Here is an 88686-nt window from a genome sequence, read left to right as displayed (position 1 = left end):
CCATACCGTGTGGTTTGTGGTTTGGGGGGTGTGTTTTTTTTTAAAACCAACCGCCACGGGCCCCGGCGCCCTTTTCGGGTCCCCGCCCCGGGGGGTCCGGCCCCGGGACCGGACCCGGCGTCCGAACGCCCCGCACCCGCCGGTTCCACCCCCGTGTGAGGTGTGGCACGATGCTGGCTCCCCGTCACCCTTCGCACAGGAGACACCCCGCGTGCCGCACAGCCCCTCCGCGCCGGCCCCGGCATTGGAAAACCTGGCGCACAGCCGCACCAGGCCCGCCCACTGGCTCGCCACGGCCACCGCCATGGCCGCCGTCATAGCCGCCGCGGGACTTGTCCAGCCCGCCACCGGCGCAGCGCCCGTCACCACGACCGCAGCCCCCGCCCAGAACCCGGCGGCCCCCGCGAACGGCCCGGGGGCCACGGCCCCCGACGCCTCCGGGGTCGCGTACCCGCTCGACTGCAAGGGCGCCCCGCAGACCGTCACCGCCACCGCCCAGGGCGACCTCGACGGCGACGACCGCCCCGAGACCGTCGCCGCCGTCCGCTGCGAAGCCGGCTCCGGCACCCCGCCCCACGCCGTCTACGTGCTCACCCGCGACCGCACCGCGGCGGCCGCACCCCGTGTCGTCGCAACCCTGCTCGACCCCGCACGACGACAGAACGTCACCGATCTCACCGTCCGCGATGCCGCCGTCACGGCGACCCTCCTCGGCTACTCCTCGCCGGAGGTCCCCCGCTGCTGCCCCGACCGGACCCAGCTCGCCAAGTGGCTCTGGACCGGCGGGAAATTCCGCCAGGAGCTGACGGACTCGTCGGCCAGGAGTGTTTGAAACGTCACTCCGCGTCCGGACCGAAGACTTCCACCCTGTCCGAAACGCGCCTTACGTGAATGCAGTCACCCGGACATTCCTTCGCCGAGTCCACCACGTCCTGGAGCAGCGTCAACGGAACCGGAGTGCTCGCCCCCGCGTCCTGCAGGAGCTCTTCGTCCACGCCCTTCACATACGCCAGACCGTCGATGTCCAGCTCGAACACCTCCGGCGCGTACTGCACGCAGATGCCGTCGCCGGTGCAGAGGTCCTGGTCGATCCAGACCTCAAGCGGCTCCCCGGCCCCGCCGGCGCCGCCCGTCCGGGCCTCCTGCTGCACGGTCATATCTCCTGCCGCTCCCTGCGCTGAGTGATCCGTCCCGACCCCGACTCGCGGCAAGTCGCGCGAGCCCTGACGGGTGTTGAACAGTTCGACCTTACAACCGGCGGCTTTCCGATGTTGAAGGGTGGGTATTTCCCAGACGTGAGGGAGTACGCAAGGGTGAAGATCGGACACACCTCTACCGTCTTTGTGATCTAGGGGTTTCAATCACCACCAGCCCAGGTAGGGTCAGGAAGCGTCCAGCTCCCCTTGGAGGAGGTGAGGACCGTGGCAGCCCACGACGACGACATCAACCGCGGCATCCGGCCCGGGCGAGGGTCCGAGGACCCCGCTGGCCAGGTTGCCTATCTCGAGCAGGAAATCGCCGTCCTGCGACGTAAGCTCGCCGACTCTCCGCGACACACGAGGATTCTCGAAGAGCGGATCGTCGAGCTGCAGACAAATCTTGCCGGCGTATCCGCACAGAACGAACGACTGGCGAATACCCTCCGTGAGGCCCGCGACCAGATCGTGGCCCTCAAGGAAGAAGTCGACCGGCTCGCACAGCCGCCGGCCGGTTTCGGTGTCTTCCTGCAGGCGAATGAGGACGGCACCGTCGACATCTTCACCGGAGGGCGCAAGCTCCGCGTGAACGTCAGCCCCAGCGTCGAACCGGAAGACCTCCGGCGCGGCCAGGAGGTCATGCTCAACGAGGCGCTCAACGTGGTCGAGGCCATGGAGTTCGAGCGCGCCGGGGACATCGTCACCCTCAAGGAGATCCTGGAGGACGGCGAGCGGGCCCTGGTGGTCGGGCACACCGACGAGGAGAGGGTGGTGAGGCTCGCCGAGCCGCTCCTGGACATCACCATCCGCCCCGGCGACGCCCTGCTGCTCGAACCCCGCTCCGGCTACGTGTACGAGGTCGTCCCCAAGAGCGAAGTCGAGGAACTCGTCCTCGAAGAGGTCCCGGACATCGACTACGACAAGATCGGCGGCCTGGGCGACCAGATCGAGCTGATCCGCGACGCGGTCGAGCTCCCCTACCTCTACCCGGACCTGTTCAAGGAGCACGAACTGCGGCCGCCGAAGGGCATCCTGCTCTACGGTCCGCCCGGCTGCGGCAAGACGCTCATCGCCAAGGCCGTGGCCAACTCCCTTGCCAAGAAGGTCGCCGAGGTGACCGGACAGCCCGCCGGGAAGTCCTACTTCCTGAACATCAAGGGCCCCGAGCTCCTCAACAAGTACGTCGGCGAGACCGAGCGGCACATCCGCCTCGTCTTCCAGCGTGCCCGGGAGAAGGCGAGCGAGGGCACCCCCGTCATCGTCTTCTTCGACGAGATGGAATCCCTCTTCCGCACCCGCGGATCCGGTGTCAGCTCGGACGTGGAGAACACCATCGTCCCCCAGCTGCTCGCCGAGATCGACGGCGTGGAGGGCTTGGAGAACGTCATCGTCATCGGCGCCTCCAACCGCGAAGACATGATCGACCCGGCCATCCTGCGCCCCGGTCGCCTCGATGTGAAGATCAAGATCGAGCGCCCGGACGCCGAAGCCGCCAAGGACATCTTCGCGAAGTACCTCAAGGCCTCGCTGCCCCTGCACACGGACGACCTGTCCGAGCACCAGGACTCGCGGCCCGGCACCGTCCACAGCATGATCCAGACCGTCGTGGAGCAGATGTACGCCGAAACCGAGGAGAACCGCTTCCTCGAGGTCACGTACGCCAACGGCGACAAGGAAGTCCTCTACTTCAAGGACTTCAACTCGGGCGCGATGATCCAGAACATCGTGGACCGTGCGAAGAAGATGGCCATCAAGGCCTTCCTGGAGCACAACCAGAAGGGCCTCCGCGTCTCCCACCTCCTCCAGGCATGCGTGGACGAGTTCAAGGAGAACGAGGACCTGCCCAACACCACCAACCCCGACGACTGGGCCCGGATCTCCGGAAAGAAGGGCGAGCGGATCGTATTCATCCGCACTCTCGTCACCGGAAAGCAGGGCGCGGACACCGGACGCTCCATCGATACGGTGGCAAACACCGGTCAGTACCTCTGACGAAGCGGAGCGGCTGCGGATGCCCTCCACCGGGCACCCGCAGCCGACTGCTTTACCGACTGCCTTTTCCAGCCGGTGACAGGGCAAAGTCAATGACTGAAATGATCTCCCCACGAGCGCGGAGTGGTTCTAGGCTCTTCCTTACCGCCGGACGCGCAGTGCGGGGACGGGCACCGCACAGTCACACGCACCGGAGCACCAGCGGTACTTGAGCGCCGCTCCCGAAGGGGAGCGCCGCCGGGCAAGGAGGGCCGCATGACCGTACGGCGAGTAATGGGGATCGAGACGGAGTACGGGATCTCCGTTCCGGGGCACCCGAACGCCAATGCCATGCTCACCTCGTCCCAGATCGTCAACGCCTACGCGGCGGCGATGCACCGGGCGCGACGCGCCCGCTGGGACTTCGAGGAGGAGAACCCGCTGCGGGACGCCCGCGGCTTCGACCTCGCCCGCGAGGCCGCCGACACCAGCCAGCTGACCGACGAGGACATCGGCCTCGCCAACGTCATCCTCACCAACGGCGCGCGGCTCTACGTCGACCACGCCCACCCCGAATACAGCTCGCCGGAGATCACCAACCCGCTGGACGCGGTGCTCTGGGACAAGGCCGGCGAACGGATCATGGCCGAGGCGGCGGTCCGGGCGGCCCAGCTGCCCGGCGCCCAGCCGATCCACCTCTACAAGAACAACACCGACAACAAGGGCGCCTCCTACGGCACGCACGAGAACTACCTGATGAAGCGGGAGACCCCCTTCTCGGACATCGTGCGCCACCTGACGCCCTTCTTCGTCTCGCGGCAGGTCGTCACCGGCGCCGGCCGCGTGGGCATCGGCCAGGACGGCCGCGAGCACGGCTTCCAGATCAGCCAGCGCGCGGACTACTTCGAGGTCGAGGTGGGGCTGGAGACCACACTCAAGCGGCCCATCATCAACACCCGCGACGAGCCGCACTCGGACGCCGAGAAGTACCGCCGGCTGCATGTGATCATCGGCGACGCGAACCTTTCGGAGATCTCCACGTACCTCAAGCTCGGCACGACGGCGCTGGTCCTGTCCATGATCGAGGACGGATTCATCAACGTCGACCTCGCCGTGGACCAACCGGTGCGCACCCTGCACCACGTCTCCCACGACCCCGACCTGCAGTACCTGATCACGCTCCGCAGCGGGCGGACACTCACCGCCGTGCAGCTCCAGATGGAGTACTTCGAGCTGGCCAGGAAGTACGTGGAGGAGCGTTTCGGTTCCGACGCTGACGAGCAGACCAAGGACGTGCTGGCCCGCTGGGAGGACGTACTGGGCCGGCTGGAGACCGATCCGATGGGCCTGTCGGGAGAGCTGGACTGGATCGCCAAGCGGGAGATCCTGGAGGGCTACCGGCGCCGGGACGGGCTGGGCTGGGACGCGGCGCGGCTGCACCTGGTGGACCTCCAGTACGCGGACGTACGGCCGGAGAAGGGCCTGTACAACCGCCTGGTGGCCCGCGGCAAGATGCAGCGCCTGGTGGAGGAGCCCGCCGTCGAGCGGGCCCAGAGCAAGCCCCCGGAGGACACCCGGGCCTACTTCCGGGGCCGGTGCCTGGAGCAGTACGCGGACGACGTCGCCGCGGCCTCCTGGGACTCGGTGATCTTCGACCTCCCGGGCCACGACTCGCTCCAGCGGGTGCCCACGCTGGAACCCCTGCGGGGCACGCGTGCGCACGTGAAGGAGCTGCTGGACCGCTGTCGCACGGCACAGGATCTGGTGCGGGTGCTTTCGGGGCGCTGAACGGGGCTGAAAGCCTTCCGGTCCGGGAATCATGCAGGAAGCCGGACGTGGTGCCGGGCCTTTTGGACAACTGCGGGGACGAATGCCGGACCTCCTTGTAGGGTCCGGCGTAGGGTCTGATCTTGAGGGATCCCGGTCCGGGATCCCTCGACGTGAGCGTGCGAACCGAGCGGGGTGAGGTAGTCATGGCGACCAAGGACACCGGCGGCGGACAGCAGAAGGCGACGCGCTCGACCGAGGAGGTCGAGGAGGCGGCGGTCGAGGAATCGACCGACCTCAAGGAGCGCCAGGAGAAGCTCTCCGACGACGTCGACTCCGTGCTTGACGAGATTGACGATGTACTCGAAGAGAATGCCGAGGATTTCGTTCGAAGCTTCGTTCAGAAGGGCGGCCAGTAGCCTTCGAATCGAAGGTGAAGGGCGAGATCGGTGCTGGGAAGGCCGGATCCGGAGCGGTGTGCGCGGTGCGGCGAGGAGCGGCCGCGCGCAGCCTTCCCCATCAAGCGCTCGAACCTGGACGGCCTTCGGCGTGAGTGCCGCGGGGAGCGACCCCATGCGGAGTGGCGTCGGAATGCGACTGCCTCGGACGGTTTGTCGACGCGCTGCGAGGTGTGTCGGGCAGCCGAGGGCAGAGCCGGCCACCTCCGGCATTCGTACGACATCACTGAGGCTCGACGTGACGAAATGATCGCGGCTCAAGGCGGGCCTTGCCGTATCCGTCCAAAGGCCCCGGCCGTGCATGTGGATCACTGCCACGCGACGGGTAGGGTCCGAGGCGTACCGTGCTTCAACTGCAATTCGGCCATCGGCAAGTTGGGAGACGATCCCGACACTCTGCGTCGGGCCATCTCATACCTGGAGGGACACGCGTGGAAGCCAACAATCGTGGCACAGGGCGTCTACCGGCAGCCTTCCTGACGCCGGGGTCGTCGTCCTTCATGGACTTCCTGGGCGCGCACTCGCCCGAGATGCTGCCCGGCAACCGCAGGCTGCCGGAGGGCGTCGTCGAGGCGCCGCACGGGACCACCATCGTCGCAGCCACCTTCCCCGGCGGGGTCGTGCTCGCCGGTGACCGGCGCGCGACCATGGGGAACATGATCGCGCAGCGGGACATCGAGAAGGTGTTCCCGGCCGACGAGTACTCCGCGGTGGGCATCGCCGGTACGGCCGGCCTGGCCGTGGAGATGGTCAAGCTGTTCCAGCTGGAGCTGGAGCACTTCGAGAAGGTGGAGGGCGCGACCCTCTCGCTGGAGGGCAAGGCCAACCGCCTGTCGACCATGATCCGGAGCAATCTGGGCATGGCGATGCAGGGGCTGGCCGTCGTCCCGCTCTTCGCGGGGTACGACGAGGCCAAGGAGAAGGGCCGGATCTTCTCCTACGACGTGACCGGCGGCCGCTCGGAGGAGCACGGCTACGCCGCCACCGGTTCCGGTTCGATCTTCGCGCGGGGCTCCATGAAGAAGCTCTTCCGCCCCGATCTGACGGAGGAGCAGGCCACCACCCTGGTCGTCCAGGCGCTGTACGACGCGGCCGACGACGACTCGGCGACCGGTGGTCCGGACCTCTACCGCCACATCTACCCGATCGTCACCGTCATCACCGACGAGGGCTTCCGCAGGCTGACCGACGACGAGTCGCAGGAGCTCGCCCGTAGGGTCACCAACCGTCGTCTCGAGCAGCCCGACGGCCCGCGCGCCGCCCTGCTCTGACCATCCGTCGCCCCGTAGGAGCCCAGAAGAAAGGGACGGACAGCCGGTGTCGACTCCGTTCTATGTGTCACCCCAGCAGGCCATGGCCGACCGGGCGGAATACGCCCGCAAGGGCATCGCCCGCGGTCGCAGCCTGGTCGTGCTGCAGTACGCCGACGGCATCGTGTTCGTCGGTGAGAACCCGTCCCGCGCGCTGCACAAGTTCAGCGAGATCTACGACCGGATCGGCTTCGCGGCCGCCGGCAAGTACAACGAGTACGAGAACCTGCGGATCGGCGGGGTGCGCTACGCGGATCTGCGCGGGTACACCTACGACCGCGACGACGTGACGGCCCGCGGGCTGGCCAACGTGTACGCGCAGACGCTGGGCACCATCTTCTCCTCGGCCGGTGAGAAGCCGTACGAGGTGGAGCTGGTGGTGGCCGAGGTCGGGCCGACCGCGGCGGGTGATCAGATCTACCGGCTGCCGCACGACGGTTCGATCGTGGACGAGCACGGCTCGGTCGCGGTCGGCGGCAATGCCGAGCAGATTTCTACCTTCCTCGATCAGCGCCACCGGGACGGGATGAACCTGTCCGAGGCGTTGAAGCTGGCGGTGCAGGCGCTGTCCAGTCAGGCGAACGGCGCGGACAAGGCCATCCCGGTGGAGCGGCTGGAGGTGGCGGTGCTGGACCGTACGCGGTCCCAGCAGCGGAAGTTCAAGCGGATCCGCGGCCGGCAGCTGGCGCGGCTGCTGGAGGCGGAGGTGACGGCTGCCGTGCAGGCGGACGCCGTGTCGAACGACGAGGCTCCGGAGGACGACGCGGAGTAGCGGCGCTCGCGCTGCGGAGCCCCGGTCGCGCCCTGGAGGGCGGGCCGGGGCTCCGTCGTGCGCGGGTGTGCTCAGGGGGCCGGGGCGGGGCCGGTGGAGTCGCGGACGACGAGCCGGACGGGGATGTCGGGGGCGGTCCACGTGCCGCCGTCGAGGACGGTGAGGAGGGCGGTCATGCCCTGTTCGCCGACTTGTTCCGCGGGCAGTCGTACGGTCGTCAGCTCGGGGTCGACGGCGGTGGCGAGGGCGAGGTCGTCGACGCCGGTGACGGAGAGGTCCTCGGGGACGCGCAGGCCCAGGCGGCGGGCGGCCTTGCAGGCGCCGGCGGCGAGGATGTCGTCGTCGCAGACGAGGGCGGTGGGCCGGTCGTGGGCGGCGGTCAGGGCGGCCAGGGCGGCCGTACGCGCACCGTCGGCGGTGAGGGGGGACCGGACGGTGCGCAGGGTGGCGCGGGGCGTCAGGAGGGCGTTGAGGGCCTTCGCGCGGATGTCGAAGGTCCAGGAGTCGACGGCGGAGGCGAGGTGGAGGAAGCGGCGGTGGCCGAGGCCGAGGAGGTGTTCGGAGACCTGGCGCATGCCGTCGGCCATGGCGAGGTTGACGTGTGCGGCGGCGCCGGCGGTGGGCTCGCTGTCGAGCATGACGAGGGGGAGTCCGTCGCGGCCGAGGGCGTCGAGGGCGTCGGCGGCCATGGAGGAGGCGATGACTCCGTCGAGGGCGGCGCGGGCGGAGGCGAAGGGGTTGCGGGCGGGGCCGGTGCCGTCGGGGGAGGGGTACAGGACGACGCCGAAGCCGTGTTCGGCGGCGACGCGGGCGGCGCCGGTGTAGACGCGGGCGAAGAACTCGTTGGTCAGGGCGGGGACGACGAGGAGTGCGGTGCGGGTGGAGCCGAGGCGGAGGTTGCGGGCGGCGAGGTTGGGGCGGTAGCCGAGTTGCGCGGCGGCTTCGCGGACGAGGCCGGCGGTGCGTTCGGAGACGCGGCCGCGCCATTTGTCGCCGAGGACGAGGGAGACGGTGGCCTGGGAGACCCCGGCGGCGCCGGCCACGTCCCGGCTGGTGGGTCTCGTCACAGGTGGCTCCTGACGTGCGTGGTCACCGGGTGTGCGGTGGTGGGCGGGGGTGTTCTCTCCTGGACTGGCCGAGTGCTGCCATGGTACGTATGACGCGACACGTTATACGTATTACCCCGGCCTGGATCCGGGCGGAAGGGGGCGGACATGGCCGCGGGATATGCGGAGCTGCTCAGGACCCGGCACGCCGCGAGGCTGCTGGTGGGCACGCTGACGGGGCGGCTGCCCAACGCCACCGCGTCGATCGCGATCGTGCTCTTCACGCGCGCCGAAGGGGGCAGCTACAGCCTCGCGGGAGCGCTGGCGGCCGCCTACGGCGTGGCCAACGCCGTGGGCCAGCCCCTGCTGGGCCGGGCCGTGGACCTGTACGGGCAGCCGCGGGTGCAGCTGCCGGCCGCCCTGGTCTCGGCACTGGGCATGGTGTGGCTGGCGCTGGCGGGTACCGGATCGGCGGTGGCGGCGTACGCGGCGGTGGTGGTGGCCGGGCTCTTCACGCCGCCGCTGGAGGGCGGGCTGCGGGCCCTGTGGCCGAGCGTGCTGGGCGGCCGCGAGGAGCGGGTGCACGCCGCGTACGCGATGGACGCGGTGGCGCAGGAGGTCATGTTCACGGTCGGGCCGCTGCTCGTCACGCTGTTCGTGGCGCTGTGGGACCCGGCGGCCGCGCTGGTGGTGATCAATGCCATCGGCGTGCTGGGCGCCCTCTCCGTCGTGGTCAGCGAGCCCTCGCGGACGTGGCGCTCGGAGCCGCGGGAGGCCCATTGGCTGGGCGCCCTGCGTTCGCGGGGCCTGCTGGCGCTGCTGGGCGCCTTCTTCTTCGTGGGAACGGCGCTGGGGTCCATCACGGTGGCGGGCCTGTCCTACGCCGACGACCACGGCGGCCAGGCGGTCTACGGCTGGCTGATGGCGGCGCTCGGTCTGGGCGCACTGATCGGCGGGGTGTTCTACGGGTCCCGGCCGTGGCCGGGGGCGCCCGAGCGGCGGCTGCGGCTGCTGGTGGCGCTACTGGCCGTCTGCTACCTCCCGCTGCTGCTGGTCCCGGGCCCGCCCGCGATGACGGCGCTGGCGGCGCTGGCCGGGGTGTTCCTGGCTCCGGCGATGGCCTGCGCGTTCATCGTGGTGGACCGGCACGCTCCGGCGGGCACGGTGACGGAGGCGTTCTCCTGGCTGGTGACCTTCTTCGGGGTGGGCGCGGCGATGGGTACGGGGGCCGCCGGACCGGCGGTGGAACGGGGCGGGGCGGTCGCGGGCTTCGGCGTGGCGTGTGTCGCCGGGGTCGCGGCCCTGCTGGTCCTGATGGGTACTCAGCGGGTGCTCGCGGCCGCGGGCCGCGACCGTGCGCAGGCGGGGGCCGAGGAGCTCTCGCCGGACCCCTTGGTGAAGAACTGATCGGAACGGCGCCCGCCAACCCGGTTTCAGAAGAGGGCGGGAGGCGTAATGTTCAGTCATGGACCGCCGCATTTTCGGGCTGGAGAACGAGTACGGCGTCACGTGCACGTTCAGGGGACAGCGCCGACTGTCTCCTGACGAAGTGGCGCGCTACCTCTTCCGCCGTGTTGTGTCATGGGGCCGCAGCAGCAATGTCTTCCTGCGGAACGGCGCCCGCCTGTACCTCGATGTGGGTTCGCATCCGGAATATGCAACTCCCGAGTGCGACAACCTGACCGAACTGGTCACCCACGACAAAGCGGGCGAGCGCATTCTCGAAGGACTGCTCGTCGACGCAGAACGCCGCCTGCACGAGGAGGGAATCGCGGGCGACGTCTATCTCTTCAAGAACAACACCGACTCGGCGGGCAACTCGTACGGCTGCCACGAGAACTATCTGGTGGCCCGGCACGGGGAATTCTCCCGCCTGGCGGACATCCTCATCCCGTTCCTCGTCACGCGGCAGCTGATCTGCGGCGCCGGCAAGGTGCTGCAGACCCCGCGGGGCGCCGTCTACTGCGTGAGTCAGCGGGCCGAGCACATCTGGGAGGGCGTCAGCTCCGCGACGACCCGTTCCCGGCCGATCATCAACACCAGGGACGAGCCGCACGCGGACGCGGAGCGCTACCGCAGGCTGCACGTCATCGTGGGCGACTCGAACATGTCCGAGACGACCATGCTGCTCAAGGTCGGGGCCACCGACCTGGTGCTGCGCATGATCGAGGCGGGCACGGTGATGCGGGACCTGACCCTGGAGAACCCTATCCGGGCCATCCGGGAGGTCAGCCACGACATCACCGGGCAGCGCAAGGTGCGCCTGGCGAGCGGCCGGGAAGCCTCGGCGCTGGAGATCCAGCGCGAGTACTACGACAAGGCCGTGGACTTCGCCGAGCGCCGGGGCATCCGCACCGGTGTGGTGGACCAGGTGCTGGAGCTGTGGGGCCGCACCCTCGACGCGATCGAGGCGGAGGACCTGGACCGGATCGGGACCGAGATCGACTGGGTCATGAAGTACCAGCTGATCGAGCGGTACCGGGCCAAGCACAACATGACGATGTCGAATCCGCGCGTGGCGCAGATAGACCTCGCCTACCACGACATCCACCGCCGGCGCGGGCTGTACTACCTGCTGGAGCGCAAGGGGCAGGCGGCGCGGATCTGCAACGACCTCAAGATCTTCGAGGGCAAGTCGGTGCCCCCGCAGACCACGCGGGCGCGGCTGCGCGGCGATTTCATCCGCCGGGCGCAGGAGCAGCGGCGGGACTTCACCGTCGACTGGGTGCACCTGAAGCTGAACGACCAGGCGCAGCGGACCGTGCTGTGCAAGGACCCGTTCCGGTCGGTGGACGACCGGGTGGAGAAGCTGATCGCCGGGATGTAGGGCGGCCGTGAGGGATCTCACCGAATCCGCTCGGTGTGCGCCGGGGCCCCGTACGTCTCTCGTACGGGGCCCTGTCCACGGCTTAGAGTGGCGGCGACCGACCATGCCGTCTGAGATCTGAGGAACACGTGCGCCGACTTGCCGGCCTGCTTGTCGTACCCCTTCTGCTGCTGTCGACAGCGGCCTGTGGCGACGACAGCGGCTCCGACTCCGCCCAGCTGAAGAACGGGGCCCCCGCGATCACCAAGGGCGCCAAGTTCGGGGAGACGCCCACCCTCGCGCAGGGGAAGGGCGCACCGCCCAAGGAGCTGAAGGTGGTGAAGATCAGCGAGGGCACCGGCCAGGCGTTGAAGAAGGGCGACATCGCCCAGGTCAACTACCTCGGCCAGGTGTGGGACGGCAAGGAGCCGTTCGACGCGAGCTTCGGCAAGGGCACGCCGTTCGACGTGACCATCGGTGCGGGCGCCGTCATCAAGGGCTGGGACCAGGGCCTGGAGGGCCAGAAGGTCGGCAGCCGCGTCGAGCTGGTGATTCCGCCGGAGCTCGGCTACGGGGCGCAGGGCTCGGGCGAGAAGATCAAGCCGAACGCCACGCTGGTCTTCGTCGTCGACATCGTCAAGGGTGCCACCGTCCCGGCCTCGGCCACGGGCAAGGAAGTCGCCCAGGACAACAAGGACCTGCCCAAGGTCGGTACGAACACGGACGGCAAGGAAGTGTCCGTGACCGTGCCGAAGGACACCGCCGAGCCGGCCAAGCTGGTGTCGAGCTACGTCCTGGAGGGTGACGGCGCGGTCGTGAAGGACACCGGCAACGTCGTCGTGAAGTTCAACGGCAAGACGTGGAAGGACGACAAGACCTTCGAGAGCACGTACGCCACGGACCAGACCGTGACGTGGCCGATGGAGCAGCTCTCGGTGAAGGGTCTCAAGGAAGGCCTGGTCGGCAAGAAGGTCGGCAGCCGCATCCTGCTGGTCATCCCGCCGGACATGGCTTTCGGCGACAAGGAGCAGGGCACCATCCCGGCCAAGTCGACGCTGGTCTTCAGCCTCGACATCCTCGCGGTGATGTAAGACTGTTCCGGTTGACCGGTTCGTACGTATGAGGAGCAGTTCCGTGAGCGACAAGCTCGAGAAGCCCGAGATCGACTTCCCCGGGGGCGAGGCCCCCAAGGAGCTCGTCAAGGAGGACATCTGGCTGGGCGACGGCGCCGAGGCGAAGGCCGGCGACCGCGTCTCCGTCCACTACGTGGGCGTGGCCTTCTCCACCGGTGAGGAGTTCGACGCTTCCTGGAACCGCGGCTCCGCGCTCCAGTTCCAGCTCGGTGTCGGCCAGGTCATCGCCGGATGGGACCAGGGTGTCCAGGGCATGAAGGTCGGCGGTCGCCGCAAGCTCGTGATCCCCGCGGACCTCGCCTACGGCGAACGCGGCGCGGGCGCTGCGATCGCGCCGGGCGAGACGCTGATCTTCGTCTGCGACCTGGTGAAGGTCGGCTGATCCGGGCTTCCGTGATCGGTGCAGGGGCCCCCGCCGTCCGGCGGGGGCCCCTCGCTTTTGCCCGGGCGCGCCGGGGCGGTACGGTCATCGGTCACGGGACGTGTACGCGGAGAAGGGCGGAAGGGCGTCGATGGCGATTGCCAAGGCCGAGCGGCTGATGAATCTGGCGCTGTGTCTGCTGGGGACCCGCCGGCCGCTCAGCAAGCGGGAGTTGCGCGGTTCGATCGAGGCGTACCTGGAAGCCGGCAACGACGAGTCCTTCAACCGCATGTTCGAGCGCGACAAGGACGATCTGCGCGAACTGGGCCTGGTCATCGAGACGGTGGAGAACCTGGAGGGCGAGATCGGTTACCTGGCCCGCCGGGACAGCAACCGGCTGCCGCCCGTCTCGCTGGACGCCGAGGAGGCCGCAGCGCTGGGACTCGCGGCCAAGGTGTGGCAGCAGGCCCGCCTGGCGGGCGCGGCCAACGGCGCGCTGCAGAAGCTGCGCGCGGGCGGGATGCCGGAGGCCGGTGATCCGTACGAGGGCCAGCACAGCGCCATCGAGCCGCGCATCCCGGTCCACGAGGCGGCCTTCGAGCCGCTGATGCTGGCCTGCCGGGACCGCCGGCCGGTGGTCTTCGACTACCGCAAGTCCACCGCGGCCCGGCCCGAGACCCGCCAGGTGGAGCCCTGGGCGCTGGAGTGCTGGCGCGGCCACTGGTACCTGGCCGGCTTCGACCGCGACCGGAGGGCGGAGCGGGTGTTCCGGTTGTCCCGGATCACCGGCAAGGTCCGCTCGCGGGCGGCCGAGTACACCGCGGAGGTGCCCGACGTGGTGACCGTCCGGGAGACGGTGGCGAGCTGGGCCGGGGAGAGCGCGGACCGCTCCGCGCAGATCCGGCTGCGCCCCGGGGCGGGCTACCCGCTGCGGGCGAAGGCGACGGCCGTGCGGGAGGGCGCGGACGGCTGGGACGAGCTGGAGATCCCGTACGGGCACGGGCTGGACGCCTGGCTGGTGGAGTTCGGGCCCGACGTGGTGGTCCTGGGTCCCGCCGACCTGCGGGCGGACGTACTGGACCGGCTGCGCGCCGTGGCCGGGGCCTGAGCGGGGCCCGATCGGGGTCCGCCCGGACCCGAACAGGGGGCATCGCCGGTCGGCGGGGCGGCCGGACGGCAGGGCGGTCCGGTCCGAGCGGCCGGCGGGCGCCGCGCCCCGCGGCGGGGAGCCCCCGCCGTACATGTCCGCCGCACCATTTCGCAAAGCACGCCCTGAGGGGGAGACGTACCAGCATGGCTGCCAACGCCATCGACCAGACCCGCCGGATGCTGTCCCTGGTGACCTACCTGCGCGAGCGCCCCGGGGCGCACGTCGCGGACGTCGCGCGCGCCTTCGGGATCACCGAGGACGAGCTGATCTCGGACCTCGACGTGCTGCCCATGTGCGGGACGAGCTTCCGGGGCGGGGACCTGCTCGACATCGACACCGACGGGGAGCGCATCTGGTGGCGCAATCCCGACGCCTCGGGGGAGTCGACCGCCGAGCCGCTGCGGCTGGCCGCCGACGAGGCGACCGCGCTGCTGGTCGCCGCCCGCGCGGTGGCGACGCTGCCCGGCCTGCGCGAGAGCGACCGGGACGCGCTGCTGCGGGCCACCGCCAAGCTGGAGGCGGCCGCCGGGGAGGCCGCGGGGGCCAGCTCCCGGCTGTCGGTGACCTTCGAGTCCGAGGGCGGGGTCTTCGCGGACGTCGACCGGGCCATCGCGGAGCGCCGGCGGCTGTGGCTGCGCTACTACTCGCCCGCGCGCGACGAGCTCACCGAGCGCACGGTGGACCCGATCCGGCTGTTCGCGGTGGGGCACACGTACATGGAGGGGTGGTGCCACCTCTCGGAGGCGCGGCGCACCTTCCGCCTCGACCGGGTGGCCGAGATCCGACTGCTGGACGAGCGGGCGGAGCCGCCGGCCATCGAGCCGCGCGACCTGTCCGAGGGCCTGGTGCAGCCGGCCGCCGAGGACCCGGAGGTGGTGGTCGAGGTGGGGCCGGGCGGGCGCTGGGTCGCCGAGTACTACCCGCACGACAGTGCCGAGGAGCTGCCCGGCGGCGGACTGCGGATCACCCTGCGCAGCCCCGATCCGGCGTCCCTGCGCCGGCTGGCGCTGCGGCTGGGCCGGGAGGGGCGGATCGTCGCTCCGGCCGGGCTCGCGGAGAGTGCGCGCAGCGCCGCGCGGGAAGCATTGGCGGGGTACGGGGAACAGGTCTGAGGGGAGCGTCGGTCGATGTCGCCTACGTCCGGGTCCGTCGCGTTCAAGGCGGCCTGTCCCGACTGCCGGGCCCGTTTCGAGCTGGAGGCGGGCGCCCTGCGCCTGGCCATCGGCGGCAGCCGGCGGACCACCTTCTACTCCTTCACCTGTCCGGAGTGCGGCACGGCCGTCCGTAAACCGGCCGGTGAGCGGATCGTGGAACTGCTGACCGGGGGCGGCGTGCGCACCCTGCGCAGCGTCTGACCCGGCCGGTGGCCTAGGCTCGTCCCATGCTGTGGCCCATGATCGCAATCGCCCTGGGTTTCCTGGGGGTCGCCGTCCTCGGCGTCCTGGCCCTGCGGGTCTACGTGGAAGTGCGCAGACTCTCCGGCCAGGTCGCGCGGGCGAGCCGCCGGATCTCCGACGCCTCGGCGGACCTGGAGCGGGCGGCCGCGGACCTGGCCCGGGCGGGCCGGACCGTGCGCCCGTAGGTCACGCGCTCCGGAAATCCGGATGAACCCGTGTGAACGGGGCGTCAAGCACCCCGTCCCGCGCAAGCGGGGAGACGCCGGGGGATTGCCGGGCGTTAACCCCAGGGGGTTACGATCCTTGCCTGAGCGGTCACCGGATTCCGTCCGGTCCGCCGGAAGCCACCACAACCAGCCGTTTCGGTGAGAAGGAAGACACACATGATCGGCAATCTGAAGCCCCTTGAGATCCTTCTGATCATCGCTGTCATCGTGCTGCTGTTCGGCGCCAAGAAGCTCCCGGAGATGGCCCGCTCCCTCGGCAAGTCGGCCCGTATCCTCAAGAGCGAGGCGAAGGCGATGAAGAAGGACGGGGAGTCCGAGGACGCCGCGGCCGCCGCTGCGGCGGCGACGGTCGCCGACCCGGTGCAGCCCGTCGCCCCGCGCACCATCAAGGCCGCGCCCGGTGACGTCACCAGCTCCCGGCCCGTGAGCGAGCCGAACCGCACCGCTCAGGGCTGACACCCGCCGTACGCGCCAGTCATCTGCAACGAGACAAGGGACGTGGGTTGTTCAAGTCTGCCCGCAAGCAGGGGAAAGCGGACAAGGACGCCGAAGGGCGGATGCCTCTTGTCGAGCACCTGCGTGAGCTGAGAAACCGCCTGCTGAGGTCGGTCCTGGCGATCCTGGTGATCACCGTGGTGGCCGCCTTCTTCTACCGCGACATCATCAACTTCCTGTTGAAGCCGATGCTCGACTCCGTCGGCTGCACCAACGGTGTGGTGACCCAGCGCAACGGCCGCCCGTGCGCCGACATGACCGTGAACGGTCTCATCTCGGCGTTCTCGATCGCCTTGAAGGTCTCGCTGATGGCCGGCGTGGTGCTGTCCGCGCCGGTGTGGCTGTACCAACTGTGGGCGTTCGCCGCGCCCGGACTGCACCACCACGAGAAGAGGTACGCGCGGAGCTTCGTGGCGGTGGGCGCTCCGCTGTTCGCGGCCGGCGCCGTGCTCGCGTACAAGATCCTTCCGCAGACCGCGATGATCCTGCTGGAGTTCACGCCCGACCACGCGCGCAACCTGCTGCCGGTCGACGACTACCTCGACCTGGTCAGCCGCATGGTGATCGTCTTCGGCCTGGCCTTCGAGCTGCCGCTGTTGCTGATCCTGCTGAACTTCACCGGGGTGCTGACCGCTAAGCGGCTGGCGGGCTGGTGGCGCGCCATGATCCTCGGCATCACGGTCTTCGCCGCGTTCGCGACGCCCACCGGTGACCCGCTGACGATGCTGGCGCTCGCGGGCCCGATCGTGACCCTCTACTTCGTCGCCCTCGGCATCTGCATGCTCAACGACCGCAGGCGCAGGCGCAACGACCCGGACGCGGGCCTGGACGAGGACGAGGCCTCCGACCTGGACCTCACCCCGGCGCCCATCGGCGCGATGGAGCCGGTCGCCGCGGCCCCGGCGCTGCCCGGTCAGGCCGACGGCGCACGCCGGCGGATCAACGGCTACGACGACGCGACCTGAGGCGTGCGGGCCCGCCGGCGGGCTCCGGGACAGGCCCCGCCCGCTCCCATTAAATGATCGCGACTGTTGTCGGAGGGGGCGGGTAGGCTCGATCCCAAGATGACCGAAGAACTCTCCCCCGCCGAGCGCTACGCCGCCGCCCGGATCCGCGCCGCCGAAGAGGCCGCCGCGCTGCACCCCTTCCGCGAGATGTACGACTTCGAGCTGGATCCGTACCAGATCGAGGCCTGCAGGGCGCTGGAGGCGGGCAAGGGCGTGCTGGTGGCCGCCCCGACCGGCTCGGGCAAGACCATCGTCGGCGAGTTCGCCGTGCACCTGGCCCTCCAGCAGGGCCGCAAGTGCTTCTACACGACGCCGATCAAGGCCCTGTCGAACCAGAAGTACGCCGACCTCGTCAAGCGCTACGGGGCCGACAAGGTGGGCCTGCTGACCGGTGACAACAGCGTCAACTCCGACGCTCCGGTGGTCGTGATGACCACCGAGGTGCTCCGCAACATGCTGTACGCGGGTTCCCAGTCGCTGATCGGCCTCGGACACGTCGTGATGGACGAGGTGCACTACCTCTCCGACCGGTTCCGCGGCGCCGTCTGGGAGGAAGTGATCATCCACCTCCCCGCGTCGGTGACCCTGGTGTCGCTGTCGGCCACCGTGTCCAACGCCGAGGAGTTCGGCGACTGGCTGGACACCGTGCGCGGCGACACCGAGGTGATCGTCTCCGAGGAGCGGCCCGTACCGCTGTGGCAGCACGTCATGGCCGGCCGCCGGATCTACGACCTCTTCGAGGAGGAGTCCGACCACGGGGGCCGCGGCTCCGCCCGCCGGGAGGTCAACCCGGACCTGCTGCGCATGGCGCGCGAGGAGAACAGCCGAAGCTACAGTCCCAAGGACCGGCGGCGCGGCAAGATGGTCCGCGAGGCCGACCGCGAGCGCGAGCGCCGCTCCCGGGGCCGGATCTGGACCCCGAGCCGCCCCGAGGTCATCGCCCGCCTCGACAACGACGGGCTGCTGCCCGCCATCAACTTCATCTTCAGCCGGGCCGGTTGCGAGGCAGCCGTCCAGCAGTGCCTGTTCGCCGGCCTGCGGCTCAACGACGAGGCCGCGCGGGTGACGGTCCGCGAGATCGTCGAGGCGCGCACCTCCTCGATCCCCGCCGAGGACCTGCACGTCCTGGGGTACTACGAGTGGCTCGAAGGCCTGGAACGGGGCATCGCCGCGCACCACGCGGGCATGCTGCCCACCTTCAAGGAGGTCGTGGAGGAGCTCTTCGTACGGGGCCTGGTCAAGGCCGTCTTCGCCACCGAGACCCTGGCGCTGGGCATCAACATGCCGGCGCGCACGGTGATCCTGGAGAAGCTGGTCAAGTGGAACGGCGAACAGCACGCCGACATCACCCCCGGTGAGTACACACAGCTCACCGGCCGGGCCGGGCGGCGCGGCATCGATGTCGAGGGCCACGCGGTGGTGCTGTGGCAGCGGGGCATGGACCCGGTGTCCCTGGCGGGGCTCGCGGGCACCCGCACCTATCCGCTGCGCTCCAGCTTCAAGCCCTCCTACAACATGGCCGTGAACCTGGTCAGCCAGTTCGGCCGGCACCGCTCGCGCGAGCTGCTGGAGACCTCCTTCGCGCAGTTCCAGGCCGACCGCTCGGTCGTGGGGATCTCCCGGCAGGTGCAGCGCAACGAGGAGGGCCTGGAGGGCTACCAGGAGGGCATGACCTGCCACCTGGGGAACTTCGAGGAGTACGCGCAGCTGCGCCGCGACCTCAAGGACCGCGAGACGGACCTGGCCAAGCAGGGCGCAGCCCAGCGGCGGGTCCAGGCGGCCGCCTCGCTGGAGAAGCTCAAGCCGGGCGACATCATCCACGTACCGACGGGCAAGTTCGCCGGGCTCGCGCTCGTCCTGGACCCGGGCGTACCGGCCGGGCGGGTCAACGGGCACCGGGGGTACGAGTACGCCGAGGGCCCGCGCCCGCTGGTGCTCACCGCCGAGCGGCAGGTCAAGCGGCTCGCCGCGATCGACTTCCCGGTGCCGGTCGAGGCGCTCGACCGGATGCGGATCCCGAAGACCTTCAACGCGCGTTCGCCGCAGTCCCGCAGGGACCTGGCCTCGCAGCTGCGGACCAAGGCCGGGCACCTCACGGTCGACAAGCGCGGGCGCGGCCGGGCCGCGGCCGCCGACGACCGCGAGATCGCCCGTCTGCGCGCCGAGCTGCGGGCGCACCCGTGCCACGGCTGCGACGAGCGCGAGGACCACGCCCGGTGGGCGGAGCGCTACCACCGGCTCAAGCGGGACACCCAGCAGCTGGAGCGGCGGATCGAGGGCCGGACGAACACCATCGCCCGCACCTTCGACCGGATCCACGCGCTCCTCACCGAGCTGGACTACTTGCGCGAGGACGAGGTCACCGTGCACGGCAAGCGGCTCGCCCGGCTGTACGGGGAGCTCGACCTGCTGGCGTCGGAGTGCCTGCGGGCCGGTGTCTGGGAGGGCTTGAGCCCCGCCGAACTCGCCGCCTGTGTCTCGGCGCTGGTGTTCGAGGCGCGGCAGTCCGACGACGCGGTCGCGCCGAAGGTCCCGGGCGGGGCGGCGAAGGCGGCACTCGGCGAGATGGTCCGGATCTGGGGCCGGCTCGACGCTCTGGAGGAGGAGCACCGCATCAACCAGGCCGAGGGCGTGGGTCAGCGCGAGCCGGACCTCGGCTTCGCGTGGGCGGCGTACCAATGGGCCTCTGACAAGAGCCTCGACGAGGTGCTGCGCGAGGCCGAGATGCCGGCCGGGGACTTCGTGCGCTGGTGCAAGCAGGTCATCGACGTGCTGGGGCAGGTCGCGGCGGCGGCTCCCTCGGCCGGCGGGGACAGCGGCAGCACGGTCGCGCGGAACGCCCGCAAGGCGGTCGACGCGCTCCTCCGGGGCGTAGTCGCCTACAGTTCCGTCGGCTAGGCGGATTTGGGGCTTCCTCTGAACGGGAGGGCGGCCCGATCTGATCTCTTGCCATGATCGAATCGGCGTGCCGTGTGCGACGATCGGCCCATGAGCGGGGGAGCAGACGAAGGACCGAGACGCGTCGGTCGGCCGCGTGCCGACCGGCTGAGACCGGACAGCGGTCGGCCGCCGCGCGAGGAGCTCCTCGCCGCGGCGGCCGAGCTGTTCACCGTCCGGGGATACGCGGCGACCACCACACGGGCGGTCGCCGAACGGGCCGGCATGCGCCAGGCCACGATGTACCACTATGTCGCGGGCAAGGAGGACCTGCTCGCCGAACTGCTGGAGTCCACGGTCGCACCCTCGCTGGTGCTGGCCCGCACACTACTGGCCGACACGGACCGGTGCGCCGCGCGGCGGCTGTGGGAGCTGTGCCGCTCCGATGTCCTGCTGCTGTGCGGCGGTCCGTGCAACCTGGGCGCGCTGTACCTGCTGCCCGAAGTGGGCGGCTCGCGGTTCGCGCCGTTCCGCCGGATGCGGGAAGAACTGAAGGACGCCTACCGCGTGTTGCTCGGCGGGACCCATGTCGGGGCCGAACTGGCCGGTGACAAGGCCGGCTTGGCCCTGCGGGGAGACCTGGTCTTCGGGCTCATCGAGGGCGTCATGCTGATCCACCGCGCCGACCCGGCGCGGCCGGTGGAGACTTTCGCGGAGGCCACCGCGGACGCGGCGCTGCGGATCGCCGGCGTCGCCGCCCCGCACTAGGGCGTGTCTGACAAATGATCACCTGGTCGATTCACGAAGCCAGAGAATCAGCGAGACCAGGATGACTCCGGCGCGGTAGCGAGTGGCGAGCTTGTCGAACCTGGTGGCGGTCGCACGGAACTGCTTGAGACGGGAGAAGCATCGCTCGACCACGTTGCGGTCGCGGTAGACCTCTTTATCGAAGACGGGTGGGCGGCCGCCGAGGTTGCCGCGTCGACGGCGGTTGGCGATCTGGTCGCGGCGTTCGGGAATCGTGGCAGTGATGCCCCGACGCCGCAGCAGGTGGCGGATCGCCCGGCTGGAATAGGCCTTGTCGCCCAGCACCCGCGTCGGCGTCGTGCGCGGGCGGCCCGTGACGATGCGTGGGATGCAGATCTCGTCAAGGACCTGGGTGAACGCGGTGGCGTCGTTGACATTGCCGGGCGTGAGCACGATCGACAATGGCAGGCCCCGGCCGTCGACGGCGAGGTGGACCTTGGTGGTCAGCCCGCCTCGGGAGCGACCAAGGGCCTGGCGTGCCTGTGAGCGGCCCGGATCTTCCAGATTGTCCCGGCCTGCTGCCCCCTTTTGCGTGCGCCGGCGGCGTGCTGATGGGCCCGGTTGATCGTGGAATCGACGGCGACTGTCCATTCCACCCGGTCCATCGCGTCGTCGCGGACCTGGACGTGCTCCAACAGTCTTGCCCAGGTGCCGTCCGCCTCCCAGCGGGCGAACCGCTCGTAAACGGTCTGCCACGGCCCGTACCGCTGGGGCAGGTCGCGCCAAGGAGCCCCAGCCCGCAGCCGCCACAACACACCATTGACCACCTGCCGGTGATCACGCCATGGACGGCCACGTCCGTCCGCCTGCGGCAGCAGGGGCTCTATCCGCTCCCACGCCGCGTCTGTCACCTCGCCTCGAGCTGCCACAAGATTGATTATCGGACCGGCTATAAGGTCCTCCCTGTGGCGAATCATCAGGACGAGACCAGGGCGGCCTACGACGGAGTCGTTGAGCTGTACGCATCGCTGTTCGCAGACCGGCTGGAGACGCAGCCGTTCGCCCGGGCCATGATCAGCACTTTCGCCGAACTGGTGCGCGCGACGGGCAACCTGCGGGCAGCGGACGTTGGATGCGGGCCCGGACATCTGACGGCCATGCTGCACGAATTGGGCCTGGACGCCTTCGGACTCGACCTGTCCCACGGCATGGTCGACCACGCTCGACGGGCCAACCCGGCGCTGCGCTTCCAGGAGGCGCGGATGGAGTCCTTGCCGATCGAGGACGGCGTGCTCGGCGGCGTACTGGCCCACTACTCAATGATCCACACCCCACCGGACGAACTGCCAGAGCTGCTCGCCGAGCAGGTCCGCGTCCTGGCGCCGGGTGGCGTGCTCCTGGTCTCCTTCTTCGGGACCGACGGACCGGAGCCGGTCCAGTTCGACCACAAGGTCGCACCTGCCTACAGCTGGCCGGCGGACCACCTCGCCGAACTGCTGACCGATGCCGGGCTCGTTCCTTTCGCTCGGCTGCTCCACGACCCGGCCTCCGAACGGGGCTTTCTCGACGCACACCTGCTGGCCCGCCGCCCATAGGTTCTGCCCGGCAAAAGGTGCGAGCTGGTCGGCGTGCCTCCGGACCGCCTACTCAACGGGCGCTCGCTGATTCGACAAGAATTGTCAGACAGGTCCTAGTGCTGTGGCCCTTGCCGGTCACGGCACTACAGCCCGTCCTGGACCGCTCCCGCTTCCCAGGCGGCGCGGTCGTCCCAGGCGCCGAGGGTCCGGCCGCTCTCGAACCGGTGCGCGGCGCCGGTGACGGGATCGGTGAACTCCAGTACGCGGGCCAGCAGCTGGAGCGGCCGCCGGTAGTCGTCCGGGGCCGGATCGGTGATCCGCGGATAGACCGGGTCACCGAGGATGGGCAGCCCGAGGGAGTTCATGTGCACCCGCAGCTGGTGGGTGCGCCCGGTGTGCGGGATCAGCCGGTAGCGGGCCAGGCCGCCGCGTGCCGCGACGAACTCGACGCGGCTCTCGGCGTTGGGTTCGGCGCCGGGCACCTCGACCGCCGCGATGACGCCCCGCGTCTTCTCGATCCGGCTGCGGACCGTGCGCGGGAAGTCGATCGCCGGGTCGTGGGCCGCGACCGCCTCGTACTCCTTGCGCACGCGGCGCTGCTGGAAGAGGAGCTGGTACGCGCCCCGGTCGGCGGGGCGGACGCTGAACATGACCAGGCCGGCCGTCAGCCGGTCCAGCCGGTGCGCCGGGCTGAGGGCCGGCAGGTCCAGCTCCTCGCGCAGCCGCGCCAGGGCGGTCTGGGTGACGTGGCTGCCGCGCGGGGTGGTCGCCAGGAAGTGCGGCTTGTCCACGACCAGGAGGTGCGGGTCGCGGTGCACGACGCGGAGCGGGAACGGCACCGGCGCCTCGGCGGGCAGGTCCCGGTGGAACCACAGGTGGGCGCCGGGCTCGTACGGGTCCCGCGCGCGCAGCACGAGGCCGCCGGGACCCAGGACGCGGCCGGAGCGCAGCAGGCGGGCGACGGCCTCCGCTCCGGGGCCGCCCGCGTAGTGCGCGGCGAGGTAGGTGCCGAGGTCGGGCCACGTCCCGTCCGGGTCGGGCGGCAGGCGCAGGTGGACCGGGTCGATTCCGGCGCGTTGGGGGAGGGGTGAGGGGGGCGGCTGCGCTCTGCGTCTCATCGGGGGACAGGCTATGCCGTCACCGCTCGGTGAAAGTGCCCAGGTGGTCGGCGTCGAGGTACTCCACGCGGAGGGTGCCGTCGGCGAAGGTGACCCCGGTGCGGCCCACCGCGTTCTCGCCCCTGGTCTCGAAGCTGAACGTGTTCCCGTCGTAGTGGGTGAGCGGGAAGCGCAGGGGTTCGGGGCCGAGGGAGAGGGTGAGGGCGCCCTTGTCGTCCGCCGTCACGGTGGCCTTGCCGTAGTAGGGGTTGTCGTAGGTGCCGGTGTAGGTGGCGCTGTCCCCGGCGGGCGCGGCCCCGGCCGGCGGGTGGGCGTAGTCGGTGGGGGAGCGGCCCTCCTGCGCGAGCTGCGCGTAGAGGGCTCCGGTCAGCTCCAGCCAGTCGGTGGTCGGCTTGCCGTGCTCGGCGAAGTCGAAGAAGTCGAGGGCCACGGCGTCGGCCAGGCCGACCGGTGCGCCGTTGGTGAGGACGACGATGCCGAGCTTCTCCAGGGGCAGCATGGTGACGTTGGTGTTGGCGCCGAGTTCGAAGGCCCCGGAGTGGCTCAGGCGCAGCCGGCCGGCGTCGTCGTAGGAGACGTTCCACCCCAGGCCGTAGAAGCCGGTGCGGCCGTCGGGGGTGGCGGGCGGCTGGGAGACGATCTCGGGCCGGTGTGTCCGGGCGAGGGTCTCCGCCGGGACGATCCGCTTCCCGTCGAGGGTGCCGCCGGCCAGTTGGAGCCGCAGCCAGCGGGACATGTCGCGGGCGGTGGAGCTGACTCCGCCGGCCGGGGCCTGGGCGTCCGGGTCGCGGACGAAGCGGGGGCTCCAGGTGCCGTCCGGGTTCTTCACGTGGGTGGCGGCACGGTCGGGGGAATCGGTGAAGGCGGAGAACTCGGTGCTCGTGCGGGTCATGCCGGCGGGCTTGAAGAGGGTGTCCGCGGCGAGCTTCTGCCAGCTGGTGCCCTTGGCGCGGGCCACGGCCTCCGCGGCGGCGGTGAAGCCGAAGTTGGTGTAGGCGTAGCTCGCGCGGAAGGGGGTGAGGGGCTCCAGGCGCAGGTGGTCGAGGATGTACGCCTGGTCGTAGCCGAGGTCTTCGAGGAGGTCGCCGGCATGGTCGGGCAGGCCGCTGCGGTGGGAGAACAGGTCGGCCGTGGAGACGTGGCCGGTGACCCAGGGGTCCTTGAGGGCGAACCCGGGCAGGGCGGTGTGCCGGTCCCAGGCGTCGGGGTCGGTGAGGGTGCCGGCGACCACCGTCGAGGAGACCGGCTTGGAGAGGGAGGCGATCTGGAAGACGGTGTCCGGGTCGACGGCGGCGCTCTCGCCGGTCCTGCGGACGCCGAAGCCCTTGAGGTGGACGACCTTGTCGTCGTGGACGACGGCCACGGAGACCCCGGGGACGCCGGTGCGGCGCATCATGTCCGCGACGGTCTTGTCCAGGCGGGCCACCGCCGCGTCGACGCGGGCGTCGGTGAGCTGGGGCCGGGGCGGGGGCGGCGGGCTGGGCGCGGCGGTCGCGGGTGCTCCGGTGCCGGCGAGGAGCAGCGCGACCGCTGCCGCGCCGAGTGCGCGGAGCGTACGCATGGGATCTATTGTCCGGCCGGACCGGTGGACCCGCACGGTGGGGCCGGCGGGCGGCGTGCGCGGGGCTCCGCAACGGGCCCCGCGCCTCCGACGCCGGCGGGGCCGGGTGTGCCCGAGCGGGGTCCGGAGATCGGGGCTCCGCCCCGGGCTCGCGCCTCCGACGCCGGCGGGGCCGGGTGCCCGAGCGGGGTCCGGAGATCGGCGCTCCGCCCCGGCCCCGCGCCTCGGGGTGCGCCCGGGCGGGGGCCGGGGCGGTCAGGCGGCGGCGTTGTGGCGGAGTTCTTGTTCGGCTTCCACCGTGGCGTTCCAGTCGCGCTTGATCGCGCGCCAACCCTCGTCCGTCTCGCCCAGGCGCCAGTAGCCCGAGATCGACAGGCGTTCGCGCGGGACGCCGCGCTCCAGGCGGAGGTGGCGCCGGAGCTCCTTGACGAAGCCGGCCTCGCCGTGGACGAAGGCGTGGACCTCGCCGGGGGGGAAGTCCAGCGAGGTGACCGCCTCGACCAGGGCCTCGCCGACCGGGCGCGTGCCGCGGTGCAGCCACACGGGCACGGTCCCGTCCGGGGTCGCGATCCTGTGCTCGTCCGCCGGGCCCTCGACCTCGACGAACGCGTGCACCCGCGCACCGGCGGGCATCCGCTCCAGGGTCGCGGCGATCGCCGGCAGGGCGCTCTCGTCGCCCACGAGCAGGTGCCAGTCCGCCGTCGCGTCCGGCGCGTAGGCGCCGCCGGGGCCGAGGAAGTGGACGAGCTCGCCCGGTCGGACCCGCGCGGCCCACGGGCCGGCCAGGCCCTCGTCGCCGTGGACGACGAAGTCCAGGGTCAGCTCCCGCCGCACCGGGTCCCAGGCCCGTACGGTGTACGCGCGCTGGCGCGGCCACAGGTTGCGGGGGAAGTCGGAGCGGATCCGCTCCAGATCCCACGGCGCGGGGTAGCGGACGCCCTGCGGGGCGAACAGGAGCTTCACGTAGTGGTCGGTGAACTCGCCCGCGCCGAATCCGGCCAATCCGTCACCGCCCAGCACGACGCGCACCATGTGCGGTGTCAGCCGCTCGGTGCGTACGACGACGGCGGTGCCGACGGTGCGGGCGCGTCCTTCTGCCACGGCTCTCTCCCCTGAGTCCCCTGATGCTTAGGCTTACCTAAGTTAGCACCTCAGGCGCGCAACGCGCTGCTGAGGCGCGAGACCGCCCCACCGAGACCCCACCGATGGGCGAGCGCGCCGACCAGTTCCGGCTGTGCCGGAAGGGCCGGAAGCGCGGGGTCGAACGGGGGTAGCGGCACGTCGGAGGCCACCTGGACCACCTTCGGGGCCACCGCGAGATAGGGCCGGGATGCGTCGAGGCGCTTGCGCTGGGTGGGGGTCAGCTTCGACTTCGGGTCGTCGATCGCCGCGATGATCCCGGCGAGCGAGCCGTACGCGTCCAGGAGCTTCGCGGCCGTCTTCTCGCCGATGCCGGGAACGCCCGGCAGCCCGTCGCTGGGGTCCCCGCGCAGCAGGGCCAGGTCCGCGTACCCGGGTCCGTCCACCCCGTACTTCTCCCGCAGCCAGGCCTCGTCCGTGACCTGGAGGGTGCCGACGCCCTTGAGCGGGTACAGCACGCGCCGCTGCCGGGCGTCGTCCACCAGCTGGTAGAGGTCCCGATCGCCCGTCACGATGTCCACCGGGCCCGTCGCGCGGCCGGTGAGCGTGCCGATCACGTCGTCCGCCTCGTACCCGGCGACCCCGACGCGGGCGATGCCGAAGGCGTCCAGGGCCGCCTCGATGATCGGGACCTGCGGGGCGAGGGTGTCCGGTGTCTCCTCCAGGTCCGGCCCCGACTCGCTCTCCCGCGCGACCCGGTGGGCCTTGTACGAGGGGATCAGCTCGACCCGCCAGCGCGGCCGCCAGTCGGCGTCCATGCAGGCGACCAGATCGTCGGGCCGGTGGTCCTGCACCAGCCGGCCGATGAAGTCCAGCAGCCCGCGCACCGCGTTGACGGGGGTGCCGTCGGGGGCCTTCACGGAGTCCGGCACGCCGAAGTAGGCGCGGTAGTAGAGGGAGGCGGTGTCCAGCAGCATCAGGTGTCGTGTCGTCACGGGGACGATGATGCCGCAACGGGTCCGCGCCCCTCGCCCGGCAGCCACGGACCGTGACCGGGCGGCCGGGGGGAAGTAACGGTTCGGGGGAGCAGTGGACTCGTGCGCGCGAAACCGGGGGCCGTTGCTGCGTAAGGTGCTTACAGCACACCGATGAGCGACGGACATGGGGAGGGCAGCCCCGACATGAACAGCAGGGACGGCAGGGACGGCCCGGACGCCGAGCCGCACCAGCCGGACGAGCCGGACGACAAGGGCAAGGACAAGGACGCCAAGGAACCGCTCCGGGTGGGCGTGGCCGTGCGCAAGCGGCGTCGCGCCCTCCACCTCACCCTGGCCGCCGTGTCGGCGCGAAGCGGCCTGTCGGTGCCCTTCCTCAGCCAGATAGAGAACGAGCGGGCCCGGCCCAGCATGCGGTCCCTGGAGCGGGTCGCGGACGCGCTGGAGACCACGGCCGTCGAACTGCTGGCCGCCTCCGACACCGCCCGCACCGTTGACCTCGTACGCGCCGGCGACGAGTCCGGGCTCAACCCGGTCCCGGGCGTACGGCCCCTGGTGCGCGGACATCACCAGCTGCACGCCCTGGAGTTCACCGGGGACCAGGACGCAGGCCGCGAGTACCAGCACCGCAACGACGAGCTGATGTACGTCGTCGCCGGCGCCTGCCAGGTGGAGGCGGAGGGGCGGGCGTACCGGCTGGAGAGCGGGGACGCGCTGTTCCTGTCGGGCGGGGTGCGCCACCGCTGGCGGGCCGTCACGGAGGACACCCGGATCCTGGTGGTGGCGGTGGGCGAACACATCCACGCCACGTCCGAGCCGCCGTCGCCCGGGCGTTGAGCGGGGTGCGGCGCAGGGTCGTCTCGCTGGTGCCCTCGCTGACCGAGGCGGTGGCCGTGACCGCGCCCGGGCTGCTGGTCGGGGTCACCGACTGGTGCACGCATCCCGCCGGACTCGGTGACGCGGAGCGGATCGGGGGGACGAAGAACCCCGACGTCCGGCGGATCACGGCGCTGCGCCCGGACCTGGTGATCGCCAACGAGGAGGAGAACCGGGCCCCGGACCTGGCGGAGCTGAGGGCGGCCGGGGTGGAGGTGCTGCTCACCGAGGTCCGGGACCTGCCGCAGGCGCTGCGCGAGCTGGACCGGGTGCTGGTGCGGGCGCTGGGGCTGAGGAGGCCGGGGTGGCTGGCGGACGCGGAGGCCGCGTGGGCCCGGGCGCGGCCGCTGGGTCCGCTGACCGCCTTCGTACCGGTGTGGCGGCGGCCGTGGATGGTGCTCGGCCGGGACACCTTCGCCGGGGACCTGCTGGCCCGGCTGGGCGTGCGCAACGCGTACGCCGGGCACGCCGAACGCTATCCGAGGGTGCCGGTGGACGAGCTCGCGGGCGCCGGCTGCGATCTGGTGGTCCTCCCCGACGAGCCGTACCGCTTCACGGCCGGCGACGGCCCGGAGGCCTTCCCGGGGCTCCCGGCCGCGCTCGTCAGCGGGCGCCATCTGACCTGGTACGGGCCCTCCCTGGCCGAGGCGCCGGCGGTACTGGCTCGGGCGCTGGAGGAAGGCTTGGCGGCGGCCCGCTGACCAGCGGCGGGGCGGCTTCGGACGGGGAGCTCGGGGCGGGGGCCCGGCGGGGCTCAGCGGGGGGCGGCCAGGAGGCGGCCGCTGAACAGGCCGCGCAGGGTGTGCGCGGCGGCGAGCAGCCAGGCCGTGAGCAGGGCCAGGAAGAGCGCCGCGGCGAGCCAGGCGAAGGCGGTCAGGCCGGTGTGGCGGGCCAGGCCGGCGGCGCCGGTGACGCAGGTGCCCACGGGGAAGGTCAGGGCCCACCAGGTCATGGCGAAGCCCATCCCGGCGCGGGCGGCCCGGACCAGCATCGCCCCGGCCAGGGCCAGCCACAGCAGGGCGAAGCCCATCACGGGGACCCCGTAGACCACCGCGAAGGCGCCGAGCGCGTCCGCGTAGGGGGCGCCGATCGCTCCGGGCGCCATGTCGGCGAGCTGGTTGACGGCGGTGGTGGACTGGCCGAGCGGGCCCAGGACCAGGAAGAGGGTGGGGGTGAGGACCAGGGGCAGCGGGCCGCTGACGATCAGCCGCCCGAGCACCAGCGGGAGCATCATCAGGGTGGCGAACATGCTGATCCCGAACATCGCGTAGCAGGCCAGCAGCATGGCCTCGCGGGGCCGGCCGTCGGGCAGGTGGGGTATCAGCAGCGGGCCCAGGGCGGCGGAGACCATCGGGGCGACCAGGGGGAGCAGCCAGACGGGGTGGCCTGCTCCGGTTCGACCTTGTGGCGGACCACCATCAGGTACGGAACCACCACGGCCATGGTGAGGCCGATCGCGGTGCCGGCGGTGAAGAGCACGGCGTCGACGGCGACGGCCGCGCCGGTCCCGATCAGGTCCTTGCCGACGATCAGGGCGCCGCCGCCGACGGCCAGGAGGGCCATCGACAGACAGCCGTAGAAGGGGGCGACGGCCGGGTCGAGGAGGTGGGCGCGGGCCTGGTCGCGGTGGTGGATCCAGTGCCCGGCCCGGGCGGTGAGCAGCACGGCCAGGACGGCGGCGGACAGCGCCCACACGATCTGGCAGGCCGCGCGCTGTCCGGGGAGCTGGTACGGGAGGGTCGCGCCGGCGTTGGCGATGATCGCCGTGCCCATGACGCAGGCGTACCAGTTCGGGCCGAGGTGCCGCAGGGCCTGGTGGGCCCGGGGGGCGGTCTCGGTGGTGCGGGGGGTGCGCGGTCGCACGAGGGTGGTGGCCATGGGTCCAGAGTCCCGGGGGTCGAGGCCGGACGGCAGAGGCCATCTCGCTATAGGGTCATAAACTGATGTTATGGGTAACGAGGAGTGGGTTCCGTTGGCGCACCGGGTGCCGGATCTGGGCGCGCTGGAACTGCTGCTCGCGGTCGCGCGGGTCGGCAGCCTGAGCGGCGCGGCCCGGCGGCTGGGCATCACCCAGCCCGCGGCGAGCAGCCGGATCCGGGCGATGGAGACCCGGCTGGGGGTGGCCCTGGTCGACCGGTCGCCGCGCGGCTCGACGCTGACGGCGGAGGGGGCGCTCGTCACGGACTGGGCCCGCAAGGTGGTGGAGGCCGCCGAGGCCTTCGACGCGGGGGCGCAGGCGCTGCGCGGGCGCCGGGACTCGCGGCTGCGGGTGGCGGCCAGCATGACCATCGCGGAGTACTTGCTGCCGGGATGGCTCATCGCCCTGCGGGGGCAGCGGCCGGACACGGCGGTGTCGCTCCACGCGGGGAACTCGGCGGTGGTCGCGGCGCGGGTGCTCGCCCATGAGGCGGACCTGGGGTTCGTGGAGGGGCTGACGGTGCCGGAGGGGCTGGACTCGGCGGTGATCGCGCAGGACCGGCTGGTGGTGGCGGTGGCGCCGGGGCACGCGTGGGCGCGGCGCTCGCGGGGGGTGGAGGCGGCGGAACTCGCGGCGATGCCGTTGATCCTGCGGGAGCGGGGGTCGGGTACGCGGCAGGTGTTGGACGCGGCGCTGGCGGGGTGCGGGGGGTTGGCGGCGCCGTTGCTGGAGCTGGCGTCGACGACCGCGGTGAAGGCGGCGGCGTTGAGCGGGGCGGGGCCGTGCGTGCTGTCGGAGTTGGCGGTGGGAGATGAGCTGGCGGCGCGGCGGCTGGTGGAGGTGCCGGTGGCCGGGGCGGCGTTGGGGCGGGCGTTGCGGGCGGTGTGGTCGGCGGGGGCCCGTCCTGCGGGGCCGGCGCGGGATCTGCTGTCGCTGACGCGACGGGCGGTGTAACGGGTTCCCGCCGTGCGCGGCCGTGGCGCGGGGCCCCGGGGCACGGCTCCGGGCCCCGCGCCTCACACGCCGGCGGGGCTCCAGGATCGGGGTACCGCCCCGGGCCCCGCGCCTCACACGTCGGCGGGCCGGCAGGGCCCCCGGCGGGGGTGGGGTCAGGAGACCGGGACGGGGGTGTGGAGGGAGGCTGCTTCGATCAGGGAGGCCATGACGCGGGTGTCCTTGTTGCGTTCCGGGTGCCATTGGACGCCCAGGACCCAGCGCTCCGAGTCGGGGAGTTCGATCGCCTCCACCGTGCCGTCGGTGGCGTGCGCCGAGGCGATCAGGCCGCGGCCGAGGCGGGCGACGGCCTGGTGGTGGTAGGTCGGGACCTGCGCCTCCTCCGGGACGAGGGCCGCGTAGCGCGTACCCGGTACCGGGGTGACCGGATGCCAGGATGTGACGCCCGGGATCTCGTAGTGCCCGTCGATGTGCTGGATCAGGGTGCCGCCGAGGGCCACGTTCAGCGCCTGCATGCCCCGGCAGATGCCGAGCACCGGCATGTCGGCGTCCAGCGCGGCCGCGAGCAGGGCGAGCTCCCACTCGTCGCGGACCGTCGCCGGTTCCCCCGTACGGGAGTCGCGGGCGGCGCCGTAGTGGACCGGGTCCACGTCCGGTCCGCCCGCGACGACCAGGCCGTCCAGCCGGCTCAACACCTCCGCCGCCGCCCCGGGTTCGTCCGGCGGGAGCAGCACGGCCGCGCCGCCCGCCGCCTGGACGAGTTCGTAGTACCCGGTGGGCACGAGGGACGTGGCGAGGTCCCATACGCCGTAGCGGGTGGACTCCTCCACGTAGGTGGTGATGCCGATGAGCGGCCGTGACACGGTCGTACCTCCAGGAAGGGGATGAGGGGTCGGGGTCAGGGTTTCAGTCGCGGACCAGTTCCGCCTCGGCTTTCGCCAGGGCCGCGAACTCCTCCTCGGGCGCGGCGGCCACGAGGTGGTGCCGACTGTAGAACGCGAAGTACGCCAGTGCGACGGCGTACACGGCCAGCGCGATGAACGCCGCGTCCTTGTCCACCAGGAAGGTGGCGACCAGGGCCGACAGCGCGAGGACGAAGGCCACCGAGGAGGTCGCCGTGCCGCCCGGGGTGCGGTACGGGCGCTCCAGGCCCGGCTCCCGGCGGCGCAGCACGATGTGCGAGAGGGCCATCAGGGCGTAGGAGATGGTCGCGCCGAACACCGCGATGTTGAGCATCCGCGCGCCGTTGCCGGTGGCCGCGGCGAGCGCGAAGCCGATCGCGCCGGGGATGACCAGGCCCAGGTACGGGGCCTTGCGCTTCGAGGTGAGCGAGAGGAAGCGGGGCAGGTAGCCGGCCCGCGAGAGGGCGAACAGCTGGCGCGAGCCCGCGTAGATGAGCGAGAAGAAGGAGGCCACGAGGCCCGCGAGGCCCGCGTAGTTCACGAAGCGGCTCAGCGCGGTCGGGCCGTCGTCTCCCTCCAGCGCGACGACGAGGGGGTTGCCGGCGGACTTGACGGCGTCCGCGCCCTGGGCGCCGGTCGCCGCGAGGAAGGTGATCAGGGCCAACAGGGCGAGGATGCCCATGGAGATGGCGAGCGCCTTGGGCATGGAGCGGACCGGGTCCTTCGCCTCCTCGGCCGCCAGCGGTACGCCCTCGACGCCGAGGAAGAACCACATGCCGAAGGGGAACGCGGCCCAGATGCCGAGGACGCCCAGCGGCAGCCACGAGTTGGAGCCGAAGGCGCTCGCGTCGACCGGGATGTCGTTCAGGCCGTCGGCGTCGAACTCGGTGAGGGCGCCGACCGCGAAGATCAGCAGGGCGGCGACCGCGACGGCGGTCACGACGAGGCTGAAGCGGAGCGCCTCGCCGACCCCCCAGAGGTGGACGCCGATGAAGACCACGAAGCAGCCGAGGTACACGGGCCAGCTGGAGGTCAGTCCGAAGAGGCCGAGGGACTCGACGTAGTCGCCGATGAAGATGACGATCGCCGCCGGGGCCAGGATGTACTCGATGAGGATGGCGGTGCCGGTGAGGAAGCCGCCCCAGGGGCCGAGCGCGCGGCGGGCGAACCCGTAGCCGCCGCCCGCGGTCGGCAGGATGGTGGAGAGCTCGGCGAGGGAGAAGACCAGGCAGGCGTACATCGCGCCCATCAGGACGGTGGCGATGGCGAGGCCGCCGAAGCCGCCCTTCTCCAGGCCGATGTTCCAGCCGGAGAAGTCCCCGGAGACGACGTACGCGACGCCGAGGCCGGTGAGCAGCAGCCAGCCGGCGCTGCCGCGGCGCAGCGTGCGGCGCTCCAGGTAGTCGCCCTCGGGTGATCGGGTGGGTGCGGGTACGGCTGTCCGCCGTGCCTCGATGTCGTCGGCCATCGTGCGCTCCTGCCTCGGGGCAATGGTTGTGGGGCGTACCTTTGCCGCAGTGGACCGGGGAGCGCAAGACCTCTGCGTCAAAGAGAGGTTACGAAGTCCTCACCGTCCGGCGGCCCGGCCCGGCGGCCCCGGCCGCGTCGGCGCCGCCGGTCCTCCTCAGGCCAGGAAGCCCCGCAGCAGTGCCGCCGTGCCGCAGCAGTGCTCGCGCATCGTCTCGCGCGCGCCGGCGGCGTCCCCCGCCAGTACCGACTCGACCAGCGCGGTGTGCTGCTGCTGGGAGTGCTCCAGGTTGCGCACGAGCAGCGGAATGCAGTCGAGCAGGTCGTTGACGGTGGCCCTGACGGCCGCGTACTGGGCCGTCAGGGTGGCGGATCCGGCCAATTCGCACAAGGTCAGGTGGAAGAGCGTGTCCTGGCGGCGGTAGTCGGCGAGCGGCGCGTCGTGGGTGGCGGTCAGCGCGGTGAGCAGCCGATCCGCGCCCTCCTCGGTCAGCCCGTGGTCGGCGCACAGTCCGGCCGCGCCCACCTCCAGCACCTCGCGGAACCGCAGGGCGTCCTCGATGTCCACGCCCGCGACACGCCGGCGCAGCTCCTCCTCCGCGCCGCCCGCCGGCGTGTCGGGGCGGGGCAGCACGAACGTTCCGCCGTACCGGCCGCGCCGCGCCTCCACCAGCCCCTGGTCCTGCAGTACCTTCAGCACCTCGCGCAGCGTGACCCGGCTGATCCCCATCCGCTCCGCCAACTCCCGTTCGGGCGGGAGCCGTTCCCCGCCGGGCACCAGACCGAGCCGGACCACCTGGAGGATCTGCTCCAACGCCTCCTCGAAACCGTTGCCCGCCCGTACCTGTCGCAGTACGGGATTAAGCCGCCGTGCGGCGTCGCCCTCACTCGCCGTACCGGTCATCTCGGCCCCTCCCCTTCCCAAGCAATGGTTCTATTCAATACCTTAGGCGCACTCGGCTCACCGAAGGAGAGATCCCCGTGGTAGACCGCAAGCCGCCGCTGGCGCCCGAGGAGCTCCGCTCCCTGGTCGCCGACGGTGAGATCGACACAGTCGTCCTGGCCTTCCCGGACATGCAGGGGCGCCTCCAGGGCAAGCGGTTCGCCGCACAGTTCTTCCTGGACGAGGTCCTCGCGCACGGCACCGAGGGCTGCAACTACCTGCTCGCCGTCGACACCGACATGAACACCGTCGACGGATTCGAGATGTCCTCCTGGGACCGGGGCTACGGCGACTTCGCCATGCACCCCGACCTCGCCACCCTGCGCCGCATCCCCTGGAACCCCGGCAGCGCCTTCGTCCTCGCCGACCTGGCATGGGCCGACGGCTCGCCCGTCGTCGCCGCACCCCGGCAGATCCTGCGCCGCCAGCTGGAGCGCCTCGCCGAGCACGGCTACACCGCGATGGTCGGCACCGAGCTGGAGTTCATGGTCTTCCAGGACACCTACGAGCAGGCCTGGAACGCCAACTACCGGGGCCTGACCCCCGCGAACCAGTACAACATCGACTACTCCGTCCTCGGGACCGGCCGCATCGAGCCCCTGCTGCGCCGCATCCGCAACGAGATGCAGGCCGCGGGCCTCGTCGTCGAGTCGGCGAAGGGCGAGTGCAACCTCGGGCAGCACGAGATCGCCTTCCGCTACGACGAGGCGCTGACCACCTGCGACCAGCACGCCGTCTACAAGACGGGGGCGAAGGAGATCGCCTCCCAGGAGGGCGTGTCGCTCACCTTCATGGCCAAGTACGACCAGCGCGAGGGCAACTCCTGCCACATCCACCTCTCCCTCGGGGACGCCGACGGACGCAACGCCATGGCCGGTGACGGACCGGGCGGAATGTCACCGGTGATGCGGCACTTCCTGGCCGGTCAACTGGCCGCACTGCGCGACTTCTCCCTTCTCTACGCCCCCAACATCAACTCGTACAAGCGTTTCCAGCCGGGATCCTTCGCGCCGACCGCCGTCGCCTGGGGCGTGGACAACCGCACCTGCGCGCTGCGCGTCGTCGGCCACGGCCGCTCGATGCGTTTCGAGAACCGCCTCCCGGGCGGCGACGTCAACCCGTACCTGGCCGTCGCCGGCCTGGTCGCGGCCGGCCTGTACGGCATCGAGCACCGGCTGGAACTGCCGGAGGTCTGCACCGGGAACGCGTACACCGGCGACTACGCCCACGTCCCCGCCACCCTGCGCGAGGCCGCGGAGCTCTGGGAGCACAGCGAGATCGCCAAGGCCGCCTTCGGCCCCGAGGTGGTCGCCCACTACCGGAACATGGCCCGCGTCGAGCTGGAGGCGTACGACTCGGCCGTGACCGACTGGGAGCTGCGCCGGTCCTTCGAACGGTTGTAGACGCCGTGCCGGCACCCGCCCGCACCGCCCCGCCCCGCACCCGCACACCTTCGAACGTCTGTGAGGCACCACGTTGTCCGATGTGCTGGAAATCCTGAATCCGGCCACCGAGGAGACCGTCGCCACCGTCCCGGCCGCCACACGGGACGACGTCGACGCCGCGGTGGCCCGGGCCGCCGCGGCCCAGCGCGGCTGGGCCGCGGCGGCGCCCGCCGACCGGGCCCGCCTGCTGCGCCGCTTCGCCTCCGTCGTCGACGGGCACGTCGAGGAACTGGCCCGGCTGGAGGTCCGCGAGGCCGGCCACACCATCGGCAACGCGCGCTGGGAGGCCGGCAACGTACGCGACCTCCTCGACTTCGCGGCCGGAGGAGTGGAACGGCTGTCGGGCCGCCAGATCCCCGTCGCCGGCGGCATCGACATCACCTTCCTCGAACCGCTCGGCGTCATCGGCGTGATCGCCCCGTGGAACTTCCCCATGCCGATCGCCGCCTGGGGCCTGGCCCCCGCCCTCGCCGCCGGAAACGCCGTCGTCCTCAAGCCCGCCGAGACCACCCCGCTCACCGCACTGCGCCTCGCCGAACTCGCCCTCGAAGCCGGGATCCCCGAGCACCTCTTCCAGGTGCTCCCCGGCCGCGGGGACGTCGCGGGCGACGCCCTCGTCGAGCACCCCGGCGTGGCGAAGATCGTCTTCACCGGTTCCACCCGCGTCGGCAAGCAGATCATGGCCAAGTGCGCCGCCCGGGTGAAGCGGGTCACCCTCGAACTCGGCGGCAAGAGCCCCAACATCGTCTTCGCCGACGCCGACATCGAGGCGGCCGCCGCGGCCGCCCCCATGGCCTTCCTCGACAACACCGGCCAGGACTGCTGCGCCCGCACCAGGATCCTCGTCCAGCGCTCCGCCTACGACCGGTTCCTGGAGCTCCTCGCGCCCGGCATCGAAGGCGTGCGCGTCGGCGACCCGGCCGACGAGAAGACCCAGATGGGCCCACTGATCTCGCGGCTCCAGCTGGACCGCGTACGGTCCTACGTCACCGACGACCTCACGACCGTCCGCGGCACCGCCCCCGCGGGCCCCGGGTTCTGGTACCCGCCCACCCTCGTCACGGACGTCGCCCCCACCGCGCCCGTGGCCGCCGAGGAGGTCTTCGGCCCCGTCGCCGTCGTCCTGCCCTTCGAGGACGAGGAAGAGGCCGTGCGGCTGGCCAACGCCACCGAGTACGGCCTCTCCGGCTCGCTCTGGACCCGTGACGTCGGCCGGGCGCTGCGCGTCTCGCGCGCCGTCGCCGCGGGCAACCTGTCCGTCAACTCCCACAGCAGCGTCCGCTACTGGACCCCCTTCGGCGGCTACAAGCAGTCCGGGCTCGGCCGCGAGCTCGGACCCGACGCCCTCACCGCTTTCACCGAGACCAAGAACGTCTTCATCAGCACGGAGGCCTGAACCGACATGACCGATCGCACCGAAGAGATCATCTGCCGCCGCCTGGTAGGCCGCACCGCCGTCATCACCGGAGCCGGCAGCGGCATCGGCCTGGCCACCGCCCGCCGTCTCGCCTCGGAAGGCGCGAACGTGGTGTGCGCGGACATCGACGAGACGGCCGGCAAGGCCGCCGCCGAGGAGGTGGGCGGCACCTACGTCAAGGTGGACGTCACCGACAAGGAACAGGTCGACGCCCTCTTCAAGACGGCCCACGACACCTACGGCTCCGTCGACATCGCCTTCAACAACGCGGGCATCTCGCCCCCGGACGACGACTCCATCCTCACCACCGAGCTCGACGCCTGGCGCCGGGTCCAGGACGTCAACCTGACCTCCGTCTACCTGTGCTGCAAGGCCGCCCTGCCCTACATGCGCGCACAGGGCCGGGGCTCCATCATCAACACCGCCTCCTTCGTCGCCATCATGGGCGCAGCCACCTCCCAGATCTCTTACACCGCATCCAAGGGCGGCGTCCTGGCCATGTCCCGCGAACTCGGCGTGCAGTTCGCCCGCGAGGGCATCCGCGTCAACGCCCTGTGCCCCGGCCCGGTCAACACCCCGCTGCTCCAGGAGCTGTTCGCCAAGGACCCCGAGCGCGCCGCCCGCCGCCTCGTGCACATCCCGCTGGGCCGGTTCGCCGAACCCACCGAGATCGCCGCCGCCGTCGCCTTCCTCGCCAGCGACGACTCCTCCTTCATCAACGCCGCCGACTTCGTGGTCGACGGCGGCATCTCGGGCGCGTACGTGACCCCGCTCTAGCCCCCGCCGCGGCCCTACGGCCGCCCCCTGCCCCCGACAGCCGGGCGTCGCACGACGCGCCCGGCTGTCGTGCTCCCCCCTCCGCGACGATCCCCAACGGAAGCAGGGAGCCACGTCCACGCCGCCCCGCGGCCGCCCTAGAGAAAGGTGCGGCCCTCGCCGCGGTACGTGGGGGCGGCGGACGTCACGCGGTCGCCCTCGACCAGGTGCAGCGTGTCGAAGCGCTCGCACAGCTCGCCCGCCTTGGCGTGGCGGAACCACACCCGGTCGCCGATCAGCAGGTCGTCGGCGGGAGCGCCCAGCAGCGGGGTCTGCACCTCGCCCGCGCCCTCCTGGGGGTCGTAGCGCAGGCCCTCCGGGAGGTACGGCACCGGCAATCGGTCGGCCCCGGGCGCACCGGACGCCGGATAGCCGCCGCCCAGCACGGTGACCACGCCCACACCGGGCCGGCGGACCACCGGCTGCGCGAACAGGGCGGCCGGACGGCCCCGGAAGGACGTGTAGTGGTCGAACAGCCTCGGCACGTAGAGCCCCGAACCGGCGGCGATCTCCGTCACCGCCTCCTCGGCGGCGGTCTGCTGCACACTGCCGGTGCCGCCGCCGTTGACGAACTCCAGGTCCGGGACGACCGCCCGGACGGCGCGGACGGTCTCGGCCCGGCGGGCGGCCAGCTCCTTGCGGGCCGCGGCCTGCATGAGCCGGATCGCGCGAGAGCGCAGCGGCCGGCCCGCCGGCGCGTCCCCGACCCCGGCCACATGGCCCTCGTACCCCATCAGGCCCACCACCCGGAATCCCGGCCGCGCCGAGACCGCCCGGGCCAGCGCGGCCAACTGCGCGGGCTCGCGCAGCGGTGAGCGCCGCGCGCCGACCCGCACGCGGCCCCCGAGGAGGTGCAGCGCGGTGTCCAGCTCCAGGCAGACCCGGACCTCCTGCGTGCCGCCGTCCCGGGACCGGTCGACGAGGTCGAGCTGGGCCGGGTCGTCGACCATCACGGTGACCGCCGCGGCGAGCTTGGGATCCGCGGCCAGCTCCGCGAAACCGGCCCTGTCGGCCGACGGGTACGCCAGCAGCACGTCCTCGAAACCGGACCGGGCCAGCCACAGCGACTCCGCGAGGGTGTACGACATGATCCCGGCGAACCCCGGCCGGGCCAGCACCCGTTCCAGCAGGGCGCGGCAGCGCACCGACTTGCTGGCGACCCGGACCGGCTTCCCGCCCGCGCGGCGCACGAGGTCGTCGGCGTTGGCGTCGAACGCGTCGAGGTCCACGACGGCCAGCGGCGCGTCGAGGTGCGCGGTCGCCCGGTCGTACCGGGCGCGGTCGGCGGCGGGGGAGTTCATGGGCGGCAGCTTGCCAGACGGCTCTACCGGTGGGTAGGGGGTTCGCGGAGCTCCCCGGGGCCCGGCCGGGGCCGCCGGGACCGTAGAGTACGGGGCAGGCAGCCGTACGGACGGGGGGCGGAGCCGCCGGATGACCACGACGACACCGCGGACCTCGCTCCTGGGCGAGCCCGATCCACCGCTGCCCCCGTACCCGGCCGAGCGGCCGCGGCGCCGGCCCGGACGGGTGCTCGCCGCCGTCCTGTGCGGGCTCCTCGGGACCGGCCTCACCGGCGCCGCCGGTTACGAGCTCTGGTCCGAACACCGCGACGCGAACCGGCCGTTGCCCCCCGACGCCGCCTACCGGGAGGCCGCTTCCCTGTGGCGTTCCGCCCCCGTCGACAGCCTCTTCCCGCCCCTCCTCGCCGGTCCCTCCACGGGACCCGGCGGAGCCGACCGGACCTGGACCCGCACCGCGCTCGCCCCCGACGCCGACTGCGCGGCCGCCCTCCCCGCCGACTGGCGGGCGCTGCTGGCGGCCACCGGCTGCACCCGCGTCCTGCGCGCCACCTACACCGACGCCACCCGCAGTTCGCTGATCACCGTCGGCCTGGTCTTCACGCCCGGCAGCGGGCCCGCCATGGCCGAGCTCACCGGACGCCTCCCCGCTCCGCCCGCGTACGGCTTCGCCGACGGCCGGCGGGCGGCCTGGAGCGCCTCCGTCCGTCCCGAGGCCCCGGTCGTCGTCTACACCGTCTCGGCCTTCGCCGACGGCCGCCCGCTGGACGCGCCGCTGCCGGCCGAGGAAGCGGTGAAGGAGGGCGCCACCGGGGCCGTGGCCCAAGCGGGCCTCGGTCACGAGGCCAAGGCCCTCGCCGACCTCGCCGGCAAGGCGGTACGGGACCTGGCGCTGCCGCCCGAGCCGTCGGCGGCGCCGTCTTCCGCCGCGTCCTCCGCCCCGAAGCCCGTACCCAAGGCCGCCGCGATGCCGGTACCGGTCCGCGTACCGGTCCCCGTCCCCGACTCCACGCGGGTGCGGGTGCCCTCCGCGCCGTCCGCCGCGTCCGCGCCGTCCGCCCAGGAGCCCACCCCGTGAGCCGAGCGTCCCGCGCCGGGGCCCGCGCGGCCGCCCTCGCCCTCGCCGCCCTCCTCGCGGGCGGAGCCGCCGTCACCCCGGCCGCGGCCGACACCGTCAGGAACCGGCAGTGGGGCCTCCTCGCCCTGCGCGCCGAAGAGGCCTGGGGCACGACCCGGGGCGACGGCGTCACCGTCGCCGTCCTCGACACCGGCGTCGACGACGCCCATCCCGACCTCGCCGGACAGGTCCTTGAGGGCACGGACCTCATCGGCACGGGCGCGGGCCGGGGTGACCGCGCCTGGGCCCGCCACGGCACGGCCATGGCCGGCATCATCGCCGGGCACGGCCACGGGCCCAACGGCAGACAGGGCGTCCTCGGCGTCGCCCCGCAGGCGAAGATCCTGCCGGTCCGGGTGATCCTGGAGGAGGGCGACCCGGCCCGCGCCCAGGCCCGCGACAACAAGGGCGGCGCCCTCGCCGAGGGCATCCGCTGGGCGGCCGACCACGGCGCGGACGTGATCAACCTGTCGCTCGGCGACGACAGCGACTCCGCCCACCACGAGGCGGGGGAGGACGAGGCCGTCCAGTACGCGCTCGCCAAGGGCGTGGTCGTCGTCGCCTCGGCGGGCAACGGGGGCAAGACGGGCGACCACGTCTCCTACCCGGCGGCCTACCCCGGGGTCATCGCCGTCACCGCCGTCGACCGCCGCGGCCGCAAGGCCGCCTTCTCCACGCGCAACTGGTACGCCACCGTCAGCGCCCCCGGCGTCGACGTGGTCATCGCCGACCCCGACCGCTCGTACTACGAGGGCTGGGGCACCAGCGCGGCGGCCGCCTTCGTCTCCGGGGCCGTGGCCCTCGTCAGGGCCGCGTACCCGGACCTCTCCCCGGCCCAGATCAAGAAGCTGCTGGAGGACACCGCCTCCGACGCCCCGGCGGGCGGTCGCGACGACGCCCGCGGCCACGGGACGGTGGACCCCGTCGCCGCCCTCCAGGCCGCCGAGGCCATGCGGCCCGAGGCGCCGGTCCCGGTGCCCGCACCGGCCGGGGGCACGTACTTCGGCCCCGGCCCGGAGGCGGCCCGTCCGCCTGCCCGGGAGCCCCGCTTCGGGCCCCCGCAGGCCGCGGCGGCCGGCGTCGTGCTGCTCGTGCTCGCCGCCGTGCTGGCGCGCAGGCCGAGGCGGCCGTGGCAGCCCGGGACCGGGGCTCCCGGGCGGACGGGCGCGCGGCACAGTAGGGTCGGGTAACTGTGGCGAACATGGCGAACAAGAACATTCCCGACCCCGGCTTCTCCGACGACGACGGCTCGGCGGATCCCCTGCTGACCGCGGCCCTGGCCGCCTGGGCCGCGGACCGGTCGGCCGAGCCGCAGGTGCTGGCGGCCCTGCGGGACGCCCGCCTGCTCGTTCCGGTCGTCGCCGTCCTCGGCGAGGCCGAGACCGACCCGGAGACGGGCCTCACGCGTGAGAAGACCAGCGACATGGCCGTCCCGACCCTGCGCGCGGGAGACCGGCGGGCGCTGCCCGCCTTCACCTCGACCGCCTCGCTCGCCCTCTGGGACCCGGCCGCCCGGCCGGTGGCGGTCCCGCTGCACCAGGCCCTGGCGGCCGCCGCGCACGAGAAGGCCGACACCGTGGTCCTGGACCTGGCCGGCCCCGTGACCTACCAGCTGACCGGCCCGGCGCTGCGCGCGCTGGCCGAGGGCCGCACGGACGCCGACCCGCTGGCCGACCCCGCGGTACGGGAGGCCGTACGGGCCGCCGTCGCCGCGGAGGCGGCCGTGGTCCGCGCCCACCTGGGCCCCGCCGGTACGGAGGTCGACGGCACGCTGGCGATCGTGCTGGACGCCGGGCCCCAGGCTCCGGCGGCGGCCCGCCGGGTCGCCGAGGCGCTGGCGGCGGACGACACCCTGCGGGCCCGGCTGGTGCGCGGGTTGAACCTGGCCGTGCTGCCGGCGGACACCCCGGCACCGCCCGGCGAGCCGTTGTACACCCGCTGAGCGGCGCGTTCGTCGGACGCCGTGACGTCCGCCCCGGCGTCCGACGAAAGGGCTGGTCGAAGGCTCGGCCGAGGGCTCGGCCGAGCGGCTCGGCCTAAGGGCTCAGCCGAAGACCGGGCCGGTGAACTTCTCGCCCGGGCCCTGGCCCGGCTCGTCCGGGACGAGGGAGGCTTCGCGGAAGGCCAGCTGGAGCGACTTCAGGCCGTCCCGCAGCGGGGCCGCGTGGAAGGAGCTGATCTCGGTGGCGCTCGCCGTGACCAGCCCGGCCAGGGCGGTGATCAGCTTGCGGGCCTCGTCGAGGTCCTTGTGCTCGGAGTCCGGCTTGTCCAGGCCCAGGTTGACCGCCGCGGCGCTCAGCAGGTGCACGGCCACCGTGGTGATCACCTCTACGGCGGGGACGTCCGCGATGTCGCGGGTCATGGCGTCGTAGTCGGGAGCCTCTTCGGCAGCGGGGTCGGAGGGGAGTGTCGCGTCAGTCATGCGCCCCACGATATGCCGTGCGGCGGGCTTGCAACGCGGGTGCTAGTATGTACATCGACCGGCCGGACACTGCTGTGCCCGGCCCACAAGTGGAGGCTCCGTTCTCCCACCTGACTGCCCTCCGGGGCGGCGGGTCATCCGGTCAGGCGGTATCCATCGTTCCGTACGGACGATGGAAAACCGCCCGAGTTTGCGCCCCGCGGTTTGCACGCGGCGGTGCTCCGGTTGTATTGGAGCCCCTGCCTGTGCCCGGCGGGGCTTTTTTCATTCTCCCCGCCGCGGTCGGTCTGACGGAAATACACGTCAGCGGCTGTCTGCCAGGCAGTCGTGTGGTGCTACCGAGGAGGATCCATCAGCACCGAGCCCCGCATCAACGACCGGATTCGCGTTCCCGAGGTACGACTCGTCGGTCCCAGCGGCGAGCAGGTCGGCATCGTGCCGCTTGCCAAGGCGCTTGAGCTCGCGCAGGAGTACGACCTCGACCTGGTCGAGGTCGCGGCGTCCGCACGCCCGCCGGTCTGCAAGCTCATGGACTACGGCAAGTTCAAGTACGAGTCGGCCATGAAGGCCCGTGAGGCGCGCAAGAACCAGGCGCACACGGTCATCAAGGAAATGAAGCTCCGGCCGAAGATCGACCCGCACGACTATGACACCAAGAAGGGTCACGTCGTTCGGTTCCTCAAGCAGGGCGACAAGGTCAAGATCACGATCATGTTCCGTGGTCGCGAGCAGTCCCGGCCGGAACTCGGCTACCGACTGCTGCAGCGTCTCGCTTCGGACGTCGAGGACCTCGGGTTCATCGAGTCGAACCCGAAGCAGGACGGCCGAAACATGATCATGGTTCTCGGTCCGCACAAGAAGAAGACCGAGGCGATGGCCGAAGCCCGCGAGGCGCAGGCCGCCCGCAAGGCCGAGCGCCAGGGTGTCGCCCTCACCGACGACGAGGCTCCTTCCGAGGACGCCGCCGACGAGGTGGAGGAGACCGAGGTCGCCGAGGACGCCGCCGACGAGGCGCCTGCCGACGAGGCGAACGCCGAGGCCTGATCCAGGGGCAGCCCGTCCCGGATCACCTACACACATTGACGCTCCCGTGAGCCGGTCCCCAGTGGACCGGTGGGAGTGCCACCGACGAGGAGACAACGGCGCCATGCCGAAGAACAAGACGCACAGCGGTAGCAAGAAGCGCTTCAAGGTCACCGGCTCCGGCAAGGTGCTCCGTGAGCGCGCCGGCAAGCGCCACCTGCTCGAGCACAAGTCGTCCCGTGTCACCCGCCGCCTCACCGGCAACGCGGAGATGGCCCCCGGCGACGCCGCGAAGATCAAGAAGCTTCTCGGCATCTGACGTCTCCGCTCCCCCCGCGGGAGCGGGACGCCGAAACCGGGACCCCATCGAATTCGGGCCGATGTGAAGACACCCACGGCCCCGCTACAAGGAGTTAAAAAGTGGCACGCGTCAAGCGGGCAGTAAACGCCCACAAGAAGCGCCGGGCGATCCTCGAGGCGGCCTCCGGCTACCGCGGTCAGCGTTCGCGCCTGTACCGCAAGGCCAAGGAGCAGGTCACCCACTCGCTGGTCTACAACTTCAACGACCGCAAGAAGCGCAAGGGCGACTTCCGTCAGCTGTGGATCCAGCGCATCAACGCCGCTGCCCGCCAGAACGGCATGACGTACAACCGCCTCATCCAGGGTCTGAAGGCCGCCAACATCGAGGTGGACCGCAAGATCCTCGCGGAGCTGGCCGTCAACGACGCCAACGCGTTCGCCGCGCTCGTCGAGGTCGCGCAGAAGGCGCTCCCCGCCGACGTCAACGCCCCCAAGGCCGCTGCCTAAGGGCTAGCCGGCCCCGCTTCCCGGCGGCCGGCCCCCACGGACCCGCAGGCACCACGCCTGCGGGTCCGTGTGCTTTCGCCCCGCACCGCGGGGGCGGAACCCCGCACTTCCGTGCCGCCCCCGGTCCCGGCCGGACGGCGCCGCGCCCCGGACCACCGAGAGAGAACCGCTGAGACCATGGGTACCCCCGCCGAGCTGATCTCCCCCCGTTCCCCGCGGGTGGCCGCCGCCAGGCGACTGGCGCGGCGCAACTTCCGCACCAAGGAGCGCCGGTTCATCGCCGAGGGCCCGCAGGCCGTCCGTGAGGCCGTCGAGCACCGGGGCAGCGGGGGAGCGTCGACCCTGATCGAGCTGTTCGCGACGGTCGAGGCAGCCGAGCGCTACTCCGGGATCGTCGAGGCGGCGCTGAACGCGGGCGCCCGCGTCCACTACGCCGGCGACGACGTGCTGGCCGAGGTCTCGCAGACCGTCACCCCGCAGGGCCTCGTCGGTGTCTGCCACTTCCTGGACTCGCCCTTCGAGGACATCCTGGCGGCCCGGCCCAAGCTGGTCGCCGTCCTCGCGCACGTCCGCGACCCCGGGAACGCCGGTACCGTGCTGCGCTGCGCGGACGCGGCCGGGGCCGACGCGGTGGTGCTCACCGACGCCTCCGTGGACCTGTACAACCCCAAGTCCGTACGGGCCTCCGTGGGCTCCCTCTTCCACCTCCCGGTGGCCGTGGGCGTCCCGGTGGAGCAGGCCGTGGCAGGGCTGCGGGCGGCCGGAGTACGGATCCTCGCGGCCGACGGGGCCGGCGCCGACGACCTCGACGCCGAGCTCGACTCGGGCACCATGGGAGGCCCCTCCGCCTGGGTCTTCGGCAACGAGGCCTGGGGCCTGCCGGAGGAGACCCGGGCCCTGGCGGACGCCGTGGTGCGGGTCCCGATCCACGGCAGGGCCGAGAGCCTGAACCTCGCGACGGCCGCCGCCGTGTGCCTGTACGCGTCCGCGCGAGCACAGCGGGCGCCCGGAGGGTGCCGCTCCGTGACCCCCAGCTAGTAATCTGGCGGCCCGGGGGCCCACTGCGCTACTCGGAGATGTGGGGTACGGGGACATGACCGTCGGTACGAACAGCCCACGCGGGACGGCGGCGTCCGCCGCCGCGGCCCGGGACGGGTTCCCGGAAGCCACCGGCGGGAGCGCCTTCGGGATCGACCCCGACGACCTGCCCGACGGGCTCGTGGTCGCCGACCACACCGGCCTCGTCATCTGCTTCAACCGGGCCGCGGGCCGGATGACCGCCACCGATCCGGCCCGGGCCCTGGGCGCGCGGATCGACCGGGCGCTGCCGCTGGAGGACCTCGAAGGCCGCCGCTGGTGGGCGCTGACCGATCCGTACGGGGGCCTGGCCACCCGCCGCGGCCAGCCCGAGCGCAACCTGCTGCTCCCGGGCGGCCGCGAGGTGCTGGTGTCCGCCCGCTACGTGCGCACCCACCCGACCGGGCCGGTGCGCCGGCTCGTCGTCACCCTGCGCGGCACCGAGGCCCGCCGCCGCACCGAGCGCAGCCACGCCGAGCTGATCGCCACCGTCGCCCACGAGCTGCGCTCCCCGCTCACCTCCGTCAAGGGGTTCACGGCGACCCTGCTGGCCAAGTGGGAGCGGTTCACCGACGACCAGAAGCGGCTGATGCTGGAGACCGTCGACGCCGACGCCAACCGCGTCACCCGGCTGATCGCCGAGCTGCTGGACATCTCCCGCATCGACTCCGGGCGGCTGGAGGTGCGCCGCCAGCCGGTCGACATCGCCACCGCCGTGGGCCGCCACGTCCAGGCGCTCACCGCGAACGGCCAGGCCCCCGAGCGGTTCCTCGTACGGGTGAGCCGTCCGCTCCCCGACCTGTGGGCCGATCCGGACAAGATCGACCAGATTCTCGGCAACCTCCTCGAAAATGCGGTGCGCCACGGGGAGGGAACGGTCACCATCGACGTATCGCCGCACGAGAAGGGAACCGCCGTCACCGTGACCGACGAAGGCCCCGGGATCCCCGAGGAGTCGATGGGCCGCGTCTTCACCCGCTTCTGGCGGGGGAGCAAGCGCGGCGGCACCGGCCTGGGCCTGTACATCGTCAAGGGCATCGTGGAGGCCCACGGCGGCACCATCGCGGTCGGCCGCGGCCCCGGCGGCGGCGCCGAGTTCCGATTTATCCTGCCCGTGAGCGCCCCGGCCTACCTCACGCAGTAACCCTGCGGAGCGTCTCGCCAGGCGGCCCACGGGCTCCTTCACCCCCGGCGACCTTTAGACTCGTTCTTTGGCACCTTTGCGTCCTTGTGCCGATCGTGTCGTACGGGGACCCACCAGCCAGCCATCGGAAGTACGGGAAGAGATGTCGGCACCGAACAAGTCCTACGACCCTGTCGAGGTCGAGGCACTGAAACCGGAAGAGATCGAGCGCATGCGGGACGAGGCGCTCGCCGCCTTCGCGTCCGCCGGCGACCTCGACGCGCTGCGCGAGGCGAAGACCGCGCACATGGGCGACCGCTCGCCCCTGGCGCTCGCCAACCGCGAGATCGGAGCCCTGCCACCGCAGGCCAAGGCCGAGGCGGGCAAGCGCGTGGGCCAGGCCCGCGGCGCCGTGAACAAGGCCTTCGGGGCCCGCACGGTCGCCCTGGAGGCCGAGCGGGATGAGCGCGTGCTGGTCGAGGAGGCGGTGGACGTTACGCTGCCGTACGACCGCGTGCCCGCCGGCGCCCGGCACCCCCTGACCACGCTGATGGACCGCATCGCGGACATCTTCACGGCCATGGGGTACGAGGTCGCCGAGGGCCCCGAGGTCGAGGCGGAGTGGTTCAACTTCGACGCCCTCAACTTCACGCCCGACCACCCGGCGCGCCAGATGCAGGACACCTTCTTCGTCCGGGGCCCCGAGGGAACCCAGGGCGACGAGTCCGGCGTGGTGCTGCGCACCCACACCTCCCCGGTGCAGGCGCGCTCGCTGCTGGAGCGCAAGCCCCCCGTCTACATCGTCTGCCCGGGCCGGGTGTACCGCACCGACGAGCTCGACGCGACGCACACCCCGGTCTTCCACCAGGTCGAGCTGCTCGCCGTGGACGAGGGCCTGACCATGGCGGACCTCAAGGGCACCATGGACCACATGGTCCAGGAGCTCTTCGGTGAGGGCACGACCACGCGCCTGCGTCCGCACTTCTTCCCCTTCACCGAGCCGTCCGCCGAGATGGACATGCAGTGCTACGTGTGCCGCGGCGAGTCGGTGGGCAACCCCGACCGCCCGTGCCGTACCTGCTCCAGCGAGGGCTGGATCGAGCTCGGCGGCTGCGGCATGGTCAATCCCAAGGTGCTGACCGCCTGCGGCGTGGACCCCGAGAAGTACAGCGGGTTCGCCTTCGGCTTCGGCATCGAGCGGATGCTGATGTTCCGTCACAACGTAGAAGACATGCGAGACATGGTCGAGGGTGACGTTCGCTTCACCCGGCCGTTCGGGAGTGAGATCTGATGCGCGTCCCGCTTTCCTGGCTGCGGGAGTACGTCGACCTCCCCGCGGGTGAGACCGGCCGCGACGTGGCCGCCAAGCTGGTCGACGCCGGCCTTGAGGTCGAGACCGTCGAACAGCTCGGCGGCGGGCTCAAGGGCCCGCTCGTCGTCGGTCAGGTGCTGACCATCGAGGAGCTGGAGGGCTTCCGCAAGCCGATCCGCTTCTGCACCGTCGACGTCGGCGCCGCCAACGGCACCGGCGAGCCGCAGGAGATCGTCTGCGGCGCCCGGAACTTCTCCGTCGGCGACAAGGTCGTCGTGGTGCTCCCCGGCGCGGTGCTGCCCGGCGACTTCGCGATCGCCTCGCGCAAGACGTACGGCCGCACCTCGCACGGCATGATCTGCTCCGGCGACGAGCTGGGCATGGGCGACGACGGTACGCACGGCATCATCGTGCTGCCGCCCGAGCACGAGGTCGGCACCGACGCGATCGAGCTGCTCCAGCTCGTCGACGAGGTCCTCGACATCGACATCACCCCGGACCGCGGCTACTGCATGTCCCTGCGCGGCATCGCCCGCGAGGCGGCGACCGCCTACGGCCTGCCGCTGCGCGACCCGGCGCTGCTCGACGTCCCGGCGCCGAACTCGTACGGCTACCCGGTCAAGGTCGAGGACCCGGCCGGCTGCGACCGCTTCACCGCCCGCACCGTCACCGGCCTCGACCCCGAGGCGCGCTCTCCGATCTGGCTGACCCGCCGCCTCCAGAAGGCCGGCATGCGCCCGATCTCGCTCGCCGTCGACATCACCAACTACGTGATGCTGGAGCTCGGTCAGCCGCTGCACGCCTACGACCGCTCGCGGATCGACGGCGCCATCGGCGTCCGCCGCGCCGAGCAGGGCGAGAAGTTCACCACCCTCGACGGCGTCAGGCGCACGCTCGACGCCGAGGACCTGGTGATCACCGACGACAGCGGGCCGATCGGCCTGGCCGGCGTCATGGGCGGCGCCGACACCGAGATCGCCGACTCCGTCACCGCACCTTTCGATCCTTCCGGCGCGACCCAGGTCACGGGAACCACGGACGTGCTCGTCGAGGCCGCGCACTTCGACCCCGTGTCGATCTCGCGCACCGCCCGCCGGCTCAAGCTGTCCTCCGAGGCCTCCAAGCGCTTCGAGCGGGGCGTCGACCCGCAGGCCGCCGCCGCGGCCGCGCAGCGGACCGTCGACCTGCTCGTGCTGCTCGCGGGCGGCACCGCCGAGGCCGGCGTCACCGAGTTCCTCGCCCCGGGCGCCCCGCGCACCATCGCGATGCGCGCGGACCACCCGGACCGCGTCGCCGGGATGGACTACGGCCGCGAGACCGTCGTCCGCCGCCTGCAGGAGGTCGGCTGCGACGTCTACGGCCAGGACGAGCTCGTCGTCACGGTGCCCTCGTGGCGTTCCGACCTCGCCGAGCCCAACGACCTCGCCGAAGAGGTCATCCGGCTGGAGGGCTACGGGAACCTTCCGTCGACCCTGCCGCAGGTGCCCTCCGGCCGCGGTCTGACCGCCCGGCAGCAGCTGCACCGCCGGGTCGGCCGCACGCTGGCCGGCGCCGGCTACGTCGAGGCGCTGAGCTACCCCTTCCTCGGCGAGCAGGTCTTCGACCAGCTCCAGCTCCCGGCGCACGACGTCGCCCGCCAGGTCGTCACGCTGGTCAACCCGATCTCCGACGAGGAGCCGGCGCTGCGCACCACGCTGCTGCCGGGTCTGCTGGGCGCGCTGCGCCGCAACGACAGCCGGGGCAGCCACGACCTCGCGCTCTTCGAGACCGGCTCGGTCTTCCGGGCCGCCGCGCGGCCGGGTGTCGCCGTACGGCTGCCCGTCGACCGGCGCCCCACGGACGAGGAGATCGCCACCCTGAACGCGGCGCTGCCCGCGCAGCCCCGGTACGCCGCGGTCGTGCTCGCCGGCGCCCGCGAGCAGGCCGGCTGGTGGGGCAAGGGCCGCCCGGCCGACTGGGCGGACGCCGTCCAGGCGGCGCGTTCGCTGGCCGTCGAGGCCGGTGCGGAGCTCGTCGTCCGCCAGGGCCAGTACGGTCCCTGGCACCCGGGCCGGTGCGCCGAGCTCGTCGTGACCGTCGACGGGGTCGAGCAGGTCATCGGCCACGCCGGTGAGCTGCACCCGCGCGTGGTCAAGGCGATGGGCCTGCCCGCCCGCACCAGCGCCATGGAGCTCGACCTGGACCGCCTCGCGGCCGCCGGCGGCGAGGCGCTGCAGGCGCCGCGGATCTCCGGCTTCCCGGTGGCGACCCAGGACGTCGCGCTGATCGTGGACGACTCCGTCCCGGCCTCCGAGGTCGAGACCGCCCTGCGCAAGGGTGCGGGTGAACTGCTCGAATCGCTGCGGCTGTTCGACGTGTTCACCGGCGAGCAGGTGGGCGCGGGCAAGAAGTCCCTGGCGTACGCGCTGCGCTTCCGCGCGACCGACCGCACGCTGACCGCGGAGGAGACCACCGTCGCGCGCGACGCGGCGGTGGCGCTCGCGGGCGAGCGGACCGGGGCGGTGCTCCGCGGCGCGTAGCCGCTGCCGCTGTGCCGTGAGGGGCGTATCCGGATCCCGGGTACGCCCCTCACCCGTTCGGATGAGAACACCGGCGACCCGGTGGCGTCGCCCCGCCGGTGCTCCGCGACGACCGGTCCGCAGTGCGGCGGCCCGGCGGCGCCGAGCCGCGCACCGGGCCGGTGGATGAGCCCGGCGCGCGCTCGGCCGGTTCCGCCGGGCCGGCGACCAACCGGGCGCCGGCGGAACCGGAACACGCCGCCCGTCTGCCATGGAGTGTCGGGCAGACAGCAGAACGGGCGGCGCGGTGACGGGTCGTCGCACTGTACGAGGGGGGAGCCGACGACCCGGGCTGCCTCCTTGGCGAGGCGCTTCAGTGAACCGCGCGACGGCCCCCCTTCGGCAGGGTGCGCGTCGCATTTATGCGCGTACCCGGTTCACACCCCGGGTGAACCGCGCACCCACTAGCCTGGGACCGACGAGCCCCGGGGAGCGGCCCATGCAGCCCAATGTCCTGCTCGACGCCCTCCTCGACGAGGCGGGCATGTCCCACGCCGGACTCGCCGCGCACGTGAACCAGGCGGGCCGCACCCGCGGACTCGCCCTGCGCTACGAACACACCGCCGTCGCCCGGTGGTTGAAGGGCCAGCGGCCGCGGGGCCAGGTCCCCGACCTGATCTGCGAGGTGCTCGGCGGCCGGCTGCGGCGGCCCGTCGGGCTGGACGACATCGGGCTCGGGCTGCCGGACCGGCCGGCGTCCGCGCCCGCCTCGGGGCTCAGCGGGTTCGTGGACCGGGCCGCCGCCCTGTGGCGTTCCGACGAGCGGGCGCGGCCCCAACTGCTGAGCGTGGAGGCGGTGACCGGGACGCCCGCCGTCATACCGGTCTGGGAGTGGGAGAACCCGCCCGAGGACGCCGACGTCTCCCGCGAGGGCCCCCACCGGATCGGGCCCGAGCACATCGAGATCCTGCGGGCGGCGCGCGCCCACTACGAGCTGATGTACCGCCGGGCCGGGGGCGTGGCGACCAGGGCCCGGATCGTCCGGTTCCTCGGCAGCGAGACGGCGCCCATGCTGCGCGGCAGCTATCCCGACGCCCTCGGCCGCCAGTTGCACCGGGCCACCGGGTCCCTGGTGGCGGTGGCGGGCATCTGCGCGTACGACTCGGACGCCCACGGGCTCGCGCAGCGCTACTTCCACCAGGCCCTGCGGCTGGCCAAGGCGAGCGGCGACCGGGGGCTCGGGGCGTACGTGATCGCCCTGATCGTCAACCAGTCCCTGCACCTGCGGGAGTACCGCCAGGCCGTCGCCTTCGCCGAGGCCGCGCTGCGCGCCGCCGGCCGGCACACCACCCCGGCGCTCACCGCGGACCTGTACGCCATGCAGGCCAAGGCCTACGCGCAACTCGGCGACACCGCGGCCGCGTTGGGCTGCATCCGCAATGCCGAGGCGGCCGCCGAGCGGATCCGGCCGGGCAGCGAGCCGGACGAGACGGGCTACGTGCAGCCCGGGCTCGTCAACGTCCAGGTCGCCGAGGCGCTGCTCAGCCTCGGAGACCTCGACGCCGCGCGGGTCCAGGCGTCCGCCGCGGTCGGCACTCCCGCGCACGACCGGGGCCGGGTGCACCGGCTGGCGATGCTCTGCGAGATCCAGCTGCGGCAGGGGGAGGCGGACCGGGCCGTGGTGGCGGCGGCCGAAATGGCCGAGCGGGCCAAGGGGATGGAATCGCTGCGCCTGCGGGACCGATTGCGGGCGGTCCGGGAACAGCTGCTGACCAGCGGTTGCTCGGAGGCACAGGAGACGGCACAGCTCATCGACGGGGCTCTGCGCGTTCCCCTCTGACGGCGCGCACTGCTGCCATGTTGCCACCAACCCGAACGGAAGGCGGCATGACCGTGCAGTGGATGAACCTGAATGAGCAAACCGTGTACAAGAACCGCTGGTTCGACGTGAACCTCGCCGATGTCGAACTCCCCGACGGCCGCCACTTGGACCACTTCGTGATCCGGCTGCGCCCGGTAGCCGTCGCCACGGCCGTCAACGAGGCCGACGAGGTGCTGCTGCTGTGGCGGCACCGCTTCATCACCGACAGCTGGGGCTGGGAACTGCCGGCCGGTGTGGTCGAGGACGGGGAGGACGTGGCGGCCGCCGCCGCCCGGGAGATGGAGGAGGAGTCGGGCTGGCGGCCCGGCCCGCTCCGGCACCTGATGACCGTGGAGCCCTCCAACGGGCTGACCGACGCCCGCCACCACCTCTACTGGGCGGACGGGGCCACCTACATCGGGCATCCCGAGGACGCCTTCGAGTCCTCGCGCCGGGAATGGGTGCCGCTCGCTCTGGTCCCGGACATGATCGCGCGCGGGGAGGTCCCGGCCGCCAACATGGCGGCCGGGCTGCTCCTGCTGCACCATCTCCGGCTGGGCCGGGCCGTCCCCTCGGGGTCGCACCGGCCCCCGGGGTATCAGCCGTACGGGTAGAAACCGGCGCCCGTCTTGCGGCCGAGGCGGCCCGCGTCGACCATCCGCTGGAGCAGCGGGGGAGCGGCGTACAGCGGTTCCTTGAACTCGGCGTACATGGAGTCGGCGACCGAGGCCACCGTGTCCAGGCCGATCAGGTCCGCCAGCTTCAGCGGACCCATCGGGTGGGCGCAGCCCAGCTCCATGCCGTTGTCGATGTCCTCACGGCTCGCGATGCCCGACTCGAACATCCGGATCGCGGACAGCAGGTACGGGATGAGGAGCGCGTTGACCACGAAGCCGGACCGGTCCTGGGCGCGGATCGCGTGCTTGCCCAGCACGTCCCGCACCAGGGCCTCGGCGCGCTTGACCGTTTCGTCACTCGTGGTCAGCGCCGGGATCAGCTCGACGAGCTGCTGCACCGGGGCCGGGTTGAAGAAGTGGATGCCGATGACCTGGTCGGGCCGCGAGGTCGCGACGGCCAGCTTGACCAGCGGGATCGAGGAGGTGTTGGAGGCCAGGATCGCGTCCGGCCGGGTGATCACCTGGTCGAGGACCTGGAAGATCTCCGTCTTGACCTGCTCGTTCTCGACGACGGCCTCGATGACGAGGTCGCGGTCGGCGAACTCGCCGAGGTCGGTGGTGAAGGTGAGGCGGGCCAGGGTGGCGTCCCGCTCCTCCTCGCTGATCTTGCCGCGTTCGGCGGCCTTCGTCAGCGAGTTGTGCAGCCGGGTGCGGCCGATTTCCAGCGCCTCGCCGGTGGTCTCGGCGACCTTCACCTCAAGGCCGCTGCGGGCGCACACCTCAGCGATGCCCGCGCCCATCTGGCCGCAGCCCACTACGCCGACCCGTGCGATGTCGGTCGGGAGGGTAGAGAGGTCCGTCACATCGTGCCTTTCGCTGCTCATCCATCGCGGGTCCCCCGTGCTTGGCAGTGGTAACTGCGTTCCGGCGCCCGCCACGCCCCCCGACGTTACCCCCGACCTTGCCCCGCGTGGCGGGCCGGGGCGGGCATGCTGGGCGCACGCAGGGCGATGTCACGCTACGGATCGGAGTGGTCACATGGGGTTCATCGGGCGCAGGGGACTGCTGGCGGGCGCCGCCGGGGTCCTGGCGGCGGCCGCGGCGGGCGCGACGGCCCCGGCGTCGGCGGCTCCCGCGGCCATCGGGGCCGGGAGTCGCCGACGGGCCGCGGACGCGGCCGAGTTCAGGGGCATGTGGATCGCCTCCGTGCTGAACGTGGACTGGCCGAGCCGCAGCGGGCTGTCGGCCGGTCAGCAGCGGGCGGAGCTGCTCGCCCTGCTCGACGCCGCCGTCGAGCGCCGCCTCAACGCCGTGATCCTCCAGGTCCGTCCGGCCGCCGACGCGTTGTGGCCGTCGCGGCTGGAGCCCTGGTCGCAGTGGCTGACCGGACGGCAGGGCGCCGACCCCGGCTGGGACCCGCTGGGCACGGCCGTCGCCGAGGCCCACGCGCGGGGGCTGGAGCTGCACGCCTGGTTCAACCCGTACCGCGTCGCCACCCACGCCGACCCGTCGCGGCTGGTGCCCGAGCACCCGGCCCGGCGCAACCCGGACTGGATCGTCGCGTACGACGGCAAGCTGTACTACAACCCCGGGCTGCCGGATGTGCGGCGCTTCGTGCAGGACGCCATGCTCGACGCCGTGGAGCGCTACCCCGTCGACGGGGTGCACTGGGACGACTACTTCTACCCGTACCCGGTCAGCGGCCAGTACTTCGACGACGACGAGGCCTACGAGCGGTACGGGGGCGACTTCGCCTCCCGCGCCGACTGGCGCCGCCACAACACCGACGCCCTCGTCCACGAAATGGCGCAGCGGCTGCGCGAGGTCCGGCCGGCCGCGCGCTTCGGCATCAGCCCGTTCGCGGTCTGGCGCAACGCGGACCGGGACCCGCTCGGCTCCCCGACGCAGGCGGGCCTCGGTACGTACGACGACCTGTACGCGGACACGCGCAAGTGGGTCACCGAGGGCTGGATCGACTACGTCGTCCCGCAGGTGTACTGGCACCTCGGTCATCCCACCGCCGACTACGCGGACGTCGTGCCCTGGTGGGCGCGGACGGTGGCGGGCACGGACGTGGAGCTGTACGTGGGGGAGGCGCTGTACCGCAGTGACGCGAACAGCCCTACCGCCGCCTGGCGCGATCCGCAGGAGCTGTCGCGGCACCTGCGGTTCGCGAAGGAGTACGCCGAGGTCCGCGGCCACGTCTACTTCTCGGCGAAGCAGGTGGTCGCGGACCCCAATGGTGCGATGGCCCGGGTGGTCGCCGACCACTACGGCTCGGCGGTGCCACCGCGGTGAGTCGGTGGGGAGGTGAGTCGGTGGGTCGGTGGGGAGGTGGGCCTACGGGTCGACGCGGCACTGGGCCCCGGAGGGTCAGTGCTCGGCCGTTTCGGGGTGGCGGACCGTGCAGTCCGGTCCGGGAGCCATCAGCGCTTCGTGCCCGTCCTGGAAACGGACCCGGTACGGGGGGGTTCCGTTGTCACCCAGCACCTGGGTGATCTCGCCCACCTTGTCATGCTGTCCGACGATCCTGCCGTGCTGTATCAGCTGGTCGCCCTCGGTCGCGCGCATAACTGACCTCCTCGGTGGCGGTCCGATCCGGTGCTAGCAGTTTAGGTCGTTCCGAGGCTATTTGACCCGTTGGGTGAAGGCGATGCAGATGAGGACGGCGCAGGCGGCGACCGGCGCGGCGGGGGTGAGGTGCTCGCCGAGCAGCGCCACCGACCACACCAGGGTCAGCAGCGGCTGGGCGAGCTGGAGCTGGCTGGCGCGCGGGGCGCCGATCTCGGCCATGCCCCGGTACCAGACGTACAGGCCGAGGAAGGTGGAACCGGCCGCCACCCAGACCAGGCCGGCCAGACCGCGGGCGGTGAGGTGCACCGGCTCGTACGCGAGCCCGAGCGCGGCGCCGGCCAGGGCGAGCGGCAGGCACAGCACCAGGGCCCAGCCGATCACCTGCCAGCCGGGCATGAACCGGGCCAGCCTGCCCCCCTCGGTGTACCCGGCGGCGCAGACGAGGAGGGCGGCGAACAGGTAGCCGTCACCCGCGGACAGGGAGCCTCCGCTGCCGGCCAGGGTGAACCCGAGGACCACGGCCGCCCCGGCGACGGCGGCCGCCCAGAACCGGCCCGACGGGCGTACTCCGGTGCGCAGGGCGGCGGTCACGGCCGTGGTCAGCGGAAGGAGCCCGACCACGACGGCGGCGTGCGAGGTGGTGGAGGTCCGCAGGGCGAGGGTGGTGAGGAGCGGGAAGCCCACGACCACGCCGCCGGCGACCACGGCCAGACCGGCCCAGTGCTCGCGGGCGGGCGGCGCTACCCGCAGGGCCAGCAGGAACCCGCTCGCGATGACGGCCGCGAGAACGCTGCGCACGGCGACGAGGGACCAGGGGCCGAAACTCTCCAGGCCCCAGGCGGTGGCGGGGAAGGTCAGCGAGAAGGCGACGACGCCGAGCGAGGCGAGCAGGGTGCCCCGGCCGCTCCGGCCGCCCGGCTCGTTCGGTGCGGGCGCGGTGGCCCCGCGGCCGCCGACCGCGCCGATCCGGTCGGTGGTGCCGACCGCTATCGCAGCCGGGCGAGTAGCGCTATTCTTTGCTGTCATGAATGAGCGTAGCAGTGTGGTGGAGCTGGCGGAATCTCTGCGATCCGAACTCAACCGCTACTCGGTCGGTGGAAAGCTCCCGTCGAGCCGGGCCCTGGTCGAGCGCTACCGCGTCAGCCCGGTCACCGTCTCCCGGGCCCTCGCGCAGCTCGCCGCCGAGGGCCTCGTCGTGACCCGCCCCGGCGCCGGGGTGTACCGCGCGGAGTCCCGTGCCACCGCCGTGCCCGCCCTCGGGGACACCTCTTGGCAGGAGGTGGCGCTCAGCGCGGAGGGCGGCGGCGAGATCGTGCCCCGCTCCGTCGACGCCACGGGGGTGCTCGGAGCGCTGACCGCCCCGCCGTCCGGGGTGATCGAGCTCAACGGCGGCTACCTGCACCCCTCGCTCCAGCCCGAGCGGGCCATGGCGGCGGCCCTCGCCCGGGCCGGCAGGCGGCCGGGGGCCTGGGGTCGGCCGCCCGTCGAAGGACTGCCCGAGCTGCGCGACTGGTTCGCCCGCGAGATCGGCGGAGCCGTCGCCGCGGCCGACGTCCTGGTCACCGCCGGCGGGCAGAGCGCTCTGGCCACCGCCCTGCGCGCGCTCGCCCCGCCGGGGGCGCCGATCCTGGTGGAGTCCCCGACCTACCCGGGCCTGCTGGCCATCGCCCGCGCCTCGGGCTGTCGGCCCGTGCCCGTACCGGTGGATGCCGACGGGGTGCGGCCCGAACTGCTGGCCGCCGCCTTCGAGGCGACCGGCGCCCGGGTCTTCGTGTGCCAGCCGCTGTTCCAGAACCCGACCGGATCGGTCCTGGCGGCACCTCGGCGCGCCGAGGTGCTGCGGATCGCGCGCGCCGCCGGCGCCTTCGTGGTGGAAGACGACTACGCCCGCGCCCTCGCCCACGAGGACGCCGGTCCGCTGCCCGCGACCCTCGCCGCCGACGACACCGACGGCGTCGTGGTGCACGTCCGGTCCCTGACCAAGGCCACCTCGCCCAGCCTGCGGGTCGGCGCCGTGGCCGCGCGCGGGCCGGTGGTGGACCGGCTGCGCGCCATCCAGGTCGTCGACACCTTCTTCGTGCCCCGGCCGCTCCAGGAGGCAGCCCTGGAGCTGGTCGGCGCACCCTCCTGGCCGCGCCACCTGCGCACCGTGGCCGCCGAGCTGCGCCACCGGCGGGACGTCCTCGCGGGGGCCCTGCGGCGGGAGCTGCCCGAACTGGCGCCGGCGCACCTGCCCCGCGGCGGCTACCAGTTGTGGGTCCGGCCGGGCGGCGGCGAGGACGACACCGCCTTCGCGGCCGCGGCCCTGCGCGCCGGGGTGGCGGTCGCGCCCGGTCGCCCGTACTTCTGTGCGGAACCGCCCGGTCCGCACGTACGGCTGAGCTTCGCCGGGGTCTCCGGACCGGCAGAGCTGGTGGAGGCGGTCCGGCGGCTGCGGTCCGGATCGGCGGTCCGGCCCGGGAGTGACCCCGGTCCGCACGCTTGACCCCGCGCGACGGGCGGCCCACCATCACCGCATGCATGTTCGGGTTTCGCTGGTTGCCGCAGCCCGTAGTTCCGCGCTGCTCGGCGAGCGCTTCGACGACGACCGCCCCCTGGACGGGGCCGGCCGGCGGGCGGTCGAGTCCGCCGCGCGCGACCTCGTCCCGCTCGGCGCGGCCGACCTGCGCTACTGCTCGCCCACGCCGCGCAGCCGCGCCACGGGCGAGGCCCTCGGGTACGCGCCGCTGGCCCAGCCCGCGCTGCGCGAGTGCGACATGGGCCGCTGGCGCGGGCTCACCCTGGCGCAGGTGGCCGCCCACGAGCCGGGCGCGGTGGACCTCTGGCTCGCCGACCCCCGGTCCGCGCCGCACGGCGGGGAGTCCCTGCTCGCCTTCATCTCCCGGATCGGCGGCTGGCTCGACACCCGGCCCGCGGACGACGGGGGCGCGATCGTGGCGGTGGCGGAGCCCTCGGTGGTCCGGGCGGCCCTGGTCTACGCGTTGCAGGCGCCGCCGCAGAGCTACTGGAACGTGGACGTCCGGCCGCTGTCCACGCTCACCCTGACGGGCTGGTCGGGGCGCTGGCACCTCTCGCTCCCGGCCCCGGTGTAGACCCGGCGGCCCCGCCGTCGATGACCGTCAACGGCTCGCTCGCGCGGTGGCGCCGCTGGACCGGCCTGCCCTTCGACCGGCCGGGCCCCGTCCACGTCCCGGGCGCTCTGATCCCGTTCCACTGCGACCCGGAGCGGGGATACGCGGTCCACGGGGAGCCGAACGGCCGGGTCCGGCACGTCCTGGACCGCCGGCCGGCCGGCTCGCCCGCGGGTCGCCCGTTCGCCGGGCAGCGGCCGGGGCCCGCGCGGTGCCGCCGTTCATGAACATCGCGTATCGCGTCCGCCCCGGCGCCGCCGCCGTCGCCGCCCGCGCGCATACTGACCCCGGGGTCGACGGGTGGGAACAACGGTGGAGTGGACGATCTGCGCGGGGTTCGCCGCCGGACTGCTGATCTCGACGGTGACCGCGCCGGTCGGCGTGTCCGGGGCGGTCTTCCTGCTCCCGGTCCAGCTGAGCGTGCTGGGCGTGCCCAGCCCCGCGGTGACCCCGACGAACCTGCTGTACAACGTCGTCGCCGGGCCCGGCGCCCTGTGGCGCTACCGCCGCCACGGCGCCCTGCGCGACGGTCTGGCCCGGCGCCTGGTCGTCTGGACCCTGCCCGGTGTCCTCGTCGGCGCCGCGGTCCGGGTCTTCGCCCTGCCCGGCCCCGACGTCTTCCGGCTGCTGATCGCCGCCCTCCTCCTGCCGCTCGGGGTGTGGCTGTGCGTCCGTACCCGCCGGCCGGCCCCCGCGCGGCCCGCGGACGACCCCGCCCCGGCCGCGCTCGCCGTCCTCGCCCTGGCCGTCGGCGTGGTCGGCGGCGTCTACGGGATCGGCGGCGGCTCCCTGCTCGGCCCGGTCCTCGTCGCCCGGGGCGTGCCCCTGACCCGCGTCGCGCCCGCCGCCCTCGCCGCCACGTTCACCACCTCGGTCGCCGGAGCCGCCGCGTACGCCCTGCTCGCCGCGGTCGCACCAGGTCCCGTCGCGCCCGACTGGGGGCTCGGCCTCGCCTGCGGCGCCGGCGGGCTGATCGGCGGCTACCTCGGCGCGCGGCTCCAGCCCCGGCTGCCCGAGACCGCCCTCCGCGTGCTGCTCGGCTCCCTCGCCGCGGCCCTGGGCGCGCTGTACGCCGTACAGGTCCTGGGGCCGTGGGCCGCCTCGACCTTTGCATAAACGTGCGTAGATACGTATAGTCATGCCATCGACGAGGAGGGTCCGATGGTGGTACGTGCAGCAGTGGTCGGAGCGAGCGGGTACGCGGGCGGTGAAGTCCTGCGCCTGCTGCTCTCGCACCCCGAGGTGGAGATCGGCGCGCTGACCGGGAACTCCAACGCGGGGCAGCTCCTCGGATCCCTGCAACCGCACCTCGTTCCGCTGGCCGGGCGGATGCTGGAGGCCACCTCGCCCGAGGTCCTCGCCGGACCGGGCCGTCGGCACGACGTCGTCTTCCTCGCGCTTCCGCACGGCCAGTCCGCCGCCGTCGCCGCCCAGCTCGGCGACGACGTGCTCGTCGTCGACATGGGCGCCGACCACCGGCTCAAGGACCCGGCCGCCTGGGACGCGTTCTACGGCGCCCCGCACGCCGGGACCTGGCCCTACGGCCTCCCCGAACTCCCCGGCGCACGGGCCGCCTTGGAGGGGGCCAAGCGCATCGCCGTCCCCGGCTGCTTCCCCACCGCCGTCTCCCTCGCGCTCTTCCCCGCCTACCAGGCACGGCTCGCCGAGCCCGAGGCCGTGGTCGTCGCCGCCACCGGCACCTCCGGCGCGGGCAAGGCCCCGAAGACGCACCTGCTCGGCGCCGAGGTGATGGGCAGCGTCACCCCGTACGGCGTGGGCGGCGGCCACCGGCACACCCCCGAGATGGTGCAGAACCTCTCCCCGCTGGCCGGGACCGAGGTCTCCGTCTCCTTCACCCCGCACCTCGTGCCCATGGCCCGCGGCATCCTCGCCACCTGCTCCGCGAAAGCCCTCCCCGGCACCACGGCGCACTCGCTCCGCGCCGCCTACGAGAAGGCGTACGCGGAGGAGCCCTTCGTCCACCTGCTCCCCGAGGGCCGCTGGCCGTCCACCAAGTCCGTCCACGGTTCCAACGCCGTCCACGTGCAGGTCGCGTACGACGAGTCCGCCGGGCGGATCATCGCGATCAGCGCCATCGACAACCTGACCAAGGGCACCGCCGGCGGCGCCGTGCAGAGCATGAACATCGCCCTCGGCCTCCCCGAGAGCCTGGGTCTTTCCACGATTGGAGTCGCGCCGTGAGCGTTACGGCTGCACAGGGATTCACGGCGGCGGGCATCGCCGCCGGAATCAAGGAGAACGGCAATCCGGACCTCGCGCTCGTGGTCAACAACGGGCCCAGGCTGGCCGCCGCGGGCGTCTTCACCTCCAACCGTGTCAAAGCCGCGCCGGTGCTCTGGTCCGAGCAGGTCCTGCGGGGAGCAGCCGTCGCCGCGGTCGTCCTGAACTCCGGCGGGGCCAACGCCTGTACCGGCCCCAAGGGCTTCCAGGACACGCACGCCACCGCCGAGAAGGCCGCCGCCGCCCTCGGCGGCGACTTCAACGCCGGCGAGATCGCGGTCGCCTCCACCGGCCTGATCGGCGTCCTGCTCCCCATGGACAAGCTGCTGCCCGGCATCGACACGGCGGTAGCCGCCCTGTCCCCGGACGGCGGCGAGGACGCGGCCGTGGCCATCAAGACCACCGACACCGTGCACAAGACGGCCACGGTCTCCCAGGACGGCTGGACCGTCGGCGGCATGGCCAAGGGCGCGGGCATGCTCGCCCCCGGCCTGGCCACCATGCTCGTCGTCGTCACCACCGACGCCGACGTGGACAGCGCCACCCTCGACAAGGCGCTGCGCGCCGCCACCCGCACCACCTTCGACCGGGTGGACTCCGACGGCTGCATGTCCACCAACGACACCGTGCTGCTGCTGGCCTCCGGCGCGTCCGGCCGGGTGCCGGCGTACGAGGACTTCGCCGAGGCCGTCCGGACCGTCTGCGACGACCTGGCCCGCCAGCTGATCGGTGACGCGGAGGGTGCGAGCAAGGACATCCGCATCGAGGTCGTCGGCGCGGCGAGCGAGGAGGACGCGGTCGAGGTCGGCCGGTCCATCGCCCGCAACAACCTGCTCAAGTGCGCCATCCACGGCGAGGACCCCAACTGGGGCCGCGTGCTCTCCGCGATCGGCACCACTCGGGCCGCCTTCGACCCGGACCGGCTGAACGTCGCCATCAACGACGTCTGGGTCTGCAAGAACGGCTCGGTCGGCGAGGACCGCGACCTGGTCTCCATGAAGGGCCGGGAGGTCCGCATCACCGCCGACCTGTCCAGCGGCAGCGAGAGCGCCGTCATCTGGGCCAACGACCTGACCGCCGAGTACGTCCACGAGAACAGCGCGTACAGCTCATGACCGCCCGCAAGCACACCGCGCTGCCCAAGGCGCAGATCCTCATCGAGGCACTGCCCTGGCTCACCCGCCACAACGGCAAGATCGTCGTCATCAAGTTCGGCGGCAACGCCATGATCGACGAGGATCTCAAAGCCGCCTTCGCCCAGGACGTCGTCTTCCTGCGCCAGGCCGGGCTGCGGCCCGTGGTGGTGCACGGCGGCGGCCCGCAGATCAACGCCCAGCTCGACAAGCAGGGCCTGGTCAGCGAGTTCAAGGCAGGGCTGCGCGTCACGACCCCGGAAGCCATGGACGTCGTCCGGATGGTGCTGGCGGGCCAGGTCCAGCGCGAGCTGGTCGGTCTGCTCAACCAGCACGGTCCGCTCGCCGTCGGCATGACCGGCGAGGACGCCCACACCATCACCGCGACCAGGCACAGCCCCGAGATCGACGGCGAGCTCGTCGACATCGGGCGGGTCGGCGAGATCACCGCCATCGACACCGGCGCGATCGAGGCCCTGCTGGCGGACGGCCGGATCCCGGTCATCTCCTCCATCGCGCGCAGCGCCGACGACCACCACGTGTACAACGTGAACGCCGACACGGCCGCCGCGGCGCTCGCCGCCGCGCTCGGCGCCGAGACGCTGATGGTCCTCACCGATGTCGAAGGCCTCTACGCGGACTGGCCGAGCAGCGACGAGGTCATCAGCCGGCTCACCGTCAGCGAGTTGGAGAAGCTCCTGCCCGAGCTGTCCAGCGGGATGGTGCCCAAGATGGAGGGCTGCCTGCACGCGGTGCGCGGGGGAGTGAGCACCGCCCGCGTCATCGACGGCCGGGTCCAGCACTCGATCCTGCTGGAGATCTTCACCGACGAGGGAATCGGCACGATGGTCGTGCCCGACGATCAGCGACCCGACGATCAGCAAGGGGGAACGGCATGACGCAGGGAACGGGCAACCAGGAGTACGGCGCCCGCTGGCAGGGGGTGCTGACCGACAACTACGGGACCCCCGCCCTGGCCCTCGTCCGCGGTGAGGGCGCCCAGGTCTGGGACGCGGACGGCACGCAGTACACCGACCTCGTCGGCGGCATCGCGGTGAACGCCCTCGGCCACGCCCACCCGGCGATCGTCGAGGCCGTGACCGCGCAGATCAGCACGTTGGGGCACGTCTCCAACCTCTACGCCTCCGAGCCCGTCGTGGCACTCGGCGAGCGGTTGCTCCAGCTGTTCGGCCGCCCCGGCCGCGTCTTCTTCTGCAACTCCGGCGCCGAGGCCGTGGAAGCCGCCTTCAAGATCGGCCGGCTCACCGGGCGGACTGGCATGGTCGCCACCGAGGGCGGCTTCCACGGCCGGACGATGGGCGCGCTCGCGCTCACCGGCCAGCCCCAGAAGCAGGAGCCCTTCCTGCCGCTGCCCGGCGACGTCACACACGTCCCGTACGGTGACGTCGAGGCCCTGCGGGCCGCCGTCACCGAGGACACCGCGCTCGTCGTCATCGAGCCCGTCCAGGGCGAGAACGGCGTCGTGGTGCCCCCCGCCGGCTACCTGACGGCCGCCCGCGAGATCACCCGGGCCACCGGCACCCTCCTGGTCCTCGACGAGGTGCAGACCGGCATCGGCCGCTGCGGCCAGTGGTTCGAGCACCAGGCCCACGAGGACGTCGAGCCCGACCTCGTCACGCTCGCGAAGGGGCTCGGCGGCGGCCTGCCCCTCGGCGCCGTGGCCGCCTTCGGCGCCGCGGCTGACCTGCTGCGCCCCGGCCAGCACGGCACCACCTTCGGCGGGAACCCGGTCGCGTGCGCCGCCGGCCTCGCCGTCATCGACACCATCGCCGCCGAGGGCCTGCTGGAGCAGGTCAAGGCGCGCGGCGAGCGGCTGCGCGCCGGGATCGAGAGCCTCGGCGCGGGCGGGACCGGTCATCCGCTGGTCTCCCACGTCCGAGGTGCGGGTCTCCTGCTGGGTATCGTGCTGACCGAGCCCCTCGCGCGCCAGGTGCAGCAGGCGGCTCAGGACGCCGGCTTCCTGGTCAACGCGCCCGCCCCCGACGTCGTACGGCTCATGCCGCCGTTCGTACTGACCGAGGCCGAGGTGGACGCGTTCCTGCAGGCACTGCCCGACGTCCTCGACGCAGCCCACGGGGACGGATCCGGAGAATGAGACGACGATGAGTCAGGCGCAGGACAACGAGCACGGCGGCCAGGCCGTCCCGCAGACCCGCACCGCGCGCCACCGCCGGATCGTGGACATCCTCAACCGGCAGCCGGTGCGTTCCCAGAGCCAACTGGCCAAGCTGCTCGCCGACGACGGACTGAGCGTCACCCAGGCGACGCTCTCGCGCGACCTCGACGAGCTGGGCGCGGTGAAGATCCGCAACACCGGCGGCGAGCTGATCTACGCGGTACCCAGCGAGGGTGGCTACCGCACCCCGCAGGCACCGCTCGGGGAGTCGGCCAAGGAGGAGCGGATGCGACGCCTCTCCGGGGAACTGCTGATCTCCGCGGAGGCGTCCGCGAACCTCGTGGTCCTGCGCACCCCGCCCGGTGCGGCGCAGTTCCTCGCCTCGGCGATCGACCAGGCCGAACTCCGGGCGATCCTGGGCACGATCGCGGGCGACGACACGCTGATGCTGATCAGCCGCGACCCGGCGGGCGGCCAGGCCCTGGCCGACCACCTGCTGCGGCTGGCGCAGAAGGAGGGCTGAGCCGGTCCCGGCGGCGCGCCGCCGGGACCGGCTCAGTACCGGGTCACGGCCAGGGCCCCGGACTCCGTGCCGATCGCGATGTGGGGACCGCGCCGCGGGTCCGCCCAGCGCAGGATCTCCCGCATGGCCCGCTCCGGCACGGAGACGCAACCGGCCGTCGCGCCCTTGCCGTTCACGTGCAGGAAGATGCCGGCGCCGCGGCCGCGGACCGGCCGGTCGTAGTTGAAGGCGACGAGCAGGGCGTGCGCGTACTGCTCCTCGTACGTCACCAGGTGCTCGGCCTCGCCCGGCGCGCAGTCCGCGGGCAGCGGCTCGACCCAGCGGTTGTAGCTGTCCGAGGCGTTGTCCTGGCACCACCACGAACGCTCCGTCACCCGCCGGTACCGGTAGGCCGTTCCGGCCGGCGCCGGGCGGATCCCGAAGGCGTACGGGAGGGCGTACAGGCCCGCCGGCGTGGTGTCCGTGCCCTGGGTCCGGCTCCCGCCCTCGGTGAGGCCGTTCGCGCCGAACCGGGCGGCCGCGCTCCCGGCCTCGTACCAGCGTCCCGCCCGCCGGTCCCACCAGGTCAGCCACCCGGTCGTGGAGCCGGGCCCGGGCGCCACGGCGGTGATCAGCTGGCTGCCGCCGCCCGTGTCGGCCAGCCGGGCGGGCAGCGGGACCTGGCCCCGGGGGGCCTGCGGGAGCAGGGCGGTGGCGATCAGTGAGCCGGTGACGAGAGCGGTACGCAGCACACGCCGCACGGTACGGGGCGAACGGCGCGCCGCCCGTGCGGCAGGCCGCACGACGCCCCGGTCTTCACCGGGCCGAGGGCGCCCCGCGCATCTCGTCCCCGTCCCGTGCTCGCAGGTACCGGTGGAAGAGCGTGCGCGGCTGCCGCGGCTCCGCCCGCGCGCCGTATCGCGTCGATTGACGAAACATACGGAGTAGTGCATAGTTATGCCTGTCGTTGATTGCACCGTAAGGAGAAACCCGTGACCGAGCGCGTCGTACTCGCCTACTCGGGCGGCCTGGACACCTCCGTCGCCATCGGCTGGATCGCCGAGGAGACGGGCGCCGAGGTCATCGCCGTCGCCGTGGACGTCGGCCAGGGCGGCGAGGACCTGGACGTCATCCGCAAGCGCGCGCTCGCCTGCGGTGCCGTCGAGGCCGAGGTCGCCGACGCCAAGGACGAGTTCGCCGACGAGTACTGCCTCCCGGCGATCAAGGCGAACGCCCTCTACATGGACCGCTACCCGCTGGTCTCGGCGCTCTCCCGGCCGACCATCGTCAAGCACCTGGTGGCCGCCGCCAACAAGCACGGCGCCTCGATCGTCGCCCACGGCTGCACCGGCAAGGGCAACGACCAGGTCCGCTTCGAGGCCGGCATCGCCGCCCTCGGTCCCGACCTCAAGTGCATCGCCCCGGTCCGCGACTACGCGATGACGCGGGACAAGGCCATCGCCTTCGCCGAGAAGGCGAACCTCCCGATCGCGACCACCAAGAAGTCCCCGTACTCCATCGACCAGAACGTTTTCGGGCGCGCCGTCGAGACCGGCTTCCTGGAGGACATCTGGAACGCGCCGATCGAGGACATCTACGAGTACACCTCGAACCCGGCCCTCCCACGCGAGCCCGACGAGGTCGTCATCTCCTTCAAGGCGGGCGTCCCGGTCGCCATCGACGGCAAGCCCGTCAGCGTGCTCCAGGCCATCCAGCAGCTCAACGAGCGGGCCGGCGCCCAGGGCATCGGCCGGATCGACATCGTCGAGGACCGCCTCGTCGGCATCAAGTCCCGCGAGGTGTACGAGGCCCCGGGCGCGATCGCGCTGATCACCGCCCACCAGGAGCTGGAGAACGTCACCGTCGAGCGTGAGCTGGCCCGCTACAAGCGGCAGGTCGAGCAGCGCTGGGGCGAGATGGTCTACGACGGCCTGTGGTTCTCCCCGCTCAAGCGCGCCCTGGACGGCTTCATCAACGAGGCCAACCAGCACGTCACCGGTGACATCCGGATGACCCTGCACGGTGGCCGCGCCGTCGTCACCGGCCGGAAGTCGGACGAGTCGCTGTACGACTTCAACCTCGCCACCTACGACTCCGGCGACACCTTCGACCAGTCGAAGGCGCAGGGCTTCATCGAGATCTTCGGCCTCTCCTCGAAGATCGCCGCGCGTCGCGACCTCGCCTGAGCCCGCGCTCCGTACCAGGACCGCCTCCCCGTTACCTCCGCGGCGGGGAGGCGGTTGCACATCCAAAGCCATGCAGTCTTGAGGAGCAGTAGCTGTGAGCAGCAACAACGGTGACGTCCGGCTCTGGGGCGGCCGCTTCGCCGACGGCCCTTCGGAGGCGCTGGCCCTGCTGTCGGCGTCCGTCCACTTCGACTGGCGCCTCGCGCCCTACGACATCGCCGGTTCCCGGGCCCACGCCCGGGTCCTGCACAAGGCGGGCCTGCTCACGGCCGACGAGCTCGACCGCATGATCGCCGGGCTCGACGAGCTGGAGGCGGACGTGGCGAGCGGCTCCTTCACCGGCACCATCGCCGACGAGGACGTGCACACCGCCCTGGAGCGGGGCCTGCTGGAGCGCCTCGGCGCCGAGCTCGGCGGCAAGCTGAGGGCCGGTCGCTCCCGCAACGACCAGGTCGCCACCCTCTTCCGGATGTACCTGCGCGACCACGCGCGGATCATCGGCGCTCTGATCGCCGACCTCCAGGACGCCCTGATCGGCCTCGCCGAGAGCCACTCCGACGTGGCGATGCCGGGCCGTACGCACCTCCAGCACGCGCAGCCCGTGCTCTTCGCCCACCACGTACTGGCCCACGTGCAGTCCCTGTCCCGGGACGCGGAGCGGCTGCGGCAGTGGGACACCCGGACCGCGGTCTCCCCGTACGGCTCGGGCGCCCTCGCGGGCTCCTCGCTCGGCCTGGACCCGGAGGCGGTCGCCGCCGACCTGGGCTTCGAGCGGGGCTCGGTCGGGAACTCCATCGACGGCACGGCCTCGCGCGACTTCGTCGCCGAGTTCGCCTTCGTCACCGCCATGATCGGGATCAACCTGTCCCGGATCGCGGAGGAGATCATCATCTGGAACACGAAGGAGTTCTCCTTCGTGACCCTGCACGACGCCTTCTCGACCGGCTCGTCGATCATGCCGCAGAAGAAGAACCCGGACATCGCGGAGCTGGCCCGGGGCAAGTCGGGGCGCCTCATCGGCAACCTGACCGGCCTGCTGGCCACGCTCAAGGCCCTGCCGCTGGCCTACAACCGGGACCTCCAGGAGGACAAGGAGCCGGTCTTCGACTCCTGCGACACCCTCGAAGTCCTGCTGCCGGCCTTCACCGGCATGATGGCGACCCTCACCGTCAACCGCGAGCGGATGGAGGAGCTGGCTCCGGCGGGCTTCTCGCTCGCCACCGACATCGCGGAGTGGCTGGTCAAGCAGGGCGTGCCGTTCCGGGTGGCGCACGAGGTCGCCGGCGAGTGCGTCAAGGTCTGCGAGTCCGAGGGCATCGAGCTCGACGAGCTGACGGACGAGCAGTTCGCGAAGATCTCCCCGCACCTGACCCCCGAGGTCCGCACCGTCCTGAACGTCAAGGGCGCGCTGGCCTCCCGCGACGGCCGCGGCGGCACCGCGCCGTCGGCCGTGGCGGTGCAGCTGACCGAGCTGAAGGCCGACCTGGTCATCCAGCACGCCTGGGCGGCCCACAAGCAGTAGCGTTCGCACGCGGCGCCCTTCGAAGGGGCGGCCGGAGCACCCGCTCCGGCCGCCCCTTCGGCGTTCCCGCCCCGCGCCGGTGCGCCCGCGGCCCCGCCCCTGCGCCGCCCGGTTCCGCAGCCGTCGAAGCGGGCGGGTCAGTCCGATCCCCTCGTCGACCCGCAGGAGCAGCGCCCGCGCCGGAGGGCTCTCCCTACTAATGAGACAGTGACGTCTCATTCGGGTTATGCTTGTCTCATGGCCATGGATCGTGACCAGGTGCTGCGCGACGCCGCAGCCCTGCTTTCCCGCAAATCGACCGCCACGATGGACGAGGTCGCCCGCGCCGCCGGCATCGGCCGCGCGACCCTGCACCGGCACTTCGCCGGCCGCGACGCCCTCGTACGGGCCCTCGAAGAACTCGGCATCCGGGAGTTCGAGGTCGCGTTCGACAACGCCCGCCTGGAAGAGGGCACCGCGGTCGACGCGCTCCGCCGCCTGGTCGCCCAGGCCGAGCCCAACGCCGAGCTGCTGGCCTTCCTCGTCACCGAGAACCAGCTCTTCGAGGGCGACCAGGTCCACGAGGGCTGGGCCCGCCTCGACGCGCGCGTGGGCGCGCTCTTCCGCCGGGGCCAGGCCGAGGGCGACATCCGGATCGATCTGAGCCCCGCCTGGCTCACCGAGGCCCTCTACGGCCTCATCGGCACCTGCGCCTGGGCCGTCATGGACGGCCGGGTCGCCGCCAAGGACTTCCAATACATGATCATCGAGCTCCTGCTCGGTGGCGTACGACGGAGCGTGCAGAAATGACCGGAACCGTGCGGTCGAGCCTCACGAAGGAGACGGGGGGCAGGAGCGGACCGAGCCGAGGGCGCTGGCTGGCGCTCTCCGTGCTCGTGCTGGCCGTCCTGCTGGTCGCGGTGGACGCCACCGTGCTCGGTCTCGCCACCCCGTCCCTGAGCGAGGACCTCAAGCCGTCCGGCACCCAGCTGCTGTGGATCGGCGACATCTACTCCTTCGTCATCGCCGGTCTGCTCGTCTCCATGGGCTCCCTCGGCGACCGCATCGGCCGCAAGAAGCTGCTGCTCGTCGGCGCCACCGCCTTCGGCGCCGTCTCGGTCCTCAACGCCTACGCGACCAGCCCCGAGATGATGATCCTCGCCCGGGCCCTGCTCGGCGTGGCCGGCGCGACCCTGATGCCGTCCACCCTCGCGCTGATCCGCAACATCTTCCACGACCCCAAGGAACGCAGCCTCGCCATCGGCATCTGGGGCGCCACCGCCTCGGCCGGCGCCGCCGTCGGGCCGGTCGTCGGCGGAGCCCTGCTCCAGCACTTCTGGTGGGGCTCGGTCTTCCTCATCAACCTGCCCGTCATGGCCGCCCTCGTCCTCGTCGGCATCAAACTGCTGCCCGAGTCCAAGAACCCGGTAGCCGGCCCCTGGGACCTGGTCAGCGTCGCCCTCTCGCTCATCGGTGTCATCGGCGTGGTCTACGCCGTCAAGGAAGTCGCCACCCACGGCCCGACCCCGGGCGTCTGGGCGGCCGCCCTCATCGGCGCCGGCTGCCTGTACGCCTTCGTCCGCCGCCAGTTCGTCCTGCCGTCCCCGCTGCTCGACATGCGGCTCTTCAAGCACCGCGGGTTCTCCGGCGCCGTCCTCGCCGACCTGCTCACCGTCTTCGGCCTCTCCGGCCTCGTCTTCTTCCTCTCCCAGTTCCTCCAGCTGGTCCAGGGACGGGACCCGCTGGAGGCGGGCCTGGCCGAACTGCCCGCCGCCGTCGGCGCGGTGGCCACCGGCCTGCTCGCCGGCCGGTACGCCCGCAGGTACTCGGTACGGTCCGTCGTGGCCGGCGGGCTCGCCGCGATAGGCCTGGCGCTGGCCGCCCTGACCCTGGTCCACAAGGAGAGCGGCTACCCGCTGCTCGGCGCGTCCCTGCTCGTCGTCGGCCTCGGCGCCGGCTTCTCCTTCACCGTCACCGCCGACGTGATCCTCTCCAGCGTGCCCAAGGAGCAGGCCGGTTCGGCCTCCGCCGTCTCCGAGACGGCGTACGAACTCGGCGCGGCCCTCGGCATCGCTCTGCTCGGCTCCATCGTCACCGGTGTCTACCAGGGTTTCACCGCCCCGGCCGAGGTGCCCGCGCCCGTCGCCGACGCGGCGCACGAGTCCCTCGGCGGAGCCGTCGAGGCGGCCAAGGCACTGGATCCGCACACCGCCGGGCAGATGGTCGGCGCCGCCCAGGAAGCCTTCGTGGACGGGCTGCGGCTCGCCTCCGGCGTGGGCGCGGCCGTCCTGCTGGCCACCGCCGCGGCCGCCTGGTTCCTGCTCCGCGACCAGAAGCTCCAGGACGGCATCGAGCACTGACCGGCCCTTTCGGGCCAAAGGACGGTGACCCGCACGGAGTTGACAGTCCGTAGAACCGCGGGACACCATCCCGGCGATGGAGATCAACGATCTGACCCCGGCCGAACGCCGCGTGTGGGAGGCATTCCCGCGCGGCGAGGGCGTCGACTTCCGCGAACACCCCGACGACAGCTCCGTCGACGGCGCCGACTGGGGGCCGGACCGCACGGTGCGCGCCGAAGTGCTGCGCGCGCTGCTGCTGGGCGCCGGCCCCGCCGAGGAGGGGCGGGTCGCGGGCCTGAAGGTCAAAGGCGCCAGGATCGTCGGGAAGCTCGACCTGCGCTATGCCGTCATCGACCACGCCATACGGCTGCGCGACTGCTGGTTCGAGCGCAAACCCCTGCTGTACGCGGCCCAGTTGAAGGCCCTCGTGCTCGGCTACTCGACCTTGCCCGGCCTCACCGCCGCCACCCTGCGCGTCGACGTCGTGCTGCGGCTCTCCTGCTGCCGCTTCAGCGGCCCGGTCCGCCTCCAGGGCGCCAGGATATCCGGCGGCCTCTTCCTCCAGGGGGCCGTGATCGGCCCGGCCGCCGGTGAGGAGGCCGGCGAGGCCGTGCTCCAGCTGAACCACACCGAAGTCGGCACCGACATCATCGCCAACGATCTGACGGTGCACGGCCAGCTCCGCCTGAACGGCGCCACCGTCGGCGGCCAGATCAACCTCGACGACGCCCGCCTGCTCGCCCCCGGCGCCATCGCCCTGCACGCCGAGACCCTGACCGTCGGCACCGATCTGCGCGCCATGCGGATGGAGGCCCGGGGCATGGTCAACCTCACCGGCTCCCGCGTTCCCGGCCAGCTCAACTTCGCCCGCGCCCGCTTGGCCAACCCCGACGGGATCGCCCTGCGCGCCTCCAGCTGCGTGATCGGCGAGGTGTGGCTGCGCGACTGCGAGCGGATACGGGGAACCGTGAACCTGCGCCGCTCCCAGTTCGACCTGCTGCACGTCCGGCCCGGGACCTGGCCGGGAACCATCCGGATCGACGGCCTCAGCTACCGCACCCTCGCCCCGCACCTGCCCGCCGAGGAGCGGCTGCCGGCCCTGGAGCTGGAGGAGTCCGGCTACCTCCCGTACGCCTACGAGCAGCTGGCGGCGGCCTACCGCACGGCGGGCGACGAGGAGGCCGCCCGTACCGTCCAGCTCGCGAAGCTGCGCCGGCACCGCCGCACCCAGCCGAGGCCCTCCCGCGCCTGGGGGCTGATCCAGGAGGTCACCGTCGGCTACGGCTTCCGGCCGCTGCGCGCGGCGGGCTGGCTGTTCGCGCTGCTGCTCACCGGCGTGATCACGTACACGGCGCACCCGCCGCGGGCGCTCAAGGAGGGGGAGGCGCCCGACTTCAACGCGGTGTTCTACACGATCGACCTGATGCTGCCGATCATCGGCTTCGGCCAGGAGCAGGCCTACGCGCCGAGCGGCTGGTACCAGTGGCTGTCCTACCTGCTGATCGTGACCGGCTGGGTCCTCGCCACCACCACGGCGGCGGGCGTCAGCCGGTCACTGCGGCGGCAGTAGCCGCGCGCGGCCTGCGGAAGGTCCCGGTCTCAGGCGGCCTTGGCCTTGGTGGCGTACATGTCGACGTACTCCTGGCCCGACAGCCGCATGACCTCGGCCATCACCGAGTCGGTGACGGCGCGCAGCACGTACCGGTCGCGGTCCATGCCCTCGTAGCGGGAGAACTCCATCGGCTCGCCGAAGCGGACGGTGACCCGGCCCGGGCGCGGCATGCCGGCGCCGCCGGGCTGGAGCTTGTCGGTACCGATCATCGCGAACGGCACGACGGGGGCGCCTGTCATCAGGGTGAGGCGGGCGATGCCGGTGCGGCCCCGGTAGAGCCGGCCGTCGGGGGAGCGGGTGCCCTCGGGGTAGATGCCGAAGATCTTGCCCTCTTCGAGGATGCGGCGGCCCGTCATCAGGGCGGCGACCCCGCCGTTGGCCCCGTCGCGGTCCACGGGGATCATCCCGGCGCCGGTGAAGAACCAGGCCATCAGGCGGCCCTTGATCCCCTTGCCCGTCACGTACTCGTCCTTGCCGATGAAGTGGACCGTACGGTCGCAGACCAGCGGAAGGATCATGGAGTCGATGAAGGTGAGGTGGTTGCCCGCCAGGATCACCGCACCGGTCCCCGGGATGTTCTCGATGCCCTCCACACGGGTGCGGAACATCAGGCGCATGACCGGGCCGACGGTGGCTTTGATGAGCGCGGTACGGAACAACGTGGGCCCTCCGGCATCGAAAAGCGGTTCGCGCACCCGCCACAGGGTGGTGGGTGCAGGTGAGGACGATACTCGCGGGTCGGCTCCGCGCGCACATCGGGTTCACGAATCGCCACGCAGTGTGGACGTAAGTTTCCGCCATGTTCCGCCCGCGCACGCCTCCTGTCCATGCCTCGCCACCTACCATCGGCACGCCGATTTCGGGCCGCAGGACCGGAGATCCCGGAGCCGGGAGCCCGTGCCGGAAGAGGAGTGGGACTCATGACGCAGGGTGGGGCAGCACGGCGCACGGTCCTGGGGGCGGCCGTCCTGGCGGCAGGAGCCGGGGTCACCGGGCTCGCCGCGGGACCGGCCTCCGCCACGGGCGGCGGGCACGGCGGGGGCGGGTACCGCAGCCTGCCCTCCCCGACGGTGATCGGCCACCGCGGGGCCAGCGGCTACCGGCCCGAGCACACGCTCGGTTCCTACGGGCTCGCCCTCGACCTGGGCGCCGACGTGGTGGAGCAGGACCTGGTCCCGACGAAGGACGGCCACCTCGTGTGCCGCCACGAGAACGAGATCGGCGGCACCACCGACGTCGCCGCGCACCCGGCCTTCGCGGACCGCCGCACCACGAAGTCCGTCGACGGGGTCTCCGTCACCGGCTGGTTCACCGAGGACTTCACCCTCGCCGAGCTGAAGACCCTGCGGGCCAAGGAGCGCATCCCCGCCGTCCGCCAGCGCAACACGCTCTACGACGGCCAGTGGGCCGTGCCCACCTTCGAGGAGGTGCTCCGCTGGGCCGACCGCGAGGGCAAGCGGCGCGGCCGGCGGATCTGGCTCCACGTGGAGACCAAGCACCCCAGCTACTTCCGGTCCCTCGGCCTCGGTCTGGAGGAGCCCCTCGCCCGGCTGCTGCGCCGCTACGGCCGCGACGGCCGCGACGCCGCCGTCTTCCTCCAGTCGTTCGAGCCCTCCAGCGTCCAGCGGCTCTCCCGGCTGGTCTCCGCGCCCCGCGTCGTCCTGCTCTCCGCCGCGCACACCCGCCCCTGGGACTTCGAGCTGGCCGGGGACCCGCGGACGGTCGCGGACCTGGTGCGGCCCGCCGGACTCAAGTGGATCGCCGGCTTCGCCCAGGGCATCGGCCCGACCCTCGACCTGATCGTCCCGCGCGACGCCGAGGGCCGGCTCGGCACCCCGACCACCCTCGTGAGGGACGCCCACGCGCGGGGTCTGGTGCTGCACCCCTACACCGCGCGCAACGAGAACAGCTTCCTGCCGGCCGAGTACCGCAAGGGCGCCGACCCGGCCGCGTACGGGGACGCCCTCGGCGCCCTGCGCACCTACTTCGCCCAGGGCATCGACGGCATCTTCACCGACAACCCGGACACCGCCCTGCTCGCGGCGGAGGCCTTCCGTCCCGGCCGACGACCCGTCAACGGCTGAGCGGGCCGCCACGTACGAGTGGGCCGGGCCCGGCGGGGAAACCGCCGGACCCGGACCGTTCGTCCCGCCCGGCATGGACCTGTTGAAGGAGCCCGACCTGCTGGGCGAGCTGGGCCCGCTGCTCTCCGCCGAGGCGGCCGCGGAGGCCCCGGGCGCCGGAGTGGACGCCGCCGACCTCGAACAAGCCGTCTGGGTGCGGCTGCTGGAACGCCGCCGGCACGCGCCGGATCCGGCCGCCGCCCACCCGGAGGAGCCGGCCCGCTGGCTGCGCCGGGCGGTACGCGCGGAAGCCCGCCTCGCCCGGCGCCGCGCGCGCCGGGAAGTCGCGTACGACGCCCGGCACCACGTCGCGGACGAGCGCCGCGCGCACCCCGCGACCGCCCCCGAGGACGCCCTGCTGCACGGGGAGTCGAACCGGGCCCTGCGATCGGCGGTCGCCCGGTTACCGGGACGCTGCCCGGAGCTGATGCGGGCACTTCTGTCGCCCAGAGACCTCACTTACCGTGAAATCGCAGGAGAGTTGGGTATCTCACAAGGAAGTTTGGGGCCCGTCCGTTCCCGTTGCCTGGGATGTCTGCGCAGAATGCTGGCTGCAGAGGTTGCGGCTCCTGGCCTGTGGGGAAAGGAGCGGTAGACCACAGGGCTACCAGGTGAGCGGGAGGCATGCGCACATGGGCATGAGCGTGACCATTTCGGCGGCGGCTGCCGAGGACGCTGAGCAGATCTTCAAACTGCAGTACCTGGCCTTCCAGCGCGAGGCCGAGCTGTACGGCAACTACCTCATCCAGCCGCTCACCCAGTCCCTGGACTCCCTCAAGGAGGAGCTGGCGTCGAACACCGTCCTGGTGGCGCGCCTCGGCGACGAGATCGTCGGCACCGTGCGCGGCAGCGTCGACGAGGACGGCACCGGCAGCATCGCCAAGCTCTGCGTCCACCCGCGCCTGCAGGGCCACGGGCTCGGGGCGCGCCTGCTGCGCGCCGTCGAGGAGGCCCTCGCGGGGCACGCCGGGACCATCCGGTTCCGCCTGCACACCGGCCACAAGAGCGAGTCGAACCTGCGGCTCTACCGCAAGGCGGGCTACACGAAGGTCGGCGGCCGCACGGCCTCGGACGGCGTGCAGTTGGTGATCCTGGAGAAGGACGCCAAGGACCCGAGCGCGTTCACCGTCAGCGCCTAGCCCCTAGCCCCTGGCGCCCTGCGCCGGGCGCTTCGCGCGGAGCCAGAGCATCCCGGTGATCGGCAGGATCACCGGGATGAACAGGTAGCCCATCCCGAAGTCCGACCACACGGTCGCGTCGGGGAAGGCCTCGGGACGCACCAGCGTCCAGGTGCCCACGACCAGCACGCCGGCCAGCTCCGCGGCGCAGCACACCAGCGCCGCCTTGCGGGCCCGCTCCCCGCCGCGCACCAGCGAGTAGGTGATGAAGGCGTAGGCGAGCGCGGCCGCCGCGGAGAGCGAGTACGCCAGCGGCGCCCGGCCGAACTCGGTCGAGATCTGGTACGCCGACCGCGAGACGGCGCCGACCACCATCACCCCGTAGAGCCAGACCAGCAGCAGTCCGGGGCCGGACCCCAGCCTCTCGCGCCCGGCGGACGGGGCGGCGGTCGTCGTATCAGGCACCGGTGGTTCCCCAGATGTCGTAGAGCCGTACTTCGAGGACGGCGAGCACGACCGCGCCCGCGGCCACGGTCACCGAGCCCCACTTCGTGCGCTCGGTCAGCGACAGCACCCCGGCGGCCGGGACCGCCGCGAAGGCGCCCAGCAGATACGCCACGAAGATCACCGTGCCCTCGTCGGGCCGGTCGCCCCCGGCCAGCTCGACCAGGCCGACCACCAGCTGCGCCAGGACCAGCACGGTCACCACGGCCATGCCGATGAAGTGCCAGTCCTTGGTCGGCTGGTCCCGCCATGCGGCGTGGCCGCACCAGGCGGCGAGGGCGAGTGCGGCCGCGCCGATGGCGACCGTCAGGGCGTCGAGCATGCAGCGAGGGTATTACGGGCCGAAAGACCCGATGCGCGCACCCCGGCGCCAAGGCCTTCCCCCACCGTGGCCTTGGCCACAACCCGGTCGGAATCCGCACCCCGGGAGGAGGCGGCCGTGCGGAGGTCCTGACCGTGACGGTGCAGTTAGGAGTCGCGTCCCGACGGTCGGGACGGACGGACGGGGCCGCCCGGGGGTGTCCGCAATGCGGCCGGATTCCGTCCGGTATTCGGACATTGTTGATCGGTCAAGGGATACGTCTGGTTTACTTGGGCCCATGACCACGACGAGCAGCCGCACCCTTGCGACCGAGGCGACGATGACGCCCGGTGCTCGTTGTATGTGTCGAATGCGCGCCTTCTGAGGGCCCCTCCCCGAGTTCCGCGCCCCGAAGCGGAGCCTGCCGAGTCCGTCCGTCACACGCCTCCCAGCGGTACGGACCACTCCTGCCCCGCGCACGTGTCGTCCGAGTCGATTTCAGACGGTCCGACCCGTATCGCGTCCCCAGATGTTCGCCCCGTGCCCGGCACCCCGCTGCGCCGAGCACTCGACAGCGACGGAAATCCTGTGATCACCACAACGGGCCTCACGAAGGTCTATCAATCCCGTGGCCGCGAGGTCACCGCCCTGGACGGCGTCGACCTGCACGTCCGCAAGGGCGAGGTCTACGGAGTCGTCGGCCAGAGCGGCGCGGGCAAGTCCTCGCTCATCCGCTGCGTGAACCTGCTGGAGCGCCCCACCACCGGCACCGTGACGGTCGACGGCGTCGACCTCACCGCACTCGCCGGTCGCGGCCGCCGGGCCGGCAAGGAGCTCCGCGAGGCCCGCAGCCGCATCGGCATGGTCTTCCAGCACTTCAACCTGCTGTCCTCGCGCACCGTCCAGGGCAACATCGAACTGCCCCTGGAGATCCTCGGCGTCTCCGGCCGCGAGCGCTCCCGCAAAGCCCTGGAACTCCTCGACCTCGTGGGCCTCGGCGACAAGGCCAAGGCCTACCCCACCCAGCTCTCCGGCGGACAGAAGCAGCGCGTCGGCATCGCCCGCGCCCTCGCCGGCGACCCCAAGGTGCTGCTCTCCGACGAGGCCACCAGTGCCCTCGACCCGGAGACCACCCGCTCCATCCTCCAGCTGCTGCGCGACCTCAACCAGCAGCTCGGCCTGACGGTGCTGCTCATCACGCACGAGATGGACGTCGTCAAGTCAGTCTGCGACTCCGCCGCCCTGATGAAGCGGGGCCGGGTCATCGAGTCCGGCACCGTCGCCGAACTGCTCGCCACCCCGGGCTCCGAGCTGGCCGGCGAACTCTTCCCCGTCACCGGCACCGCCACCGGTCCCGACCGCACCGTCGTCGACGTCACCTTCCACGGCGAGGCCGCCGCCCGGCCGGTCATCTCCCAGCTCTCGCGCACGTACAACATCGACATCTCGATCCTCGGAGCCGCGATGGACACCGTCGCCGGCCGCCAGATCGGCCGCATGCGCATCGAACTCCCCGGCGGCTACGAGGAGAACGTCGTCCCGGTCGGCTTCCTGCGCGAGCAGGGCCTCCAGATCGACATCGTCGACGGGGCCGACGCCCCCGGCGGCGGGTCCCCCGACAACACCGACGACGAACTCGCCGCACTGGTCGAGGATGGTGCCAAGTGACCTGGTCCGAAATGCAGCCCCTGCTCAGCCAGGGCACGTACGACACCCTCTACATGGTGCTGTGGTCCACCCTGGTGACCGTCCTCGGCGGACTGCCCGTCGGCATCCTCCTGGTCCTCACCGACAAGGGCGGCCTGCTGCAGAACCAGCCCCTCAACAAGGTCCTCGGCGTCATAGTGAACATAGGCCGCTCGCTGCCGTTCATCATCCTGCTGATCTTCCTCATCCCGGTCACCACCGCCGTCGTCGGCACCTTCATCGGCCCCACGGCCATGATCGTCCCGCTCGCCATCGGAGCCATCCCCTTCTTCGCCCGCCTCGTCGAGACCGCCGTCCGCGAGGTCGACCCCGGCCTGATCGAGGCCGTCGAGTCCATGGGCGGCGGCATCCCCACCCTGGTCGGCAAGGTGCTCCTCCCGCAGGCCCTGCCCTCCCTGGTCGCCGGAGTCACGACCACCGTCATCACGCTGGTCGGCTACTCCGCCATGGCCGGCGCCGTCGGCGGCGAAGGACTCGGCTCCAAGGCCATCACCTACGGCTTCCAGCGCTTCGAGACCGGCTTCATGGTCGCCACCGTCGTCGTCCTGATCGCCCTGGTCACGGTGATCCAGTTGATCGGCGACGGAGTGGTCCGCCTCCTGGCCCGCCGCGGCCGGACGGCCTGAACCGCGGCGCGCGCAAAAGACTTTCCTCTCCCTGCAGAACAGCCCGCACTTGTCGTGCTCGGGCCACCCCCGCAAGTACTCGTACTTGTTCCGTCAGAAAGGCACTCTTCGTGCGTAAGAACATCAAGCTCACCGCCCTCGCCGCCACGGCCACCGCGCTCACCCTCGGCCTCACCGCCTGCGGCAGCTCCTCGGACCCGTCCTCCGCCAAGGCCGACGGCGGCAAGACGGACGAGAGCAAGGCGCTCGTCATCGCGGCCTCCCCGAGCCCGCACGCCGACGTACTGAACTTCGTCAAGGACAAGCTCGCGGCGAAGGAAGGCCTCAAGCTGGAGGTCAAGGAGTTCACGGACTACGTCCTGCCGAACACCGCCACCCAGCAGGGCCAGGTCGACGGCAACTACTTCCAGCACAAGCCGTACCTCGACGACTTCAACAAGAAGAACAGCACGACCATCGTGCCCGTCGTGACCGTGCACCTGGAGCCCCTCGGCCTCTACTCCAAGAAGGTCAAGACCCTCGCGGACATCAAGGCCGGCCAGACCATCGCCGTCCCCAACGACACCACCAACGAGGGCCGCGCGCTCCAGCTGCTCGCCGCGAACGACCTGATCACCCTCAAGGAGGGCGTCGGCACCAGCGCCAAGCTGTCCGACATCACCGACAAGAAGGGCCTTGAGTTCAAGGAGCTGGAGGCCGCCACGGTCCCGCGCGCCCTGAACGACGTCGACGCCGCCGTCATCAACGGCAACTACGCGATCGAGGCCGACCTGTCGCCCGCCAAGGACTCCCTGATCCTGGAAAAGGCGGAGAACAACCCCTACGCCAACTTCCTCGCGGTCAAGGACGGCAACCAGAACGACCCGCGGATCCAGAAGCTCGCCAAGCTCCTGAACTCGGACGACGTCAAGAAGTTCGTCGAGGAGAAGTACCAGGGATCGGTCATCCCGGCCTTCGGTACCCCGGCCTCCTGACCCTCCCCGGCCCCGCCCGCACCACCGCCCCGGCCCCGCCCGCCCCCTCCGGCGCGCGGGGCCGAGGGCTGCCCGCTTCCGGGCACACCCGGCCCTGCACTTCCCCCGGCCGATGCTGCATGCTGTGGCCTACGACCCGCACGACGGTCCGGCACGAACATCCCGCACCACGGTCGCATCGCACCACGGTCGCACCACGGTCCCAGGCATGGAGCTGCGCATGACTACCACCTTCCCGGACGTCACCATCAGCACGGACCGACTGGTGCTGCGCCCGTTCGAGGAGGAGGACGTCATCGCGCTCACCGAGATGATGAACGACGAGAACGTCACCGCCTGGACCTCCGCGCCCCACCCCTACACCCACGCCGACGCCCGGGACTGGGCCACCCGGCGGTCCCACGCCGAACGCACCGGGGGCCGGGGCATCGTCTTCGCCGTCACCGAGTTCCTCACCCACCGCCTCGTCGGTACCGTCCACCTGAGCAACACCAACTGGCGCACCCGCGCCACCGAAGCCGCATACGTCACCGCCCCCTGGGCCAGAGGCGAGGGATACGCCAGCGAGTCCGTACTCGCCGTCGCCCAATGGCTCTTCCGCGACCAGGGCTTCGAACGTCTCGAACTGCGCACCGCGGCCGACAACACCGCCTCCCAGCAGGTCGCCCAGAAGATCGGCTGCATCAGCGAGGGCGTGCTGCGCAACGCGTGGATAGTGCGCACGCAGAACCCCGACGGCTCCTGGGCCGACACCCGTACCGACCTCATCGTCTGGAGCCTCGTCCCCGAGGACCTCGACGAGAGCGACGGCTACGCGAGCTACGACGGCTACGACTCCTACGACGGCCGCACCGGCCACGGACAGCGTGCCGACGCGAACGGCTACGCCGTCGGCGCCGACTGGAACTGACCGTATGACCAGGTAGTCTCACCGTGCCCGACCCTCCCGAAGAACCTTCGCCTGCCCCCACCCCAGGAGACTGACGACGATGGCCGACCGGGTCACGGTGATCGGCTGGGACGGCTCGCCGCTGACCGCCGCCGCGCGGTCCGCGCTCTCGGCCGCCACCCTGGTGGCCGGCGCGGCCCACCACCTCGCACTCCCCGAAGTACCGCCCGCCGCCGAACGCGTCCGCCTCGGCAGCCTGGGCCTCGCCGCCCGCCGCATCGCCGGCCACCGTGGCACCGCCGTCGTATTCGCCGACGGCGACCCCGGCTTCTTCGGCGTCGTACGCACCCTGCGCGCCCCGGAGCACGGGTTGGAGGTCGAGGTCGTCCCCGCCGTCTCCTCCGTCGCCGCCGCCTTCGCCCGCGCCGGCATGCCCTGGGACGACGCCCAGGTCGTCGTCGCCCACCCCCGCACCCTGCGCCGCGCCGTCAACGTCTGCCGCGCCCACAGCAAGGTCGCCGTCCTCACCTCGCCCGGCGCCGGCCCCGCCGAACTCGCCCTGCTCCTCGGCTCCGTGCACCGGACCTTCGTCATCTGCGAGGAACTGGGCACCGACAGCGAGCAGGTGAGCGTCCTCACCTCCGACAAGGCCGCCGACCACGCCTGGCGCGACCCGAACGTGGTCATCGTCATCGGCGGCGGCCAGGCCCCCGCCGCCGACCCGGGCTGGCTCCTCGGGCAGACCGCCGCGCAGGCCGGCCCGCGCGGCTGGGCGAGGCCGCAACCCGGCGCGGGCGAGGGCGAGTCGGCCCAGCTGCGGGCCGCCCAACTGGCCCGGCTCGGCCCGCGCACCGGCGACCTGGTCTGGGACATCGGCGCCGGCTCCGGCGGCGTCGCCGTGGACGCCGCCGCGCTCGGCGCCGCCGTCATCGCCGTGGACGCCGACCCGGGCGCGTGCGAGTGGATGACGACCGCCGCCCGCGCCAGGGGAGTACAGCTCCAGGTCGTAGCTGGGCAGGCCCCGCACGTACTGGAGGACCTGCCCGAGCCGGACGTCGTACGCGTCGGCGGCGGGGGAGCCCCGGTCGTCGCGGCCGTCGCCGAACGCCGTCCCGAACGGATCGTCAGCCACGCCTCCACCCGCGACGAGGCGGAGGCCATCGGCCGGGTCCTCACCGAACACGGGTACGCCGTCGAGTGCGCCCTGCTCCAGTCCGTGGGCCTGGACCCCCGTACCTGGAGCGAACAGGACCGTTCCGTGGTGTTCCTCCTGGCAGCCGAACGCCCCGTGGCCCGCTGACCCAGGGGCCGGGGTAGGCTGGCCGATCGTCGTACTGCCCTGCCCGATTTGGGCACGCGACACCGCCGGGACGCGCGACGTGGCGCAGTCCACAGCGGCCTGCGGCCGTAATGGCCGCCGTGGTGGCTAACGGGCGCGACAATGCTTTGTGGTTGCCGCGCAGGCGCACGTGAGGCGAAGGCGCCGCACGGCAACTCGGCTCGGCAACCCCGTGGGCGACCGGGCGATCGAAGAAGCAACACCGATGGGCGAGGGGTACGCATGACTGACACCGGCCAGGTACCGGGCGAGGGTCTCCCGGACAGCGCGGGCATGGTGGATCAGCAGGGCATCCCCGCTCCGGTCCAGATCCCGCCGCTTCCCACCGGTTACGCCTTCCAGGACCTCGTGGACGATCCGGCAGGGCCCGAGGAGGAGGAACTCCTGCTCATGCCGAGCGGCCAGGGCGCGTGGAGCGACCCCCAGGTCGTCCCCCCGGCCCCCGTCTTCCCGGTCGAGCCCCAGCCCTCCGAGTTCCCGCACTACGCGGACACCTCCTACGGCTCCGCGCCCGCCCACCCCGAGGCACCCGCCGCCTACCCGGCACCCGGAAGCTACTCCGACTTCCCGCAGCCGTCCTTCCCCGACCCCGCGTACAGCGCGGGCGCCCACGAGGCGGGCGCCCACGAGGCGGGCGGCCGCGACTCCGGCGCCCTGGACCTGGGCGGGCTGGTCGGCCCGCCGCAGGCGGCGCCCGTGGCTCAAGCGGCCCCCGCGGCCCCGGTCCGGCGCCCGCTGCACATGGGCCCGCCCGTCCCCGACGCCACCGGCGGCGTCGTCCGGTCCCTCGCGGACCGGGGCCCGGCCGCGGCTCCGGCCGTGCCCGCCCCCGTCGCCGCCGCGACGGGCACCCCGGTGACGCCGATGCCCCTCCGCCAGGCGGGACCGCCCACCACCGGGCCCGAGTACCTGGACGTCCCGCGCGCCGAGACCGTCGCCGCACCGCAGCTGGGCGAGATCCCGCCGCAGGCCGGGGCCCCGTGGACCGCCGAGCCGGCGCCTGAGCCCGTGCCGGAGCCCGCGGCGGAGCCCGCGCCGGACGCCGTCGCGGTCGCCCTCGCCCTCGCCGAGGAGGGGACCGCGCAGCCCGCGCCGGAGCCGGCCCACGCTCCCGAACCGGTAGCGGTGGCCGAAGCCCTCCCGGTCCCCGACCCGGCGCCCGCCGCCGACGCGCCCGCCGGGCCGGAGGCGTCCGCCCCGGTCGAGGCACCCGCGCAGGTCTCCGAGGAGCCCGCCCCGGCCGCCGTACCCGAACCGCAGCCCGTCGCCCCCGCCGAGCCGGTGGCCGCCGAGCCCCTTCCCGCCGACGCGCTGGCCGAGCCGGTCGCCCCGGTCTTCGAGGAGCCCGCCCCGGCCGCCGTACCCGAACCGCAGCCCGTCGCCCCCGCCGAGCCGGTGGCCGCCGTGGCGGAGCCCGCGCCGGCCGCCCCGGCCCTCGAAGAGCCCGCCGCGCCCGAGGCCCCGGCCGCACCGGAGGCCGCCGAGCCGGAGCCCCACCCGGAGCCGCTCCCCGGTCCGGCCGAGGTGCCGGGTCCGGCCGAGGTACCGGGTCCGGAAGCCTCCGAACCGCAGCCCGAACCCGCCGTCCCGGCGGAGCCGGCGGCCGACGCGGCCGACCCGCGGCCCGAGACCGCCGCGGGCGAGGGCGAGCAGCCGGAGCCGCTCGTAGCAGCAGCAGCCGCAGAGCCCGTCGGGCCCGCCGAGCCGACCGAGCCCGCCGCGAGCGAGCCGGCCCCGGGCTACGCCGACGCCGAGCGCGAGGCCGTCCTGCGGGTCATGCGCGAGCGCCGCGACATCCGCAAGGGCTTCCGTAGCGACCCGATCCCGCACGAGGTGCTGCTGCGCGTCCTGGAAGCGGCCCACACCGCGCCCAGCGTCGGCCACTCGCAGCCCTGGGACTTCGTCGTCATCCGCTCGGCCGAGACCCGCCGCACGATGCACGAGCTCGCCCAGCGCCAGCGCGAGGCGTACGCCAAGTCGCTGCCCAAGGGCCGGGCGAAGCAGTTCAAGGAACTCAAGATCGAGGCCATCCTCGACACCCCGGTGAACATCGTCGTCACCGCCGACCCCACTCGCGGCGGCCGCCACACCCTCGGCCGGCACACCCAGCCGCAGATGGCCCCGTACTCCTCGGCCCTCGCCGTCGAGAACCTCTGGCTCGCCGCCCGCGCCGAGGGCCTCGGCGTCGGCTGGGTCAGCTTCTTCGACGAGCGCGAGATGGTCCGCGAACTCGGTCTGCCGGAGCACTTGGAGGTCGTCGCGTACCTGTGCGTCGGGTACGTCGACGAGTTCCCCGAGGAGCCCGAACTCGCGCAGGCCGGCTGGTCCCGGCGCCGCCCCCTGTCCTGGGTGGTCCACGAGGAGACCTACGGGCGCCGCGCACTGCCCGGCGAGGAACCGCACGACCTCCTCTCGGAGACGGTCGCCGGCATCCGCCCGCTCGACGCGAAGGCGCTGGGCGAGGCGTGGGAGCGCCAGAAGCGCATGACCAAGCCCGCCGGGGCCCTCGGCATGCTCGAAATCATCTCCGCGCAGCTGTCGGGCCTCTCCCGGGTCTGCCCGCCGCCCATCCCGGAGCCGGCCGCCGTCGCCATCTTCGCCGGCGACCACGGAGTGCACGCCCAGGGCGTCACCCCGTGGCCGCAGGAGGTCACCATGCAGATGGTGGCCAACTTCCTGGGCGGCGGAGCGGTCTGCAACGCCTTCGCCAACCAGGTCGGCGCCGAGGTCTGCGTCATCGACGTCGGCGTCGCCGGCGACCTGCCGGCGACCCCCGGCCTGCTCCCGCGCAAGGTCCGCCCCGGCACGGCCGACCTGTCCACCGGGCCGGCCATGACCCGCGAGGAGGCGGTCGCCGCCATCGAGGTGGGCATCGAGACGGCCCGCGACCTCGTCGCGGCCGGCAACAAGGCCCTCCTCACCGGCGAGATGGGCATCGCGAACACCACGGTCTCCGCCGCCCTCATCTCGGTCTTCACGGGCGTCGACCCGGCGGAGGTCACCGGCCGGGGCACGGGCATCAACGACGAGACCCACGCCCGCAAGGTCGAGGTCGTACGCCGCGCCCTGGAACTCCACCAGCCGGACCCGGCGGACCCGATCGGCGTCCTCGCGGCCATCGGCGGCCTGGAGCACGCGGCGATCGTCGGACTCCTGCTCGGCGGCGCGTCCCTGCGTACGCCGGTCATCCTGGACGGCGTCAGCGCCGGCGCGGCCGCCCTGGTGGCCCGCGCCATCGCTCCGGAGTCGCTGTCGGCGTGCATCGCGGGCCACCGCAGCGCGGAACCGGGCCACGTGGCGGCCCTGAACCGGCTCGGCCTGCGCCCGCTGGTCGACCTGGACCTCCGCCTCGGCGAGGGCACGGGCGCACTGCTGGCCCTCCCGCTGGTCCAGAGCGCGGCCCGCGCGATGCACGAGGTCGCCACCTTCGATTCGGCGGGCGTAACGGAGAAGTAGCCCCCACCCCGTGCCTCCGCCCGCGCGGCCGAGGGGCCCGCGAGCAAGAGACCCGGGCCCCGACCGCGACCGGGACCGCCGGGCCGTCTCCGCACGCGGCGCAAGAAGGCGGTATCCCCCCGGGGCGTTCCGAGGTACGGGACGGGGGCCGCGGGGCTGGGGCCACTCGGCCGGTCCCCAAGGGCCCGGCCCCCACCGCGAGCGGGACCGGGCCGGGCCGGGCCGGGCCGTGTCCGTATGCGGCGCAAGAAGGCGGTATCTCCCCGGGGCGTTCCGAGTACGGAACGTGGGGCCACTCCGGGCGGTCCTCACGGCCCCGGGCCTCGACCGCCGACGGGTGCGGAGCCGGCCGCCCCGGAGGCCGGGCCGTTCCTCCCACGGGCGTGAGAAGGCGATGCGGCTCCCAGGGGTGTTGCGAGTACGGGACGTGGGGACGGCTCGGGGCCGGGCCGTCTTTCGCACGCGGCATGAGCGTCCGCGCAGGGGTGCTCCGCGTACGGGACGAGGCGGGCCGCGTGGGGTGGGGACACTCCGGGATGTCCCCGCAGGTCGAGCGAACCATCGCCGACCGGCAGACCGGTCCGGCTCAGGGTTCGCGAGCCGAGGAGACGTCCCGGAGTGGCCCCACCCCACACCGAAGCCCCGCCGCCCCCGCCCGGCCGCGCCCCCGGCACGGGCCGCCACCGAGCCGGCACGGCCCGCGCCGCCCGGCACGAATGGGCCCCGCCCACCACCCGGCCGGCACGGCCCGCGCAAGCGGCACAGCCCCCGCCCGCCCCCGTCGGCACGACCGTGCCCGTACCGCCCGAGACGGCACCCCCCGCGCCCCCGGGACGCGCCCCCTCGCCGCGCGCCCCCCTGGACGGGTCCCCTTGGACGGGTCCCCGCGGCACGGGCCCCGCGGCACGGGCCCCGCGGCACGGGCCCCCTGGACGCGCCCCCGGGGCGGGGCCCCGCGGGAGGGGCCCCGCCCCACCGCACCCGGGACCCCACCCCGGTACCACCGACCCCGCCGTCCGCCGACCACCCGGTCAGGAACTCCACCCCGGCGGGTCGTATCGTTGATCCGGACACCGCAGACCCCTCGTACCAGCCGCTCCAGCGTCGCAGCGGCCCCCTCCGCCGCACCAGGAGCCGCAACCGCCATGGCCGACACCCCCGCCTACCCCGTAGGACTCCGCCTGGCAGGCCGCCGCGTCGTCGTCATCGGCGGCGGCCAGGTGGCCCAGCGCCGCCTGCCGGCGCTCATCGCGGCCGGCGCCGACGTCCTGCTCGTCTCGCCCTCCGCCACCCCCTCCGTGGACGCCATGGCCGAGACCGGCGAGATCCGCTGGGAGCGCCGCCGCTACGAGGACGGCGACCTCGCCGGCGCCTGGTACGCCCTCGTCGCCACCCAGAACCGCGAGGCCAACGAGCGCGCCTCCGCCGAGGCCGAGCGCGAGCGGGTCTGGTGCGTGCGCGCCGACGACGCCTCCGCCGCCACCGCCTGGACCCCGGCCACCGGCCGCGTCGAGGGCGTCACCGTCGCCGTGCTGACCGGCAACGACCCCCGCCGCTCCGCCGCCGTCCGCGACGCCGTCATCGAGGGCCTGCGCGACGGCACCCTCACCGCCCCCGGCCACCGCCACCGCTCGACCCCCGGCGTCGCCCTCGTCGGCGGCGGCCCCGGCGACCCCGACCTGATCACCGTGCGCGGCCGCCGCCTCCTCGCCGAGGCGGACGTGGTCATCGCCGACCGCCTCGGCCCCCGCGACCTGCTCGACGAGCTCCCCCCGCACGTCGAGGTCATCGACGCCGCCAAGATCCCGTACGGCCGGTTCATGGCCCAGGAGGCCATCAACAACGCCCTGATCGAGCACGCCAGGGCCGGCAAGGCCGTGGTCCGGCTCAAGGGCGGGGACCCGTACGTCTTCGGCCGCGGCATGGAGGAGCTCCAGGCCCTCGCCGAGGCCGGTATCCCCTGCACCGTCGTGCCCGGCATCTCCAGCTCCATCTCGGTGCCCGGCGCCGTCGGCATCCCGGTCACCCACCGGGGCGTCGCCCACGAGTTCACCGTCGTCAGCGGCCACGTCGGCCCCGACGACCCGCGCTCGCTCGTCGACTGGGCCGCCCTGGCCCGGCTCACCGGCACCCTGGTGATCCTCATGGGCGTCGACAAGATCGGTCTGATCGCCGAGGCGCTCGTCCGCCACGGCCGCTCCGCCGACACCCCCGTCGCGGTCGTCCAGGAGGGCACCACCGCCGCCCAGCGCCGCGTCGACGCCACCCTCGCCACGGTCGCCGAGACGGTCCGTGCGCAGGGGGTCCGCCCGCCGGCCGTCATCGTCATCGGCGAGGTCGTCCGCGTCGGAACCCCGAGCGTCCCCACCACCGGCGCCTGACAGGCCGTTGGCACCGCACCCAGGACAAGGCAGTATCACCCTGTGGCTGATCTCATCACCGTCGAGGACCCCGACGACCCGCGCCTGCGCGACTACACGGGCCTGACCGACGTCGAACTCCGGCGCCGGCGCGAGCCCGCCGAAGGCCTCTTCATCGCCGAGGGCGAGAAGGTCATCAGACGGGCCAAGGACGCCGGTTACGAGATGCGTTCGATGCTGCTGTCCGCCAAGTGGGTCGACGTCATGCGCGACGTCATTGACGAACTCCCCGCTCCCGTCTACGCCGTCAGCCCGGAGCTCGCCGAGCGCGTCACCGGCTACCACGTGCACCGCGGCGCCCTCGCCTCCATGCAGCGCAAGCCGCTGCCCACGGCCGAGGAGATCCTCGCCACGACCCGGCGCGTGGTCATCATGGAAGCGGTCAACGACCACACCAACATCGGGGCCATCTTCCGCAGCGCCGCCGCCCTCGGCATGGACGCGGTGCTGCTGTCCCCCGACTGCGCGGACCCGCTCTACCGCCGCTCGGTGAAGGTCTCCATGGGCGCGGTCTTCTCCGTGCCCTACGCCCGCCTGGACGCCTGGCCGAAGGGCCTGGACTCGGTCCGCGAGGCGGGCTTCAAGCTGCTCGCCCTCACCCCGCACGAGAAGGCCTCGCCGATCGACGTGGCCGCCCCGCAGTCCCTGGACCGGGTCGCCCTGATGCTGGGCGCGGAGGGCGACGGCCTGTCCACGCAGGCCCTGGTCGCCGCCGACGAGTGGGTGCGCATCCCCATGGCGCACGGCGTGGACTCGCTGAACGTGGGCGCGGCGGCCGCGGTCGCCTTCTACGCGGTGGCCCAGGGCCGCGCCGCCCGGCCGTAGCACGGGCGGACCGGGCCGGTGGGGCGCGCGGCGCGGGGCGGGGCGAGGGCCCGGCGTGGCGCGGGGCCTGGCGTGGCGCGGGGCCTGGCGCGGGGCGGGGC

General features: G+C 72.6%; 82 protein-coding genes and 1 pseudogene. 63 read left to right on the top strand and 20 right to left on the bottom strand.

What is annotated here, in order from left to right:
* Positions 1-211: 211 nt before the first annotated feature.
* Positions 212-832, top strand: a complete 621-nt coding sequence (locus tag ACWFQ8_RS22735; protein WP_453788091.1) for a hypothetical protein — start codon at positions 212-214, stop codon at positions 830-832.
* Positions 833-836: 4 nt separating this feature from the next.
* On the opposite strand, the gene ACWFQ8_RS22730 is transcribed toward ACWFQ8_RS22735, so the two are convergent.
* Entirely contained in the window at positions 837-1157 is a 321-nt protein-coding gene (locus ACWFQ8_RS22730) for a ferredoxin (protein ID WP_453788090.1), read from the bottom strand.
* A 264-nt stretch (positions 1158-1421) separates the two neighbouring features.
* On the opposite strand from ACWFQ8_RS22730, the gene arc reads away from it, so the two are divergent.
* From arc to prcA, 6 genes are all read left to right on the top strand, one after another.
* Positions 1422-3188, top strand: a complete 1767-nt coding sequence (arc, locus tag ACWFQ8_RS22725; RefSeq protein WP_453788089.1) for a proteasome ATPase — start codon at positions 1422-1424, stop codon at positions 3186-3188.
* Positions 3189-3443: 255 nt separating this feature from the next.
* Entirely contained in the window at positions 3444-4955 is a 1512-nt protein-coding gene (gene dop, locus ACWFQ8_RS22720) for a depupylase/deamidase Dop (RefSeq protein WP_453788088.1), read from the top strand.
* Positions 4956-5140: 185 nt separating this feature from the next.
* A complete protein-coding gene (locus tag ACWFQ8_RS22715; protein WP_030016348.1) occupies positions 5141-5353 on the top strand; it encodes a ubiquitin-like protein Pup in 213 nt (70 codons plus the stop codon).
* 30 nt (positions 5354-5383) lie between these two features.
* Positions 5384-5872 (top strand): endonuclease VII domain-containing protein, encoded by a 489-nt coding sequence (locus ACWFQ8_RS22710; RefSeq protein WP_453788087.1) that lies wholly within the window; start codon positions 5384-5386, stop codon positions 5870-5872.
* Complete coding sequence (gene prcB / locus ACWFQ8_RS22705; protein ID WP_453788086.1) at positions 5824-6663, top strand: proteasome subunit beta; 840 nt, start codon at positions 5824-5826, stop codon at positions 6661-6663. The genes ACWFQ8_RS22710 and prcB overlap by 49 nt, the downstream gene beginning before the upstream one ends.
* Positions 6664-6709: 46 nt before the next feature.
* Entirely contained in the window at positions 6710-7474 is a 765-nt protein-coding gene (prcA, locus tag ACWFQ8_RS22700) for a proteasome subunit alpha (RefSeq protein ID WP_453788085.1), read from the top strand.
* Positions 7475-7545: 71 nt separating this feature from the next.
* On the opposite strand, the gene ACWFQ8_RS22695 is transcribed toward prcA, so the two are convergent.
* A complete protein-coding gene (locus tag ACWFQ8_RS22695) occupies positions 7546-8541 on the bottom strand; it encodes a LacI family DNA-binding transcriptional regulator (protein ID WP_453788084.1) in 996 nt (331 codons plus the stop codon).
* A gap of 147 nt (positions 8542-8688) precedes the next feature.
* Between ACWFQ8_RS22695 and ACWFQ8_RS22690 the strand changes: the two genes are divergently transcribed.
* From ACWFQ8_RS22690 to ACWFQ8_RS22635, 12 genes are all read left to right on the top strand, one after another.
* Positions 8689-9927, top strand: coding sequence for an MFS transporter (locus ACWFQ8_RS22690; protein WP_453788083.1), 1239 nt, complete (start codon positions 8689-8691; stop codon positions 9925-9927).
* Between the two features lie 58 nt (positions 9928-9985).
* Entirely contained in the window at positions 9986-11347 is a 1362-nt protein-coding gene (pafA, locus tag ACWFQ8_RS22685; protein WP_150520358.1) for a Pup--protein ligase, read from the top strand.
* A 128-nt stretch (positions 11348-11475) separates the two neighbouring features.
* Entirely contained in the window at positions 11476-12417 is a 942-nt protein-coding gene (locus tag ACWFQ8_RS22680) for an FKBP-type peptidyl-prolyl cis-trans isomerase (RefSeq protein ID WP_453788082.1), read from the top strand.
* A 28-nt stretch (positions 12418-12445) separates the two neighbouring features.
* Positions 12446-12841: an FKBP-type peptidyl-prolyl cis-trans isomerase gene (locus ACWFQ8_RS22675; RefSeq protein ID WP_453788081.1), complete on the top strand. Its 396-nt coding sequence runs from the start codon at positions 12446-12448 to the stop codon at positions 12839-12841.
* A 130-nt stretch (positions 12842-12971) separates the two neighbouring features.
* On the top strand, positions 12972-13928 hold the full coding sequence (locus tag ACWFQ8_RS22670) for a helix-turn-helix transcriptional regulator (RefSeq protein WP_453788080.1): 957 nt from the start codon (positions 12972-12974) through the stop codon (positions 13926-13928).
* A 185-nt stretch (positions 13929-14113) separates the two neighbouring features.
* The gene (locus ACWFQ8_RS22665; RefSeq protein WP_453788079.1) at positions 14114-15082 is read left to right on the top strand and encodes a helix-turn-helix transcriptional regulator; all 969 of its coding nucleotides are present in this window, start codon (positions 14114-14116) and stop codon (positions 15080-15082) included.
* Between the two features lie 15 nt (positions 15083-15097).
* Positions 15098-15325, top strand: coding sequence for a hypothetical protein (locus tag ACWFQ8_RS22660; RefSeq protein ID WP_453788078.1), 228 nt, complete (start codon positions 15098-15100; stop codon positions 15323-15325).
* A gap of 26 nt (positions 15326-15351) precedes the next feature.
* The gene (locus ACWFQ8_RS22655) at positions 15352-15552 is read left to right on the top strand and encodes a hypothetical protein (RefSeq protein WP_453788077.1); all 201 of its coding nucleotides are present in this window, start codon (positions 15352-15354) and stop codon (positions 15550-15552) included.
* A 198-nt stretch (positions 15553-15750) separates the two neighbouring features.
* Positions 15751-16050, top strand: coding sequence for a Sec-independent protein translocase subunit TatA (gene tatA / locus ACWFQ8_RS22650; protein WP_453788076.1), 300 nt, complete (start codon positions 15751-15753; stop codon positions 16048-16050).
* A 47-nt stretch (positions 16051-16097) separates the two neighbouring features.
* Entirely contained in the window at positions 16098-17054 is a 957-nt protein-coding gene (tatC, locus tag ACWFQ8_RS22645) for a twin-arginine translocase subunit TatC (protein WP_453788075.1), read from the top strand.
* A gap of 99 nt (positions 17055-17153) precedes the next feature.
* Complete coding sequence (locus tag ACWFQ8_RS22640; protein ID WP_453788074.1) at positions 17154-19994, top strand: DEAD/DEAH box helicase; 2841 nt, start codon at positions 17154-17156, stop codon at positions 19992-19994.
* Between the two features lie 90 nt (positions 19995-20084).
* Positions 20085-20741: a helix-turn-helix domain-containing protein gene (locus ACWFQ8_RS22635; RefSeq protein WP_453788073.1), complete on the top strand. Its 657-nt coding sequence runs from the start codon at positions 20085-20087 to the stop codon at positions 20739-20741.
* Positions 20742-20759: 18 nt separating this feature from the next.
* Here ACWFQ8_RS22635 and ACWFQ8_RS22630 read toward each other — a convergent pair.
* A protein-coding gene (locus tag ACWFQ8_RS22630) for an IS5 family transposase (RefSeq protein WP_453788072.1) occupies positions 20760-21697 on the bottom strand; the annotation gives its coding sequence in 2 pieces (ribosomal slippage) (positions 20760-21292 and positions 21292-21697; 939 coding nt in all).
* Between ACWFQ8_RS22630 and ACWFQ8_RS22625 the strand changes: the two genes are divergently transcribed.
* Positions 21686-22315 (top strand): class I SAM-dependent methyltransferase, encoded by a 630-nt coding sequence (locus tag ACWFQ8_RS22625; protein WP_184560548.1) that lies wholly within the window; start codon positions 21686-21688, stop codon positions 22313-22315. The two genes, ACWFQ8_RS22630 and ACWFQ8_RS22625, sit on opposite strands and share 12 nt — an antisense overlap.
* A 125-nt stretch (positions 22316-22440) precedes the next feature.
* On the opposite strand, the gene ACWFQ8_RS22620 is transcribed toward ACWFQ8_RS22625, so the two are convergent.
* The 4 genes from ACWFQ8_RS22620 to ACWFQ8_RS22605 all read right to left on the bottom strand — a co-directional run bounded on the left by ACWFQ8_RS22620 (position 22441) and on the right by ACWFQ8_RS22605 (position 27033).
* Positions 22441-23415: a pseudouridine synthase gene (locus tag ACWFQ8_RS22620; RefSeq protein ID WP_453788071.1), complete on the bottom strand. Its 975-nt coding sequence runs from the start codon at positions 23413-23415 to the stop codon at positions 22441-22443.
* 19 nt (positions 23416-23434) lie between these two features.
* On the bottom strand, positions 23435-24976 hold the full coding sequence (locus tag ACWFQ8_RS22615) for a serine hydrolase (RefSeq protein ID WP_453788070.1): 1542 nt from the start codon (positions 24974-24976) through the stop codon (positions 23435-23437).
* Between the two features lie 255 nt (positions 24977-25231).
* A complete protein-coding gene (locus ACWFQ8_RS22610; RefSeq protein ID WP_453788069.1) occupies positions 25232-26077 on the bottom strand; it encodes a siderophore-interacting protein in 846 nt (281 codons plus the stop codon).
* A 50-nt stretch (positions 26078-26127) separates the two neighbouring features.
* Entirely contained in the window at positions 26128-27033 is a 906-nt protein-coding gene (locus tag ACWFQ8_RS22605) for a 5'-3' exonuclease (RefSeq protein WP_453788095.1), read from the bottom strand.
* Between the two features lie 306 nt (positions 27034-27339).
* Between ACWFQ8_RS22605 and ACWFQ8_RS22600 the strand changes: the two genes are divergently transcribed.
* The gene (locus ACWFQ8_RS22600) at positions 27340-27888 is read left to right on the top strand and encodes a helix-turn-helix domain-containing protein (protein ID WP_453788094.1); all 549 of its coding nucleotides are present in this window, start codon (positions 27340-27342) and stop codon (positions 27886-27888) included.
* Complete coding sequence (locus ACWFQ8_RS22595; protein ID WP_453788068.1) at positions 27885-28628, top strand: helical backbone metal receptor; 744 nt, start codon at positions 27885-27887, stop codon at positions 28626-28628. Before ACWFQ8_RS22600 ends, ACWFQ8_RS22595 begins: the two co-directional genes overlap by 4 nt.
* Before the next feature lie 53 nt (positions 28629-28681).
* Here the strand turns inward: ACWFQ8_RS22595 and ACWFQ8_RS22590 are convergent.
* Positions 28682-29805: pseudogene (locus tag ACWFQ8_RS22590) on the bottom strand (TDT family transporter).
* 70 nt (positions 29806-29875) lie between these two features.
* Here ACWFQ8_RS22590 and ACWFQ8_RS22585 point away from each other — a divergent pair.
* Complete coding sequence (locus tag ACWFQ8_RS22585) at positions 29876-30799, top strand: LysR family transcriptional regulator (RefSeq protein ID WP_453788067.1); 924 nt, start codon at positions 29876-29878, stop codon at positions 30797-30799.
* A gap of 155 nt (positions 30800-30954) precedes the next feature.
* Here ACWFQ8_RS22585 and ACWFQ8_RS22580 read toward each other — a convergent pair whose 3' ends face one another.
* The 3 genes from ACWFQ8_RS22580 to ACWFQ8_RS22570 all read right to left on the bottom strand — a co-directional run bounded on the left by ACWFQ8_RS22580 (position 30955) and on the right by ACWFQ8_RS22570 (position 34072).
* The gene (locus ACWFQ8_RS22580; RefSeq protein ID WP_453788066.1) at positions 30955-31662 is read right to left on the bottom strand and encodes a gamma-glutamyl-gamma-aminobutyrate hydrolase family protein; all 708 of its coding nucleotides are present in this window, start codon (positions 31660-31662) and stop codon (positions 30955-30957) included.
* Between the two features lie 43 nt (positions 31663-31705).
* The gene (eat, locus tag ACWFQ8_RS22575) at positions 31706-33169 is read right to left on the bottom strand and encodes an ethanolamine permease (RefSeq protein WP_453788065.1); all 1464 of its coding nucleotides are present in this window, start codon (positions 33167-33169) and stop codon (positions 31706-31708) included.
* A 156-nt stretch (positions 33170-33325) separates the two neighbouring features.
* Entirely contained in the window at positions 33326-34072 is a 747-nt protein-coding gene (locus ACWFQ8_RS22570) for a FadR/GntR family transcriptional regulator (protein ID WP_453788064.1), read from the bottom strand.
* Positions 34073-34149: 77 nt separating this feature from the next.
* Between ACWFQ8_RS22570 and ACWFQ8_RS22565 the strand changes: the two genes are divergently transcribed.
* The 3 genes from ACWFQ8_RS22565 (at position 34150) to ACWFQ8_RS22555 (ending at position 37750) form a co-directional block, all read left to right on the top strand.
* Positions 34150-35514, top strand: coding sequence for a glutamine synthetase family protein (locus tag ACWFQ8_RS22565; RefSeq protein ID WP_453788063.1), 1365 nt, complete (start codon positions 34150-34152; stop codon positions 35512-35514).
* A 73-nt stretch (positions 35515-35587) separates the two neighbouring features.
* Positions 35588-36952, top strand: coding sequence for an aldehyde dehydrogenase family protein (locus ACWFQ8_RS22560; protein WP_453788062.1), 1365 nt, complete (start codon positions 35588-35590; stop codon positions 36950-36952).
* Positions 36953-36958: 6 nt separating this feature from the next.
* Positions 36959-37750 carry a 3-oxoacyl-ACP reductase gene (locus tag ACWFQ8_RS22555; protein WP_453788061.1) on the top strand — a complete coding sequence of 264 codons (792 nt, stop codon included), beginning with the start codon at positions 36959-36961 and terminating at the stop codon, positions 37748-37750.
* Positions 37751-37887: 137 nt separating this feature from the next.
* On the opposite strand, the gene ACWFQ8_RS22550 is transcribed toward ACWFQ8_RS22555, so the two are convergent.
* On the bottom strand, positions 37888-39090 hold the full coding sequence (locus tag ACWFQ8_RS22550) for an amino acid deaminase/aldolase (RefSeq protein WP_453788060.1): 1203 nt from the start codon (positions 39088-39090) through the stop codon (positions 37888-37890).
* Between the two features lie 130 nt (positions 39091-39220).
* On the opposite strand from ACWFQ8_RS22550, the gene ACWFQ8_RS22545 reads away from it, so the two are divergent.
* Genes ACWFQ8_RS22545 through ACWFQ8_RS22535 form a run of 3 tightly spaced genes read left to right on the top strand, consistent with a single transcriptional unit; the run spans position 39221 to position 42146 of the window.
* Entirely contained in the window at positions 39221-40165 is a 945-nt protein-coding gene (locus tag ACWFQ8_RS22545) for a hypothetical protein (protein ID WP_453788059.1), read from the top strand.
* On the top strand, positions 40162-41394 hold the full coding sequence (mycP, locus tag ACWFQ8_RS22540) for a type VII secretion-associated serine protease mycosin (RefSeq protein WP_453788058.1): 1233 nt from the start codon (positions 40162-40164) through the stop codon (positions 41392-41394). Before ACWFQ8_RS22545 ends, mycP begins: the two co-directional genes overlap by 4 nt.
* Positions 41395-41405: 11 nt before the next feature.
* Positions 41406-42146: an SseB family protein gene (locus ACWFQ8_RS22535; RefSeq protein WP_453788057.1), complete on the top strand. Its 741-nt coding sequence runs from the start codon at positions 41406-41408 to the stop codon at positions 42144-42146.
* Between the two features lie 102 nt (positions 42147-42248).
* On the opposite strand, the gene ACWFQ8_RS22530 is transcribed toward ACWFQ8_RS22535, so the two are convergent.
* On the bottom strand, positions 42249-42626 hold the full coding sequence (locus ACWFQ8_RS22530; RefSeq protein ID WP_453788056.1) for a DUF1844 domain-containing protein: 378 nt from the start codon (positions 42624-42626) through the stop codon (positions 42249-42251).
* A gap of 327 nt (positions 42627-42953) precedes the next feature.
* Here ACWFQ8_RS22530 and infC point away from each other — a divergent pair, with 327 nt between their 5' ends.
* The 9 genes from infC to ACWFQ8_RS22485 all read left to right on the top strand — a co-directional run bounded on the left by infC (position 42954) and on the right by ACWFQ8_RS22485 (position 52941).
* Positions 42954-43670, top strand: a complete 717-nt coding sequence (gene infC / locus ACWFQ8_RS22525; protein WP_453788055.1) for a translation initiation factor IF-3 — start codon at positions 42954-42956, stop codon at positions 43668-43670.
* Between the two features lie 103 nt (positions 43671-43773).
* Entirely contained in the window at positions 43774-43968 is a 195-nt protein-coding gene (gene rpmI / locus ACWFQ8_RS22520) for a 50S ribosomal protein L35 (RefSeq protein ID WP_453788054.1), read from the top strand.
* Positions 43969-44069: 101 nt separating this feature from the next.
* Entirely contained in the window at positions 44070-44456 is a 387-nt protein-coding gene (gene rplT / locus ACWFQ8_RS22515) for a 50S ribosomal protein L20 (protein WP_007263143.1), read from the top strand.
* A gap of 177 nt (positions 44457-44633) precedes the next feature.
* On the top strand, positions 44634-45494 hold the full coding sequence (locus ACWFQ8_RS22510; RefSeq protein ID WP_453788053.1) for a TrmH family RNA methyltransferase: 861 nt from the start codon (positions 44634-44636) through the stop codon (positions 45492-45494).
* A gap of 55 nt (positions 45495-45549) precedes the next feature.
* Positions 45550-46677: an ATP-binding protein gene (locus ACWFQ8_RS22505; protein WP_453788052.1), complete on the top strand. Its 1128-nt coding sequence runs from the start codon at positions 45550-45552 to the stop codon at positions 46675-46677.
* Positions 46678-46819: 142 nt separating this feature from the next.
* Positions 46820-47947: a phenylalanine--tRNA ligase subunit alpha gene (gene pheS / locus ACWFQ8_RS22500; protein ID WP_453788051.1), complete on the top strand. Its 1128-nt coding sequence runs from the start codon at positions 46820-46822 to the stop codon at positions 47945-47947.
* Positions 47947-50487, top strand: a complete 2541-nt coding sequence (gene pheT / locus ACWFQ8_RS22495) for a phenylalanine--tRNA ligase subunit beta (RefSeq protein ID WP_453788050.1) — start codon at positions 47947-47949, stop codon at positions 50485-50487. Before pheS ends, pheT begins: the two co-directional genes overlap by 1 nt.
* Before the next feature lie 478 nt (positions 50488-50965).
* Positions 50966-52306, top strand: a complete 1341-nt coding sequence (locus tag ACWFQ8_RS22490; RefSeq protein ID WP_453788049.1) for a transcriptional regulator — start codon at positions 50966-50968, stop codon at positions 52304-52306.
* Positions 52307-52359: 53 nt separating this feature from the next.
* Positions 52360-52941: an NUDIX hydrolase gene (locus tag ACWFQ8_RS22485; RefSeq protein WP_453788093.1), complete on the top strand. Its 582-nt coding sequence runs from the start codon at positions 52360-52362 to the stop codon at positions 52939-52941.
* Here the strand turns inward: ACWFQ8_RS22485 and ACWFQ8_RS22480 are convergent.
* A complete protein-coding gene (locus ACWFQ8_RS22480; protein ID WP_384544793.1) occupies positions 52926-53828 on the bottom strand; it encodes a 3-hydroxybutyryl-CoA dehydrogenase in 903 nt (300 codons plus the stop codon). The two genes, ACWFQ8_RS22485 and ACWFQ8_RS22480, sit on opposite strands and share 16 nt — an antisense overlap.
* Positions 53829-53982: 154 nt before the next feature.
* Here ACWFQ8_RS22480 and ACWFQ8_RS22475 point away from each other — a divergent pair, with 154 nt between their 5' ends.
* A complete protein-coding gene (locus ACWFQ8_RS22475) occupies positions 53983-55242 on the top strand; it encodes a glycoside hydrolase family 10 protein (RefSeq protein WP_453788048.1) in 1260 nt (419 codons plus the stop codon).
* Between the two features lie 75 nt (positions 55243-55317).
* Here the strand turns inward: ACWFQ8_RS22475 and ACWFQ8_RS22470 are convergent, their stop codons facing one another.
* Both ACWFQ8_RS22470 and ACWFQ8_RS22465 read right to left on the bottom strand, forming a co-directional pair.
* Complete coding sequence (locus ACWFQ8_RS22470) at positions 55318-55515, bottom strand: DUF1918 domain-containing protein (RefSeq protein ID WP_453788047.1); 198 nt, start codon at positions 55513-55515, stop codon at positions 55318-55320.
* A 57-nt stretch (positions 55516-55572) separates the two neighbouring features.
* Positions 55573-56544 (bottom strand): DMT family transporter, encoded by a 972-nt coding sequence (locus ACWFQ8_RS22465; RefSeq protein WP_453788046.1) that lies wholly within the window; start codon positions 56542-56544, stop codon positions 55573-55575.
* On the opposite strand from ACWFQ8_RS22465, the gene ACWFQ8_RS22460 reads away from it, so the two are divergent.
* The 8 genes from ACWFQ8_RS22460 (at position 56543) to ACWFQ8_RS22425 (ending at position 64683) form a co-directional block, all read left to right on the top strand.
* Positions 56543-58003 (top strand): aminotransferase-like domain-containing protein, encoded by a 1461-nt coding sequence (locus ACWFQ8_RS22460; RefSeq protein ID WP_453788045.1) that lies wholly within the window; start codon positions 56543-56545, stop codon positions 58001-58003. The genes ACWFQ8_RS22465 and ACWFQ8_RS22460 overlap by 2 nt on opposite strands.
* A 31-nt stretch (positions 58004-58034) precedes the next feature.
* The gene (locus ACWFQ8_RS22455) at positions 58035-58610 is read left to right on the top strand and encodes a histidine phosphatase family protein (protein WP_453788044.1); all 576 of its coding nucleotides are present in this window, start codon (positions 58035-58037) and stop codon (positions 58608-58610) included.
* Between the two features lie 351 nt (positions 58611-58961).
* Positions 58962-59765, top strand: coding sequence for a TSUP family transporter (locus tag ACWFQ8_RS22450; protein ID WP_453788043.1), 804 nt, complete (start codon positions 58962-58964; stop codon positions 59763-59765).
* Between the two features lie 45 nt (positions 59766-59810).
* Positions 59811-60851 (top strand): N-acetyl-gamma-glutamyl-phosphate reductase, encoded by a 1041-nt coding sequence (gene argC, locus ACWFQ8_RS22445; protein ID WP_453788042.1) that lies wholly within the window; start codon positions 59811-59813, stop codon positions 60849-60851.
* The gene (gene argJ / locus ACWFQ8_RS22440; RefSeq protein WP_453788041.1) at positions 60848-62005 is read left to right on the top strand and encodes a bifunctional glutamate N-acetyltransferase/amino-acid acetyltransferase ArgJ; all 1158 of its coding nucleotides are present in this window, start codon (positions 60848-60850) and stop codon (positions 62003-62005) included. The genes argC and argJ overlap by 4 nt, the downstream gene beginning before the upstream one ends.
* The gene (gene argB / locus ACWFQ8_RS22435) at positions 62002-62922 is read left to right on the top strand and encodes an acetylglutamate kinase (RefSeq protein ID WP_453788040.1); all 921 of its coding nucleotides are present in this window, start codon (positions 62002-62004) and stop codon (positions 62920-62922) included. The genes argJ and argB overlap by 4 nt, the downstream gene beginning before the upstream one ends.
* A complete protein-coding gene (locus tag ACWFQ8_RS22430; RefSeq protein ID WP_453788039.1) occupies positions 62919-64139 on the top strand; it encodes an acetylornithine transaminase in 1221 nt (406 codons plus the stop codon). Before argB ends, ACWFQ8_RS22430 begins: the two co-directional genes overlap by 4 nt.
* Positions 64140-64146: 7 nt before the next feature.
* Positions 64147-64683 carry an arginine repressor gene (locus ACWFQ8_RS22425; RefSeq protein WP_453788038.1) on the top strand — a complete coding sequence of 179 codons (537 nt, stop codon included), beginning with the start codon at positions 64147-64149 and terminating at the stop codon, positions 64681-64683.
* Between the two features lie 32 nt (positions 64684-64715).
* Here the strand turns inward: ACWFQ8_RS22425 and ACWFQ8_RS22420 are convergent, their stop codons facing one another.
* A complete protein-coding gene (locus ACWFQ8_RS22420) occupies positions 64716-65423 on the bottom strand; it encodes a L,D-transpeptidase family protein (RefSeq protein ID WP_453788037.1) in 708 nt (235 codons plus the stop codon).
* A gap of 231 nt (positions 65424-65654) precedes the next feature.
* On the opposite strand from ACWFQ8_RS22420, the gene ACWFQ8_RS22415 reads away from it, so the two are divergent.
* The 5 genes from ACWFQ8_RS22415 to ACWFQ8_RS22395 all read left to right on the top strand — a co-directional run bounded on the left by ACWFQ8_RS22415 (position 65655) and on the right by ACWFQ8_RS22395 (position 72261).
* Complete coding sequence (locus ACWFQ8_RS22415) at positions 65655-66848, top strand: argininosuccinate synthase (RefSeq protein WP_453788036.1); 1194 nt, start codon at positions 65655-65657, stop codon at positions 66846-66848.
* Positions 66849-66942: 94 nt separating this feature from the next.
* Positions 66943-68370, top strand: coding sequence for an argininosuccinate lyase (gene argH, locus ACWFQ8_RS22410; protein ID WP_453788035.1), 1428 nt, complete (start codon positions 66943-66945; stop codon positions 68368-68370).
* A gap of 237 nt (positions 68371-68607) precedes the next feature.
* Positions 68608-69159, top strand: a complete 552-nt coding sequence (locus ACWFQ8_RS22405; RefSeq protein ID WP_453788034.1) for a TetR/AcrR family transcriptional regulator — start codon at positions 68608-68610, stop codon at positions 69157-69159.
* The gene (locus ACWFQ8_RS22400; RefSeq protein WP_453788033.1) at positions 69156-70709 is read left to right on the top strand and encodes an MFS transporter; all 1554 of its coding nucleotides are present in this window, start codon (positions 69156-69158) and stop codon (positions 70707-70709) included. Before ACWFQ8_RS22405 ends, ACWFQ8_RS22400 begins: the two co-directional genes overlap by 4 nt.
* A 76-nt stretch (positions 70710-70785) precedes the next feature.
* Positions 70786-72261, top strand: a complete 1476-nt coding sequence (locus ACWFQ8_RS22395; protein WP_453788032.1) for a membrane-associated oxidoreductase — start codon at positions 70786-70788, stop codon at positions 72259-72261.
* A 29-nt stretch (positions 72262-72290) separates the two neighbouring features.
* On the opposite strand, the gene ACWFQ8_RS22390 is transcribed toward ACWFQ8_RS22395, so the two are convergent.
* Complete coding sequence (locus tag ACWFQ8_RS22390) at positions 72291-72920, bottom strand: lysophospholipid acyltransferase family protein (RefSeq protein ID WP_453788092.1); 630 nt, start codon at positions 72918-72920, stop codon at positions 72291-72293.
* 303 nt (positions 72921-73223) lie between these two features.
* Here ACWFQ8_RS22390 and ACWFQ8_RS22385 point away from each other — a divergent pair, with 303 nt between their 5' ends.
* The 3 genes from ACWFQ8_RS22385 to ACWFQ8_RS22375 all read left to right on the top strand — a co-directional run bounded on the left by ACWFQ8_RS22385 (position 73224) and on the right by ACWFQ8_RS22375 (position 75565).
* Positions 73224-74387, top strand: coding sequence for a glycerophosphodiester phosphodiesterase (locus ACWFQ8_RS22385; RefSeq protein ID WP_453788031.1), 1164 nt, complete (start codon positions 73224-73226; stop codon positions 74385-74387).
* A gap of 73 nt (positions 74388-74460) precedes the next feature.
* A complete protein-coding gene (locus ACWFQ8_RS22380; protein ID WP_453788030.1) occupies positions 74461-75021 on the top strand; it encodes a sigma-70 family RNA polymerase sigma factor in 561 nt (186 codons plus the stop codon).
* Between the two features lie 37 nt (positions 75022-75058).
* Positions 75059-75565 carry a GNAT family N-acetyltransferase gene (locus ACWFQ8_RS22375; protein WP_453788029.1) on the top strand — a complete coding sequence of 169 codons (507 nt, stop codon included), beginning with the start codon at positions 75059-75061 and terminating at the stop codon, positions 75563-75565.
* Between the two features lie 3 nt (positions 75566-75568).
* On the opposite strand, the gene ACWFQ8_RS22370 is transcribed toward ACWFQ8_RS22375, so the two are convergent.
* Both ACWFQ8_RS22370 and ACWFQ8_RS22365 read right to left on the bottom strand, forming a co-directional pair.
* Positions 75569-76009 (bottom strand): hypothetical protein, encoded by a 441-nt coding sequence (locus tag ACWFQ8_RS22370; protein ID WP_453788028.1) that lies wholly within the window; start codon positions 76007-76009, stop codon positions 75569-75571.
* Entirely contained in the window at positions 76002-76370 is a 369-nt protein-coding gene (locus ACWFQ8_RS22365; RefSeq protein ID WP_453788027.1) for a hypothetical protein, read from the bottom strand. The genes ACWFQ8_RS22370 and ACWFQ8_RS22365 overlap by 8 nt, the downstream gene beginning before the upstream one ends.
* A 567-nt stretch (positions 76371-76937) precedes the next feature.
* Between ACWFQ8_RS22365 and ACWFQ8_RS22360 the strand changes: the two genes are divergently transcribed.
* The 8 genes from ACWFQ8_RS22360 to ACWFQ8_RS22325 all read left to right on the top strand — a co-directional run bounded on the left by ACWFQ8_RS22360 (position 76938) and on the right by ACWFQ8_RS22325 (position 88585).
* Positions 76938-78017 carry a methionine ABC transporter ATP-binding protein gene (locus ACWFQ8_RS22360; RefSeq protein WP_453788026.1) on the top strand — a complete coding sequence of 360 codons (1080 nt, stop codon included), beginning with the start codon at positions 76938-76940 and terminating at the stop codon, positions 78015-78017.
* Positions 78014-78682 (top strand): methionine ABC transporter permease, encoded by a 669-nt coding sequence (locus ACWFQ8_RS22355; RefSeq protein ID WP_453788025.1) that lies wholly within the window; start codon positions 78014-78016, stop codon positions 78680-78682. Before ACWFQ8_RS22360 ends, ACWFQ8_RS22355 begins: the two co-directional genes overlap by 4 nt.
* Before the next feature lie 110 nt (positions 78683-78792).
* On the top strand, positions 78793-79656 hold the full coding sequence (locus ACWFQ8_RS22350) for a MetQ/NlpA family ABC transporter substrate-binding protein (protein ID WP_453788024.1): 864 nt from the start codon (positions 78793-78795) through the stop codon (positions 79654-79656).
* Between the two features lie 220 nt (positions 79657-79876).
* Positions 79877-80566 carry a GNAT family N-acetyltransferase gene (locus ACWFQ8_RS22345; RefSeq protein ID WP_453788023.1) on the top strand — a complete coding sequence of 230 codons (690 nt, stop codon included), beginning with the start codon at positions 79877-79879 and terminating at the stop codon, positions 80564-80566.
* 79 nt (positions 80567-80645) lie between these two features.
* Complete coding sequence (gene cbiE / locus ACWFQ8_RS22340) at positions 80646-81845, top strand: precorrin-6y C5,15-methyltransferase (decarboxylating) subunit CbiE (RefSeq protein WP_453788022.1); 1200 nt, start codon at positions 80646-80648, stop codon at positions 81843-81845.
* 261 nt (positions 81846-82106) lie between these two features.
* Positions 82107-85340: a nicotinate-nucleotide--dimethylbenzimidazole phosphoribosyltransferase gene (gene cobT / locus ACWFQ8_RS22335; RefSeq protein ID WP_453788021.1), complete on the top strand. Its 3234-nt coding sequence runs from the start codon at positions 82107-82109 to the stop codon at positions 85338-85340.
* A gap of 1145 nt (positions 85341-86485) precedes the next feature.
* Positions 86486-87721, top strand: coding sequence for a uroporphyrinogen-III C-methyltransferase (gene cobA / locus ACWFQ8_RS22330; protein WP_453788020.1), 1236 nt, complete (start codon positions 86486-86488; stop codon positions 87719-87721).
* 42 nt (positions 87722-87763) lie between these two features.
* Positions 87764-88585 carry a TrmH family RNA methyltransferase gene (locus ACWFQ8_RS22325; protein ID WP_453788019.1) on the top strand — a complete coding sequence of 274 codons (822 nt, stop codon included), beginning with the start codon at positions 87764-87766 and terminating at the stop codon, positions 88583-88585.
* The last annotated feature ends 101 nt before the right edge of the window (positions 88586-88686 follow it).

Source organism: Streptomyces sp. NPDC055254 (assembly GCF_053606025.1).
This window is presented reverse-complemented; position numbering and strand designations above follow the sequence as displayed.

Bases quoted from the DNA above. Each gene is read 5' to 3' on its own strand.
- dop (WP_453788088.1), top strand. From the start codon at position 3,444: ATGACCGTACGGCGAGTAATGGGGATCGAGACGGAGTACGGGATCTCC.
- ACWFQ8_RS22535 (WP_453788057.1), top strand. From the start codon at position 41,406: ATGGCGAACAAGAACATTCCCGACCCCGGCTTCTCCGACGACGACGGC.
- ACWFQ8_RS22570 (WP_453788064.1), bottom strand. From the start codon at position 34,072: ATGACCGGTACGGCGAGTGAGGGCGACGCCGCACGGCGGCTTAATCCC.
- ACWFQ8_RS22490 (WP_453788049.1), top strand. From the start codon at position 50,966: ATGCAGCCCAATGTCCTGCTCGACGCCCTCCTCGACGAGGCGGGCATG.
- ACWFQ8_RS22375 (WP_453788029.1), top strand. From the start codon at position 75,059: ATGGGCATGAGCGTGACCATTTCGGCGGCGGCTGCCGAGGACGCTGAG.
- ACWFQ8_RS22465 (WP_453788046.1), bottom strand. From the start codon at position 56,544: ATGACAGCAAAGAATAGCGCTACTCGCCCGGCTGCGATAGCGGTCGGC.
- ACWFQ8_RS22400 (WP_453788033.1), top strand. From the start codon at position 69,156: ATGACCGGAACCGTGCGGTCGAGCCTCACGAAGGAGACGGGGGGCAGG.
- ACWFQ8_RS22480 (WP_384544793.1), bottom strand. From the start codon at position 53,828: ATGAGCAGCGAAAGGCACGATGTGACGGACCTCTCTACCCTCCCGACC.
- ACWFQ8_RS22665 (WP_453788079.1), top strand. From the start codon at position 14,114: ATGGCTGCCAACGCCATCGACCAGACCCGCCGGATGCTGTCCCTGGTG.
- ACWFQ8_RS22345 (WP_453788023.1), top strand. From the start codon at position 79,877: ATGACTACCACCTTCCCGGACGTCACCATCAGCACGGACCGACTGGTG.
- ACWFQ8_RS22550 (WP_453788060.1), bottom strand. From the start codon at position 39,090: ATGAACTCCCCCGCCGCCGACCGCGCCCGGTACGACCGGGCGACCGCG.
- ACWFQ8_RS22390 (WP_453788092.1), bottom strand. From the start codon at position 72,920: ATGCGCCTGATGTTCCGCACCCGTGTGGAGGGCATCGAGAACATCCCG.
- ACWFQ8_RS22660 (WP_453788078.1), top strand. From the start codon at position 15,098: ATGTCGCCTACGTCCGGGTCCGTCGCGTTCAAGGCGGCCTGTCCCGAC.
- ACWFQ8_RS22715 (WP_030016348.1), top strand. From the start codon at position 5,141: ATGGCGACCAAGGACACCGGCGGCGGACAGCAGAAGGCGACGCGCTCG.
- pheS (WP_453788051.1), top strand. From the start codon at position 46,820: ATGTCGGCACCGAACAAGTCCTACGACCCTGTCGAGGTCGAGGCACTG.
- ACWFQ8_RS22605 (WP_453788095.1), bottom strand. From the start codon at position 27,033: ATGCTGCTGGACACCGCCTCCCTCTACTACCGCGCCTACTTCGGCGTG.
- rpmI (WP_453788054.1), top strand. From the start codon at position 43,774: ATGCCGAAGAACAAGACGCACAGCGGTAGCAAGAAGCGCTTCAAGGTC.
- argB (WP_453788040.1), top strand. From the start codon at position 62,002: ATGACCGCCCGCAAGCACACCGCGCTGCCCAAGGCGCAGATCCTCATC.
- ACWFQ8_RS22655 (WP_453788077.1), top strand. From the start codon at position 15,352: ATGCTGTGGCCCATGATCGCAATCGCCCTGGGTTTCCTGGGGGTCGCC.
- argC (WP_453788042.1), top strand. From the start codon at position 59,811: ATGGTGGTACGTGCAGCAGTGGTCGGAGCGAGCGGGTACGCGGGCGGT.
- ACWFQ8_RS22615 (WP_453788070.1), bottom strand. From the start codon at position 24,976: ATGCGTACGCTCCGCGCACTCGGCGCGGCAGCGGTCGCGCTGCTCCTC.
- ACWFQ8_RS22405 (WP_453788034.1), top strand. From the start codon at position 68,608: ATGGCCATGGATCGTGACCAGGTGCTGCGCGACGCCGCAGCCCTGCTT.
- cbiE (WP_453788022.1), top strand. From the start codon at position 80,646: ATGGCCGACCGGGTCACGGTGATCGGCTGGGACGGCTCGCCGCTGACC.
- pheT (WP_453788050.1), top strand. From the start codon at position 47,947: ATGCGCGTCCCGCTTTCCTGGCTGCGGGAGTACGTCGACCTCCCCGCG.
- ACWFQ8_RS22675 (WP_453788081.1), top strand. From the start codon at position 12,446: ATGAGGAGCAGTTCCGTGAGCGACAAGCTCGAGAAGCCCGAGATCGAC.
- pafA (WP_150520358.1), top strand. From the start codon at position 9,986: ATGGACCGCCGCATTTTCGGGCTGGAGAACGAGTACGGCGTCACGTGC.
- ACWFQ8_RS22460 (WP_453788045.1), top strand. From the start codon at position 56,543: ATGAATGAGCGTAGCAGTGTGGTGGAGCTGGCGGAATCTCTGCGATCC.
- ACWFQ8_RS22380 (WP_453788030.1), top strand. From the start codon at position 74,461: ATGGACCTGTTGAAGGAGCCCGACCTGCTGGGCGAGCTGGGCCCGCTG.
- ACWFQ8_RS22385 (WP_453788031.1), top strand. From the start codon at position 73,224: ATGACGCAGGGTGGGGCAGCACGGCGCACGGTCCTGGGGGCGGCCGTC.
- ACWFQ8_RS22620 (WP_453788071.1), bottom strand. From the start codon at position 23,415: ATGAGACGCAGAGCGCAGCCGCCCCCCTCACCCCTCCCCCAACGCGCC.
- ACWFQ8_RS22455 (WP_453788044.1), top strand. From the start codon at position 58,035: ATGCATGTTCGGGTTTCGCTGGTTGCCGCAGCCCGTAGTTCCGCGCTG.
- ACWFQ8_RS22470 (WP_453788047.1), bottom strand. From the start codon at position 55,515: ATGCGCGCGACCGAGGGCGACCAGCTGATACAGCACGGCAGGATCGTC.
- ACWFQ8_RS22530 (WP_453788056.1), bottom strand. From the start codon at position 42,626: ATGACTGACGCGACACTCCCCTCCGACCCCGCTGCCGAAGAGGCTCCC.
- ACWFQ8_RS22430 (WP_453788039.1), top strand. From the start codon at position 62,919: ATGACGCAGGGAACGGGCAACCAGGAGTACGGCGCCCGCTGGCAGGGG.
- ACWFQ8_RS22395 (WP_453788032.1), top strand. From the start codon at position 70,786: ATGGAGATCAACGATCTGACCCCGGCCGAACGCCGCGTGTGGGAGGCA.
- ACWFQ8_RS22730 (WP_453788090.1), bottom strand. From the start codon at position 1,157: ATGACCGTGCAGCAGGAGGCCCGGACGGGCGGCGCCGGCGGGGCCGGG.
- ACWFQ8_RS22545 (WP_453788059.1), top strand. From the start codon at position 39,221: ATGACCACGACGACACCGCGGACCTCGCTCCTGGGCGAGCCCGATCCA.
- ACWFQ8_RS22510 (WP_453788053.1), top strand. From the start codon at position 44,634: ATGGGTACCCCCGCCGAGCTGATCTCCCCCCGTTCCCCGCGGGTGGCC.
- tatA (WP_453788076.1), top strand. From the start codon at position 15,751: ATGATCGGCAATCTGAAGCCCCTTGAGATCCTTCTGATCATCGCTGTC.
- ACWFQ8_RS22475 (WP_453788048.1), top strand. From the start codon at position 53,983: ATGGGGTTCATCGGGCGCAGGGGACTGCTGGCGGGCGCCGCCGGGGTC.
- cobA (WP_453788020.1), top strand. From the start codon at position 86,486: ATGGCCGACACCCCCGCCTACCCCGTAGGACTCCGCCTGGCAGGCCGC.
- ACWFQ8_RS22690 (WP_453788083.1), top strand. From the start codon at position 8,689: ATGGCCGCGGGATATGCGGAGCTGCTCAGGACCCGGCACGCCGCGAGG.
- ACWFQ8_RS22585 (WP_453788067.1), top strand. From the start codon at position 29,876: ATGGGTAACGAGGAGTGGGTTCCGTTGGCGCACCGGGTGCCGGATCTG.
- ACWFQ8_RS22505 (WP_453788052.1), top strand. From the start codon at position 45,550: ATGACCGTCGGTACGAACAGCCCACGCGGGACGGCGGCGTCCGCCGCC.
- ACWFQ8_RS22640 (WP_453788074.1), top strand. From the start codon at position 17,154: ATGACCGAAGAACTCTCCCCCGCCGAGCGCTACGCCGCCGCCCGGATC.
- ACWFQ8_RS22365 (WP_453788027.1), bottom strand. From the start codon at position 76,370: ATGCTCGACGCCCTGACGGTCGCCATCGGCGCGGCCGCACTCGCCCTC.
- ACWFQ8_RS22670 (WP_453788080.1), top strand. From the start codon at position 12,972: ATGGCGATTGCCAAGGCCGAGCGGCTGATGAATCTGGCGCTGTGTCTG.
- ACWFQ8_RS22555 (WP_453788061.1), top strand. From the start codon at position 36,959: ATGACCGATCGCACCGAAGAGATCATCTGCCGCCGCCTGGTAGGCCGC.
- cobT (WP_453788021.1), top strand. From the start codon at position 82,107: ATGACTGACACCGGCCAGGTACCGGGCGAGGGTCTCCCGGACAGCGCG.
- ACWFQ8_RS22635 (WP_453788073.1), top strand. From the start codon at position 20,085: ATGAGCGGGGGAGCAGACGAAGGACCGAGACGCGTCGGTCGGCCGCGT.
- ACWFQ8_RS22425 (WP_453788038.1), top strand. From the start codon at position 64,147: ATGAGTCAGGCGCAGGACAACGAGCACGGCGGCCAGGCCGTCCCGCAG.
- eat (WP_453788065.1), bottom strand. From the start codon at position 33,169: ATGGCCGACGACATCGAGGCACGGCGGACAGCCGTACCCGCACCCACC.